This is a genomic window from Shewanella violacea DSS12 (genome assembly GCF_000091325.1).
GTDB lineage: Bacteria > Pseudomonadota > Gammaproteobacteria > Enterobacterales > Shewanellaceae > Shewanella > Shewanella violacea.
Genome location: NC_014012.1, coordinates 3921664 through 4037006, shown reverse-complemented (window position 1 = coordinate 4037006; position 115343 = coordinate 3921664). Strand labels below are relative to the sequence as shown.

The 115343-nt window shown below is 45.2% G+C and carries 98 protein-coding genes, 1 other RNA gene, 1 pseudogene and 1 riboswitch (1 of these 101 running past the window's edge); of the genes and pseudogenes, 50 read left to right on the top strand and 50 right to left on the bottom strand.

Features of this window, described 5'->3' with window-relative positions:
* Positions 1 to 164 carry the 5' portion of a pseudouridine synthase gene (locus SVI_RS16845; protein ID WP_013052833.1) on the bottom strand. 469 nt of this gene lie to the left of the window's left edge, so only the first 164 of its 633 coding nucleotides appear in the window; it begins with the start codon at positions 162 to 164; its stop codon lies beyond the left edge, outside the window.
* 98 nt (positions 165 to 262) lie between these two features.
* On the opposite strand from SVI_RS16845, the gene SVI_RS16840 reads away from it, so the two are divergent.
* Positions 263 to 439, top strand: a complete 177-nt coding sequence (locus tag SVI_RS16840; protein ID WP_157608720.1) for a hypothetical protein — start codon at positions 263 to 265, stop codon at positions 437 to 439.
* A gap of 41 nt (positions 440 to 480) precedes the next feature.
* Complete coding sequence (gene nagB, locus SVI_RS16835; RefSeq protein ID WP_013052831.1) at positions 481 to 1272, top strand: glucosamine-6-phosphate deaminase; 792 nt, start codon at positions 481 to 483, stop codon at positions 1270 to 1272.
* A gap of 283 nt (positions 1273 to 1555) precedes the next feature.
* On the opposite strand, the gene SVI_RS16830 is transcribed toward nagB, so the two are convergent.
* The 8 genes from SVI_RS16830 to SVI_RS16795 all read right to left on the bottom strand — a co-directional run bounded on the left by SVI_RS16830 (position 1556) and on the right by SVI_RS16795 (position 8369).
* Positions 1556 to 1891 (bottom strand): DUF2956 domain-containing protein, encoded by a 336-nt coding sequence (locus SVI_RS16830; RefSeq protein ID WP_013052830.1) that lies wholly within the window; start codon positions 1889 to 1891, stop codon positions 1556 to 1558.
* A 55-nt stretch (positions 1892 to 1946) separates the two neighbouring features.
* Entirely contained in the window at positions 1947 to 3389 is a 1443-nt protein-coding gene (gene hutW, locus SVI_RS16825; protein WP_231847745.1) for a heme anaerobic degradation radical SAM methyltransferase ChuW/HutW, read from the bottom strand.
* A 159-nt stretch (positions 3390 to 3548) separates the two neighbouring features.
* Positions 3549 to 4313 (bottom strand): heme ABC transporter ATP-binding protein, encoded by a 765-nt coding sequence (locus SVI_RS16820; RefSeq protein ID WP_013052828.1) that lies wholly within the window; start codon positions 4311 to 4313, stop codon positions 3549 to 3551.
* A gap of 11 nt (positions 4314 to 4324) precedes the next feature.
* Positions 4325 to 5341 carry a FecCD family ABC transporter permease gene (locus tag SVI_RS16815; RefSeq protein ID WP_013052827.1) on the bottom strand — a complete coding sequence of 339 codons (1017 nt, stop codon included), beginning with the start codon at positions 5339 to 5341 and terminating at the stop codon, positions 4325 to 4327.
* A gap of 26 nt (positions 5342 to 5367) precedes the next feature.
* Positions 5368 to 6318, bottom strand: coding sequence for a heme/hemin ABC transporter substrate-binding protein (locus SVI_RS16810; RefSeq protein WP_013052826.1), 951 nt, complete (start codon positions 6316 to 6318; stop codon positions 5368 to 5370).
* A gap of 51 nt (positions 6319 to 6369) precedes the next feature.
* On the bottom strand, positions 6370 to 6786 hold the full coding sequence (locus SVI_RS16805) for an ExbD/TolR family protein (protein WP_013052825.1): 417 nt from the start codon (positions 6784 to 6786) through the stop codon (positions 6370 to 6372).
* Positions 6783 to 7520, bottom strand: a complete 738-nt coding sequence (locus SVI_RS16800; RefSeq protein WP_013052824.1) for a MotA/TolQ/ExbB proton channel family protein — start codon at positions 7518 to 7520, stop codon at positions 6783 to 6785. The genes SVI_RS16805 and SVI_RS16800 overlap by 4 nt, the downstream gene beginning before the upstream one ends.
* A 108-nt stretch (positions 7521 to 7628) precedes the next feature.
* Entirely contained in the window at positions 7629 to 8369 is a 741-nt protein-coding gene (locus tag SVI_RS16795) for an energy transducer TonB (protein ID WP_041420053.1), read from the bottom strand.
* A 384-nt stretch (positions 8370 to 8753) separates the two neighbouring features.
* Between SVI_RS16795 and SVI_RS16790 the strand changes: the two genes are divergently transcribed.
* The 4 genes from SVI_RS16790 to SVI_RS16775 all read left to right on the top strand — a co-directional run bounded on the left by SVI_RS16790 (position 8754) and on the right by SVI_RS16775 (position 14248).
* Positions 8754 to 10790: a TonB-dependent hemoglobin/transferrin/lactoferrin family receptor gene (locus SVI_RS16790; RefSeq protein ID WP_041420052.1), complete on the top strand. Its 2037-nt coding sequence runs from the start codon at positions 8754 to 8756 to the stop codon at positions 10788 to 10790.
* Between the two features lie 232 nt (positions 10791 to 11022).
* Positions 11023 to 11553, top strand: coding sequence for a heme utilization cystosolic carrier protein HutX (gene hutX / locus SVI_RS16785; RefSeq protein WP_013052821.1), 531 nt, complete (start codon positions 11023 to 11025; stop codon positions 11551 to 11553).
* Positions 11554 to 11634: 81 nt separating this feature from the next.
* Positions 11635 to 12207, top strand: a complete 573-nt coding sequence (gene hutZ, locus SVI_RS16780; RefSeq protein ID WP_013052820.1) for a heme utilization protein HutZ — start codon at positions 11635 to 11637, stop codon at positions 12205 to 12207.
* A gap of 151 nt (positions 12208 to 12358) precedes the next feature.
* On the top strand, positions 12359 to 14248 hold the full coding sequence (locus tag SVI_RS16775) for an ABC transporter transmembrane domain-containing protein (protein WP_013052819.1): 1890 nt from the start codon (positions 12359 to 12361) through the stop codon (positions 14246 to 14248).
* 532 nt (positions 14249 to 14780) lie between these two features.
* On the opposite strand, the gene SVI_RS16770 is transcribed toward SVI_RS16775, so the two are convergent.
* The 5 genes from SVI_RS16770 to SVI_RS16755 form a co-directional block, all read right to left on the bottom strand.
* Positions 14781 to 15668, bottom strand: a complete 888-nt coding sequence (locus SVI_RS16770) for a hypothetical protein (protein ID WP_013052818.1) — start codon at positions 15666 to 15668, stop codon at positions 14781 to 14783.
* A 495-nt stretch (positions 15669 to 16163) separates the two neighbouring features.
* On the bottom strand, positions 16164 to 16448 hold the full coding sequence (locus SVI_RS21595; RefSeq protein WP_013052817.1) for a hypothetical protein: 285 nt from the start codon (positions 16446 to 16448) through the stop codon (positions 16164 to 16166).
* Positions 16449 to 16532: 84 nt separating this feature from the next.
* The gene (locus SVI_RS20815) at positions 16533 to 16940 is read right to left on the bottom strand and encodes a glutaredoxin family protein (RefSeq protein WP_013052816.1); all 408 of its coding nucleotides are present in this window, start codon (positions 16938 to 16940) and stop codon (positions 16533 to 16535) included.
* Between the two features lie 522 nt (positions 16941 to 17462).
* Positions 17463 to 17708 carry a hypothetical protein gene (locus SVI_RS16760; RefSeq protein ID WP_231847744.1) on the bottom strand — a complete coding sequence of 82 codons (246 nt, stop codon included), beginning with the start codon at positions 17706 to 17708 and terminating at the stop codon, positions 17463 to 17465.
* A gap of 683 nt (positions 17709 to 18391) precedes the next feature.
* Positions 18392 to 18589 (bottom strand): hypothetical protein, encoded by a 198-nt coding sequence (locus SVI_RS16755; protein WP_041420051.1) that lies wholly within the window; start codon positions 18587 to 18589, stop codon positions 18392 to 18394.
* Between the two features lie 101 nt (positions 18590 to 18690).
* Between SVI_RS16755 and SVI_RS16750 the strand changes: the two genes are divergently transcribed.
* The gene (locus SVI_RS16750) at positions 18691 to 19743 is read left to right on the top strand and encodes an alpha/beta hydrolase (protein WP_041420050.1); all 1053 of its coding nucleotides are present in this window, start codon (positions 18691 to 18693) and stop codon (positions 19741 to 19743) included.
* A gap of 168 nt (positions 19744 to 19911) precedes the next feature.
* On the opposite strand, the gene SVI_RS16745 is transcribed toward SVI_RS16750, so the two are convergent.
* From SVI_RS16745 to SVI_RS16735, 3 genes are all read right to left on the bottom strand, one after another.
* Positions 19912 to 21510, bottom strand: coding sequence for an AMP-binding protein (locus tag SVI_RS16745; protein ID WP_013052813.1), 1599 nt, complete (start codon positions 21508 to 21510; stop codon positions 19912 to 19914).
* Positions 21511 to 21806: 296 nt separating this feature from the next.
* Complete coding sequence (ccoG, locus tag SVI_RS16740; RefSeq protein ID WP_041420049.1) at positions 21807 to 23303, bottom strand: cytochrome c oxidase accessory protein CcoG; 1497 nt, start codon at positions 23301 to 23303, stop codon at positions 21807 to 21809.
* 242 nt (positions 23304 to 23545) lie between these two features.
* Complete coding sequence (locus tag SVI_RS16735) at positions 23546 to 25015, bottom strand: sigma-54 interaction domain-containing protein (RefSeq protein WP_013052811.1); 1470 nt, start codon at positions 25013 to 25015, stop codon at positions 23546 to 23548.
* Between the two features lie 467 nt (positions 25016 to 25482).
* Between SVI_RS16735 and SVI_RS16730 the strand changes: the two genes are divergently transcribed.
* On the top strand, positions 25483 to 28059 hold the full coding sequence (locus tag SVI_RS16730) for a TonB-dependent receptor plug domain-containing protein (RefSeq protein WP_157608719.1): 2577 nt from the start codon (positions 25483 to 25485) through the stop codon (positions 28057 to 28059).
* A 981-nt stretch (positions 28060 to 29040) separates the two neighbouring features.
* Complete coding sequence (locus SVI_RS16725; RefSeq protein ID WP_013052809.1) at positions 29041 to 29655, top strand: LysE family translocator; 615 nt, start codon at positions 29041 to 29043, stop codon at positions 29653 to 29655.
* A 178-nt stretch (positions 29656 to 29833) separates the two neighbouring features.
* On the opposite strand, the gene SVI_RS16720 is transcribed toward SVI_RS16725, so the two are convergent.
* Both SVI_RS16720 and SVI_RS16715 read right to left on the bottom strand, forming a co-directional pair.
* On the bottom strand, positions 29834 to 30169 hold the full coding sequence (locus tag SVI_RS16720; RefSeq protein ID WP_013052808.1) for a DUF3144 domain-containing protein: 336 nt from the start codon (positions 30167 to 30169) through the stop codon (positions 29834 to 29836).
* Positions 30170 to 30350: 181 nt separating this feature from the next.
* Positions 30351 to 30929: a pilus assembly FimT family protein gene (locus SVI_RS16715; RefSeq protein WP_013052807.1), complete on the bottom strand. Its 579-nt coding sequence runs from the start codon at positions 30927 to 30929 to the stop codon at positions 30351 to 30353.
* A 137-nt stretch (positions 30930 to 31066) separates the two neighbouring features.
* Here SVI_RS16715 and ung point away from each other — a divergent pair, with 137 nt between their 5' ends.
* Positions 31067 to 31735 carry a uracil-DNA glycosylase gene (gene ung / locus SVI_RS16710; RefSeq protein WP_013052806.1) on the top strand — a complete coding sequence of 223 codons (669 nt, stop codon included), beginning with the start codon at positions 31067 to 31069 and terminating at the stop codon, positions 31733 to 31735.
* 735 nt (positions 31736 to 32470) lie between these two features.
* Complete coding sequence (locus tag SVI_RS16705; protein WP_013052805.1) at positions 32471 to 35254, top strand: M9 family metallopeptidase; 2784 nt, start codon at positions 32471 to 32473, stop codon at positions 35252 to 35254.
* 108 nt (positions 35255 to 35362) lie between these two features.
* On the opposite strand, the gene SVI_RS16700 is transcribed toward SVI_RS16705, so the two are convergent.
* From SVI_RS16700 to zapA, 5 genes are all read right to left on the bottom strand, one after another.
* Positions 35363 to 35869, bottom strand: coding sequence for a copper resistance protein NlpE (locus tag SVI_RS16700; protein WP_013052804.1), 507 nt, complete (start codon positions 35867 to 35869; stop codon positions 35363 to 35365).
* 298 nt (positions 35870 to 36167) lie between these two features.
* Positions 36168 to 36503, bottom strand: a complete 336-nt coding sequence (locus SVI_RS16695; RefSeq protein WP_013052802.1) for a hypothetical protein — start codon at positions 36501 to 36503, stop codon at positions 36168 to 36170.
* Between the two features lie 258 nt (positions 36504 to 36761).
* Complete coding sequence (locus tag SVI_RS16690) at positions 36762 to 37373, bottom strand: 5-formyltetrahydrofolate cyclo-ligase (RefSeq protein WP_013052801.1); 612 nt, start codon at positions 37371 to 37373, stop codon at positions 36762 to 36764.
* A 479-nt stretch (positions 37374 to 37852) separates the two neighbouring features.
* A non-coding RNA gene (ssrS, locus tag SVI_RS20925) (6S RNA) lies at positions 37853 to 38033 on the bottom strand.
* 177 nt (positions 38034 to 38210) lie between these two features.
* The gene (gene zapA / locus SVI_RS16685; protein WP_013052800.1) at positions 38211 to 38519 is read right to left on the bottom strand and encodes a cell division protein ZapA; all 309 of its coding nucleotides are present in this window, start codon (positions 38517 to 38519) and stop codon (positions 38211 to 38213) included.
* A gap of 613 nt (positions 38520 to 39132) precedes the next feature.
* Between zapA and SVI_RS16680 the strand changes: the two genes are divergently transcribed.
* From SVI_RS16680 to gcvP, 6 genes are all read left to right on the top strand, one after another.
* Entirely contained in the window at positions 39133 to 39708 is a 576-nt protein-coding gene (locus SVI_RS16680; protein ID WP_041420439.1) for a UPF0149 family protein, read from the top strand.
* A gap of 74 nt (positions 39709 to 39782) precedes the next feature.
* Complete coding sequence (ubiH, locus tag SVI_RS16675; protein WP_083779914.1) at positions 39783 to 41069, top strand: 2-octaprenyl-6-methoxyphenyl hydroxylase; 1287 nt, start codon at positions 39783 to 39785, stop codon at positions 41067 to 41069.
* Positions 41070 to 41268: 199 nt separating this feature from the next.
* Positions 41269 to 42474 carry an FAD-dependent oxidoreductase gene (locus SVI_RS16670; protein ID WP_013052797.1) on the top strand — a complete coding sequence of 402 codons (1206 nt, stop codon included), beginning with the start codon at positions 41269 to 41271 and terminating at the stop codon, positions 42472 to 42474.
* Positions 42475 to 42917: 443 nt separating this feature from the next.
* Positions 42918 to 44012 (top strand): glycine cleavage system aminomethyltransferase GcvT, encoded by a 1095-nt coding sequence (gene gcvT, locus SVI_RS16665; RefSeq protein WP_013052796.1) that lies wholly within the window; start codon positions 42918 to 42920, stop codon positions 44010 to 44012.
* Between the two features lie 37 nt (positions 44013 to 44049).
* Entirely contained in the window at positions 44050 to 44439 is a 390-nt protein-coding gene (gene gcvH, locus SVI_RS16660) for a glycine cleavage system protein GcvH (protein WP_013052795.1), read from the top strand.
* A 192-nt stretch (positions 44440 to 44631) separates the two neighbouring features.
* Positions 44632 to 47532: an aminomethyl-transferring glycine dehydrogenase gene (gene gcvP / locus SVI_RS16655; protein ID WP_013052794.1), complete on the top strand. Its 2901-nt coding sequence runs from the start codon at positions 44632 to 44634 to the stop codon at positions 47530 to 47532.
* A 920-nt stretch (positions 47533 to 48452) separates the two neighbouring features.
* Here the strand turns inward: gcvP and SVI_RS16645 are convergent.
* Positions 48453 to 48899, bottom strand: coding sequence for a dCMP deaminase family protein (locus SVI_RS16645; protein ID WP_013052792.1), 447 nt, complete (start codon positions 48897 to 48899; stop codon positions 48453 to 48455).
* Between the two features lie 550 nt (positions 48900 to 49449).
* Here SVI_RS16645 and SVI_RS16640 point away from each other — a divergent pair.
* The 4 genes from SVI_RS16640 (at position 49450) to SVI_RS16625 (ending at position 53768) form a co-directional block, all read left to right on the top strand.
* Positions 49450 to 49926: a hypothetical protein gene (locus SVI_RS16640; RefSeq protein WP_013052791.1), complete on the top strand. Its 477-nt coding sequence runs from the start codon at positions 49450 to 49452 to the stop codon at positions 49924 to 49926.
* A gap of 6 nt (positions 49927 to 49932) precedes the next feature.
* Positions 49933 to 52524: an LruC domain-containing protein gene (locus SVI_RS16635; RefSeq protein ID WP_049791117.1), complete on the top strand. Its 2592-nt coding sequence runs from the start codon at positions 49933 to 49935 to the stop codon at positions 52522 to 52524.
* 431 nt (positions 52525 to 52955) lie between these two features.
* Positions 52956 to 53204: a DUF3297 family protein gene (locus tag SVI_RS16630; protein WP_013052788.1), complete on the top strand. Its 249-nt coding sequence runs from the start codon at positions 52956 to 52958 to the stop codon at positions 53202 to 53204.
* Between the two features lie 165 nt (positions 53205 to 53369).
* Positions 53370 to 53768 carry a ribosome recycling factor family protein gene (locus SVI_RS16625; protein ID WP_013052787.1) on the top strand — a complete coding sequence of 133 codons (399 nt, stop codon included), beginning with the start codon at positions 53370 to 53372 and terminating at the stop codon, positions 53766 to 53768.
* Positions 53769 to 53907: 139 nt separating this feature from the next.
* On the opposite strand, the gene cobA is transcribed toward SVI_RS16625, so the two are convergent.
* The 4 genes from cobA to nirB form a co-directional block, all read right to left on the bottom strand.
* Complete coding sequence (gene cobA, locus SVI_RS16620) at positions 53908 to 54771, bottom strand: uroporphyrinogen-III C-methyltransferase (protein ID WP_013052786.1); 864 nt, start codon at positions 54769 to 54771, stop codon at positions 53908 to 53910.
* A 55-nt stretch (positions 54772 to 54826) separates the two neighbouring features.
* Positions 54827 to 55645: a nitrite transporter NirC gene (gene nirC / locus SVI_RS16615; protein WP_013052785.1), complete on the bottom strand. Its 819-nt coding sequence runs from the start codon at positions 55643 to 55645 to the stop codon at positions 54827 to 54829.
* A gap of 123 nt (positions 55646 to 55768) precedes the next feature.
* The gene (gene nirD / locus SVI_RS16610; protein ID WP_013052784.1) at positions 55769 to 56095 is read right to left on the bottom strand and encodes a nitrite reductase small subunit NirD; all 327 of its coding nucleotides are present in this window, start codon (positions 56093 to 56095) and stop codon (positions 55769 to 55771) included.
* Positions 56092 to 58641 carry a nitrite reductase large subunit NirB gene (nirB, locus tag SVI_RS16605; RefSeq protein ID WP_013052783.1) on the bottom strand — a complete coding sequence of 850 codons (2550 nt, stop codon included), beginning with the start codon at positions 58639 to 58641 and terminating at the stop codon, positions 56092 to 56094. The genes nirD and nirB overlap by 4 nt, the downstream gene beginning before the upstream one ends.
* A gap of 450 nt (positions 58642 to 59091) precedes the next feature.
* Here nirB and SVI_RS16600 point away from each other — a divergent pair, with 450 nt between their 5' ends.
* Positions 59092 to 59322 carry a hypothetical protein gene (locus SVI_RS16600; protein WP_013052782.1) on the top strand — a complete coding sequence of 77 codons (231 nt, stop codon included), beginning with the start codon at positions 59092 to 59094 and terminating at the stop codon, positions 59320 to 59322.
* Positions 59323 to 59374: 52 nt separating this feature from the next.
* On the opposite strand, the gene SVI_RS16595 is transcribed toward SVI_RS16600, so the two are convergent.
* Both SVI_RS16595 and cspE read right to left on the bottom strand, forming a co-directional pair.
* On the bottom strand, positions 59375 to 59584 hold the full coding sequence (locus SVI_RS16595) for a hypothetical protein (protein WP_013052781.1): 210 nt from the start codon (positions 59582 to 59584) through the stop codon (positions 59375 to 59377).
* A gap of 329 nt (positions 59585 to 59913) precedes the next feature.
* Entirely contained in the window at positions 59914 to 60126 is a 213-nt protein-coding gene (gene cspE, locus SVI_RS16590) for a transcription antiterminator/RNA stability regulator CspE (protein ID WP_013052780.1), read from the bottom strand.
* Positions 60127 to 60688: 562 nt separating this feature from the next.
* Here cspE and SVI_RS16585 point away from each other — a divergent pair.
* Together SVI_RS16585 and SVI_RS16580 are read left to right on the top strand one after the other, a co-directional pair.
* On the top strand, positions 60689 to 60934 hold the full coding sequence (locus tag SVI_RS16585) for a hypothetical protein (protein ID WP_041420044.1): 246 nt from the start codon (positions 60689 to 60691) through the stop codon (positions 60932 to 60934).
* Between the two features lie 875 nt (positions 60935 to 61809).
* On the top strand, positions 61810 to 62538 hold the full coding sequence (locus SVI_RS16580; RefSeq protein ID WP_041420043.1) for an arginine N-succinyltransferase: 729 nt from the start codon (positions 61810 to 61812) through the stop codon (positions 62536 to 62538).
* 124 nt (positions 62539 to 62662) lie between these two features.
* Here SVI_RS16580 and SVI_RS16575 read toward each other — a convergent pair whose 3' ends face one another.
* Complete coding sequence (locus tag SVI_RS16575) at positions 62663 to 64006, bottom strand: aspartate aminotransferase family protein (protein WP_231847743.1); 1344 nt, start codon at positions 64004 to 64006, stop codon at positions 62663 to 62665.
* 379 nt (positions 64007 to 64385) lie between these two features.
* Between SVI_RS16575 and SVI_RS16570 the strand changes: the two genes are divergently transcribed.
* Entirely contained in the window at positions 64386 to 65423 is a 1038-nt protein-coding gene (locus SVI_RS16570) for a phospholipase A (protein ID WP_041420042.1), read from the top strand.
* 721 nt (positions 65424 to 66144) lie between these two features.
* Entirely contained in the window at positions 66145 to 66648 is a 504-nt protein-coding gene (locus SVI_RS16565; protein ID WP_041420041.1) for a VF530 family protein, read from the top strand.
* Positions 66649 to 66690: 42 nt separating this feature from the next.
* Here the strand turns inward: SVI_RS16565 and SVI_RS20810 are convergent, their stop codons facing one another.
* Complete coding sequence (locus SVI_RS20810; RefSeq protein ID WP_013052772.1) at positions 66691 to 67071, bottom strand: hypothetical protein; 381 nt, start codon at positions 67069 to 67071, stop codon at positions 66691 to 66693.
* Positions 67072 to 67321: 250 nt separating this feature from the next.
* Here SVI_RS20810 and SVI_RS16555 point away from each other — a divergent pair, with 250 nt between their 5' ends.
* On the top strand, positions 67322 to 68008 hold the full coding sequence (locus SVI_RS16555) for an energy-coupling factor ABC transporter permease (RefSeq protein ID WP_041420040.1): 687 nt from the start codon (positions 67322 to 67324) through the stop codon (positions 68006 to 68008).
* A 711-nt stretch (positions 68009 to 68719) separates the two neighbouring features.
* On the opposite strand, the gene SVI_RS16550 is transcribed toward SVI_RS16555, so the two are convergent.
* Together SVI_RS16550 and SVI_RS16545 are read right to left on the bottom strand one after the other, a co-directional pair.
* Positions 68720 to 69190, bottom strand: a complete 471-nt coding sequence (locus SVI_RS16550) for an acyloxyacyl hydrolase (RefSeq protein ID WP_231847741.1) — start codon at positions 69188 to 69190, stop codon at positions 68720 to 68722.
* Between the two features lie 288 nt (positions 69191 to 69478).
* On the bottom strand, positions 69479 to 70138 hold the full coding sequence (locus tag SVI_RS16545) for a glutathione S-transferase family protein (protein ID WP_013052766.1): 660 nt from the start codon (positions 70136 to 70138) through the stop codon (positions 69479 to 69481).
* Between the two features lie 511 nt (positions 70139 to 70649).
* Here SVI_RS16545 and SVI_RS16540 point away from each other — a divergent pair.
* From SVI_RS16540 to SVI_RS16510, 7 genes are all read left to right on the top strand, one after another.
* Positions 70650 to 72266, top strand: coding sequence for an HD family phosphohydrolase (locus SVI_RS16540; RefSeq protein WP_041420039.1), 1617 nt, complete (start codon positions 70650 to 70652; stop codon positions 72264 to 72266).
* Between the two features lie 15 nt (positions 72267 to 72281).
* Positions 72282 to 74144: an adenylate/guanylate cyclase domain-containing protein gene (locus SVI_RS16535; RefSeq protein WP_013052763.1), complete on the top strand. Its 1863-nt coding sequence runs from the start codon at positions 72282 to 72284 to the stop codon at positions 74142 to 74144.
* Positions 74145 to 74149: 5 nt separating this feature from the next.
* Positions 74150 to 74773 (top strand): hypothetical protein, encoded by a 624-nt coding sequence (locus SVI_RS16530; RefSeq protein WP_197532048.1) that lies wholly within the window; start codon positions 74150 to 74152, stop codon positions 74771 to 74773.
* Entirely contained in the window at positions 74770 to 75639 is an 870-nt protein-coding gene (locus tag SVI_RS16525; RefSeq protein WP_013052761.1) for a M48 family metalloprotease, read from the top strand. Before SVI_RS16530 ends, SVI_RS16525 begins: the two co-directional genes overlap by 4 nt.
* Positions 75640 to 75981: 342 nt before the next feature.
* Entirely contained in the window at positions 75982 to 77466 is a 1485-nt protein-coding gene (locus SVI_RS16520; RefSeq protein ID WP_041420038.1) for a carbon starvation CstA family protein, read from the top strand.
* 180 nt (positions 77467 to 77646) lie between these two features.
* Complete coding sequence (locus tag SVI_RS16515) at positions 77647 to 78660, top strand: DUF2817 domain-containing protein (RefSeq protein WP_013052759.1); 1014 nt, start codon at positions 77647 to 77649, stop codon at positions 78658 to 78660.
* A 116-nt stretch (positions 78661 to 78776) separates the two neighbouring features.
* Complete coding sequence (locus tag SVI_RS16510; RefSeq protein WP_013052758.1) at positions 78777 to 79598, top strand: alpha/beta fold hydrolase; 822 nt, start codon at positions 78777 to 78779, stop codon at positions 79596 to 79598.
* A gap of 311 nt (positions 79599 to 79909) precedes the next feature.
* On the opposite strand, the pseudogene SVI_RS21750 reads toward SVI_RS16510, so the two are convergent.
* Both SVI_RS21750 and ppiC read right to left on the bottom strand, forming a co-directional pair.
* Positions 79910 to 80005 (bottom strand): annotated as a pseudogene (locus SVI_RS21750) (peptidylprolyl isomerase); the annotation flags it as partial.
* A 209-nt stretch (positions 80006 to 80214) separates the two neighbouring features.
* Positions 80215 to 80493: a peptidylprolyl isomerase PpiC gene (gene ppiC, locus SVI_RS16505; RefSeq protein WP_005495777.1), complete on the bottom strand. Its 279-nt coding sequence runs from the start codon at positions 80491 to 80493 to the stop codon at positions 80215 to 80217.
* Between the two features lie 216 nt (positions 80494 to 80709).
* On the opposite strand from ppiC, the gene SVI_RS16500 reads away from it, so the two are divergent.
* The gene (locus SVI_RS16500) at positions 80710 to 81033 is read left to right on the top strand and encodes an ArsR/SmtB family transcription factor (RefSeq protein ID WP_013052755.1); all 324 of its coding nucleotides are present in this window, start codon (positions 80710 to 80712) and stop codon (positions 81031 to 81033) included.
* 60 nt (positions 81034 to 81093) lie between these two features.
* Here the strand turns inward: SVI_RS16500 and SVI_RS16495 are convergent, their stop codons facing one another.
* Positions 81094 to 82530: a glutathione synthase gene (locus tag SVI_RS16495; RefSeq protein ID WP_013052754.1), complete on the bottom strand. Its 1437-nt coding sequence runs from the start codon at positions 82528 to 82530 to the stop codon at positions 81094 to 81096.
* 128 nt (positions 82531 to 82658) lie between these two features.
* On the opposite strand from SVI_RS16495, the gene SVI_RS16490 reads away from it, so the two are divergent.
* A complete protein-coding gene (locus tag SVI_RS16490; protein WP_041420037.1) occupies positions 82659 to 83783 on the top strand; it encodes a permease in 1125 nt (374 codons plus the stop codon).
* A gap of 143 nt (positions 83784 to 83926) precedes the next feature.
* Here the strand turns inward: SVI_RS16490 and pyrC are convergent, their stop codons facing one another.
* Positions 83927 to 84961, bottom strand: a complete 1035-nt coding sequence (gene pyrC / locus SVI_RS16485) for a dihydroorotase (RefSeq protein ID WP_013052752.1) — start codon at positions 84959 to 84961, stop codon at positions 83927 to 83929.
* Between the two features lie 434 nt (positions 84962 to 85395).
* Between pyrC and SVI_RS16480 the strand changes: the two genes are divergently transcribed.
* Positions 85396 to 86187, top strand: a complete 792-nt coding sequence (locus SVI_RS16480; protein ID WP_013052750.1) for a CLCA_X family protein — start codon at positions 85396 to 85398, stop codon at positions 86185 to 86187.
* Positions 86188 to 86672: 485 nt separating this feature from the next.
* Here the strand turns inward: SVI_RS16480 and SVI_RS16475 are convergent, their stop codons facing one another.
* On the bottom strand, positions 86673 to 87575 hold the full coding sequence (locus tag SVI_RS16475; protein WP_013052749.1) for a LysR family transcriptional regulator: 903 nt from the start codon (positions 87573 to 87575) through the stop codon (positions 86673 to 86675).
* A gap of 151 nt (positions 87576 to 87726) precedes the next feature.
* Here SVI_RS16475 and SVI_RS16470 point away from each other — a divergent pair, with 151 nt between their 5' ends.
* Together SVI_RS16470 and SVI_RS16465 are read left to right on the top strand one after the other, a co-directional pair.
* Positions 87727 to 89022 (top strand): multidrug effflux MFS transporter, encoded by a 1296-nt coding sequence (locus SVI_RS16470; RefSeq protein ID WP_013052748.1) that lies wholly within the window; start codon positions 87727 to 87729, stop codon positions 89020 to 89022.
* Positions 89023 to 89191: 169 nt separating this feature from the next.
* The gene (locus SVI_RS16465) at positions 89192 to 89728 is read left to right on the top strand and encodes an NADPH-dependent FMN reductase (RefSeq protein WP_013052747.1); all 537 of its coding nucleotides are present in this window, start codon (positions 89192 to 89194) and stop codon (positions 89726 to 89728) included.
* 55 nt (positions 89729 to 89783) lie between these two features.
* On the opposite strand, the gene SVI_RS16460 is transcribed toward SVI_RS16465, so the two are convergent.
* From SVI_RS16460 to azu, 4 genes are all read right to left on the bottom strand, one after another.
* Entirely contained in the window at positions 89784 to 90158 is a 375-nt protein-coding gene (locus SVI_RS16460; RefSeq protein WP_013052746.1) for a cupin domain-containing protein, read from the bottom strand.
* A 118-nt stretch (positions 90159 to 90276) separates the two neighbouring features.
* Positions 90277 to 91890 (bottom strand): autoinducer-2 kinase, encoded by a 1614-nt coding sequence (lsrK, locus tag SVI_RS16455; RefSeq protein ID WP_231847740.1) that lies wholly within the window; start codon positions 91888 to 91890, stop codon positions 90277 to 90279.
* 82 nt (positions 91891 to 91972) lie between these two features.
* Entirely contained in the window at positions 91973 to 93724 is a 1752-nt protein-coding gene (locus SVI_RS16450; RefSeq protein WP_013052744.1) for a bifunctional aldolase/short-chain dehydrogenase, read from the bottom strand.
* Between the two features lie 420 nt (positions 93725 to 94144).
* Positions 94145 to 94561, bottom strand: a complete 417-nt coding sequence (gene azu, locus SVI_RS16445; RefSeq protein ID WP_408005176.1) for an azurin — start codon at positions 94559 to 94561, stop codon at positions 94145 to 94147.
* A gap of 525 nt (positions 94562 to 95086) precedes the next feature.
* On the opposite strand from azu, the gene SVI_RS16440 reads away from it, so the two are divergent.
* The gene (locus SVI_RS16440) at positions 95087 to 95434 is read left to right on the top strand and encodes a DUF805 domain-containing protein (RefSeq protein WP_013052741.1); all 348 of its coding nucleotides are present in this window, start codon (positions 95087 to 95089) and stop codon (positions 95432 to 95434) included.
* 343 nt (positions 95435 to 95777) lie between these two features.
* On the opposite strand, the gene SVI_RS16435 is transcribed toward SVI_RS16440, so the two are convergent.
* Positions 95778 to 97046, bottom strand: coding sequence for a M56 family metallopeptidase (locus SVI_RS16435; protein WP_041420035.1), 1269 nt, complete (start codon positions 97044 to 97046; stop codon positions 95778 to 95780).
* Entirely contained in the window at positions 97039 to 97509 is a 471-nt protein-coding gene (locus SVI_RS16430; RefSeq protein ID WP_083779913.1) for a BlaI/MecI/CopY family transcriptional regulator, read from the bottom strand. The genes SVI_RS16435 and SVI_RS16430 overlap by 8 nt, the downstream gene beginning before the upstream one ends.
* 455 nt (positions 97510 to 97964) lie before the next feature.
* A riboswitch (cobalamin riboswitch) is annotated at positions 97965 to 98179 on the top strand.
* Positions 98180 to 98305: 126 nt separating this feature from the next.
* Here SVI_RS16430 and SVI_RS16425 point away from each other — a divergent pair.
* The 3 genes from SVI_RS16425 to SVI_RS16415 all read left to right on the top strand — a co-directional run bounded on the left by SVI_RS16425 (position 98306) and on the right by SVI_RS16415 (position 102226).
* The gene (locus SVI_RS16425) at positions 98306 to 100309 is read left to right on the top strand and encodes a TonB-dependent receptor (protein WP_013052738.1); all 2004 of its coding nucleotides are present in this window, start codon (positions 98306 to 98308) and stop codon (positions 100307 to 100309) included.
* 74 nt (positions 100310 to 100383) lie between these two features.
* Complete coding sequence (locus SVI_RS16420; RefSeq protein ID WP_331370557.1) at positions 100384 to 101211, top strand: GDSL-type esterase/lipase family protein; 828 nt, start codon at positions 100384 to 100386, stop codon at positions 101209 to 101211.
* A gap of 286 nt (positions 101212 to 101497) precedes the next feature.
* A complete protein-coding gene (locus tag SVI_RS16415; protein WP_041420034.1) occupies positions 101498 to 102226 on the top strand; it encodes an HDOD domain-containing protein in 729 nt (242 codons plus the stop codon).
* 131 nt (positions 102227 to 102357) lie between these two features.
* Here SVI_RS16415 and SVI_RS16410 read toward each other — a convergent pair whose 3' ends face one another.
* Positions 102358 to 103263 carry a LysR family transcriptional regulator gene (locus SVI_RS16410; protein ID WP_013052735.1) on the bottom strand — a complete coding sequence of 302 codons (906 nt, stop codon included), beginning with the start codon at positions 103261 to 103263 and terminating at the stop codon, positions 102358 to 102360.
* A gap of 251 nt (positions 103264 to 103514) precedes the next feature.
* Between SVI_RS16410 and metE the strand changes: the two genes are divergently transcribed.
* Positions 103515 to 105803, top strand: a complete 2289-nt coding sequence (metE, locus tag SVI_RS16405) for a 5-methyltetrahydropteroyltriglutamate--homocysteine S-methyltransferase (protein ID WP_172634469.1) — start codon at positions 103515 to 103517, stop codon at positions 105801 to 105803.
* Between the two features lie 123 nt (positions 105804 to 105926).
* On the opposite strand, the gene SVI_RS16400 is transcribed toward metE, so the two are convergent.
* Positions 105927 to 107498 carry a glutamate synthase-related protein gene (locus tag SVI_RS16400; protein ID WP_013052733.1) on the bottom strand — a complete coding sequence of 524 codons (1572 nt, stop codon included), beginning with the start codon at positions 107496 to 107498 and terminating at the stop codon, positions 105927 to 105929.
* A gap of 332 nt (positions 107499 to 107830) precedes the next feature.
* Between SVI_RS16400 and SVI_RS16395 the strand changes: the two genes are divergently transcribed.
* The 4 genes from SVI_RS16395 to SVI_RS16380 all read left to right on the top strand — a co-directional run bounded on the left by SVI_RS16395 (position 107831) and on the right by SVI_RS16380 (position 112087).
* Positions 107831 to 108256, top strand: coding sequence for a hypothetical protein (locus tag SVI_RS16395; protein WP_331370556.1), 426 nt, complete (start codon positions 107831 to 107833; stop codon positions 108254 to 108256).
* Between the two features lie 225 nt (positions 108257 to 108481).
* Positions 108482 to 110569 carry a protein-disulfide reductase DsbD family protein gene (locus SVI_RS16390; RefSeq protein WP_041420033.1) on the top strand — a complete coding sequence of 696 codons (2088 nt, stop codon included), beginning with the start codon at positions 108482 to 108484 and terminating at the stop codon, positions 110567 to 110569.
* Between the two features lie 115 nt (positions 110570 to 110684).
* Entirely contained in the window at positions 110685 to 111533 is an 849-nt protein-coding gene (locus SVI_RS16385) for a DsbA family protein (protein ID WP_157608718.1), read from the top strand.
* 101 nt (positions 111534 to 111634) lie between these two features.
* The gene (locus tag SVI_RS16380) at positions 111635 to 112087 is read left to right on the top strand and encodes a protein disulfide oxidoreductase (RefSeq protein ID WP_013052728.1); all 453 of its coding nucleotides are present in this window, start codon (positions 111635 to 111637) and stop codon (positions 112085 to 112087) included.
* A 63-nt stretch (positions 112088 to 112150) separates the two neighbouring features.
* Here SVI_RS16380 and SVI_RS16375 read toward each other — a convergent pair whose 3' ends face one another.
* Positions 112151 to 112519 carry a hypothetical protein gene (locus SVI_RS16375; protein ID WP_013052727.1) on the bottom strand — a complete coding sequence of 123 codons (369 nt, stop codon included), beginning with the start codon at positions 112517 to 112519 and terminating at the stop codon, positions 112151 to 112153.
* Between the two features lie 207 nt (positions 112520 to 112726).
* Positions 112727 to 113383 (bottom strand): acyl-homoserine-lactone synthase, encoded by a 657-nt coding sequence (locus tag SVI_RS16370; protein WP_013052726.1) that lies wholly within the window; start codon positions 113381 to 113383, stop codon positions 112727 to 112729.
* A gap of 570 nt (positions 113384 to 113953) precedes the next feature.
* On the opposite strand from SVI_RS16370, the gene SVI_RS16365 reads away from it, so the two are divergent.
* Together SVI_RS16365 and SVI_RS16360 are read left to right on the top strand one after the other, a co-directional pair.
* Positions 113954 to 114706 (top strand): helix-turn-helix transcriptional regulator, encoded by a 753-nt coding sequence (locus tag SVI_RS16365; RefSeq protein ID WP_013052725.1) that lies wholly within the window; start codon positions 113954 to 113956, stop codon positions 114704 to 114706.
* A 415-nt stretch (positions 114707 to 115121) separates the two neighbouring features.
* On the top strand, positions 115122 to 115328 hold the full coding sequence (locus SVI_RS16360; RefSeq protein ID WP_013052724.1) for a dodecin: 207 nt from the start codon (positions 115122 to 115124) through the stop codon (positions 115326 to 115328).
* Positions 115329 to 115343 lie beyond the last annotated feature (15 nt).

Here is a 115343-nt window from a genome sequence, read left to right as displayed (position 1 = left end):
GGAAACTGAGCCAGTTCACCGAGTAACTTCTTATTCTTTTTGGTTTCAGGGACAAACTGACTGAGAAATCCGTGTGGCTTGAATATCTTATAGTCTTGATGGGGCACACTTGGACCTGAGTTATTGGCTGGATAGGAGTCAAGTTGAGAAGAGTTATCATGCATCGCTGTGTGTCATAAATGGGTCAAAGAGATGCGTCATTATACCCTTAAATTAGCATCACAACAGTTAAGCTCAGATAATGACTGGGCTAATAAATAATATGGATAAGAGACATATTACAAGAGTTGATGACAGCGCTGTCATCGCGGGTTATAGTAATGTTAAAATTACCCAGGTAAGAGCATATAAGACCAGTGGTTATCTTGAGCAAGAAGTTGGCTTAGGGGCGGGTTCTATAGTTAATGTTTATTTAACTGGTTATAAACCAAATATTTAATACCCTTGAGCTTAGCTCTAAGTCAAAGTGAGTCGAACATAATGCAAATAGTCATTTTAAAAAATAGTGCTGAAGTTGCCGAATATGGCGCCAATATCTTTATCAAACAATTAGGTAAGAAGCCTGACTCAGTTTTAGGCTTAGCGACGGGCTCTACACCTGTGTCTCTATATCAGAGCTTGATTCGAGCTAATAAAGAGCAGCTGATTTCATTCAAAGAGGTGACCAGCTTTAATCTGGATGAATATCTTGGCCTAGAGGGCACTCATCCCCAGAGTTATCGCTATTTTATGAACCAGCAGCTGTTCGAACATGTGGACATTAACAAAGCCAATACCCATGTGCCGCCGGGTGATGCCGAAAATCCTATAGAAGCCTGCGTGGGTTATGAGGAGCGGATTGAGGCTGCGGGAGGCATAGATATCCAACTGTTAGGCATAGGTCGCAACGGACATATAGGTTTCAATGAGCCTTCTTCTGGCCTAATGTCACGCACTCGCGTCAAGACCTTAACTAAGGCGACTATTGATGATAATGCGCGCTTCTTCGCAGAAGATGAATATCAGCCACATCTGTCGATAACCATGGGCATAGGTACTATTTTGGATGCTAGAAAAGTCGTGCTACTGGCGACTGGCGAGAATAAGGCCGATGCAATTCTGGCGACGGTTGAGGGCGCGTTGACTGCAGCATGTCCAGCCTCGGCATTGCAACTGCATAAAAATGCCGTATTGGTAATAGACGAAGCGGCAGCCTCTAAATTATCAGACTGTGACTTTTACAAGCATATTGAAGCCGAAAACCAAAAGTTATTGGCGAGATTAGCCAAGTAAGTTTTTGATTGAATATCTGAATGCTCAGATAGAGCTAAGTAGGCTTATTCGTTTCACGTCATTCCGGCATGGTGTTGGCCGGAATCTAGCTCGGATTCTCGAATGCTTGAGGGCTAGTCGTCACATAGCTTTCCCATCGGCCTGTCCCCCATGCCATGCTAGAGCTATTTATCCCTAGCAGCCTGCGTTACAGGGCTAGCTAAAGGTCTAAACAGCCGGGCTTTAAGGGGGAACTGAAAGTGAAACTTGGGAATACCAGAGCAGAACTTAGACTTAAATCAGCCTATTTAATCAAGCTGAAACCGATAAATCCAATCCAGCTAATAACGAGTAGGCCCCAAGGTAGTAGGTGAGCATTGGTGGATTTAGCTGTTACTTCACTTGTGTCATTCTCTACAGTCTTATTGGTCCTAGCCTTGGCTTTGATATCTTGCTTACGGGCCTTGTCTCGGTCGCGGGCCTTATTCTTGTGTTGTTTCTTATATTCAGCGATACCTTTCTCTATACCTGCGGCAATCAGCTTGGTCTGCTCTTTGGCTTGTCCTGGCTTTTGCGTGGCTTTGGCCACCTTCATCGCTTCATTTTTTGTTTCGTCGGAGACATTTTTTGCCGCAGCCATCTATAGAATCTCAAGGTTTTTATTGGCTGCGACTATATCATACCCATTCCATAAATTAAGTGCTCATTGAGCTAGCACATGACTCGAAGGCGTTCTGATTCAGATAGGCAAACAGACCTGTTTGCAGGTTAACATTCCAGAAACGTCCGGCTAGGGTCTGGGTCATGATTTTATCACTAATCTTGACCAAGCCATTAGTCTGCCAGGCGTAAAATAGGGGCATTAAGTGATCGACCATTTCAGTATCAAATTCAGATAAGACTAACTCTCCATGATCTAATCCAGCCTTAAATTGGCTGTCTAGGGCCGCAGAGGGGTTAGGTGACATTACCATGCCAGGCACACGCAAGGGCAGAGTGTCAGTGACTGAGTCTGGGGTTTGAGCTTGGTGCCAGTTAGACAGGTCCCTGGCATTCATCATGCCATGGCCATGAATATTTCCGCCTGCTCCTGCGCCAAAGGGGAGGATTTCTATGCCGCTCTTGGCTAATGAGTTGTAGATGCTACGTTCGCGGTTATCTCGGCGCCAATGACAACTGGATAGGCGCTGCCAGCCCGATGATTCTAATAGGCGAGCACCGGCGGCGTACATACTTGCACGAGTCTGACTGTCGACGGCGGGGACCAGTGTTTGCTGTTTTTGTTGGCTGCCGTCCTCTTGGGTTTGTTTAGCTTTCTCCTTCTCGGCCTGTTTACTTAACCTTGTGCCCTGTAGTCCGATTAGCTGATAGAGATCCACCCCGTGGACGCTGGACTGGATGACATCTTGCAGATCTTGTAGCCATATCTCCATGGTTTGACCTGGGAGGCCAAAGATAAGATCGGCGACTATCGAGGCACTTGGGTGCTTGCTTAATTCTTGCAAGCGCTCGATCAGAACCTCTCTATTATCGAAGCGGCCGGCGGCGAGTCTCACCTGAGTATTGAAGCTCTGCACCCCGAAGGAGAAACGGTTAAATCCTGACGCTAGCGCCGCATCAAATTTAGCATCTGTGAAATCATTGAGACGCCCCTCCAAGGTTATTTCAGCGTTTTTAGCTAAGGGGAAGGCTTGAATCGCCTCACCTATGATGGCAATTTCACTGGCTTGCATGTCAGTTGGCGTACCGCCTCCCACATAGACGGTATCGAATGTACCGCTTTTAACGAATGGGGTTTTCGATGCGGTGTAGAGCTGTTGAGACAGGCTTTCTACATAGCGGCTAATACGGGCTGAGTTGGAGCCATTCTCGAAGAAATTACAGAAGCTGCAACGTTTGCGGCAGAAGGGGATATGTATATACAAGGCTCGCTGTGTTGCCGATGTCGGAGTCGCCCACCAGGACTGCCATTGCTGTGGGCTCAAGTCTAGGGGATGACTCCCACTTCGCCCTGCGTGAGGAGAGCTTTTTACGGCGAAGGCAAATTTAAGGGGATCTGGGCTGGATATCCCAGTCATCAAGGGGGTCAAAATCGGGCTGTTTACTTCATTGTTTGGATTGCTATGGGTATTTTTCACTGAATATTCGCTGAGAGCGACTCACAAGGATTACTTAATGATAATGATAATCATTATTGCAATTTGGTTTGTTGTTTTCGATCAAGATTATATCAAGTGAATTGAAAATATTGCCTGGAAGATTAGATCTTTACCAGGCTATAGGTATCTGGCAGCTGTTTAAAAAAGTAGGGGGATATCACTATCCGGTGCCTTGACCACTAGGGGGTCGTATTTCCACACTTGACGAATAGTCTCGGGTGACAGAGCCACTCCCGGGGCGCCTTGGCTAACAATCTGTCCCTGCTCTAAAACCACTAAGTCGTCGGCGTAGCGTGAGGCCTGATTGAGATCATGGAGCACTATGATGACGGCATAATTGTGCTCGTGAGCTAAGGCCTTGGCTAAGGACAAAACCCTATGTTGCTGAGCGAGATCCAATGCCGAGGTGGGTTCATCCAAGAGTAAGATAGGTGGGCGATTCGCCTGCTGTAGCTGGGTCAATACCCTAGCTAACTGCACTCTTTGTTTCTCACCACCGGACAAGGTTGGGTAGCTGCGATACTTAAGTGACAGCAGATCTAACCTTTGTAGCTGTTGAACGACAATTTCGGCTCCTTGGCTGCGGCTAACACTCAAGGGATATAATCCCATGGCTACAACCTCACTCACCTTGAAGGGGAAGGTGAGGCTGGCATGTTGGGGCAGCACGGCCAGAGTCTTAGCCAAATCTATTCTATCCCATTCATGTATCGGACGATTATCGAGCAAAATATCACCAGCATCGATTTCCGTTTCCTGACAGAGACTCTTGAGCAGTGTCGATTTTCCCGCACCATTGGGGCCTAGCAAGGCGGTGACCTTACCTGGGACTATAGTGAGGTTGATGTCGGTCAATACCGGCTTGTTGTCTATGCGGACCGACAGATGTTTAATTTCAATCATGTGCCTATCACCTATAGAAATTTCGAGCGCTGTTTTAACAGCAAGAAGATAAAGAATGGGGCACCAAGTAGCGCGGTGACTAAGCCAACGGGTAGTTCAGATGGCGCGACCAGTGAGCGGGCTCCTATGTCGGCCATGGCCAATATTATTGCACCAAGCAGGGCACTGAGAGGTAATAGTTGCTTGTGGTCTGGGCCTATGACCATGCGTACCAGATGGGGAATAACCAGACCGATAAAGCCTATGATGCCGGTAGCTGCCACAGAGATCCCCACACCCAATGCACAGAGCAAGATGAGTTTAAATTTAAGCTTATCTACGTCTATGCCCAAGTGACGAGCCTCAGATTCTCCAAGAAGCAGTGCATTTAACGCCTTGGCGCTGCGATTGAAGTGCCAGCTGAGCACCACCAGAGCGACTAAGGTGAGAATGACATATTGCCATTGAGCACCGGCAATGGAGCCCATCTGCCACAGGGTGAGATCTCTTAAGGCCATATCGTTAGCCATGTAGGTCAGCACGCCTATGCCTGCCCCAGCTAAGGAAGCGACTGCAACGCCGGAAAGCAGCAGCAAAACCACAGAGGTTCCAGTGGGACTCGTGGCTAAGCGATATACCATAAGAGTGGTGATTAAGCCTGCGAGAAAAGCACTGAAGGCGACCCAATATTCCGCCGCCGTGGGAAACATGACTATGCATATAGCGGCGCCCAGAGCGGCCCCAGATGAGACACCTATAATACCGGGATCGGCTAAGGGGTTACGAAATAGCCCCTGCATCACGGCGCCGCATTGTGCCAAAATGGCCCCCACAGCCATGGCAAGCAGAGTCCTTGGCAGGCGGACATTGTTAATCACCAGCTGCTCATAGGGAGCGACATTGGCTAGGTCGTAGTTAGTTGCCCAGGAGATCACCGCCCTAAGGCTGGTGGACGGGCTGATATTAAGCGGTCCTGTGCTTATCGACAGTAAACTGGTGATGACCAGTAAGGCGATAAGTCCAGGCCAGAGCCAACGTTGGCTATTCATAAGTTATCCAAGATGTGGTTATGTGATTAATATCGTTTAATGTCAATTAGATCGCTTGCGAGCTTATCGGCCGCTTTGATGGCGCTTATGCCTAGTCCGCCTAATAAGGCTTGGGGTTTGATTGATTGTATATGCTTGTTTTTACCAGCCGGAGTATGGACAAGCAGTGGCATGGCTTTAAGTACTTTTTCAGCGTCGCTAGCAGCCTGGTCTGCATGACTCATGGATGTTTCAGTTTGACCATGTGAGCGATTAGAGATCAGGATAAGATCCGGTTGCAGGGATAAAATACCCTCCTGAGACAGACTCTTGTAGCCGGAGAAATTGGCGATGTTGTTGCCGCCGGCTAATTTGATGATGATATCAGCCGCCGTCCCCTCACCGCCGACTCGTGCTGGTCTGTCGGCTTGCAACAACATAAACAAAACCTTAGGGGCTTTTTCAATGCCACCAAGTTGTTTTTTCTTTGCCGCAATGGCATCTAGAGAGGCTTGAAGTTTGAGCTTTAACTGTTTGGCTTGTGGCTGACGATCCAGTAGCTTGCCCATCTCATCGATATTGCTCAGTAGTTGAGGTCGATCATTGGCTGTAGGCAGCTGGATTACTTTGATATCGGCGCTTTTGAGCACCTTCAAGGTGGTTTCTGGCCCCATGGCATCTGTGCCCAAAACCAGAGTCGGAGCCAGGGCTAAAATGCCTTCTGCCGACAGCATTCTGTGATAACCCAGTTTTTCTATTTTTGTTATAGATGAAGGCAGTATGCTGGTGGAGTCCACTGCCACTAACTCGTCTCCAGCATCTAATGCCAGCACCAACTCAGTTACTCCGGCGCCTGCACTCACCAAGCGAGCTTGTACTTGCTCATGGCTATGTCCGTCTTCGTGGGCTGATACATTGAATGTCAGTAACAAGCTGGCTGATAACAGCAGGCTCTTGGAGATAACTTGTCTCGTTAAAATTTGTGATGGCTTGAACATATGCGGCTCCGAAAAAAGGGTAATGAGTTAATTATTCTTGTTTTTAATTGTTTAGGGTTCCATCAGTATCTGGGTATTGCTGATTTGCTGCCTCTGCATGAGCGCAAGCAAGGTCATTAAAGGCTGAACTTTTGCTTGTTTATCTGCAGCAATAATTACCTTAACGTCTGGTTTTTCCTTGAAGCTACTGATAAAGGCTTGTTCAAATTTCGCGAAGTCTTCAAATTCCTCACCATCTAGCGCCCAATATGGCTGTGAAGCCATCACATTGATGGTGAGATGTTTATCCTGAGATAGGGCCTGCAATTGTGATGTCGATTCCGTTGGAACTTCGATGGGCAGACTCAGTAACTGAGTGTTAGCGGTCAGCAAGAGAAACACTAAGACGATGAAGATGATGTCGATCAAAGGTGTCAGGTCTAAGCCGAGTATATTTGAGCCAGCATCATCTTGCTCCAGTCCAATCATATGCCCACCTGGGTGTTATCAGTCTGAGCTTCTTTGGTTCTTGCTTCATTGGCTAAGGAGCTAAAGGCACTGGCGCGTGGATCACAGCCTAAGGTCATGGCCTGATCTAATCCTTCGATCCACAAGTTGATCTGATTGAGGGCATGGGCAATCTTACTGCAGCGCTGATCCGCCCAGATCCCAAATAGGTGGGCCATGGTGATGGCTGGGACGGCGATGATGAGACCCGCTGCTGTGGTATTCATAGCCAAACCTAAGCCGGAGGCCAGCTGAGATGGAGTCACTGGACCATCTGAAGCGCCGAGTTGGTTAAACATCTCGATTAAACCCAGTACGGTTCCCAGTAGACCGAGTAGCGGGGTGATAATGCCAATCACTTGCAGCACCTTGAGGCCAGATCGCAATACTTGTTTTTGCTTACTCAGCCAAAGATTGACGATCTCCTCTCTCATGGCTCGGTTTTGAGCTGCATGGGTTAGCAGTAAGTGCGTCCCTTTAGATAGCATGCTTCGTCCCGTGCTTAATTCATTCAGCAAGGATTTCACTTGGTCCGGATCTGCGCTTCTGGTCTGTTTGCGCATGCCTCTTAACCAGGTATCACGTTTAGGCAACTCGAATAGCACCAGTGCGAGTCGCTCTAAGATGATCATCAGGGCGATAAAGGCACAGATGAACATGGGCCAGGTGAGTGGGCCAAGCTGCTCGCTCAGGGAGGTAAACAAATTAACAGACATCTGGAGTCCTTATGGTTGAAAACTACTTGCTGAAAACCTATGACTCGTTCGAGTAGCCTAATTGGCCCTTGGTTACACATGACTCTGGTTTTCAGGGAAAATTAAATGCTAATTAAGGGCAAATCTTACCGGCACTTTAACCGTGTAAGCGTAAGCCGTTTGCGGCGAAGGCGGAGAGAATTGCCACTGCTCAACGGCCATGATTGCCGCCCTGTCGAGTAATGAAAATCCTGAGCTATCAATGAGTGTCAGTGATAGTTGCTCGCCTATATGATTAAATATCACCTCTATGGTTGCCGTGCCCTCGAAGCCTCGCTTACGGGCAAGTTTGGGGTACCTAGGTTGGGCTGGTGGAGATGAAAATGTCGGTTTACTCAGCTTTATGGGCGTTTTGCTGACACCTTGCTTGGCTGCTAATTCGGCTTGATTTGGTACCTGAACATCGGCCTTTGCCGTGAGTACAGGTTTAGGGGCTGATTTAGCTAATTCCTTGGTCTTTGGCTTGCTGACCTGCTTGGCGATAACTTGTTTTACTGGTTTAACGCTTGATTTAGCGAGGGGCTTAGTCTGGGTTTTGGCCACCAGAGTCTCTATGGGCTGAGCTACGGGAGACTGTTGAACTTTGGCTATCTCTTGCTTAGGCTCGGGCTCTTTCTGGGGTGTTGGTTTGGTTTCGACCTTGGCAGGTCTCGCGATCGACAAATTGAGCGACTGAGTCTGGCCCATGACGCTGCCTGAATTCATCTGCAACCTGTGGACATCTTGTGGTGCGGCATCCAGAGCCGCGATCAGGCCGCCTTGAAGTAACAAGGTGATGCAACCAAATGCCAAATATCGTCTCGGTGTCATTGTCTTTTATGCTTCTCTAATATCAAGGACACAGTGAACACTTGCTCCGTTAATGTTTCACTAGTATTGGGTAACTAAAGCTTGCTAAACATGAGCGTTGTCAAAGGTGTTTACTCTTTTTAGGCGTGAGCCTAATTCTCATCAAACTTCTATTTTCAACCCTGAATATTCGCTGTAAATCCATACTACCCAGACAAGATATACCAACGCAAATGAGATCGCAAATGAAAATGATTTTCATTTGATCTAAATCATCTGTTCAGGTAAGGTGATGTAAATCCATTAAATATGTTGAAATTTCAAGTCGCTAACGATCTTATCTAGATATTGTTGGCTATTTGGGCTGCCAAGATATCAATAATAAAAGACCTGAGGGAATGATCGATGACAAAGAAGCCGTTAGTGATAGCTATGGCGATAGCACTGAGTTCTACGGCCATATCAGCTAAGACTTTTGCTCAAGAAACTGACGCTGTAACTGAGTTTGATGAAGTATTAGTTACGGCCACCCGTATCAGCGAGAAAGCATCGGAAACTAGCCGAAGTGTAGCCGTTGTTGGTGAAGAGAAGCTTCAGGAGTTACAAGCTGCATCGGTTGCTCAGGCACTTAAAAATGAAGCTAATATTAATGTTACCAGTGGTCCTAGAGCGTCTTCCCAGGGGATAGAGATCCGTGGCTTGGGTGGTCAACGCGTATTACAGACCATAGATGGCGCACGTCAAAATACTACTTCAGGCCATAGAGGAACCTACTTTATGGATCCTGAGCTGCTTAAATCTATTGAAGTGGTTCGTGGTCCAGCCAGTAGCTTGTGGGGCAGTGGTGCAATCGGCGGTGTCGTGGCACAGAATACTAAGTCGGCACAAGACATGCTCGATGAGGGAGACACCTTCGGTGGTTACATTAAGCAAGGCTTCGAGACTAATGGCGATAAGATTAAGACCAGTGGTGCAATTTACGGTGTGGCGGACAAGTTCGATTGGTTGATTAACGGTAGCTACAAGGATAATAACAACATCAAGCAAGGTAATGACCTGACTCTAGAAAACAGTGAGTCTGAGAAAAGTAGCGGTTTGATGAAGTTTGGTTGGGAGCCTAGTGATGATCAACGTCTGCAGCTCTCTGGGCGTTTCTCTAAAACTGATGAATTGGTGCCGAGTAATCCATCTACGTCAGTGAGCAACGAAGTGCCATTGGTACGCCGCAACACCAAAGATCAAAATATGACCTTATCTTATAGCTTAAACCCTAGTGATAATGCCTATTTGGACCTCAACACCACCTTCTACTGGAACAAGACAGACTACGATGAAGACAGGGTCACTAAGGGCCAGACTGACAGCACTAAATATGAGACCTTAGGTTTCAGTGTTAATAACAGCTCAACCTTAGGTTCAGCCAAGCTAATTTATGGCATCGACGGTTACCAGGATAAGATTAAAACTGTGCGTGATGACTCGGGACAAGCGGGTGAGCGTCCAGATGATATCGACGGTAAAACTAAGGTCTGGGGCGCATTCGCTAAGGCAAGAGTAGACATTACAGATACCTTAGCGCTAGAGCCTGCACTACGTTATGACACCTTCAAGAATGAGAGCATCAACTTAGATAAGTCTTCCGACGACGATGCGGTATCTTCCTCCTTGGGTCTGGTGTGGAATACCTCAGATTGGCTGACCTTGAGTGTCAGATATGACGAAGCCTTCAGAGCACCTAGCATAGAAGAGATGTACTCTACCGGTACCCATTTCTGTATTCCTCACTTTTTGTGTAACACCTTCGAGATCAACCCAGATCTGAAAGCGGAAAAAGCCAAGAATAAAGAGATTAAGGCGGATATGCGCTTTAGCAACTTGGCAGGTGATGACGAGCTGGCTATCACAGTGAACGTGTTCCGCAACGATGTGGATGACTTCATCGAAATGACGGTTTCGGACATCTCGTTTGAGCATGGTGCTCCGACTATGACCACATCTTGGGATAACATCGATGAGGCCAAGTTAACCGGTTTCGAGATCAGTACCCGCTACCGCTACGAGCAGACCCGCTTGTTGCTAAATTATGGTCAGACCGAAGGTAAAGATAAAAACACCGATCAATACCTGACAGATATTCCGGCTAAGAAATTTGTTGCGGATCTATCTCAAGGCGTAATGCAGGGAGATGTTAAGTTTGGTACCCGTCTTACCTATGTGGCAAAACAAGATCAACGACCTGATTCTTATCAAGATCGAGAGCAGTTTGAGCAATACACCTTATGGGATGTGTATATGGCATGGGAACCAGCCATGGGGACATTCGAAGGCTTAAGAGTTGATTTTGCTATCGAAAATATTGGTGACGAAGAGTACCTTCAGGCATGGCAGAATCTGAATGAACAGGGGCGTAATTTCAAACTGTCTGCTAGATACAATTTCTAATCTTGATAGCTAGCAGTTATAGCTAGCATTAAAAAGTAACACACTATTTTTAAATGGATTTAAACCCTTGTTACTCACAGAGGAAGCTGTCGATATTTACTAAGTTGCCGCTAACGTGACCTAAGTAAGGCACTTCCTCTTTGAGCTGGTTAACAGAGCACTTCGAATGAGTGTCAGTATCCTACCTAAAGCATTCGAAGCTAAGAGAACACATTTATTGATGGGAAATCCAATGGAAAAAGTAATCGCTGAGCAAGTTACCGATGAGATAAAACTGGCTATTCGCTCCATGCTAAATGATAGACCTGAGTTGATGGCGGGTCAGATTGCAGCCGAGTTGGCAGTCACAGAGTTAGAAGTCGTATCTCAACTTCCCGAGGGGCAGTTTTCCCTATTGGATTTGAGCGAGAAAGACAGTTTATTGGAGGAGTTGCCTACTTGGGGAGCTATGACCACAATAATCTCGGTCTCGGGCAGTATCTTCGAATTTAAAGGCGCATTCCCCAAGGGCAAATATGCCCACGGCTATTACAACTTGATCACTAAGGGCGAGGGCCTGCATGGCCATCTCAAGCTAGATGATGTCAGTGCAATCGCTTTACTTAGCCGACCGTTCAGAGGCCAAGAGAGTCATGCGTTCAACTTCTTCGGCGCCAAGGGCGAAGTAGTATTTAAGATTTATTTGGGTAGAGACAAGAAGCGAGTACTGATCCCTGAACAGGTCAGTCGATTTAAAGCCTTGAAGCAGCTATCAGCTGTTTGATATAGCCCTAAATATACAGAGTGTAGAGAGTAATTCATGTCAGAATCAAGAGCGTCAGAAGCAAAAGTATCAGCAGAAAAAATGTCAGCAGATAAAAAAAACTCACAAGTTAAAGAGCAGAGATTGCGCGAAAAATTACTGCCAGAAATCGAAGAGTTTAAGGCCAGTCGCAGTTCATTACAGCTGGCAACTAAAAATGCAGCGGGTGTGCCAAATGCCAGTTATGCCCCTTTTGCCCTCGCCGATGATGGTTTCTATATCTTAGTCAGTGAGCTTGCAAGACACGGCACTAACCTGAAAGAGTCATCTGAAGTATCTGTCATGCTGGTTGAAGATGAGTCGGAAGCGAAAACTATCTTCGCCCGCAAACGCCTGACCTTCGATGCCCATGCGAGTATCGTAGACAGAGATACCCAAGTATTTACCAAAGGTGTAGCGGCACTGTCGGCACGGTTTGGTGAGATGATAGATAATCTATCGGTATTGAAAGATTTTAACCTGTTCAAGCTGACACCTCACCATGGCCTCTATGTGAAAGGCTTCGGTCAGGCATTTAGCCTGACGGGTTCTGAATTGCTAGATGTGGACTGGAAGCGCGACGGCCATCACGGCGGCGCGCCAAAAGTAGAAGCTGAGATTGCCGAGTCAGCGTAATTTGCTGAGAAGACCGAGCATGCATGTTCGCTATAAAACCTCCTGATACAAACAAAGCCCGCCTTTTAACGCGGGCTTTGTTATTCTCCCTTTTATAAAGTTAATAAAAGCAGTTAATCTTTCGTTATTGCTTCTCCATTAAGGATGCCCCTTGAGTCAAGATGCTTCTTCAGCCTCGTCCATAAACACAGAGGCGACTAAATCGCTTACATCAGCTTCGGCGCCAAAGAGTTCTAAGCCCCATGTTCGCCAACAGTCAGTGTTGACATGGATCGCGAGCTTTCTTAAACCTTATAAGACCAGAGTCATAGCGGCCATCGTATTTTTGTTTATCGGCTCAATGGCCTGGTTGTCTTTAGGCCAAGGTGTTCGCCTTATGGTGGATGAAGGCTTCTTACAGGAAAATGGCAATCGTCTCAACGAAATCATCATGCTGGTGATAGGTATCACAGCCTTGAGCAGCTCAGCCGTCTTCTGCCGCTTCTATCTGATGACCTGGCTCGGAGAGCGAGTCAGCGCCGATATTCGTCTTAAAGTATATGACCATCTGCTTAAGCTTTCACCGGGCTTCTATGCCAAGCTGCGAACGGGAGAGGTGATATCTCGCTTTACCGCAGACACGACTCTGCTTCAGTCTGTGGTGGGCTCTAGTCTCTCCATGGCTCTGCGCGCCAGCGTGACTGTGATGGGCGGTATCGTGATGATGGGGATCACCAGCATCAAGATGACAGGTCTGGTCTTGTTGGCCGTTCCTTTGGTATTGGGTCCTATCTTCTTCTTCGGCCGCAAAGTCAGAGAGTTATCCCGTAAGAGCCAGGACAGAGTCGGTGATCTGGGAGCCTATGTCGATGAGACGCTACACGAGATCCATACGGTGCAGGCCTATTCCCATGAAGATCAAGACAGGGCCCTGTTTAGCAACAGGGTCGAAGCCGTAATGGATGCGGCGAAAGGCCGTATTTGGTATCGCTCGATTCTCATCGCCCTAGTGATGTTCCTCAGTATTTTTGCTATCGCCTTAGTGACTTGGGTCGGTGCTCATGATGTGATGTCCGGTGGCATGACCGGCGGTGAACTGTCGGCATTTATGTTCTATGCTGTGATGGTCGCGGGTTCGGTAGCCACCATCAGTGAAGTGATCGGTGATATACAGAGGGCCGCCGGTGCCTCCGAGCGCTTGATAGAGCTTATCGAGACCCCCATAGATATTCCCACTATAAATAATCCGGTCGAACTGCCACCTAAGGTCAAAGGCGATCTTAAGCTCAATGGAGTGCACTTTAGCTATCAAAATATCCAAGACTCTCAGCTTGAGCAGACAGAGACTAGTGACAAGTCTGTAGCTGCTAATGATGCAGAGGTGATTAGAGGCCTAGATATTCATATCCACCCAGGCGAGAGGGTAGCCCTGGTCGGTGCCAGTGGTGCGGGCAAGAGTACCTTGTTTGAGTTGCTACAACGTTTCTACTGTTTAAACGCCGGCACCATAGAGCTAGATGGTATCGATATTGCCCACCTTGAGCCGCAGATACTACGCCAACAATACGCTCTGGTGCCGCAGGAGTCGGTTATTTTCGCCACCAGTGTGTTAGAAAACGTGCGGTATGGCAGGTTAGATGCCAGCGAGGAGGAGGTGATTAAAGCCTGTGAGGCCGCTCGCGCCCATGAATTTATCGCAGAATTTAGGGATGGTTACCAAACTTATTTGGGCGAGCGAGGAGTGAGATTATCCGGGGGGCAGAAGCAGAGAATCGCCATCGCCAGAGCTATTTTAGCCGACAGGCCGATACTCTTACTCGATGAAGCCACCAGTGCACTCGATGCCATCAGTGAGCACAAGGTTAAGCAGGCATTAGACAGCTTAATGGTGGGTAAGACCAGCTTGATCATCGCCCATCGCTTAGCGACAGTGCTCAATGCCGACCGGATTCTGGTGATGGAAAGAGGCCAGTTAGTGGCGAGTGGCACTCACCAAGAATTGATGCAGAGCAGTGAACTTTATCGAGAGTTTGCTAGTTTGCAGTTGATAACAGAAACTTAAAACTTGTCGGATAACAAGTAGCAAGTATCTTTTTAGAGTGGGTTCATTGGGCTGGTTTTGGTTTTGGTGTTTGGTTGGCTGGATGCCATGACCTCAGTTATATTTATAGCCTGCGGCTCGCTAAATGTGCAAACACTTCTGTGACTCGCCGCAAGCACAATCCCTGTGGGCTCTGCCGTGACGTCCATGTCACGGAAGGTCACAGCCGCGTTCACACTTGGGGATTTACAAGAAAGTTTGACCTTATTCGCTCCGACCCCTTTGTTACTGAACAAGGGGGGGAAGTTCTAAAGCACAAAAGATATGCCTGTCCCGTCTTTTATTAAAATCGAGTGTCAGGGACTTGATCAGGCAAGTGCACGGCTTGAGCGAGCAGCTCCAACAGTTGGAAAGGCATTACAGCAAGAAATGACTCAAGGGCGTGAACTTGGTGAGAGAGGGATGAGTTTATAAACATTTTAGCTTGGATATAGTGAAAAAATAGATTTCTCTCCGCATTTTATTATGCGGAGAGGTTGATCAATGTGTGTAATTATTCAGGGTTTTTACAAGGGTCTGAGGCGCCACCAGAACAAACAACAATTGTTACGGTTCCTCTTGGGACTATTCTGCTTGACGATCCTGAAACGGTTAAGCTATATGCGTTCAAAGCAGTGTAAAATACTTGCCATGAAGCAAGTGTTATTCCTGTAAAATTGTAGGTTTTTTCAGAGAATGGATTTGATTTGGTAAAATCAATAATATTTCCATTTTTATCAATTAATTTGATAAATTTAAAATGCGTTTGGTCATCCATGTCTACAAAATCAACGATGGCGTAGGCTTTTACACCATCAGCAAAAGAAAATACTAATGCAGGGGCTTCAAATTTGATTGAGGTGGAAATTATTTTTGAAGCTGAACCGGCAACAACTATCGCTTTTTCGAGGATACTGTTTTTTAGAGGCATTTGATTAAAATAGGTAGTGACTTTGGTTTTTATATAACCTGCACCAATAAGTTCATATCCACTTCCTACTACTGTCGAAGGTATTTCTATTGAACGTTGAGAATAATATTTCCTGGCATCATTTATTGAGTCAGCTAAATCAGTAAAGAGATTTAGTTCTGAATTTGTAACCGATATAACATACGTATAAGTCCTATACGTCTTATGACATATTTGGCCTTCGCGCTCTTCCTTACACTCCGTATAGTAATCTTTTGTCGTTTTGAACTTTTTTAACTCATAATTTTCGAAGTTCATTACGTTAACGAAGATTGTTTTGTTATTTACAGCCTCAGTCCTTGCAGCCGTAATGAACTCTGCGTCTGTTACACAGGTATCGCATTCAACATGTACTGAATCAATCGCCAGTGCGGGCACTGAAATGGTTGATGAAAATAAAAGGCCCAGAATTGCTGCTTTTTTTAGTGTCATTATAAATATCCTTATACATAAAGACTTCTTCCGTTAAATGGAAGTGTTTGTAATAAAGATGTTATGCTTTTGGGGGTCGTATGTCGTGTTACACTTTGTATCTTAACGGTTTCGGTCAGGTAAACACAGAGCCGATTACTTGGCCCGTAACTCGTTTATGGACAGAAATGAGTTAGTGAAACTAAAGATAAAGGACAGCCATAACTTTTTCTTGGCTCATGCCTTTTATCTTTGAAATCTATGCGTTCAGACGCGGCGCTCTGGCTATGAGTTCGAGAAAGTTATCTCTGCGATTTTAGATTTTCTTAGATATTACGAACAAAATTCTCGACTGAGAAGGGTTAGAGTGCAGGCTAAAATTTATGGGGTTTTGATTTGGAAAAGCATCTTAGTTTACTCGAAGTTCCTAATTCGCTCCGGCCCCTTTATCTGCTTGATCTCATCAAAAAGTAACTATGGGTGTAAATCATTTGAGTTACACCCATAATTTTTTATCTAATTACAACCCGACGGCGCACCTGGGCCATTGGTATCACCGGCTAGACATCGTTGTAAATCGACACTGTAGACTGCATCACATTCAGCTCGAGTATTGTATCTATCGTAACGAACTCCATCAATCACCACTGGGTTTGTTGTGTTCATGCATGAAGACATAGCTCTATCGTATGTATAATGGCATCGAGAATCGGTTCCACATTGCGGTGCTGAAATAGCGTAAAATGAGCTTAAACCTAGTCCTATACTTGCCGCTAATACTGCTAATTTTTTATTTATCATAATGCTTCCTTGTAATTAAATAATGAATGTAATTTCCGCTACCTTGTTACTGCTTTACTATTAATATCTTTAAAGTTGGTTTACCTAAAGTAAATCCTGTGAGCTCAGTACATTAGATAGCAGTGATTCGTTAAAACCATTTATAATTTTATTACCGATAACTATTTTTGGAACTCCTGGATAGCCTATCGATTTATATAATCTATTTATTTCTTCACTACCTGATTCAATATCCCTTTCGATATAATCAATGCTGTTATCTGTTAGGTACTGCTTGGCTTTTTTACAATAAGGACACCACTGCGTGGTATAGATAATGACTTTACTATCAACACCTTTGTAGTGGGGGTTTGTGTTTTGTGAAATTAAGTTTGGCTGTTGATTATATAGGTCTAAACCATACTTAGCTCCAATGCCAATACCTAATCCAGCTGAAATAATAAGGATGTAACTAAGTAAGGTCTTTGCTTTATGTAGTAGTGTATTTTTCAATTTGTGTGCTCGATAACTTTATATTATTCAATATTACTGACTATCAGTTTATTAGTTATGGAAGCTAACAGCTGAAATAATTCATGGCAATATGGATTTTGTATATTATATGTATATCAATCTAAAGTATGCTTATGACTAGTTATTTATAACTAGAATAATTTAATTTTAATAAATTAATTTTCTGTAGGAAGTTAATTAAGTTAATCGGTAAGAGTAAAATTTAGCTGCGTTTATAATATGGTGTCATTTCCGTGTTAGCTCACTAACAAATATCACTTAAATCGAAGAAATACCTTTATTATAAATCAGCCTGTTTAGATGCGGCTGCGAGCTTCCATGGTCGGACTTGTAGCGACTCGCAGAACCTACTCTAAATAAAAAATGCACATACCTCGCCAGACAGGCGTTAGGTTACAGTGAAGGGTCGACCTTCAAACCCATCACCAAATATCAACTCAGCCAGAAGCTAAATCAGAAAATGTAATCAGCCTTCATTCGAAGGCTAGCTCACTTTGGTTGTTAATCTTCTAACCAGTCCATATTAGGTAATTCATCCAAATGTTGGTCATAACGCTTTGCGTTAAAAGAGGCTCCATGTTTCATGATATCGGATACTTCGATAGCCAGCGCGCAGGCCATCCATTGAATCGCTTCTTCACGCGGTGTTCCTGTCATGACTAGACGCATCAAGGTTTCTTTTACCTTTTTGGGTTCACCGTCGACGATTTGATTCTCGACAGTTTCAATTAATGTTTCTTCAGTCATGTAGCTTTCTTGCTGGTTGTCCATTATCACTACTCTGTTATCTAGTTATCTAGTTATCTGTTCTCTACTGAATGCCATTATGCCACAGGCATAAGAAAAGATTGGACTGTCATACCTTCGAGGATAACAAAGGCTATTCACCACGGAGAACACAGAGGGCCACGGGCAGAAGCTAAATCAAAAATGTCATCAAGCTTCATTCGCAAATTAAAGAAGACAGAATAAATAGGACTGCAGGCATAATTTTTTCTGAAATAGAGCATAAATCGAAGAAACACCTTTCTTGTAAATCAGCCAGTGTAGATGCAGCTGCGAGCTTCCAAAACAGGGTGAGGTATCGCGAAGTGATACTCTCCGAACGAGAGGCTGGGTGAATATGGCATAGCCATGAGCCTATGAACGAGAAGCATGGAAGCTGAACTGGCTGTTGTATATAGACATATTTTGCCGAACTGGCCGTTAAACATGGACGTTGTTTGATTTGGCAGAGCTTCCATGGATGACTCTTATGAAATCAAGAGCCGGCGTCTCGCAGAACTATCTCAAAGTAAAGAGTGCACATAAGCGAGCCGCAGGCTATAAATTACAGTGAAGGTACGGCCTTCAAACACGCAAACAAATACCAACACTGCCAAATGAACCACCATAAATGTAATCAAGCTTCATTCGAAGAGGGGAAATAACTAGTGTAGATGCAGCTGTGAGCTTCCAAAACAGGGATGTTTTGGCAGAGCCCACAAGGATGTGCTTGCGGCGGCTCGCAGAAGCATGTGCACATCCCCGCCGGGTAGGCGATAGATAACCATGAAGGTACGACTTTCATTAATCAACCAAATACCAACAAAGCCAGAAGCAAAACCGAAAATGTAATCAAGCTTCATTCGAAGCGAACCAAACTTGTTATTGAACTTGTCAGACTATGGCGACATTATGTCTCTGTATACAGTCACTCTGACTTCCTGTTAATTCAAGATAGAAAATTATGTCACCAATATTAAAACGGATTTTTATTTCGGTAAGTATCTCTATTCTTATCTACTTGGGTATAGCCTTCGGGCTTGTCTATTTCGGTGGGCCTGATGCTGTCGAAGCTAAGGCCGTGATGAATAAAGCAGGCTCGATAAAACAAGGGGCTCTTGTGGACCAAGGTATCGATTTCTCCGAGATGAGGCTCGACTATAGTGGCATGCCTGCGCTGCAGAGTTATACCGCCCGTGATGGGGCACAATTGGATTACCGCTACTATGCCAGTGATTCCGACAAGGTATTAATTCTGCTCCATGGCTCTGGCTGGCACAGTCAGCAATTTTTCCCTCTGGCCAAATATATTAGCGAGCAGGGGCTAGCTCAGGTGGTGACGCCGGATCTGCGGGGTCATGGGGTGAGTCCAAGCAGGCGAGGGGATATCGATTATATAGGCCAGTTCGAAGATGATCTGGCGGATTTAATTGTTCAGCTGCAACAAGATGCTGAGCTGAAAGGTTTGCAGAGCAGCACTATCATCATGGGGGGACATTCTTCAGGTGGTGGTTTAGCCATACGTTTCGCCGGAGGCGCGTATGGCGATTTGGCCGATGCTTACCTACTGCTAGCACCTTTCATCTATCACAATGCCCCCACGACCAGGCCCAATGCCGGAGGCTGGGCTAAACCCTATACCGCCAGAATTATAGGCTTGAGTATGCTAAATAGTATTGGCATCCATGGTCTGGATCATCTCAACTGTATCGAGTTCAATATGCCCGAGGCGGTTCGCAACGGCACTGAGACGCTGGCTTATTCCTTTAGACTCAATAGCTCATTTGCACCACGGAATTATCGAAAAGATATCAGTGCCATCAGTCAGCCACTGCTCTTGTTGGCAGGCAGCGCTGACGAGACCATGTTCGCCGATAAGTACCAAGCGCTTATTTCAAGCTTGCTGCCGAATAACAATAAGGCAGAAGTGAAACTATTACCGGGACTGAGTCATATGGCCATAGTCGTTAGCCCGGATGTCAGGCCAGATATCAAGCAGTGGCTAAGAGCACTTTGAGTCGGGAGTCTTAAGCGGTAAGTTGTAAGTAAAAGGTGCTGGTTTGATTAATGTTCGGGGTCAGCGAGTAAAAAGGGGCTAGATAGCCCCTGATTTTTTTGTGTCTCGAACTTACAGCTTATAGCTTTCTTTGCTTTGTCTTTAGCTCGGAACTTGTACCTAGGGTATTTACTTCCTTAACTCTCTTCTTAAAATCTTACCTACCGTAGACTTTGGCAGGGCTGACATAAACTCAATTTGTTTAGGTATCTTATAGGCGGTTAATTGCTCGCGGCAGTAAGAGATGATGGCCTCTTTGGCAGCCTCTGGGTCACAATTTGGATCGGTTAGTACGATAACGGCTTTTACCGCTTCGCCGCAGCGTTCATCGGTTACGCCAATAACGGCACACTCGAGCACAGTTTCATGGCTTGCCAGTACATTTTCAACTTCGTTAGGGTAGACGTTGAAACCTGAGACGATAATCATATCTTTCTTACGGTCGACTATCTGGTGCAGACCATCTTGGGTCGCCAGGGCGATATCGCCGGTTTTAAAGTAACCATCATCTGTCATCACCTCGGCGGTTTCTTCCGGCTTATTCCAATAGGCACTCATCACCTGAGGACCCTTCAAAGCCAGTTCGCCGGTCTCGCCCTGGGGCACTTCATTACCATCATTATCGAGAATCTTAACCTGAGTGCCTATGACCGGCTTACCTATCGTCCCCAGTTGCTCGAGACCCGGAGCATTGAGTGAAACAACCGGAGAGGTTTCAGATAAACCGTAACCTTCGGATATGGTGCAGTCGGTTGTCTCTTTCCACATGCCTGCTGCGGCTTGGGTTAGGGCTGTGCCACCGGATATGGTGACCTTGAGATGACTAAAATCCAATGCCTTAAATTCGACTTGATGGCATAAACCGACAAATAGGGTGTTGAGTCCGGCGAAACCGGTAAATTTATAGTCTGAGAGTGTCTTAATAAGCGACCCGATATCTCTCGGATTCGGCACCAAGACCGAGCAGCAACCGCGCTCGAAATAGAGCACCAGGTTTATCATAAATGCGTAGATATGATAGACGGGCAGTGGGGCGACAAATATCTCTTCACCCTGGACGAGCTTATCGCCTAAGCGAGACTTAATTTGCATGGCATTAGCGATGAGGTTGCTATGGCTAAGCATGGCCCCCTTAGATAATCCGGTAGTGCCGCCTGTGTATTGTAGGGCTGCTAAGGTGTCTAATTTTGTACTGAATCGCTTGAATGGCAAGCTTTCACCCTGGGCTAATACATCTAAGAATTTATGGGTCTTAAATGAAACTTGCGCTTGGGTCTGAGGGGCGAGTAAGTCGGCCGCATGGGTGGAGATCACTGTGTCTATGCCTGTGTTGGCAACCACATTTTCCAGCTTTGGCAGTAGATCCGATAGCACCACTAATACTTTAGCGCCTGAATCATTATATTGATGGGTAAGTTCGCGCTCGGTATACAAGGGATTAGTATTGACTAAGACCATGCCGGCACGAATGGCACCGTAGGCGGCGATAACATATTGAATAATGTTGGGCAGCTGTATGGCTATACGATCGCCAGGATTAAGACCCGAAATACTCTGCAGATAGGCGGCAAAATAGCGAGAGTCACGTTCAATTTCACTGAAGCTGGCGTGATGGCCTAAACAGGCGTAGGCGGTTTTATCTGCATATTTCTCACTCGCCGTTTCTATCAGATCGATAAGTGATGAGTATTGAGTGAGGTCGAGTGTCGAATCTGAATCATATGCCATAGGTTGAGCCCTTATGAATTAAGCGAATGCCTGTGGGTAAGACTGGCTAACCCCGGCAGCTTCAAAAATCAAACAGATGTTTAGATTAGAGCTAAAAATGGTATTAGGTCAACAAGAATGTGACTTGGATCACACTTTTAATCTCGTTCTAACAGCATGTTAACTTTAGAGTTGTAGCTCTAGTTTGGCTAGATGGAGCAAAATTCGCCGGAAAAGGGCTGTCCGCTAGCCAACTTGGCTAGCGGGGTGGGCGGGGGAGGTTTAGTTTACTCTTTGCTTAAACGTTTATTTTCTGGTTATGGAGTGAAAAAATTAGAGTCCTGAGAAATCTGGTTGTTGGGATCTTGGGTGTCTATGAGCTTAAACACGATTTTTGCCATTCCCGCTCTCATTGGATATGCACCTGGAGTGGCCTTGTCTATGGCCTCGTTAACCTGGCTATACACAGTGAGAGGGTAGGTTATCTGTTCACCCGCCTTGACCTTGAGCTCTATGCTTTCCTGCAGGCTGTAGTGTCTGTTGCCAGAGACAGACAGACGGTAGTATTTCTCACTCTGGGTCTTATTACGGACCTTGAGGGTGTAACTGTTTTCAATTTTATCATCCAGAGTCTCACGGTAGAGGCTCTGCCTGTCTCTGAGTACATTGAGCTGAATATCTTTTTTCAGGTAAATGTCGATGCAGATCACCGAGAACATCACCATGGCTGCTATGCCATAGCCTAAGAACTTAAGTGAAGTCAGGGGTTTGTTTCTCTGGCCCTTTAGATGATTCTCGCTGCGATAGCCGATGAGATTGCGCGCATAGCCAAATTTATCCATGGTCTGATCACAGGCATCGACACAGGCGCCGCAGTTAATACACTCATATTGCAGGCCGTTACGTATGTCTATTCCAGTGGGACAGACATCGACACACAAGTTACAGTCGATACAATCACCCAAGTCGGTGGCTTGTTTGCGCTTTCTTGGTCCTCGGGATTCACCACGACTGGGGTCATAGGCTACTGTAATCGTGTTGGCGTCAAACATGGCCGATTGAAATCTGGCATAGGGGCATAAGTGTAGGCATACCATCTCTCGCATCCAGGCGGCATTGATATAGGTACAGATGGCAAAAAACCATACCCAGGCCGTGAGCATAGGGCTGGCACTCAAGCTAAATATCTGTGGGTACAGGCTAGTGGCAGGGACAAAGTAGGCGATAAAACCACAGCCAGTGAGCAGGGCTATCAGTCCCCAGAGCAGATGCTTACCACTGCGTTTGATTATCTTGTCCCGGTTCCAGGGGCTCTTATCCAGAATTCGGCGTTTATTATGGCTGCCCTCGATACGCGCCTCTATCCAGACAAAGATAAATGTCCAAGCGGTCTGTGGGCACAGGTATCCACACCAGACTCGCCCGAGAAAGGCGGTGATAAAAAACAGTAGAAAGGCTGCCGTGATAAATATCCAGGCAAGAAGGGTAAAGTCCTGTGGCCAGAGTGTGGTACCAAAAAAATAAAACTCTTGTTTATTGAGATCGAATAAGACCGCTTGTCGGCCTTGGTATTGAATCAAGGGCAGTAGAAAAAATATCGCGATAATAATGCTATTTAGACTTGTCCTCAGTCGTTGGAAATAGCCTTTCTGTTCCCTGATATGGATCTTATTATTGATGGGTTTTGAGCTGGCAGGGATCTGTTTTATGGCAATAGTCTGGCTGGTCTTAGCTAGGGCTGGCGATAATTGTACTAGGGCCCCGGCCTTTATCGATATTGGGTTTATAGATGATGAATTAATATTGTTTTTCATGTTTGGCTTCCGACAACTTACTCTCACACAGAGTGCTACAGCTAAAGCAAGAGTAAGGCCAGAATTAGACGTGTTTAACTAGTTGAAAATTAGCCATTTAAATTTGTAGGTTAATCCATGAGTCACGATATATCACGTTATTGTGATATATCGAACAAATGTGCAGATTAAACCCCGCGTATTACGTCTAGTTTTTTATAGGAGAGCTCAGTACTTTTGAATGAAGGCCTAATTTTCTGTTTTTAAACCCCGCGAATTACGTTGAGTTTTTTCATGCGAGATCTCAGGGTACTCGGAGGTAGACCTAATACGGCCGCAGCGCCTTTGGGGCCAGAGATGCGCCAGCTAAGCCGTTGCAGTGTCTGTTTGATATGTTCGGCTTCGACTTGGGCTAAGGTTTTCTCACCCTTAACTGGGTTTTCAGTCGTTTGGGGGGTTATCTTAGGGATATGCAGTATGGGGCCATGGCTCAGAATGCTGAATCGCTCGAGCAGGTTCTGTAACTCCCTGACATTACCCGGCCAGGAGTAGGCCATCAGATTTTTAAGACCTTGCTTACTGACACCTTTGATTTTTTTTCCTAGTTTTCTATTTAATTCTGTGACTATATGGCGGATTAGCTGGGGGATGTCATCGGGGCGTTCTCTAAGGGCGGGGACCTTGATGGGAAAGACATTGAGACGATAATAGAGATCCATCCTGAATAACCCCAGTTCTACCCGCTTGAGTAGATCATGGTGGCTAGCTGCGACTAGCCTGATGTTTACCTTGATAGTTTCGCTGCTGCCGACTCGCTCAAATTCCTGTTCTTGTATGACTCTGAGTAATTTAGACTGAGCTTCCATGCTCAATTCGGCGACTTCATCGAGAAATAGGGTGCCATTATTAGCGAGTTCGAAACGACCCTTGCGACGGCTGAATGCACCTGTGAATGCCCCTTTCTCATGGCCGAATAATTCACTCTCAAGTAGCGAGGTTGAGAAGGCGGCGCAGTTAACACTCACCATGGGTTTATTGCTGCGATCGCTGAGTCTATGAAGGTTGCGTGCTACCAGCTCCTTACCCGTACCGTTTTCACCGTAAATGAGTACTGTGCTATTAGTATTAGCGACCAGCTTTATTTGGCGGATCATCTGTTGGATCACCTGACTCTCCCCGGATATGCCTACATCTCCGGTTCTATCGGCCAGCTCGGCCAGCAGGTAGTGGTTCTCGTTGGTGAGTTTCTCAGACAAGGCCTGAACTTGTTCTAATGCCTGCCTTAAAGAGTCTTCGGTTTGCTTCTGAATACTAATGTCACGAAATATCGCGACTACGCCGATAAGCTCGCCATCTTTATAGACTGGGGTTGAGGTGTAATGCACCGGAAAACTGCTACCGTCTTTTCGCCAGAACACATCCTGACTTGTTTCTCGGGCGATACCATCATGTAAGGTATTGTAAATAGGGCAATCTTGCTGAGGGTAGTGGCTGCCATCGGCATGACTATGGTGATGGCTGTTATGAATATTACGTCCCAATAGCTCTTCATTCTTCCAGCCAGTCATTCTCTCGGCAGCGGGGTTAATGAACACTGCATTACCCTTTAGATCGAAGCCGTAGATGCCTTCTCCCACCGCATTGAGTAGGAGTTTATTTTCCGGCAGAAAGTCGGCATGGGAATCGATACTTAGCTGAGTCGAAACGGGTATTTCATCACCATATTTAGTCATAGTTAAACCAGAGTCTTATTAAATTAGAAATGTGCGATATATCGTCTTTATGATTATAGAACGATTGGCATGATGATGGCTATGTAGGCGATTGATTCTTTAACTGGAAAGATTTTCGATTCTGGTTCCAGAGCGAATAGAGCGTAAATCGAGAACGATATGTTAATTAATTGTTTTGTTTTCTTACAGCTTAAAACCTAGGGGTGAAATTAAAATTAGACTTTTTATTCAGTTAGTCGCGGATAATAACGCCAAATAGACGGTTTCCCTGCATAAGTATCAAGTCTGACTTTAAGGTTTAATCAATTAACATTGGAAATTGTTTCCCGTTTGTTATAAAAAAGTAGTGGGAATGTTTGCGTTTCTGGCTGTGTAGGTCTTTCCACTTCATATTTGAGTGATATTTATACGAAACTATGAGGTGAAGACTGCAGTGAAAATATAATAATTAAATGAGAATAATGACCATGAGTAATAATAATAAATTCGGGATTAGTTCACTGAGCTTAGCCATCTCGATAGCGCTAGCCGGGTCCTTTGCCAGCACACAAGCTTTAGCTGCAGAAGATCAAAATATATCAGAAAGCGTAGAAAGAATTGCAGTCATAGGCTCACGCTCAGCGCCACGCTCAGTAGGTGAGTCTCCGGTGCCAATCGACATTATCGATAGTGAAGATTTAAGAAAAAATGGCTCAACTGACATGATTGATATGTTGGTGGCTTCGGTGCCATCTTTTAACTCCAGAGCTCAGCCTATTAGTGATGCGGCTACTCTGGTTCGCCCAGTTAACCTCAGGGGATTACCTTCAGATAGCACCTTAGTATTGGTTAACGGTAAGCGTCGTCACCGTGCTTCAGTCATTGCTTTCCAAGGTGGTGGCATTAACGATGGTGCTCAGGGCCCCGATATTTCGGTCATTCCAGGTGTCGCTTTAAAGCAAGTTGAAGTATTAAGGGATGGTGCATCAGCCCAATACGGCTCTGATGCGATTGCCGGTGTGATGAACTTTGTATTAAAAGATGATGCAGAAGGTGGCTCAATCACTGTCAGTCAGGGGGAGTATTACAAAGGTGATGGCGCGACGACCACCATTGATGGAAATATCGGTTTACCTCTTACCGACAGTGGTTTTGTTAATATCAGTGCGCAATATAAAACTGCCGATGCTACCAGTAGAAGTGTTCAGCGCCAGGATGCGGCAAACTTGATTGCACAGGGAAATATGGATGTTAATGATCCAGCCCAAATCTGGGGTAATCCTGAAATAAAAGATGATTACACCGTATTTGTAAATACAGGCTTCGATATTAATGATAGTGCTCAGCTCTATGCGTTTGGTAACTTGTCATCAAGGGATGTTGTGGGGGGATTCTATTATCGTAATCCTCATAACCGTGGCAACGTATATTCAGTTGATGACGGCGAAACCTTGCTTGTTGGGGCCTTAAACGGTGATCAATCTAGCTGTAACGCGGTTCCTATTCCTAAAGTTACCGACGCAAACGGTAATATCCTAGATGGCAATGTGCTGACGAGTCAGCCCTATCTGGATATGCTCGCAGATCCGAACTGTTTTTCTATGAACCAAATTAGACCAGGCGGTTATACCCCGCAATTTGCTGGTACCGTGAAAGACAGTTCATTCTTCGCCGGTATCAAAGGTGATATCGGAGAGTGGAGCTATGATGCCAGTGCAGGAATGGGTAATAATAAGTCGACATTTAGTTTACGTAACTCATTGAATCCATCTCTTGGTTTAGATACTCCTACAGATTTTGAAACCGGTGCTTATGAGCAGTCAGAAACAACAGTCAATATCGACTTTTCACGCTCGATTACCATAGGTGCCCTTGAAGATCTGAGCTTTGCGACAGGTTTTGAGTGGCGAGAAGAGTCTTTTGAGATCACACAAGGCGAAGAATCCTCTTGGATTGCCGGACCTTATGCTGATCAAGGCTTTAATATCGGTTCTCATGGCTTTAAAGGTTTTGGACCAGAATCTGCAAGTAAAAACTCACGCAATAACATAGGTATTTATGCTGATGTAGAAGGCTACCTGACCGATGATTGGTTGTTGGGTGTTGCGTTGCGCTATGAAGACTTCTCTACCTTCGGTGACACCCTTAATTATAAAATATCGACTCAATATTCTGCCACTGACTACTTATCGTTTCGTGCATCTCACAGTACGGGCTTTAGAGCTCCGACAGTAGGGCAAGAAAATGTTGTTAACACGCAGACGTCGATTGTGAACGGTGACTTGATCCAAACCTTTATCGCTCCGCCAACTAACCCGCTTGCAGCATTCTATGGTGGTAAAGTGTTAAATCCAGAAGAGTCTGTCAGTTATGCATTTGGTACTGTATTTGAATATGAAAACTTCTTTCTGACGCTTGATTACTACAATATTGAAGTAACGGGCCGTCTCGCGCAGTCGAGCCAAATAGCGGTAGAAGAGGAAGATTATGATGAGCTAAGGGCTGCGGGTATTGAGCATCCTGAACTTATTTCGGCGGTAACTTTTTATACCAATGACTTTGACACGACGACACAAGGTATCGATATTGTTGGTTCTTATGAGACGGAGTTTTTGAGTGGCGATGCAAACCTGAGTTTGGCTTATGGTTGGAATGATACCAGTGTCGATAAGTATGATCCTGACACTACAGATGAAGGAAAGGTTCGTCGTTTAGAAGATGGTATTCCGGCTCATAGAGGGACATTAACTTGGGGCCAATCTTGGGCAAAATTAAGCACGACACTTAGAGCTAATTATTTCGGCGAATATTATGCGACACACGCTGATGATACTACTGAGTGGGGCTCTGAAGTTGCCGATGCTGCAGTGACCTTTGACCTAGAAATTAGCTATGCCGTTCTCGAAAGTTTAACGTTTTCGGTTGGTGCGAACAATATCTTTGATCAAGAAGCGCAAAAGCTAAAAGATGGCACTTTAGGTGCTCTCGGTGGCGTTTACTACGAAAGTGGACCATTTGATTATAACGGTGGCTTCTACTACGGACGAGTTAACTATATCTTCTAATGGTGAGTTGGGTTCATTAGTAAATCATGACATTACAACGCTGGCTTCTACTACAGACGAGTTAACAATATCTTCTAATGGTGAGTTGGATTCATTAGTAAATCATGAAATTACAAGGGTGGCTTCTACTACGGACGAGTTAACTATATTTCCCAATGGTGAGTTGGATTGATTAGTAAATCATGAAATTACAAGGGTGGCTTCTACTACGGACGAGTTAACTATATTTCCCAATGGTGAGTTGGATTGATTAGTAAATCATGACATTACAACGCTGGCTTCTACTACAGACGAGTTAACTATATCTTCTAATGGTGAGTTGGGTTCATTAGTAAATCATGACATTACAACGCTGGCTTCTACTACGGACTAGTTAACTATATCTTCTAATGGTGAGTTGGGTTCATTAGTAAATCATGACATTACAACGCTGGCTTCTACTACGGACGAGTTAACAATATCTTCTAATGGTGAGTTGGGTTCATTAGTAAATCATGACATTACAACGCTGGCTTCTACTACGGACGAGTTAACAATATCTTCTAATGGTGAGTTGGATTTATTAGTAAATCATGACATTACAACGCTGGCTTCTACTACGGACGAGTTAACAATATCTTCTAATGGTTAGTTAGATTCATTAGTAAATCATGACATTACAAGGGACGAGTTAACTATATTTCCCAATGGTTAGTTAGATTCATTGGGAAATCATGATATAAAAATGGCTGCTTATGCAGCCATTTTTTATGTCTGTTTTTCCCGTTAACTCATAGTCGGAAATCTTGAGGGGGAACTCATATTGACCAGTAATGGGACTAAATAGAATATAACGATTTGTTGCAATTGAGTTTTGCTCGTATCAGATAAACTTTGTAAGCTGTTCGACTGATTCATTCAGAGATACTAACGTTAGGACTGAGTGACATTGGCCTGAGTGAGTAGAGATTAATCCACTAATAAGCATAAAAAGGAAATAGTATGAGTTTTACTGCTTGGCTGAGTTTAGTGGCCATCTGTTGTTTAGGCGCAATGTCGCCGGGCCCTAGTCTGGCTATGGTGGTGAGGCACACCTTAGGAGGCGGCAGAGGCAAGGGCATTATCTGCGCCTGGGCTCACTCTATCGGCATAGGTATTTATGCCCTAGTGACCCTGTTAGGTCTGGCCGTGGTCCTTAAGAAAGCGCCCATGGTGTTTAATGGTATTGCCATCACAGGTGCCCTATATCTTGCATGGATGGGGGTACAAGCCCTGCGTTCTAAGGGCGGTATGTCTGAGAAACTCGTGGCGGGGAAATCGACGGATTCATTTACGGCCGCCAGAGATGGCTTGGCAATCTCGCTATTTAACCCTAAGATTCTACTCTTCTTTCTGGCGTTATTCAGTCAATTCGTCATGGCTGCTGATAGCTTATGGGGCAAGTCATTGATCGTATTTACGCCGCTGATTATTGACGGTCTCTGGTTCACGATTATCGCTATGTTGCTGTCCCATAAGTCAGTCTTGCCCAAACTCAGAGAGAAGGCTGCATTGATCGATAAACTATCGGGAGTGGTACTGATCCTATTAGCCGTGCGGGTACTTGTGACGATTTAGGGATCGGTGCCTAGTTTCTAGCACTTAGAAATTAAAATGCCATCGCAGTGATTCACTGAACGATGGCATTATTCTTTCTACGAGCTACGAGCTACGAGATTTAAGCTGGATACTGAATCAAGTTCAGTATGACTGTGTTCTTCGCTTTAGCTCGGAACTTTTACTTACTTAAAGCTTCTTATTTAGTAAACACCTGCACGGCATCATCTTTAGCTGGCTCTTGCTCTTTAGCCTCTAGTTCCTTAGAAAGTGGAGGATTGTTAATATGATCATCCAGATTATCTTTGAGCATCTCTTTATATTCTTTAGTGAACCATTCGAGAGCATTGGCTTTTTCTGCTGCTAAATCGGCTGATTTTAATGCCGCCTCGAAGGCGTTGAAGCGAGAAGCTGCGAATCTTAGGGCGGTGCCGACTTTACTTACATCTTGTTCTTTAGCATTGATCTCGTTGGCAAGGGCAATAAATTGATCGGCTAGTTGAAAGATTGTGGTCTCTTTTTCTGCTTCTGACATGGTGCTCTCACTGGTTAGGAATAAGTTAACAAAGATGGAGTTTAAAGCTGTGGCCGAATACTAACGTAAATTAGCCGTTAATGAAGCAGTCATATTATTTATATGAGATTTTAACCAGATTAACGGATGCTAGTTTTCACATGTTTTTCCGGCATGCTTTGGCCGGAATCCAGCTTGAATGCTAGTTTTGTGGATCTGAATCGATAACTAGGCTGCCGTCCAGTGAGTCATAGGTAATACTGAGATTGGTATTGGCTGAATATGTATAGGTGCATGAGTTATCAAAATTATAGGTCGCCACATAATCAGTTTCATTGCTGATGCTATTGGATACACTGGGCTCATTGCCCGCAAAAATCGTTTCCCAGACCGAGATGCAGTCATCTGTGTTATCGAGTTTGGGAGAGTCATCATTGGAGTCAGGTGTCCCCCAATGCTGTGCTGGCCAGCCATTATCATTGAAGTCCATCTCTCCAGATTCTGTATCACCGAAGGTGGGGAGGTCATCGGCGGGGCCTGAACCAACACGCACAGCCCATACACTTCTTGCCAGATTAATTCCTGACTTAAATGCGCCGCCTGTCCCCTTAACCGTAGATACATGGGCATCTAAGGAAAGATTGATAAATTTTGGCAGGGCGACCACAGACAGTATTCCAAGTATAATGATCACCACTACAAGTTCGATCAAGGTGAAACCTGCGGCTCTGTTATTGAGCGATATAGCCCGAATGTGGCTCTTGCGGGAAGGATGATGCATTTTCTAATGTAAACCGTATCTTGTTCGAGATTCTTATTGTAACACTTTTGTTTATTTAAAATTACAACTTAAGACTGACTCTTTAGCTTGAGGGGGGAGTTTTCGTTGTACTATTTTTAGCCTGTAATGAGGACGCTATGACTGTACACTCCAATTGGAACACCTTTATTGAAGCCGAGAAAAGCTTAGTGTATTACCAAAAACTTCAAGGGTTTGTTCAGAGTGAACGCGATAGTGGCAAAGCCATATATCCTCCTCAAGAAGAGGTATTCACCGCATTCGAGAAGACGCCACTAGATAAGGTGAGAGTGGTGATTATTGGTCAAGATCCTTACCACGGGCCAAATCAAGCCCACGGTCTGTGTTTTTCGGTTAAACATGGTGTTAAAACACCGCCTTCTTTGGTGAATATATATAAGGAGTTGGTGACTGATATTACTGGTTTTAAAACCCCAGATCATGGCCATCTCTCCAGTTGGGCCGAGCAAGGGGTATTAATGCTCAACACGGTATTGACCGTCGAACAGGGCCTGGCGCATTCCCATGGTAAATCTGGTTGGGAAACTTTTACCACTAACGCGCTCAAGCTGCTAAACGAGCAGGAAACACCCCTAGTGTTTATCTTCTGGGGAGCCCATGCGATCAAGAAGGGCAAGGTGATCACATCAGAGCATCACCATATACTATCTGGCCCACACCCTTCACCTCTATCGGCATACCGCGGCTTCTTCGGCTGTAAACATTTCTCCAAGACTAATGCATTACTGGCATCTCTTGGAACCAAACAGATCGATTGGCAGGTATAGCTGTAACAAAGCTATAAGGTTTTAAAGCTAAGCAGGCTGCAGGGCTTATGGTCACATGTCATTCCGGTATGCCCTTGGCCGGAATCCAGCTCAGATTCTCGAACTCTCGAACTCTCGAACTCTCGAACTCTCGTAATCTCGGATTCTCGGATTCTAGAATGTTGGAGGGCTCAAGATAGAGCGTCACTAAATATCCGTCATTCCGGTATGCCTTTGGCCGGAATCCAGCTTAAATTCTTGAAAATCTGTTCGCTTTAAGCAAGAACCGCCTTCCAGCGCTATTATTTACCTTTCTGCTTTCTTATATTTCTTAGTCTTTTCCTAAGCCTCACTGCTCGAAGCCTTATTTACCTTTCTGCTTTCTTATATTTCTTAGCCTTTTCCTAAGCCTCATTGCTCGCAGCCTTCTAGCCATCTAGCTTTCCAGCTTCCCTCCGATTTGTGTGCCCTGTAAAAATAGGCATTTATGTTGATTCTCCTGTTTTGGGAAAAGTGAATTTAAGTAAAATTCACTTGATCTTGCATATTGTATAAAATATAACTGTATCGTAACAAGTTTATAACAAGGGCCCGTTCAGCAGCGGTGCTTCTAGTGCATTCACCTAGCAGTAAAGCAGAATGAAAGTGCTTAAATCGAATAAACAAATCAATTAACTTGTTAATAAATAATAAATAATAATTTATGTCATCTGTTTAGCCTTATTTGCCTAGGGCTAAAACAAATTGGAGAGACACATGTTCAAGAAGAATCTCATTATGTTGGCTTGCTCGTTAGCGATTGCGCCAGCCTATGCCAGTACTCAAGATCTACCAGTCGAAGCATTAACTTCGACTGTTACAGCTAATACCTTAAGTGCTAATAGCTTCAATACCGCCGATTTTAGCGCTATCGGCTTTAATGCAAGTGCCAAAACGGCCAGTAAGCCAAGTGCAAGTCAGCCTGGAAAGGCGCCAAGCTCATTCCTTTCTATGAGTCTGAGTCAGATTAAACAAGGCAAGATTAACAAGAGTGTAATTCAAGGTGCGACCGGCATGGTCGGCCCCGAAGGTAATCAAGGTCCCGCTGCAGCGGCATGTGTTGAATATGCTGAGTTTGCCTCACTAACAGGCCAAGATCTGTTTGATTTTGTTCGCACTACTGATTTTAACTGTATCTCAGATCTCTATCGTGAAAATGATGCGACTGCAGTGGCGGCTTATCAGGCATCCAATGTTGCCGATGTGGCTAATCTTGCTAAGGCGATGGCAGCTAGCTACGACAGTACTACAGGTTCAGAGATGCTGAACCTGTTTTACTTTCTTCGCGGCGCCTTCTATATCGAATACTACAATGACGATTTGACCTATAGCGACGATACAGCCAGTCATGCGGTTCGTGATTTATTAGTTGAGTACACCAAGAACCCTAACTTTGCCGATACCTCATCGTCTCAGGGCAACACTCTCGCCGAGTTCTTTATCGCCTGGGATAGCTCAGACAGTTATTACGAAGGTGTCGAGGCTATTTCTAACTATCTCGAAGTCTTTAGCCCAGAGCATCTTGCCAATTCAGATCATAGATACGCACTAACAAAGGCACTGACGACACTTTATTACGGCAGCTGGGATGCGACTTATACAGGTGCTGCAGAATCGCATACAAGCTTAATTAACGGCTTACTTAAGATAGCGACCTCTGAGTATATCTATAACTCAGATTATAGTTATGAGTCTTCCGATGCCTTTCATGAGTTCGGCCGCTTCTACGAGTATCAGGAATATTGGGGACTTTCTGCAGCCCTAAAGACACGCCTCAACGAAGGTGTTGTTGAATACATGAATAACTTCGAGCGTATGTCCAGTGAGTGGGCTGATGCCGCAGGTTACCTCGATTGGTATAACCCAGGTGAGTGTGAGCAATTTGGAATTTGTGGCTGGGCTGAAGAGCTTGAAGCGACGATTCTTTCAATTAACTACTCATGTAGCGACACTATCAATATCCGTGCCCAGCAGTTGACCACAGATGAGCTACAAGCATCATGTGATCTGATGGGCGGTGAAGAGATCTTGTTCCATGAAGTACTCGACACTGAGTATCAGCCTGTTGCCGACGATAACAACACTAACTTAGAAGTGAATATCTTCGACAGCTACAGTGACTACAACCAGTATGCAGGCATCATCTTCGGTATAGGCACCGACAACGGCGGCATGTATTTGGAAGGCACGCCATCGGATGTAGACAACCAGGCGAGATTTATCGCCCATGAAGCGACCTGGACTGATGAAATTCTGGTATGGAACCTACGCCATGAGTATGTGCATTATCTCGATGGCCGATACAACCAGTATGGTGCTTTCAACTATTTCGATATCGACACGGGTAAGTCTGTGTGGTGGTCGGAAGGTTTAGCCGAGTATATCTCCCATCAAAACCGTTACGATGAGGCCGTAGAGACTGGCCGTAGTCAGAGCTTCACACTCAGTGAGATCCTGTCTAATACTTACAACAGTGGTAGTGAGCGTGTCTATCGTTGGGGTTACTTAGGTGTGCGTTTCCTATTCGAGAATCACAGAGACGATGTGGATCAACTACTTGAGTTAGCTCGTGGTGGTGACGCTAGTGGCTGGCTTGGCTATATCGATAATGAAATCGGTACTCAGTATGATGCAGAGTGGAATACCTGGTTGTCGACAGTTACCAGTAACGATGAGCCGTTAGCTGGCTGTGAAGGTGATGAGTGTTTGCCGCCACCATGTGAGGAGACAAATACCTGTCCACCTGTGCCATGTGAAGAGACTGATACTTGTCCGGTAGAGCCTTGTGAAGACACTAACTCTTGTCCTCCAGAGGAGTGTACTGATGAAGCTTGTGATCCAGCGAACTCTAACCTAGTCGATGGTGTGGCTAAGATAGGCGTTTCCGGTGGTACGGCTTATTACTACATCTGGGTACCAGAGGGAACCGAGAACATACAGTTCAGCTCTACTGGTGGAACTGGTGATGCGAACCTGTATGCTAAGGCCGGCGCTTGGGCGACTAGCACAGATTATGATCAGGCATCAGAAAATGCAGGCAACGATGAGTCAGTGCTAGTCACTGAGATTGTCGGCGGTGATTACTATTATGTGACACTCGATAGTAGCGATGCGTTCGATGGTCTGAACTTGTTAGCCGAGTTTAATGTGGATGCTGAGCCCGTAGACCCGGTAGAACCTATTGAGGTCACTGAGTTACAGTCAGGCGTTCGCGTTAAGAAGCTGGCTAGTGATGATGCTCTTTACTTTAAGATTTTTGTACCCGGTGATATGAAGAAGGTTAAATTCATCATGTCTCGCGGTAAAGGTGAAGCGGATATGTATGTACGTTTCGGTGCGATTCCAACTATGGATGAGTATGACTTTACCGATACCAAAGATCTTGGCCGCGAGCGCATTATCGTTAAGCGCCCAGAAGGTGAAGATTTCTATTACATCATGCTAAAAGCCAGAGATGGTGACTTCAGCAAGGTGAACCTGAAGGCAAAATTTAAGCAATAATCTAAGCTAGAATGTAAAATAACGTAAAAAAAAATGGAGCCTAAGGGCTCCATTTTTTATGATGATATACTCACGGTTATCATGCTCTTAGCCTCTAGGCTTAAGGGGTTATCCCTTTTTTTCTAGACGGTAGTTGTCGGCTAGTGAACCTGTGATTGTGTTACCTTGCCTATCTAACATCATCAGCTGACTCTCACCGACTCGATACTGCTTAGGCTTAGCTAACTCACTGGTATCACCCATTAAGCTGATGGTGTTACCTGCGTCATTCCACTGGAATGGACCCGCTTCGGTGAAGACATTAGGCTTTTCTCCTGGAGCTGATGTACCTAAGTAAATGCTCTCTAATACATAGGTGTTATCTTGCTTCAGTGTCAGCACAGTCTTAATGCCTTCACAGCTTGCGCAAGGGATCACGCCTGAATAGGTAGCCTGCCAATCCAATGATGTGCGGCTGGTATCTCCCTGAGGCTGAGACTCTTTTACTTGCTCAAGTTGAGCCTGTGGCTGGGATTGAATTTGTGGCTTACTTTCGCTGGTTTTAATTTCTTGTTCAGAGCAAGCGGTAATACAAAGTGCCAGCAGTGAAACAGTAATAATTGGTAGTTTCATCATAGTCCTTATGAAATAATTTTTTGGAATGAGAGCTTGAGTTTATTTGCCGCCTGCTAGGTTTTATGAAATGGATAATTTAGCAGGGGTCATCAATCGCTTTTATCTGCAGCCAAAGGGCGAGGCTATAAAAAACGCTGCCTTCGGTTCTTGTGGGACCATCTCATATTTAAGAGATCTAAACAGTTAAAAATAATTTAGTTACTATAACGTAAAATAAAAATGGAGCCCAAGGCTCCATTTTTATGGTCAAGCTTCAAGTTTCGCTTAGGTGAAGAGCTTAAGTCTTCCCCTTGGCTGTTTACTTGATTGCTTGTTCTTTTAGTTGCGCAGCTTTGTCGTTAAGCTCAACTTTAGCTTGTTCAACCTTGTCATTAAGCTCAACTTTAGCTTGCTCAACCTGGTCATTAAGCTCAACTTTAGCCTGTTCAACTTTGTCGCTAACTTCAACAGCAACTTGTTCAACTTTATCATTCACTTGTTCGGCGACTTGTTCAACCTTGTCACTTACCTGAGCTTCAACTTGCTCTACCTGAACCTGAACTTCTTGTTCACTGTTAGGTGTTTGAGTCTCTTGCTGAGAACAAGCTGTAGCGCCGAGAGCCAATAGTGCAACTGCAATAAGTTGTAATTTCATTTTAGTCCTTATGAAATGATTTAATTGGAAAATGTGCCGAGATATTAACACATTTTAATCTGATATCAGATTCAGACGTCACGTTTAGTCTGATAATGTGATAAAGGGGGAGGAATCCCCCCTCCACGAGACTAAGGTCACGTTTCCAGGCTGTTAAATGTGTAAGTAGACATACTGAAGTCTATGAATATTAAACAATTAAGAAAAGAAAGTGGCAATTAGTTCACAGTAAGCCTGTGATGAGTCTTAAGCTTAAGTCTAGATATTAAATTTAAGTACCTGAGTCGGTGTGATTAGCAGTGGCAGTGGCACATCCCAATGTTCGCAAGGCAGGGAATCGAGCTGCTGACAGTCATGGGCGTAACCCACAGGATAAGGTTTATCTTGGCTTCTATGACTCGCTAAGGTTCTATCATAATAACCGCCGCCCATGCCCATACGATTACCTTGAGTATCGAATGCCACTAGGGGAGTGATGATCACATCTAATTTTTCACTGGGAATAAGGCCGCGAATATCCAGTTTAGGCTCGGCTATACCATAGGAATTTTTCAACATCTCGGTCTCTGGGGTATAGGCCATAAAAATGAGATTTCCTTGGCTAAATGGGTGCAGGCGTGGCAAGTAAAGCTTAATGCCTAATGCCCATAAGGCTTGGATCAAGGGGGCTGTGTCGAGCTCTCCATCGTTACTCAGATACAAGGCCAGATGTTTAGCTTCAAGTATCTTAGGCTGAGTCAGCATAAGCTTGGCTGCTTGGGTAGCATAAGTAGATTGTTGCTCGGCAGTCAGGGCTCTGCGAGCTTGACGGATCTGAGTGCGGATTGATTGTCGCTCAGTTTGGGCTATTTCGCTTGGGGTGAACGGCATCTTCAATCTTGCTCCTCTGTTTAAACACTCCAGACAGTGTAGCCCTGTGGCCGACTTGGTTTCAAGGACTTAAATGCTTGAGGGGAATGATGCTTTAATGCTTAAGATAGAGCTAAGAGGCTATAAGGCCGGAGTGCTATTCGTCATATGTCATTCCGGTATGCTTTTGGCCGGAATCTAGCTTGAGGGCTTGTAACCTTCCAGCTTTCTTAGTCTTGTCTTTAGCTTTTCGGCGATTAACTGTTAAATCTCAGACATAAAAAAACCATCACTTTTCAGCAATGGTTCTCTTATTTTAACTTTACGTCGAATTTAAATTGCTCCCCAAAATACCCTTGCCGCCACGCTGTTTATAAAGAGCCCTTGAACTATAGATGTTTCAAGGTGGACTGCTTGTAAATCGTCACAATTTTCAGACATAAAAAAACCATCACTTTTCAGCAATGGTTCTCTTATTTCAACTTTACGTCGAATTTAAATTGCTCCCCAAAATACCGTTGCCGGCGTAGCCCTTGAACCGTAGGTTCAAGGCGGGTAAATGATTAACTCCTAAGGCTTCTCGATACGAGCCGAGCTTGCTCAATGTCATCAAAACATTCACCCTGGGTTTGTAAATATCGGCACAGGGACATTGCCGACTGACGCGTATACCAGGGAGCAAAACTGGTGATCAGTAAGGCTTATTTTCATCTGCTATCGCGATGATGAGCCTTGCGGATCTAAATTTTGGTACTGATTAAATCATACTTATTGTGAGTATCGAATTAACCAGTACTGGCTTACCGAGTGATAGTCAAAAATACTCGGTAAGTATGTACAGTACAATATCCGTACAGTTTAATCTTCTTTTATCGAACGCTCAACGAGTGCGTTTTCGATAGTTGACTGCAACAGACCGATTTTTTCATCCATCTGCTTATTATAATCTTGATTTTTTTGCTGTTCTTCCAGCAATTCATAACCAGTATTTAACGCAGCCATTATGGCTACTTCTTCACGACTCAGATTGTGAGTTCGTGTTTTAAGCGAATTCAACTGCACTTCGAGCTTCTGCGCCACATGCTGCAATGCTCTCTCTTGTCCTTTCGGGCAATTGATGGAGTATGTACGGCCTAGTAAGCTAATATCAATAGCATGGCTACTCATGTCGCGAAGGCTCCTAGTTATGGGGTATTGAGCGGACTATATCGGTCTAAATCGCAAAGTGCAAGATGAGTAAGCGTTAAGGTGAGCCATATTTGATTAAATGTTGTTTAGATAGACAGACTTGGATGTTTTATAAACATTTGGTCAGGTTTTTCAAGCTAGGTACTAGAACCATCTGATTTGGCTATATCTAAACAAACTTGTTCTCGCTTCCTCGTTTCCTCGCTTCCTCGTTTCCTCGTTTCCTCGTTTCCTCGTTTCCTCGTTTCCTCGTTTCCTCGTTTCCTCGTTTCCTCGTTTCCTCGTTTCCTCGTTTTTCCTCGCTTCCTGTGAGTTACGAGGTCGCTTCGCTTCGAGAACGTTCGCAAGCTCACTTTGAGAAGGCCAACAAGTTGGCTGCGAGAGAAGAGCTGAGCTTGTTCTCGTTTTCTCGGCTTAGTCTCGAACCTTCTCGATTCCTCGATTCCTCATTTACTTACAACTAAATTCGTTGCTATTTTCCCCCATAACTCTAGTTGGATCTGAGTTGGAGCAGACTGGTGTCGGGTTTTCTTGGCTGTATGTCTCACTTCTGCTAGCATGGACTGAGTATTTTCAGCCTGTGGAAACAGTTATGGCAACCCCTCCTTCTCTACGTATAGATAATTTATTAGCAGCCTTAGATACAGCCGAAATCGGCCAGACACCGGTTGAAGTTCATGGTGCCCTGGTGGGGATTATTTGTGGTGGTGTAGAGCTGTCGAAAGATGCTTGGATTAAACCTCTGCTTGAGTTAATGAATGATGGTCAGCCTTTGCCAGAACAGCTCCACCTTCTGATCGAAGAGCTTTATCAAGATACCTTGACCAGAGTCTCGGATATCGAGTTTGGTTTCTCGCCCATGTTGCCGGAAGAGGAAGAGCCTCTCACTAAGCGTGTCGAGGCCCTGTCATTATGGGTACAGAGTTTCTTAACGGGCCTTGCCATGGTGCAGCCTAAAATAGACAAGGCTTCTGCCGACGTACAGGAAGTCATCAAAGATCTGGCAGATATTGCCCAGGTCGAGTTCGATGTGGCCGAAGACGAAGAGTCTGAGTCGGCCTATATGGAATTGATGGAGTTTGCCAAGATGGCTGCGCTGCTCTGCTATTCTGAATTTGGTCCGGATTTGACGGATCCAAATCAAAAAGAAGCCAACGTATTCCATTAAACTAACCCTATCTCATTATTGTATCTAGACTTGCCGCGGCCCATATAAACGTTGCGGCAAATTAGAGAAGACCAATGACAGCTGATATAGAAGAAAACATCAATACAACAAGCCCCCATACTCTGCAGCCCCAGGAAATAAGCCGGGTCGATGTTGCCATTGTTGGCGGCGCGATGGCCGGTGCTACCTTAGCTCTGGGGCTTAAAAAATTGAGCCAAGAGTTAAACCGGCCTCTCAAAATAGCCCTTATTGAAGCCCATAAACCCGGCAGTGAACATCCGGGATTTGATGCGCGCTCAATCGCCATCGCCCACGGTTCTATCTTCGAGCTAAAACGCCTGGGTCTCTGGTCTAAGCTTGCCCATCTTGGGACGCCCATAGAGAACATACATATTTCAGATCGTGGCCATTTCGGCATGACTGAGCTCAACGCCGAAGACTTTCATCTGCAGAACTTAGGTCAGGTTGTGGAGTTAGAGCGGGTCGGTCAGGTGCTGTTTAACTTGCTCCAAGAGAGTGATATCCAGTTGCATTGCCCAGGTTCATTAGCTCATGTTGAGGCCCAAACCGATTGTCAGCTGCTGACACTCAATGATGGCACTCAGATCAAAACTTCCCTGCTGGTGGCCGCCGATGGCGTGAATTCCAGAGTTAGGCAAGCCTTCGGGCTCCCTTTGGAGCAGGTGGATTTTGAGCAAGTAGCCTTAGTGGCTAATATCGAGACAGATAAGCCCCACGAAAACTGGGCGTTCGAGCGTTTCACCAATACCGGTCCCTTAGCCGTCTTGCCTATGGCGCCGCTTAAGGGAAATCCGCGAGTGTCCCTGGTTTGGGCGCTTACCCCTAGTGATGCCAAGCGCTTACAGTCTATTGCTAAAGATGAGTTTTTAGCCGAGTTGCAGGCAGCCTTTGGTTTCCGCGCCGGGCGATTTACCCAAGTGGGTGAGCGTTTATCCTACCCCTTGCTGCTGTCACATATGCCCAGACCCATCTATCACAGAACTGTGTTTATCGGTAATGCGGCGCAGACTCTGCATCCCATAGCCGGTCAAGGGTTTAACTTGGGCCTGCGGGACTTAGTTAGTTTATTAGATGTAATAAAGCAGGCCTTGCTCGATGAAGGCTCCAGCGAAGATATGCTTGACCTTGGCTCGGCCAGCTTGACCCACGCTTATCTGCACAGCCGAGAAAAAGACAGAAACAGTACCATGACTAATATTGAGTTCCTGGTGCGCAGCTTTTCTAACGACCATTGGCCTCTGGTTATCGGCCGTAGTTTGGGCTTAAGGTTACTCTCTTGGATGCCGCCATTGAAAGTGCCAGTAGCAAGAACCGCCATGGGCTGGAAGTCGGTAAGCTAGGCTCTCTAATAAGGGATGTTTAAAAGTCTCAGGTAAAAGATTGCTCTTGTTCTATATAACAGATATTTAAATAACAGATATTTAAAAGTTTGCTCTTGCTCTCTATAAGGCAAGGGCTAATTAAAAGATTCATACGAACTTACATATAACCTTGTAGATCTTAAGTGAAGGAAGTGAGATGCACACAAACTCAAGTGCAATGCAAACCTATGATGTAGCGATTATTGGCGGCGGTATGGTGGGATTAGCTACCGCTATCGGGCTGGCGATGGATGAACTGCGAGTAGTGGTTATCGATGCGGGTGAGGCACAAGCTGTCTCCGGCGAAGCCAGACTCAGGGTCAGCGCTATCAATAAGGCGAGTCAACGCTTACTGCAAAACTTAGGTGCCTGGAGTTATCTGGATGATGAGCGCGTTAGCCCTTATCAGAAGATGGAAGTCTGGGACAAGGACAGTCTGGGCAAGATAGGTTTCGACGCTCACTCTCTTAGTGAAGAGTATCTCGGCAGCATAATCGAAAACGATAACATACGTTTTGCCCTGTCTAAGCGGGCGGCCGAGTTCGATGAGATAACCTATCTGCAAAATCACAAGTTAGACCGGATAGCCTTCGGTGAACGTGAGGCCTGGCTGACCTTAGACAATGGCGATAATATCAGTGCCGCTTTAGTTATCGGTGCCGATGGCGCTAATTCTTGGGTGCGTGAGCAGTGTAAGATCCCCATGACCTTCTGGGATTATGGTCACCATGCTGTGGTTGCTAGTATCCGCACTGAGCTGCCTCATCAAGCTACCGCTCGTCAGGTGTTTCTCAAAGATGGCCCACTGGCTTTCCTGCCGCTATATGAAAATAATCTATGTTCCATCGTCTGGTCGGTGCCACCGGCAAAGGCGCAGCAATTATTGGCCGCGAGTAAACAGGAGTTTGAGCGCACCCTCACCGCTGAGTTCGACGGTCGCATGGGCATGTGTCAGCTCGAATGTGAGCCCCAGGCCTTTCCTTTGCGTATGCGTTACGCTCGTCACTTTGCCCGTCACCGTATGTTACTGGCTGGCGATGCGGCTCACACCATACACCCATTGGCGGGGCAGGGGGTTAACTTAGGTTTCTTAGATGCGGCGGCGATTATCGAGACCATCACCGAGCTCAAACTAGACGGAAAAGATATCGGCGATTACGCTAACCTACGTGCTCTGGAGCGTTGGCGTAAGGCCGATGCCCTGGAGATGATAGCCGCAATGGAAGGTTTCAAGCGTTTATTCGAAGGTAGCAATCCGCTTAAGAAAGCAATCCGTGATTTTGGCTTAAATTTAGTCGATAACCTTTCTCCTGTGAAAACACTGTTTATACAGCAGGCCATGGGTAACAAAAACAGCCTGCCCAAGCTATGTAAGCAAGACTAGACACTGATTCGATTGTGATGATTAACCCCCGATTTTCAATAAGTTATTCTATGTGAATGTGTACACAATACATATGTGTAAAAAAACTACATTTTCGACATGAGAAAAAGTAATGACAAAATGGTTCGGATTAGAAAAATTTTTTGTATACAAAACGGTGTTGCGAGGTATAATTTCGGCGCATTTTAGTACCGATGAGATTTTGTCTTAAATCAAACTCTTCGATGCAATTTTATCTAACGCAATTGATGCATGTATTACGGCCGGCTATTTAAATAGCCAATCTTGATGGCGGTAATATGTTTGCAGACACACTTTGGCCGTATGTACCCTACGCTAGGTGTTTCTGTTCTGGATTTCTTCTGATACAGAAGCTAAGCCGAGCAGATAGCTGTGTAGTTACGCCAGATTAGACCCGAAAAGGGCATAATAACGAGATAATAATGGCTAATAAAACTGTACTCTTTAACAAGCACTTAGAATCAGACGCTAAGATGGTAGATTTCCACGGTTGGGATATGCCGCTTAACTATGGCTCTCAAATCGAAGAACATCATGCGGTTCGTCAAGACGCTGGCATGTTCGATGTGTCTCACATGACAGTTGTCGATGTGACTGGCACAGACGCCTGTGTTTTCCTGCGTAAATTATTAGCGAACGATGTCGCTAAGCTTAAGATACCTGGCAAGGCGCTTTACGGCGGAATGTTAGATCATAGCGCTGGCGTGATCGACGATCTCATCACCTATTACCTTACCGACACTCATTACCGCATCGTGGTTAACTCTGCGACTCGCGAAAAAGATCTGGCTTGGATAGCACAAGAAGTTAAAGGCTTCGACGTGGTGATCTCCGAGCGTCCTGAGCTGGCGATGATTGCCGTCCAGGGTCCTAATGCCAAAGCCAAAGCTGCTAGCGTATTTAATGCGGATCAGAATGCTGCGGTTGAAGGCATGAAGCCTTTCTTCGGCGTACAGTCAGGCTCACTATTTATTGCCACTACCGGTTACACAGGCGAAACAGGTTACGAGATCATAGTGCCTGAAGCCGAAGCCGAAGTGCTATGGCAGGCACTGCTCGAAGCTGGCGTTAAGCCATGTGGCCTTGGTGCACGTGACACATTACGCCTCGAAGCTGGCATGAACCTCTATGGTCTGGATATGGACGAGAGTGTTAACCCACTCGCGGCTAACATGGGCTGGACCATAGCATGGGAGCCAGAAGATCGTAATTTCAACGGTCGTGAAGCACTCGCAGCAATCAAGGCTGCCGGTACCGAGAAGATGGTTGGCCTGATAATGGAAGCCAAAGGCGTTATCCGTCCAGGTATGTCTATCTTCTTCACCGATGGTGAAGGTAATGAGCAGCAAGGTATTATTACCAGTGGTACATTCTCACCAACATTAGGCTACTCTATCGCCATGGCTCGTGTCCCAAGAAGTATTGGTGATACAGCTGAAGTCGAAATGCGTAAGAAGCGCGTTACGGTTAAAGTGATCAAGCCTTCGTTTGTACGCAATGGTAAACAAGCCTTTTAATACAGAATTAGAACAATAGAAATAAGGATCAAGAACAATGAGCAATATTCCGACTGAATTGAGGTACGCATCTTCACACGAGTGGATCCGTAAAGAAGAAGACGGTAGCTATACCGTAGGTATCAGTGAGCACGCCCAGGAGCTTTTGGGTGACATGGTATTCATTGAGCTTCCAGACGTTGGCGATACTGTAACTGCTGGTGAAGATTGTGCCGTTGCTGAATCAGTTAAGGCTGCTTCTGACATCTACGCTCCAATCTCAGGTGAAGTACTGGCAATTAACGAAGCCCTTGAAGATTCTCCTGAGCTGGTAAACAGCGATGCATTTGGTGACGGTTGGTTCTTCCGCGTGATGCCTTCTGATACGGCAGAAATTGAAAATCTGCTTAATGCCGAAGGCTATCAAGCAGTAATCGACGAAGAGTAATCGCCGATTAAAAACAAAGCCTCATTTCTTCAAAAATGAGGCTTTGTTGCTTATATAGCTAAGTGACTTTTAAAATGCTGGAAGTTATTTAGCTATACATAAGATAAGAAAACTTTTTATTCAATAATACAATTAGACCGGTACCTTAGCCCCCCTACAGGCGGATACTGGCAAATATGGAATTAGGTTATCATGACCACTGAAACGCTTACTAAGCTTGAGCAGCACGATCTTTTCCTCAGCCGTCATATCGGCCCGGATAGCGCGCAGCAGCAAGAGATGCTGAATTTTGTCGGTGCTGAGTCTTTAGAAGATCTTACCGAGCAGATAGTGCCAGAGTCGATTCGTATGAATCGCGACCTTGCCGTTGGCGATCATGTCAGCGAAGCCGAAGGCATGGCCTATATCCGCGCCATTGCAGATAAGAACAAGGTTAATAAGAGCTACATAGGCATGGGTTACTACGGTACTCTAGTCCCTACTGTTATCCAGCGTAACGTGCTCGAAAATCCAGGTTGGTACACGGCCTACACGCCATACCAGCCAGAGATTGCTCAGGGTCGTTTAGAAGCTATCCTTAACTTCCAGCAGCTGTCTATGGACCTTACTGGTCTGGACTTAGCGTCTTCATCATTACTGGATGAAGCCACTGCTGCAGCCGAAGCTATGGCATTGGCCAAGCGTGTTTCTAAAGCCAAGAAAGCCAACATCTTCTTCGTTGCCGATGACGTGTTCCCCCAGACACTGGATGTGATCAAGACTCGCGCCGAGTGTTTCGGTTTCGATATTATCGTGGGTCCAGCAGCTGATGCCGCTAACCATGACATCTTTGGTGCCCTGTTCCAGTACACCAACCGTTTTGGTCAAATCACAGATTTCACCGAGCTATTCACCGCGCTACATGAGAAGAAGGCCGTAGTTGCAGTTGCCGCCGACATCATGTCTCTAGTTATGCTTAAGTCGCCGGGCTCAATGGGCGCCGACGTAGTCTTGGGTAACTCACAGCGTTTTGGTGTTCCTATGGGATTCGGTGGTCCACACGCCGCCTTCTTCGTCACCCGTGACGCATATAAACGTTCACTGCCTGGCCGTATTATCGGTGTGTCACAAGATACTCGCGGAAACCGCGCCCTACGTATGGCGATGCAGACTCGTGAGCAACATATCCGCCGCGAAAAAGCGAACTCAAACATCTGTACCGCTCAGGTATTGCTAGCGAATATGGCGTCTTTTTACGCCGTATTCCACGGCCCACAGGGTCTTAAGACTATCGCCGAGCGTATTCATCGTCTGACCGATATTCTTGCCACTGGCCTAACAGCCAAGGGTGTCACTCTGGTTAACAATACCTGGTTCGATACCATATCGATTAAAGGCTTAGACACCGCGGCTATCAAGACTCGCTCTGAAGCCCAAGGTGTTAACCTGCGCATAGATGCTGATGCCGGCTCTGATAAAGTGCTAGGTGTCAGCTTGGCCGAGACCACTACTCGTGAAGATGTAGCTCAGCTGTTCGACATCATACTTGGCGAAGGTCATGGTCTGGATGTTGCCACGCTCGATAGCAACATAGTGGCTAATGGCAGCACATCGGTGCCAGCAGCGCTTATCCGAACAGACGCGATTCTGACTCACCCAACGTTTAATCGCTACCACAGCGAAACCGAGATGATGCGTTATATCAAGCGTCTCGAGAACAAGGATTTAGCCCTTAACCATTCAATGATCTCATTGGGCTCATGTACCATGAAGCTGAACGCTGCCACCGAGATGATGCCTATCACTTGGCCTGAGTTCGCTAACATGCACCCATTCTGCCCACAAGATCAGGCACAAGGTTACGCGCAACTTGTCAGCGAGCTTTCTGACTGGTTAGTGGATATCACAGGTTATGACACTGTATCACTACAGCCTAACTCAGGTGCACAGGGCGAGTACGCCGGTCTGCTTGCGATTAAGCAGTACCATGAGTCTCGCGGCGACGCACACAGAAATATCTGTCTAATTCCTCAGTCGGCACACGGCACTAACCCAGCTTCCGCTCAGCTTGCTGGCATGAAGATCGTGGTTACCGCCTGTGATAAAGACGGCAACATAGACATGGAAGACCTCAAGACAAAAGCGGCAGAAGTTGCCGATAACCTGTCTTGTATCATGGTCACCTACCCATCGACTCACGGCGTGTACGAAGAGACGATTGGTGAGATTTGTGAAGTGATTCATCAACACGGCGGTCAGGTTTACCTAGATGGTGCCAACATGAACGCTCAGGTAGGTTTAACATCGCCAGGTTCTATCGGTGCCGATGTGTCTCACCTTAACCTGCACAAGACCTTCGCTATCCCACATGGCGGCGGCGGACCAGGTATGGGCCCAATCGGTGTTAAGAAACACCTGGCGCCATTCTTGTCTGGCCACACTGTGGTTAAGCATGGTTTAGAGTCTGACAATAACGGTGCAGTATCTGCGGCGCCATACGGTAGCGCAGGAATCTTGCCTATCACTTGGATGTACATCAAGTTACTCGGCAAGCAAGGCCTGAGACAATCGACTCAGATGGCACTGCTTAACGCTAACTACGTGATGAAGAAGCTGTCTGAGCACTACCCAGTGCTTTACACAGGTCGTAACGATCGCGTAGCTCACGAGTGCATCATAGATTTGCGTCCGCTTAAAGAAGCTTCTGGCGTCACTGAGATGGATATCGCTAAGCGTCTTAACGATTACGGTTTCCACGCGCCAACCATGAGCTTCCCAGTTGCGGGTACGCTTATGATTGAGCCCACTGAATCTGAGTCTAAGGTTGAGCTGGACAGATTCATCGAAGCTATGATCTCTATTCGCGGCGAAGCGGCCCGTGTCGAGTCTGGTGAGTGGCCAGTAGACAACAACCCGCTGAGCAACGCACCGCATACTTTGGCTGACATCATGGATCCTGAGTTTGACTCACGTCCATACAGCCGTGAGACAGCTGTGTTCCCGACAGCAGCAGTTAAGCTAAACAAGTTTTGGCCTACGGTTAACCGTATCGATGATGTGTTTGGTGATCGCAATTTGTTTTGTGCATGCATCCCAATTGCTGACTACGAATAATAATTGCTGCTTGGGCTTGATAATACTTCTGTTACTAAGAGTTATCATCGTCAGCGACGCAATTACATAATTGCTGCTTGGACTTGATAATACTTCTGTTACTAAGAGTTATCATCGCCAGCGACGCAATTATGATGAAACGCACCCTTAGTGGTGCGTTTTTTGTACATGGAGGTATTTATCCCCGATCGCAGGGACAGCGATGGAGTGGGATTTATTGGGCTTGATAATACTTCTGTTACTAAGAGTTATCATCGCCAGCGACGCAATTATTGAGTAGTTGGCTTCATTGAGCTAAAGCATAAAAAAGCGAACCTGTGTGGTTCGCTTTTTTGTACATGGAAGTACTTATCCCCGATCGCCATGGATGGTGAATGAGGGGAGTTGTACATGGAAGTACTTATCCCCGATCGCCATGGATGGTGAATGAGGGGAGTTGTACATGGAGGTACTTATCCCCGATCGCAGGGACAGCGATGGAGTGGGATTTGTGCTCTTTAAGCCGTCATCCCGGTGATGCTTGTAGCCGGGAACCATTCTTTTGCTTATGGCCAGCGGCCACCAAATTCGTGAAATTCTCTTCTCTTCTCTTTTCTTCTCTTTTCTTCTCTTTTCTTTTCTTTTCTAATAATAGAGTAGGGCAAGGAGGGCTGCTGTCTGATATGAATGGATTCACAAATGCTGTGATGGCAAGGGTGCTAAGGGGACGGCTAACTGTCATAGATGGCTAGATAGTGCCTAGTGACGCTGCTCTTTTAATGAAAATGGCGAAGAGCTCCGTGGTTTAAACGGAGCTTTTTAAGGCGCTGAAGGCGTTTTATCAAATAAACGCTGAGGGCTCTTGATCAAGCAGACGCTGAAGGCTCTTTATGAAACAGCCTCTGAAGGCGTTTTATGCAATAGCCGCTGAAGGCTCTTAATCAAGCAGACGCTGAAGGCTCTGGTTGCATCCAATCGACTTTAACACCGGCTTGGTCGAGCATATCTTGGCTTATTTTAATCTTATCTCCCCAGCGTGACAGGAAGTCTTTGCTTGGTTCTGGGCTGTGCACTGTGCTCAAACCTGTTTGGATGATCTTTGCAGCGCAGTTGGGGCAGGGGAAGTGAGTAACCCAGATCTCGCAGCCGCTGAGATCACGCTTAGCATAGAGAATGGCATTCTCTTCTGCGTGGAGGGTTTTTAGCAGCTTCATCTCACGGTTATCGGTTTCGGCACTATCGGAGATCCCGTGTGGGTAGCCGTTGAAGCCTAAAGAGACAATACGGTTATCTTCGGTGATCACTGCACCAACTTGAGTGGAGGGATCTTTACTCCAAGATGCAACGAGCTCTGCCATCTGTAGAAAACGTGTTGCCCATTTTGTCATTTAATAAGAACTCCAATTCTATACTACTGAATAAACTAGTCTAACTTGCTGCTATTCTCTATTGAGAACCTTGATAAATCAACCTTTCAACAAGTCGATTTAGATAAACGGCGCAGACTAAAGCGTATAAGAATAATTATGTGTGTCTAATTATCTTCTTATCCTTAAATCTCGGCTTGGTTAAATCGAACTTGGTAGCCCAGTCACTCGTCCCTAGTCTGCTGCTTGAGTGACAGTATTTTCATTATGAAATATGTACTTTTTTATATGCATCGCAAATTGCGAATTATGCAGGGAAAATTAAACACTTTATTGTCTGTCGACAAGACTTCTTAAGTTAACTCATCTCATTGAATATTTAATCTGTCCACTTTCCCGCCTTAGTTAACAGTGATTTAGCCATCTTATTGGTCTTATCTTAAAATCGTATTCATTAATATTTTTCAGTTGGCGTAAACATTGCCTTTTAGACTTGAAGATAGGTTTTCGTGAGGCTATAAACTCCCTGCTTACCGAGTACCGACTCAAATTTTCCAAAAGGATACCAGCTATGGATAATCTAAGTCGATTGATGATGCGTTGTTGTACCGTGTTGTTTGTAATGATTTTTATGGGCTGTTCGCACTCAGGTGGAGAGGAAGATACTGAACCCGTAGTAGAGGAGCCTATTGTAGCCGTAGTAGAAGAGCCTAGTGAACCAGATCCTGTGTCAGTGAAATCTTTTGACGAGATTTTAATTGAAGATGGCTTCAGGTTTGATATGCAGAGAACGGTGAAAATTGATATTTCTTTCAGTCAGATGCAAGGGGTTACTAGGATATCAGTTTATTCAGAAACTGATCCTACTACCAATACGCCGATCAATCTGCTAGAAAAATCTGAAATAAACAATGCAATGAAATATACCAGTTCGATGTCTGTACCCAGTTATATAGAATCCATGGTAGTCGTTATTGATGGCGATAGTTACGCAGAGCTAGATCTACCTATAGATAAAACAAATCATATTTACTATTTAGTTGAGTAAACGATTATGGCTAATATAAAAAAATATTCAGACGTGTCTTTATTTACCATATTGCTAATGACTAGCTTATGGCATCTGTCGCTTAATGCTGAACCTATCCTCCAGAGTCAGCTTGCAAATGATGCGACTAAATCATTTGCAAATTTTGGTACTTCAGTGGCTGTTACTGAGTCTTTTATTATTGTTGGAACGCCGGGAAAACAAAGTGATCAGGGTGAAACGTGTGTTTTTTTACGCAATCAAAACATTTGGTCAATGACGACTTGTCTAAATCCTACCTCAGAGACCCAGAATGCAATTAAGCAATTTGGCAGTGCAGTGGCGATTTCAGATCAGAGTGTCATTATCAGTGCCCAGCTTCAAGGTGGGCAAACTGGTGCTGTTTATATCTTTAATTACCAAAATGGTATCTGGAGTCAGCAGAGTGAAATGACTAAACCAGGCACTACGAGTAATGATTATTTTGGAGAATCAGTCAGCATATCGGGCGATCTTGCGGTCATAGCTTCGCCAGGAGGCTCGAATGATGATGGCGCTGTTTATGTTTACAAACGTACTGGCTCTATTTGGGTATTAAATACCACTATCACTCCTGATTCTGAGTTCAAGAGTAAACAATTTGGAGCCGCTGTCAGTATCTCTGAAGGCTATTTGATCATTGGCGATGGAGAGTCAGGTAAGACTAAAGAAGGTTCTGCCTATATTTATAAATATGATGATTATGATGATACTTGGACTAAACAAGCCACATTAAAAGGCGGCTTAGTTACTCGTGCTGCCAATTACGCATTATCAGTCGCTATTTCTAAAGATTATGCGGTCGTTGGTGCCAGGATGGAAAATGATCCACATGGAAATAATGAGACTAATAAGGGGGCGGTTTACATCTATAAACGAAAAGATGATGCATGGACAAATCAAGCTAAGTTAACCGCCAATGCTGGACTTTCTGGCGACCAATTTGGTAATTCGGTAGCGATTGTTGGCGAGCATATAGTGATAGGCGCTGAAAATGTGAATTCATCATCAGGAGCTGTTGTGCTGTTCCATCTTGTTGGTGATATTTGGCTAGAACAATTTTCATTTATAGCCGCTGACGGTGCGTCACAGGACAATTTTGGCCATTCCGTGGCTGTTTCTGCAAGCTATGTTAGCGTTGGCGCCCATAATAAAAAGATTAAAAAAAGTCTGTCTGGTGATGTTTATGTTTACGCATTGAATGTACAAACCCAGCAAACCCAAGGTGAAATAGATTTAGAAAATACCTTAGCAACATTAGATAATCCCATAGAGGAAGCGATTATAAATCCAGATGATCTCGATGGTGATGGATTATCTAATATCGATGAAACTGATGTTTTAAATACCTCACCGACAGATCCAGATACAGATAATGATGGGTTAACCGATTATGAAGAGGTGATTATTTACGGTACAGATCCGCTGTTAACGGATACAGACCAAGATACGCTGACCGATTTAGAGGAAGTTATATTTTATAATTCAGACCCGACGTTATTAGATACGGATGAGGATGGGTTTTCAGATGATTATGAAGTCAATATTCTTAATACAGACCCGGGATTAGTTGATACCGATGGTGATGGATTACTTGATGCCGTTGAAGTGAACGAGTTAGCCACAGACCCGACACTGGCGGATACCGATGGTGATGGTTTGACCGACAATGAAGAACTTAATCTTCATCTTACAGACCCGCTGGATGCTGATAGTGATAAGGATAATTTCAGTGATGGTCTTGAGGTTAATCTTTATGATACATCTCCGTTAGAAGTTGCCGATGTACCAGTTCCCTTAGTCACGACTACTGCTTACTCACCCGCAGAGGAGCAGATGGGGACAATGGCCTTTGAAGATTATTGGCCCAGCAAAGGTGATTATGATTTTAATGATGTGGTGATTAATTATAATGCGACAGAAACAAAAGTTGATGGGCAGATAAGTAAAGTTATCCTTAAACTTCAACCGGTCGCGAGGGGAGCGTCATATAAGAACGGACTTCAGATAAGTATTAATACTCCCATTACCAATATTGCATCCGCAACCATGGGGCCCGTTTCTAACGCTGTACCATTAACGCCGATAGCAGATGGTAATCAGACTATGTTTGTTATTATCGAAGATATTAAAGATGCCTTACCTGCCCCCAACGGTTTTGAATTTGCGAATACGGAACCCAATAGCCCTAAAGTCACAGGTGCTATGTTCATTGTTACCATCAACTTACACAATCCAGTGGATGAGAATATATTTGGTTCAGCACCTTATAATTCGTTTATTTCACGCAAACTGGGTAATGGTGAAGTTATTGAGGTTCATTTCCCTGGTTATCGACCAACCAAGTATGCATCGAAAAGACAATTTGGCACAGTTCATGACGATACAGATAAAAGCACGGATAAGTTTTACCAAACAGAAGATAATTTACCTTGGGCGATGATCATTCCGCAAATATGGGAACATCCAAAGGAGAGAGTCGATTTATCTGAGGATTATCCTGAAATTTTAGACTGGGCTTCAAGTCGTGGTAAGAGTAAAAAAGACTGGTACAAACATAAAAAGAATAAAAATAAATAACTTGGCTGTCGGAGTGAGTATCCTGATGCCTTATTATCAGTCAGAAACATATCCGGCCAACTAAGGTACTTGCTAGCTTAGTTGGCCTTTGACTTTTAACTAATCAAACTGCTCTTTGATAAGACACATAGCCGCTAAAAGCGGCTCTATTGGCATACATTTTAAAAATAACATGGCTTGTTCCGCCAAATTACAAAGCATAAGACAAGCTGTCGGCTAGGTGCTTATAGCGGGCTTTAAAATCAGTGTTTGTGTTTTTTTGTCGCTATAAATTGCATCGCTATAAAATATCTAGCGCTTGCCTAGCTCTTGTTTAGAGCTGAGGGGGTAAAGAGGGGGCAAGGTCGACCTAGATTTATTACTGCACCTCTTGAGCATAAGGCCTGTATTGCCTACAATAGCGCACGCTTTACTCACTACAGACTTAGACAATGAACGACACTAAATCGCAACCAGCTTTACCAGATCGCCTGTCCGGCAATCCCCGCAGTCCACATCATGTAGAAGCAATTTTTGAAAACGAGATAGGTATTATACTCAACGGCAAAGAGCGCTTTGATGTCGAAGAATATTGCATCAGTGAATCTTGGGTAAAAGTCCCATCACACAAGGCATTAGATCGTCGCGGGCAACCGCTGTTGATGACGATAAAAGGCAAGGTTGAAGTTTTTTATAAATAAACAGACTTAACAACCACAGTTAAGGCTTTTGAAGATACGCCCTTTTTATCATAGCGCTGACTTGTATAAGCCGCATGGTGATGAGGGCGTTTCTGTTTGTGGGGGTAACACTAGATCATCTGGGACCCAAGTAAACTTTAAACTGTCTATGAATGAAATGCTGCCATGAATGAAGACATCACCATCTCACTCCCTTCTCTAATTCATCGAATAGGAAGAGAAGAGGTCAATCAAGCCAAAGCCATTGCAGTGCAATATCAATGTGAGCTCAAGCGTGTTCGACGTTCTAGAAATTGGGGGCTCTCAGGTGAAGCCATCAAGATTCAATCCTATTCAGCAGGATTGAAAGCTGAGCTATTGAAAAGGGAAGCCGGTTTTCGTTATCTTATCCAAAAGATTGAAACAGCTTTGCTTGATCATGCAGACAAGCTTGAACCTTTAGAGGCAAAGCTGGCACGTCTGCTCACTGACAATCCCAATATCACCTTGGCCGAATTGATACATATAACAGATTGCACCTTGGCTGAAGCCAGAACGGCACGCTTCCATGCCGATTCCTGGTGATTTTCAGCTGAAAGTGTATAGCTTTAACAAGGCCGCCCATATTTAACCTAACTGATAGGGTCACTTGGAGATGTCTTAGGTCATAGACAGCTAATAAAGGGGGCGTAATGAGCTTGTCTCATCCTTGAGTGACTGTGGGCTAAAGCACTAAGGAGACACCTGTTCTGTCTTGTTTATATGTATGCATTTCTCGGTAGCTAGCATGATCCAATTTTTCTGATGGCGTGTTTGGCTTGAACCAGTTGAGCTGATGGGTGAGCTGAGTAACACTGCCGATAATAATTAAGGCCGGACTTTCAGCTAGGCTCGAAAGTTGTGCTAACCCGGCCAAATCCCCGGTTAATACCCTTTGTTGAGTGCTAGTGCCTCGCTCTATGATAGCAACGGGGGTAGTGAGCGAAAGACCATAAGCACTGAGCTTATTTTTAATTAATTCGCTTTGGTTTAACCCCATATAAAACACTAAAGTATGCTTTGCATGGGCGAGAGATTGCCAATTAATTTGCTCTTCACCAGCCTTGAGATGACCGGTAATGAATTGCACGCTTTGGGCATGGTCTCTATGGGTTAAGGGAATTCCGGCATAAGCCGCGCAGCCTGCAGCAGCTGTGATGCCAGGAACAACCTCAAAAGGTATCTGGTAAGGAAGTAGGGCTTCTAGCTCCTCACCACCACGGCCGAAAATAAAAGGATCACCGCCTTTTAAACGGATCACTAGCTTTCCAGCAAGCGCCTGTTCAACCAAGATTTGATTGATCTCCTGCTGGGGCACGCAATGATTCCCTGCTCGTTTACCAACAAAAAACAACTCACACCCCTGGGGAATAAGCGCAATTATGTCGTTTGAAACTAAGCGGTCATAGACAATGACATCGGCCTGTTGGATTAAACGCATAGCCTTTACTGTCAGTAGGTCTGGATCTCCAGGTCCCGCACCGACAAGGATCACTTTCCCTTGGATTTGAGTACTAGGTGAAGTATGTATTGGATCTTGTGTACTCATTTATGTTTGCTCCAGGGCTGAGTCATTGTCTATTACTGGCTTGATAAAGGAAATATTATGTCGCTTGCTTGCTAGCTTGAAGCTTATCTTGTTTGCTTGCCAATATAGGTCGTTGCGCTTTAGGTGTGCTGAACCAGTAGCCCAGCCCCATAAATACAACACCAGAAATCGTGTTGCCTAAGGTTACCCATAACAAGTTATGACCTATACCTGCCAATGTGAGTGTGTCTTGGTGTTCACCAAACCAAGATAATGCGAAAATGGTCATATTCGCAATTGAGTGCTCGTAGCCACTGGCGATGAAGGCAAGTAAGCACCAACCAATCGCGAGGAATTTAGCCGAGCCATCAAGTCGTTGGCACATCCAAATAGCCAAACAAACTAGCCAGTTACACAAAATACCTTTGAATATTAGAACGGAAGCAGGTGCGACAGTTTTTGCAATGGCCACGTTGTGTAGCAAGCTGTTGCTGTCCGGTAAGATTTTACCGCCGCCGGCATAGAAGAAAAGTAGTGCGACGCCAACCGAACCGAGTAAATTTCCCAGCCAGGTTTGCGGTAATACACGTGCCATATCCCCTAGCGTGATCTGTCCTGTTTTCACTCCAAAGGTTAAATACATGGTATGGCCTGTGTAAAGCTCTGAACCTGCAATAATCACCAGAGTGAGGGCGATACCAAAAGTGCTCCCCATGACTAAGGGACGAATTGAAGGGTCAACAAGGTTACCTAAGGTAAAAATTAAAATGATACCTAAGCCAACATAAGCACCGGCCATGGCTGAACTTAGCCAAAACCCCACTTTTTCTTTATCAGCCAGCTCAACAATACGTGCAGCTTGTGCTGAACATTTCTTTATCGTGTCTGCATACATTCAATATACTCTTGTAAAAATCTAAAATTTTAACCGTGGGCATCAAGTGTAAATACTCGATTTTAGTTAATATTTAAACGTGGGAAATAAAGAGGATTAATCATTATTTCCCACAGGGCTTAGTTATAAACTCACTAATACTTGGCTGTCTTTAACCTGTACTGAGTAACACTCAAGCTTGATTTCAGGATTTTCAAAGCAATGACCGTCTTTAAGTGAAAAACGTTGCTTCTTCAATGGGCTGGCGATCCATAATTGATTGTCGTGCTGACAGATAATGCCTCGTGACAACACATTCGATTGAGCGAAGGGGTCCATATTATTAAGCGCAAATAATTGCTCGGAATGATCGGGTCTGAAGATGGCAATTTGCTTATTGTTTACCAATGCACAAACACCTGTTCCAGGAATAAGATCGTCTAGCTCACATACAGTGATCCACTGGCTCATAGGGTTTCCTCCAATGAAATAGAATAAGTGTTGGCTTTTTCTTGGTTGAATGCCGGACGGTGCTGTTCGCGCTCAGCTACAAAGACGACATTGTCATCATGCTTATCGCTATTAATGAAATGACTAAAACGTTTAATTTGTTGTTGGTTATCTAGTGTTGTAGTCCACTCACATTGGTATGAGCCGATGGCTTTTGCTATATCGGCTTCGAGTTGAGCATTGATACCCAGTTTATCTTTGACGATAACGTCACGTAGGTAATCAACACCCCCGTTAAGACTTTCTAACCAAACCGAGGTCCGTTGTAATTTATCAGCGGTACGAACGTAAAACATCAAATAGCGATCTATGTATGTGATAAGGGTGTCTTTATCAAGATCGCCAGCGAGTAAATCCCCATGGCGAGGCTTCATACCGCCATTCCCACCGACATACATGTTCCATCCGGTATCGGTTGCGATAATACCCAGATCTTTGCCTTGGGCTTCGGCACACTCTCGGGTACAACCTGATACACCAAATTTCATTTTGTGTGGAGTGCGAATGCCCTTGTATCGGTTTTCAAGCTCTACACCTAAACCCACACTATCTTGCACCCCAAAACGACACCAGTTACTACCAACGCAGGTTTTAGCCATGCGTAGCGCTTTCGCGTAGGCTTGTCCGGTTTCAAACCCTGCATCGATTAATCGTTTCCAGATTGCTGGTAGGTCATCTTTATGAGCACCAAATAAACCAATACGTTGTGCGCCCGTGATCTTGGTATAGAGGTTATAGTCGTTAGCAACTTGGGCGATGGCTAATAGTCCGGCTGGTGTCACTTCACCGCCTGCCATTCGCGGTATTACCGAGTAGCTGCCATCTTTTTGCATGTTGCCCAAGAAAATATCATTGGTATCTTGCAACTGGGTATTTTGAGGTGTGAGCACATAATCATTCCAGCATGAAGCGAGAATGGAACCCACGGTTGGTTTGCACACTTCGCAGCCGTAACCTGTACCGTATTTAGCTAGCAGTGCTTCGAAAGAGTTAATTTCTTCAATACGAATGAGGTGAAAAAGCTCTTGGCGAGAGTATTCAAAGTGCTCACATAAGTGATTTTTAACTTCAATCCCCGCTTTTGCCAGTTCGCTATTAATCACTTGAGCAATCAGCGGAACACAACCACCACATCCAGTTCCCGCTTTGGTGAAGGCTTTTATTTCATTTAAACTTGTGTGACCTTCGGCGACAGCAGCGGCAATTTTGCCCTTGGTGACATCAAAACATGAACACATCACGGCCGAGTCGGGGAGAGAATCTACCCCCATGGCAGGTTTAGCTGCGCCAGCATGAGCCGGTAAGATAAGACTGTCTGGATTTTCTGGTAGTTCTACATTATTCAATTTAAGCTGAAGAAGATTACCGTAATCTGCAGTATCACCAATAAGTACCGCACCAAGCAGTTGCTTACCATCTTCCGAAACAATAATACGTTTGTAGATGTCTTCATGTTCATTGAGGTAAACGTAACTTTTACAATTTTCAGTACGGCCGTTGGCATCACCAATACTGCCGACCTTAACGCCAAGCAGTTTTAGTTTTGCACTCATGTCGGCGCCTTCAAAGCGCAGGTTTTCCTCTAATAAATGGCTGACAGCGACTTGAGCCATTTTATAACCTGGGGCTACCAGGCCAAAGAACTTATCATTCCAAGATGCACATTCACCTATGGCGTAAACGTCTTTATCAGAAGTTTGACAGGTATCATTAATGGCGATACCACCACGTTTTCCTGTGGTTAAACCACATTGGCTGGCAAGTTTATCTTGAGGGCGGATACCCGTTGAAAAGACAATGAAATCCACTTCTAGTGAAGTACCGTCTGCAAACGTGAGGGTATTTCGCGCCTCTGTACCTTCAGGAATGATCTCTGTGGTATTTTTACTGGTATGAACCTTAACGCCAAGTTGTTCAATTTTTTTACGTAATTGCTGACCACCTTGAGGGTCTAGCTGCTCGGCCATCAAGACAGGCGCAAATTCAATGACGTGGGTTTCAACACCTAAAGCTTTTAATGCGCCAGCCGCTTCTAAACCTAATAGTCCTCCGCCGACAACTACACCACTTTTACTACGTTTAGCCGTGGACTCGATTGCTTTGAGATCTTCAATGGTTCGATAGACGAAACAGTCCTTGCCTTGGTTACCTTTGATTGACGGCACCCAAGGATACGAGCCCGTTGCCATAACAAGTTTATCGTAATTAATCTCACGTCCCGTATTGGAATAAATGATTTTTTTTTCACGATCAATGGTGATGGCTCGTTCACCAAGCAATACGTTTATAGCATTCTTTTCGTACAAACCTTGCTTAACAAGAGAAAGCTCTTCGGCAGTATGATGAGAAAAATAGGAGGACAGGTGAACTCTGTCGTAGGCTACACGTGGCTCTTCACAGAGAACAGTGACTTCAAAGTTATGTATGTCTGCTTTATCGATTAATTCTTCAATATAGCGATGGCCAACCATACCGTTTCCGATAATAGCTAATTTGACTTTGCTCATTATATCCTCTTAATAAATAGTGTCACTTTTAGCTTATTTTATTAAGAAATACCGATATTGAATATGATATCAATCAAGGCAGCTTTTGATAAATTGAAACAGTTAGTGTTTAAAATCAACTGGTAACGATAGCGTCACGCTTATGTAGCATTACTGCTTTATTTATAAACGTTTGTTGGTGGAGATAATTTAGTCGCAGGGAAGGCTTAGCTATTTTTAGAGTAGAGCCAAGCATTTTTCGATGAGGCGGGATGGTTTATGGCAACACATTTTTTGACTTGAGCGCTATTTGGCAACCAATGGCGAGTACGGCATAAGCGCCAGAGTTATCTGGCATTAAGCGACGAATGCCATCTAGTGTCGACTTTTCTTTTGATCTTAATCAAGGTGTAATAGGGCCGATAGGTTCATTATATTAGTCGAACATGATACTGATAATGGAGGGCTATAGTGACAGACGATAAGCTAATATTGATTTTAAAGATCTGTATCACCCTAGGTGTTTCTTTGATTTTACTTGGAATATACTTGCATAATTTCAACGAGACAATCGAAACTATGGGCGTAATAGGCATCATGATTAGTGCTATGTGTGTGGCTTTTGGCATGGCATTGTCTTTACCAACCAAAATGTACCTGACCTTTATTCTGGTGAAACTAGAAACTGAAAAGCATGAGTAGGCTTGATAGTGTGGCAGGTACAGTTAGCTGTTAGACAAATAGATTAATGCTGCTAGCAGGAGATAGAAAAATTACCGATAAGCTGATTTTCACTATTAATGATCTTACCTTGGCAGGTTTCATCACAATAGGACAGTTCTATATCCCTGTTATCTATGTTGCCTTTCATTAAAATATGACGTAATAGTACATCACCATTTAACTGATGAATTAATGCGTTCCAAGAGATTTCATTTTTAAAAATATTGAAGTTTACTTTCATTGATTACCTTTATATTGGTTTTGATTGGCTGTGGCTTGCTTGATTTTTATACCGATCGAAATTAATTTCAGCTGATGAGCTAAATATTGGTATTTTATTATCGGCATGGCAGTACAGGATAAGTACGAACTTAAAATTAGTCTAAATCTATGATGTTTAATATTTATTTATAACGAAGTTAATGAGGAATGTAACGATATATGCAAATAAGCGGATGATAGAAATGTAGGTTTTTCGCAGTTCGGGTGTCAGTTTTATTCAAAATGGATTAAGCATTGAATAAAATATGACGTAAATGGTCGTGAGACCATCTACGTCAACTTACAAAGTTAAAGCGCAACTACGTTAGCTGCTTGAAGGCCTTTTTGACCTTGCTCTACTTCGAAAGATACTTTTTGGCCTTCAGCAAGAGTCTTGAAGCCGTCTGAAGTGATTGAACGGAAGTGAACGAAAACGTCATCGCCGCCATTGTCTTGAGTAATGAAACCAAAACCTTTCTCTTCGTTAAACCATTTTACTAGACCAGTTGTTGAATTAGACATGTTATGCCCCTTATAGTTAAATTCATAAAAATATCGCATATGCGACGTGCTGCTAAGTGAATTATTGAATGTACGATGAATATAAGGGAAACTAGGATAACAACAATAACGAAGAAATTCTAAGGTTTACTTTTTACTTATGTTTCATTAATAACTCTGTACAGCTTTGCGAGACAAATAGTACCTTATAATCAAAGTATGTACAGGGTTATTTGGGTTTATTTTAATGGGCCGTCTAAATAATCCCGTTAAACCTAAGTAATTTCAGTGGTTTGCGGGTTTGTTCCTGCTTATGTAAAACTGTACGTCTCTAGTGTTGGCAGCTTCTAAGCTGTAGTAAGAGTCAGCATCTATAGCTTATGGGCCGTTTGATTAGAGTGTTAAACATAGCTAAGCACATATCTGCGCCGTTTTCTTTGTCATTCAACTAGGCTTACTCGTCTCTGCGCGGTTCCAATCCTCAACTATGATGTGTAAAGTACGCCAAATATTGCCGTAGAGACTTTGCCGCTATGCCAGTGGCATGATAAAAGTGGGCGAAGCAGAAATAAAGAGAATACCAATGAATAACGAACTCGATGTCATAGATAACCTAGAAGATCTAGAAGGCTTTCTACTGTCTGTAGAGAGTGGTGGTTTGGGGCTAGACGGTGTTGCGGGTGTCGGCATGGCTACTAATAACTCTGATGGACGTCACTTTGTTGCTGTATTCGATGCTAACAACAAACTGCTTCATGCACGCTGGATAACTCAAGAAATCTTCGATACAGGGAAAGATCTGGTACGCAATGGTCCGACTAAGCACTAAAGAATCAACAGAGGCTTGAGATAGAGCCTCTTTTAATGACTTAGGAGTACTAGATTTCTGTCATCTTAATTGGCTTTTTAAACCTAATTCAATGTCTTGGTCCCTGACTTAATTTCTCAGTTCAAGTCTCAAGTATCCAATCTCTATTCTCTATTCTCTATTCTCTATTCTCTATTCTCTACTCTTATAGCCTGGTTTCAATCCCGCCATCATTGTCTATGTCACTTTGTTATGAGGGTAAAGCCATCATCATGTTAGAAGGCCGGCCTGATTATCTAGAGGCTTGTCACTCCTATGTCAGTGCAGCAGCGGTTGAATCTGTGTTTTAGAGATGGAACCTAAATATATATGAGAGAATGAATTTGTATGGGTTAGTAGATAACCTATACAAATTAAAAGTAGCAGGATAAGTGCTCTGCGTATGCTTGTGTTCATAGTCTTGGCTTCATCTTATGGGGATATGGTACCAGTCCCATATCCCAATCGGTTTTACTCTCTTTACTCTAGATCGTTTTCTCGCTGACAACACTTAGGGATCATAGAGCGGCTAGTCTGCTTATTTGTCTATCTATGGCACATCTAAGACACACCTAAGTAATTAAAGTTCTGTCTCATTTATCATCTGATTAAATCTGGGAGCATTAACACAGATAAGATACACACTTAAGTCTTCTTGGTTTGCAGACACCATTTATCTCCATGGCTATGACTTGTGTATTGATAGGGGATTGGTCAGTGCGGGGCTGGGTGGGATATTCGCGTATCCCAGGCTAAGCCGTTTAGCTAAATGGGTCATGTGGGGGCAGCGTACCTGTTCTTTGCTTGGCGGTGAGGTTAATATGGCGCCCATAATTAGGAGTCATAGAGGTAAATCCATGGGACGTTCAATATCTATTTCGAGTGCGGCGCAGTGTAAGCAGGGTGGTTTCTCGGGAGTTCAAATGCTCTTGATTGTACTCTTAACGATTATCCTCACCTTGGGGATAAGCTTTTTCGTGGTTCGCACCTACATTTTTCCATCTGAGTTATCTCCCGTGACTCTGAGTGCTAAGGAAGCGGTTCAACTCGACCAGAAACTAAATAAATTAGGTTGGCAGCCTGATACTAGCGTGAGAAATGATTCCATAACGGCTTCTCAAATTAGCAATACACAGACAGCTGAATCTAGACAAGATGACCTAAGTCCTAAGCCTTATCGAGAGCTGAATACGGACCGCCAGGTGACATTTAGTGAGAAAGAGGTCAATGCTATGATTGGCAGAAACCCAGATTTTTCTCGCCGTGTCGCTATCGATTTTTCCGATGATCTTGCTAGTGCAAAAATATTAGTGCCGATCCCTGATGACTTTCCTCTGATGCCTGGGCGGATCCTACGAGTAAACGCAGGGGTGAATATTCACCTGGATGCCTCCCGTCGTCCGGTCGTGGCGCTAGTTGGTGTGAGCTTGATGGGGGTTCCTATTCCCAATGCTTGGCTGGGCAATATGAAGAATGTGAATCTGGTGGGCGAGTTTGGTGATTCTGGTTTCTGGAATGCTTTCGCCGATGGTGTCGAAGAACTAGAAATCCGTGAAGGTGAGCTTTACATCAAGCTAAGAAAATAGATGTGAAGCTTGTCATTAGCTGTTGCTTGATGGCTATTACATGTCAGCAATAACGAATAAAGGGGCGAGCCATATTACATCATGGCTCGCCCCTTTTATTTTTCCTAGCCTTGTAAGCTAAGCCTTACTTGCGTTCGGCTATGGCCTTTGCCATGGCGGCATCGGCAATCTGTTCCAGTTTGGCAAGATCTATGTCTTTATGGGATTCACAGATAAACCAAGGCTCGCGGGAATCTGGTTCCAGCATGATGCCACTCTTAATCAAGTTAAGGGCAAACTCGGTATACAGCTGGCTATCGGTCTTCTTCCAGTCACGATAGTTATGGGGTACCTGGCTACCAAAGTGAATGCCGAACATGGCATCTGGGCCTGCGAACTTATGTTCAATACCGTGCTTGGTAAATACCCGAGATAGTAGCTGCTGAATATCCGCGCCAGCTTTATTAATTGTCTCGTAGGCATTGGTTTCATTCAAAATCGTCAGTGTCGCTTTAGCGGCGCTGAGGGCGATCATGTTGGCGGTATAAGTGCCGCCATGAGTGACGCCATTTTTTCCGAAGCTGATCACGTCCATGACATCCTTACGACCACCGAAGGCGGCTACCGGATAACCATTGCCCATGGCCTTGGCGTATGTGGTTAGATCGGCGTAAATGCCATAGAGTTCCTGTGCGCCACCTTTAGCTACGCGGAAACCCGTTTTAACTTCATCCATGATCAATAAGGTGCCATTGGCATCACAGATATCACGTAATTTCTGCATGTATTCTTGGGAAGATGCGATGCTGCCACAGTTGCCTAAAATTGGCTCTATCACTATTGCCGCGATATCATCGCCGACACGAGCAAAGACTTCATCAATAGCGGCAAAATCATTGAGCGGCACTGTTTCCAGATGCTCACGACTCGCTTCAGGGATACCACAGCCAAAAGCGGTAATCTTGGGCGCTGCTTGGGTGTCACTGTCCCAATTATCGACATCTGATTTCCACATCATCTCGTCGTATAGACCATGAAAACCGCCTTCAACCACCACAATTTTATTGCGACCGGTAAAACCACGGGCGGTACGTACCGCGCCAATTACAGCTTCCGTACCCGAGTTGGCAAAACGTATCTTCTCTATGTTCGGACACATCTGCTTCATCAGTTCGACTACCTGAGAATCAAGATCGGTTGAGAAACCTGAAATGGTGCCACGCTCTGTGATGGCAGCAATGACTTCTTGATCGACTCTGGTATCGCGATAGCCCAAGATAATAGGCCCGTAAGCGAGGCGGAAATCGATAAATTTCTGGTCGTCAGCATCGGTAATCGTACAGCCCAGGCTGCTTTTAACGAATACAGTGTTTTCTTCACCCCAGTAACGGTAGCTATCGGCCACGCCCATAGGCATGTTGTTGTGGGCCTGTTTTAGCAGCGCATTGGTGGCTGGCTTGTTGGCATTGCTCATCTTGTTTATCTTCATCTTAAAAGTCTGCCGCGTATGATACAGGGCAAGATTAGGCTTGGCCATATAGATAAAGGGATCGGATTTAATTTAGCCAATAAAAGTGCAGGAAAATGGCTCTGACTCAGCTATTAAATCCTGGATGCTTGAATTTACTTATAGACGAGTATGCTAATGGTTTGAAGTAAGACCATTGAGTGCGGCTTGTTAGCCTAGCTGATGGAAGGTTAAATTTTTGCGGGCTTGTTGGAAAGTATTGTAACTTAACTTAGTATGCACACTACATATATAGCGTTTTCACTCTCTTTTAACGCCTTATATCTAAGGTAGGGAAGGCGGTTTTTAAGCTGTTTTTCGGTGGGAAGTGCATTAATTCTGTGCAGTCATCAACAATGATATGGAACTTATTTTGGCAGGTTTAAATTACAAGTTTTTAGGGATAGCATCTTTATTACTCGGTAGCATAAGTCAGGTTCAAGCCGCTTCAATGAACGACTGTATTGCTCATCAGGTTGAAATTGGCACCGATGAGTTGACGCTCGGTGAGATAAGGGGGATTTGTAAGGCCGAAGCCTCTATAGCGCGTGATGATACTATTACTTTATTTGGCAAAGAAATCAAAGCCGGACCACTCACTAGGCGGATTGTTCAAGAGAGGCAGAGTGAGCAGTCTGATTTTGTGCTCACGCCCCATAAAATGAATTATATCTTACCGGTTTACAGCACTAATGAGATTAATCCAGATGCATATCTTAGCGAGCAAGCCTTCAATGATGGCCTAAAGAATGTTGAGGCAAAATTTCAATTGAGCCTTAAATTTCCTCTCACCTACAATTCTTTATTCGTAGAAGGCGATAGGATCTACGGCGCATTTACCATTGAGGCTTGGTGGCAGGTTTATGCCGACGATATTTCCAGTCCATTTAGAGAAACTAATTACAAACCTGAGCTGTTTTATGTGATGCCGTTAGATTGGCACCCCTATGAGAGCAATACTGGCTTTATGTTTGGTGTAGAGCACCAATCGAATGGTCGCTCTGGGCCAGTATCTCGTTCATGGAATCGTGTTTTCGCTGAATTGATTTTTGAGAAAGAGGAGTGGGTATGGTACGTCAGACCTTGGTATCGTTTACCTGAGGATACTAAAACTGACCCGCTAGATCCCGGTGGCGATGACAACCCGGATATTGCTGATTACATGGGGCATGCCGAATATGGCATGGGTTACGATTTCGGTGATTATGAGTTGAGTGTAAAAGTACGTCAGAACTTTTCAACCAGTAATGGTGCGGTGCAGGTTAACCTCACAACTCCATTGTATGGCAAGCTGAAAGGCTATGTGACCTTCTTCAACGGTTATGGTGATAGCCTGATCGATTATAATCACAGCCAAACTCGTTTTGGTTTAGGTATTGCGCTCAATAATATGTTTTAAATCGCACCCAGAATCCAGAGTATTAACAAGATAAATAACCAACTTGATGTTATCGATAACTTAGCAGAGCTATCGAGATCATGCCTTTGTCATCATAGCGCTAGCGAGTTTACCGTCCCCAGAGTATGGATTGGTCTGCTTAACAAGGAGTTGATTCTTTTAGTGCCTTGGCTTTTTATCAATTGAGACTACTGGGCCTTGATTTTTAAAGGAGGGATTGCGCTTTCAGAGCGCTTGTTATTCGATTTTTTATGTCATTCATATCTGAACTAGCGCTCTATTATCTAAGAGTTTTAGCTTGTTTGGGGGAAACGTATGTAAGGAGGCTGAGTAAAAGTTAGCCCGCTAAATAGCTGGCTGCTAAGTTATGCAGATAACATCAAGGTAGCAAATATTTGCCTGCATTGACCTAGTAACCTGTGTTGGCTGTACTTAAGGTATGTATGCTACAGGTAATAAACGAACTATGATCTGTTTTAGTACTCTATTATTGGCAGGCTTTTATCTGGTGATCAATTAGTCGCTCAAGCCTGCAGTGTAAACAATGTCCTTAATGGCAAGAAAGTCATGACAAGAAAGTCATTTAGTTATACCTGTCTGGCTGAGTTTCTTGTTATTATTAAGCCATTGAATGGCTCTTGATATGAATATCTATCTCTTAGAGTGAGATGTAGAGTGAGTGGTTAGAGCTTAGAGACCCAAATTGCAAGTTGGATACCCCATGATTGAACAGCAACAGAACAACCCATTACATGGCTTAAGCTTAGACACTATGCTCACCGAGTTAGTGGCGTTTTACGATTGGAAGATTTTATACGCTGCCCTGCGTTTAGAGTGTTTCAATATTAATCCGACTATGGCGTCATGCCTTAAGTTTTTTAAGAAGACTGAGTGGGCAAGAGAGCGGGTAGAGGGCTTCTATCTTTATCGTTTCAAACGTATGCCTAAGGGAAGTTCGGCGCAATTTGAACTCAAACCCAGAGAGCGTGGTTTTGGCGATGGTATCGTGCCGCGTAAGCCAGAAGAATTGACCCTTGAGCTTGTTGCCGAGATGCGAGCCAAGGCGACGGCAGATTATGAGGCGATGAAACGTAACGAGGGCCAAGGGCGTCCTCGCTATGGCAAGGATAAGCCTAGGGCGCAAGATGGTTACGCGCAAAATAAGCGTACTAATACCAATAAGCCCGCACCTTCTCAAGATCCTACTAATCCTTGGGGTAAGTAACCTAAGATTAGTCGTGATTGAAATGATGACTCATAAGAGTCATCATTTGTTCCGATTGGGTTTAGCTTCTATCACAATAACCTGCTGAACCTGCTGAACCTGCTGAACCTGCTGAACCTGCTGAACCTGCTGAACCTGCTGAACCTGCTGAACCTGCTGAACCTGCTGAACCTGCTGAACCTGCTGAACCTGCTGAACCTGCTGAACCTGCTGAACCTGCTGAACCTGCTGAACCTGCTGAACCTGCTGAACCTGCTGAACCTGCTGAACCTGCTGAACCTGCTGAACCTGCTGAACCTGCTGAACCTGCTGAACCTGCTGAACCTGCTGAACCTGCTGAACCTGCTGAACTTGCTCCTCTTGCTCATTGAGCTTGGGATCGCCGAAATAGATCATCAAAAAAACCACTACAAATGTTTCCATTGGTTACTCACATCTGCTCAATAAAAATATCCAGTTTAATGATACCAAAGCTAGCTGAATAGCAGCGGAATAGGGTATCTAGCTTGCAATCATTGACTCAATATTTATGGGAATAAAAACCCACATAGCATATATTTATATTGGCTAGCAGTGAGTTAACTCTATTCCAGCAGATGCATTGAGTCATGCTATGTCGCAAGATAATTAGGGAATTAGGGACTTAGGGACTTAGGGACTTAGGGGCGTGTCTATGACGGATTTTTTGATTCAAGTCATTAGCGAGATTGACTGGAGCTATAGCCTAGGGCAATTACTGTCCATAGTAGGCTTACTGTTTTGGCTTTGGTTCATTTGGCCAAGAGATGAATTTACCGCCCTGATAAGTGATAAACAGCAGCAAAACCAAATCTTGTTAGTCGCTATAGCCCTTAATAGTTTATGGCTTATCAATGCCAGCCTAGTCCAAGGTATACATGTGCACTTTCTTGGGCTTGTGGTGCTGATGTTGATGTACGGCTGGCGCATGGCGACTGTGATTTCAATATTGCCTGTGTTATTTTTTTCAACCTTCATATTCAAGCTGCCGTTCGAATTTGGCATATATGGTTTGCTGGCAACGGCTTTGCCTCTGTTCTTATGTTTTGTGGTGCATAGCCAGGTATTTAAATATCTGCCCCATCACTTATTGGTTTATATCTTTTGCGGCGCATTTATCAATGGCTTCTTGTCTATGGTGTTTCATATCTTATCTTGGGCGACTTGGCTCTGGTTGAGCGCAGATTATGACTGGGCCTTTCTTAGTGATAACTACCTCTTATTGATCCCCTTGCTTGGTTTTCCTGAGGCACTGCTCAATGGCATGGCCATTACCTTGCTGGTGGTCTATCGACCCCAATGGCTCTATGACTACTCGGACAAGACCTATTTTCAAGATTAATATCGCAATGACTAAAGTATTATAAGTCATTGTTTAAGTTTCTAATATTCACTGATTATGATTATGATTGTGCCTTTCTTAGTGATAACTACCTATTATAGCTGCTCCCCTTGCTTGGTTTTCCTGAGGCACTGCTCAATGGCATGGCCATTACCTTGCTGGTGGTCTATCGACCTCAATGGCTCTATGACTACTCGGACAAGACCTATTTAAAAGATTAATATTGCAATGATTAAAATCTTATAAATCATTGTTTAAACTTATAATATTGACTAGTGATGATTGGGCCTTTCTTAGTGATAACTACCTATTATAGCTGCTCCCCTTGCTTGGTTTTCCTGAGGCACTGCTCAATGGCATGGCCATTACCTTGCTGGTGGTCTATCGACCTCAATGGCTCTATGACTACTCGGACAAGACCTATTTAAAAGATTAATATTGCAATGACTAAAATCTTATAAATCATTGTTTAAACTTATAATATTCACTAGTGATGATTGGGCCTTTCTTAGTGATAACTACCTATTATAGCTGCTCCCCTTGCTTGGTTTTCCTGAGGCACTGCTTAATGGCATGGCCATTACCTTGCTGGTGGTCTATCGACCTCAATGGCTCTATGACTACTCGGACAAGACCTATTTTAAAGACTAATGTCTCAGGCTAATATTTCAATGGTTAACATTTATAAGCCATTGCTTCGATAACTGATACTCACCAGAAGTAGCCGTAGCTAAAGCCGATGGCGTTTAGACCATCATTGGTGTTGTAGAAGTTAGCATTGGAATAATGGATAAGAGAAAAGCCAATTTGATGATGTTTGAACAAGATCCCCCCGATACCTAACTTATCTTCAAATTGCCAGTTAGAGCCCATGTCGCGGTCGGCATAGAATTGACTGTTGATGTAAGTGACACCTATGCCAGCCTCTACATAGAGGGTGAGGTGCTTGAAATTGAGCAGGTATTTGAGGGTGGGAGTAACAGAGCCGCCGTTCTTATCTGCATATAGAAAGTCTTGCCAGTGGTGGTAGGCAAATTCCAGATTAAAGTCGATATTGTACCGGGTTAAAAAATTTTCATTCATTTCAATATTGTGGATGTATGCGAGACGATAAGCCGTGCCCGAGTGTGATTCTTGCCAACCATCCCATCTGGGTGCTATTTCGCCCTGAGTATAGGTCACACCTGAGCCTGAGAAGCTGCTAGGTGATAAAAATGCTAAGAGTATAAAAACACATGATATGTGCAAAGGCTTATTCATAAATCAGTGACCTATGATGAAACGGCTCATTAAGGTTAGCTCAGATTGGGGGAATTCGAAGGGGAAGAGTTTTAAGCTTGCTAATCAGTGGCTGTGGTAGCGGATTGTTTGGGCTATTTATGCTTAACAATGAGGCCAGTTTATGGCCTCATTCATCATTTAGTTTAACTGATTGAATATCTCTCAAGTATCGCTGAACCATGGTTTAAATTAGGGCTCAACCCCAGCTTCGTCGGCGTCGACGATATCAGTTTCCTTTAAGGCGTCCGTTATCCAGCGCTGCATAGTCGGGCACTCTGCAACATGCGCCATATATCGGCGGGAGGCATCTGAGACTATGATGCCGTAGGTGCGAAAGCGCATGACTACCGGGGCGAACATCATATCGGCGATTGACCAGGTGCCGAACAACCAAGCACCAGTTTCGGCAGTGTCATATTCAAGCATCTGCTGTGACCAAATTTCATCGATACGTTTAATGTCTTTTTTCGCTGCGTCACTGAGCTGAAGACAGCGTGTGGCTCGGATATTCATCGGCAGCTCATTACGCACAGCGTTAAAGCCAGAATGCATCTCATTGGCTATGGAACGGGCCTTGGCTTTCTGCTTAGGCTCATTGGGCCAGGCCGCACCCGATAGATAGGTATCATTGAGATATTCACAGATGGCTAATGAGTCCCAGACTGTGACATCACCATCGACTAAGGTTGGTACCCTTAAAGTCGGTGAGATCCCCTCTAGTTGTTGATAGAAGCTGGGAGTATCGAGTTTTAGCATGACTTCTTCGAAATCTATACCCGATTTAGCCGCCATTAACCAAGCTCGTAGTGACCAACTAGAGTAATTCTTATTGCCGATATAGAGTTGCATGCCATTTCCTTTTGGTATGTTATCGAAGTTTTTATACTATATGAGCTTATGCTTATCTTGGCTAGTTCAGTTATCACGGCGCAGGTTTGAGGGACTCGTTACTTAGCCAGAAAGTCTAATGTAACCCTAAAGGCGCAATTGGCTATTGCTGATGAGCTGACTTTATAACTCCAAAGATGCTCATCTCAGCTGTTAGTTTTTTTGTGTGAAATTAAATATTCTATTTTGAGTGTTAGCTAAGCCTGTTTCGTCTGGATTTTTGAGCTTAGCTATTCACTTTAACTCTCCATTTTTTATTCAGTTATTTGTTCAGTTATTTGTTCAGTTCTGCTGAATGCCCTTCCTTAAAATATTGCCTAACAATAGAGTGCTTATTTCACTGGTGTCTAAGGGGGCTGGGGTTTGACTGTATCTTGCTTTAGGACTATATGAGTAAGGTGGGGAATAAAAAAGTGCCTTGATATAGGGTCTGGTTTAACGTTCGAATCGCTTATTGTATGTGGTTTTCAATATGTCTGAACTCAGTAATAAACAAATTAAAGAAAGGTTACAGCATCTTACGACTTTAAGTATCGCGCTCAACGATATCAAAAATATTAAGTTCCTGTTGGAGAGGATTTTACATACGGCGCGAACTATCACCAATGCCGACGGTGGTACGCTTTATCGTGTCAGTTCTGATAAAAAATATCTTGAGTTCGATATTCTTATCAATGCCTCTTTGGATCTGCATTTTGGTGGCAGTCGGGAGAAGTCGGATAAGATGAGGTCGATTCCCCTGGCTCTGGACAATGGTGAGCCTAATTTGGAGGCGGTTGTTGCCTACGCCGCCAACCGTAAAGAGTCAGTTAATATTGAGCATGTTTATGATACGCCAATCTTTAACTTCTCAGGGATGCGCAGGTTCGATGAAGTTTATGATTATCATTGCCAGTCTCTGTTAGCCGTGCCCATGTTGGATCATAATTCTGAATTAGTCGGCGTGCTGCAGTTGGTCAACTCTATGGATAATTCCTCCGGTGAAATTCAAGCCTTTTCAACGACAGATCAACTTTTTATTGAGGCATTATCGTCCCAGGCCGCCATAGCTATTACCAATCAGGAACTCATTTTACAGTTAGAAGACCTTCTCGAATCTCTGGTGAATTTAATCAATATAGGCATAGATGAAAAGTCCGCCAATACAGGCAGGCATTGCCAGCAAGTGCCTAAGTTAACCATGATGTTAGCCGATGCAGTTCAAAGCATGGAGGAGGGACCCTTGAAAGATTTCTCCATGTCAGCAAACGAAAGGCATGAGCTCTGGTTAGCGGGCATGCTGCACGATTGTGGCAAGATCACCACCCCAGTGCATGTCATAGAGAAAGCGACCAAGTTACAGACTATTTTCGATCGTATTGACTTGATCGATGCGCGTTTCGAAATTCTGGGCCGCGACGCCGAAATTCGTTATTTAAAGCAGCTTGCCCAAGACAGCATATCACCTCAATTGACTCAGGAGTTACACCTAGAGCTCGAGTCCCTAAGAAGCGACAGGGATTTCTTAGCCCATGCCAACATAGGTTGTGAGCGCATGAAAGATGAAGACCTAGATCGAGTCATGTCGATAGCCAGTGGAACTTGGGTCGATTATAAGGGGGTGACCCAGGCATTTCTGACAGACAATGAGGTGGAAAACTTGCAGATCCGTGGCGGCACCTTGACGGGGGATGAGCGTAAAATTATCAACAACCATATTTCGGTCACCATACGCATGTTGGAAACCTTGCCCTGGCCTGCACATCTACAAGATATTCCCGAATATGCTGGCGGGCATCATGAGCGCATGGACGGTAAAGGTTATCCCAGAGGTCTGCGCGGCGAAGATATGTCGGTACAGGCAAGAATTATGGCGATTGCCGATATATTTGAAGCCTTAACGGCCAGGGATAGGCCCTATAAGACAGGTAAAACCTTATCCGAATCCCTGTTCATTCTCGGTAAATTTAGCCTCAATGGCCATATAGATCCAGACTTGTTTCGCATCTTTGTAGGTAAAAAGGTGTATCTGCAATATGCCCATAAATATATGCATGGGGTGCAAATCGATGAGGTCGATGAATCTAAGATCCCAGGTTATTTAACCTAGTGATAAGCCAAAGAGATGACTAACAGAGGTCACTTCCTCAATGTGTTTACTGTATTTACCTTATTCTTGGTTTGTATCGAGACACTCTGGTTGCAGACCCTGCATCCATTGGAGTTCGGGCTCTCGGATTTTTTAGTAAAGATACATGCCCGCAATACAGAGCCAGATCCTGATGTTGTGATCGTCAATATCGATGATGCCAGTCTGGCTCGTATGGAAGATAAGGTTGGCAGTTGGTTCTGGCCGCGTTCAGTCCATGGTGAAATGATAGAGGGGATCAGTAAGCAAGGTCCTGAGGCCATAGTATTCGATCTCTCCTTCGTCGAGCGGGATCTTTACCGAATCGAAAGCGATACCATGTTTAATCAGGCGTTAGAGGGTAAGAAAAACATCTTCTTTGCCCTAATCAGACTCTCCTCTGAGCAAGATAAAAATGGCCCCCTATTATCCCAGGTTGCCGAGAGACTAGGTCTGATTAAAACTGAGTTAGCGCTACCTAACGCGAGAGCCGCACTCATGCCTCCTTTGGCGATAGCGACTAAGTATTGGCGTCTTGGTACGGTTAATTTTCTCAACGACAGCGATGGTGTGGGCCGCAAGTATGATGTGTATCAGAACCTTTATGGCTGGTTGATGCCTTCTCTCCCTGCAAAGGTGGTGAGTGAACTTGGTTATCATGTGCCCAAGATTGATCATATCGTCTTGTCATGGAGCGGTGCTAAGAATCCCTATCGACGATTTTCCTATGCAGATCTCTATGATGATTTTAATCGAGAAACCCCCCAGCGGGAGCCAAACGAGTTAGCCGGGAAGATAGTTATCATAGGTGCCGATGCCTCGGCGCTCCATGATATCCGGGTTACGCCTATCGATAGCCTATATTCAGGCTTGGACATTCTCGCCACCGCCATAGATAACCTCAAGAATCAGCGCTATATGACTCTCCTCCCGAGGTGGAGTTATCTGCTGCTCTCACTGGGCTCGATTGTATCTGTGTACGTCTGCTTCTTGCTTAGGCTCAATGCCATCTCTGTTGGGGTATCACTCCTGAGTGCCAGTGTGTTGTCTTTACTCATCAGCTATCTATTTTTGAGTCAGTTACTCTTACTACATTTACTCACGCCTCTGGTGTTGGTGTGGCTGTATTACTTCTCTTTGGCGCTGAGGGAATACTTGATTGAGCGTCAATCGAGGCAGAAGGCGATCAGGCTTTTTAGTCGCTTCGTTAACCCCTTGGTAGTCAAAGAGCTGGTGTCCAGTGAAGGCCTGAGCCGTGAGGGAGAGAGTCGGGAGATATCTGTGCTTTTCTCCGACATTCGCGGCTTTACCAGTCTGTCTGAGAATCGCTCCCCCCAGGAAGTGGTTAGCCTGTTGAACCGTTATTTTACCTTGCAGGTGGCAGTGGTGTTTAAACATGGAGGCTCATTGGACAAGTTCATCGGTGACTGCATCATGGCATTTTGGGGCGCCCCCTTAGATGATAAGCAGCATGCGGTTAATGCGGTTAATGCCGCTCTGGAAATGGCTGAGGTGCTGCAACTGTTTAAACAGGAGTTGGGCGAGCAAGATGCCGATTTTGATGTAGGCATTGGCATACATTCAGGCCCGGCTGTTGTCGGCCTTATTGGCTCAGATCAACGTAAGGAATATACCGCCATTGGCGATACGGTAAATTTGGCCAGTAGGATCGAAGGATTGACTAAGGGGGTTTCGAGAATCTTGGTGTCGAGCGACACCAAGAGACTTTGTGGTGAGCACTTTGACTTCGAGCCATTCGGCTTCTATAAGGTTAAGGGGCGGGCAAAAGACGTTGAGCTGTTTGCACCGACCAAGGCGGTTAAATTTTCTGATCCGGAGCGCCCTGTAAATAGGGAATGAGTCTTATGAAACGATCTTTAATGAAGCATAAACGCATATCATTCTGGCTGGTATTGCCCTTAATGGCGATGACCAGCATCACCTTGAGTCAAAAGTTGGCTAGCCAGGAGGTAGCGAGTCGGGATAAGGCCAGCCTAGTGCGGGATACTGAGCTTAAGGCTAAGCCCTATAGCGACGCGGCCACGCTTAAAATATTGGCCGAGGCGCTCTCTGTTGATGTGCTGTCTAGGCAGTCAAGTTGGTTGGAAATTCAGGCCGAAACACTCACAGGCTGGGTGAAGATGTTCAGTGTGCGTTATGAGCTGCAGTCACTGCAGACATCGGATTCCTTTGTTGGCACCAAGCAGGTATTTAACCTAGTGACCACGGGAAGCAGTAGTAGCACAGTGACCACGGCTTCACGTGGCCTCGACGAAAATAAGTTTTCCGACCCTAGCCCTAACCCCCAGGCATTTAAGGCGATGCAATCCTTCGCAGTATCGGCAAAGGATGCGCAATCTTTTGCCAGAGAGGAGAAGCTCAATGAGCAAGAGCGAGACTATGTCACTGTATCAGTGAAATCCTCTGGGCAAACTTCAGCATCTAGCTCAGAGAAGATTTCCGATAAAATCTTGGGAGGCAAGTCATGAGTACATCAAGAGGAACTGGCATATTACTTATGCTTGCGATCATTTCGAGTGCCTGCTCGACTCAGGGCTTAGTGATAAATAATATCGATATTGGTAAAAGCCTTTCCGCCATCGGCCATACCTCAGATGCATTGACTGAAGTGGATGAGGAGGCCGAAATCCTTCTAGGACAAGAGATTGCCACTAACTTGCTCGGCGTTGCTCCCCTATTGGCAGACCAAGAGGTACAGAGCTATGTCAATAAGGTCGGTCGCTGGGTGAGCATGCATTCGGAGCGACCGAATTTACCCTGGAGCTTTGCCGTAATGGACGACATGAGCATCAATGCCTTCGCCGCTCCCGGTGGCTATATAGTGATCACTAAAGGTTTGTTGCTCAGGCTCAATAATGAGGCCGAACTGGCGGGCGTGCTTGGCCATGAGATATCTCATGTCTTGCGTAGGCACCATTTGAATGTGTTGAAAAACACCAGTGGCATGAGAGCCTTGACAGATATTACCAGCGTGATATTAACGGCCAAGGAGGAAGATACCCAATCTCTTAAACTCGTTACCGCAGGCACCGAGATATATATTCGTGGCTTAGATAAGGATGATGAGTTTGAGTCCGATGCTATGGGTGTGGTGTTAGCCGCGAGAGCCGGTTATGACCCCTATGGTTTACCCGCTGCCTTGCACTCCTTGCAGATGATTAATCCAGATGATGCAGGTATAGCCATGATGTTTAAGACGCACCCATCATTGGATGAGCGACTCTCTCGACTAGACAACGTCATGATTAAAGGATTTGAGCGGTTCGACCATTCTCCGGCGGTAGAAACCAGGTTTACCCGAGCCCTTGCCGGTATTTCCGCGCCTATGGAGTAAATAAATATAAATGCAGTAAGCAGGTATAAAATCTGTAGGAAAGGCTGAGGCTCATATCAATATATGGGCCTAGCGAGTCTTTGCTAGAGTCCAATAAACAGATTGTGCGGTTTATTAAATCTTAATTCCCATAGGCTTATGGGTTTTTATTTGTAACCTTAGTCTCGCATTATTTTCACTTCCCCCTTAATCTCCTCTATTTTTGTGAATCCTTAAAACCCAATTACACCAGCCTTTAGACCTGCTCAGGTTAGACTTATGTATAGTGTTATGTTGCTTGACCTGATGTCGGAACTGGCGGACACTCGTTGGAATTTACACTACAAAGTATGGATGATAAAAATGCTTATATTCATTATCTGCATTGCCTTGTTGCTACTCGCTTATAAGTTCTACAGTCCTTTTGTAGAACGCCAGGCGGGGATCGATAAGAATGCCAAGACCCCTCAAGCTCGCTTTGCCGATGGAGTCGATTATGTCGAAGTCCATCCGGTGAAAGCCTTCTTAATTCAGTTTCTCAATATTGCCGGTGTCGGGCCAATTTTTGGCCCCATCTTAGGTGCCATCTATGGTCCAATTGCTCTGGTGTGGATCGTTTTAGGCAATATAATTGGTGGCGCAGTTCACGATTATTTCTCCGGTGTGCTTAGCATTAAAGAGGACGGCAAGAGTCTTCCCGAGATAGCCGGACGCTATTTCAATGTGTACGCTAAAGGCGTGATGCTTATTTTTACTGCCATGTTGCTGTTCTTCGTCGGCGTGGTGTTCATCATGAGCCCAGCGGGATTATTGAGTAACTTAGAATACTTTAAAGGGACTATTCTCGCGAATAACACCTTCTGGGTATTGGTCATTCTGGCCTATTATTTCTTGGCGACCATGCTGCCTATCGATAAGATCATCACTAAGCTATACCCGATATTTGGTCTATTGATGATAGTCATGACAGTGTCTATTGCGGTGGCTTTATTGATTAGTGCCCCTCAATTACCTGAAGTGGGAGACATCTTCGCCTACTTTGATCATAGCCATTATAACAATGACCTGTTGGAACCTAATCCAGATGGATTGCCGGTTTGGCCTCTGCTATTTGTGACCATTACCTGTGGTGCTATCAGTGGCTTCCATTCGACCCAAGCGCCGATAATGGCCCGTTGTCTTACCAATGAAAAATATGTCCGTCCTGTCTACTATGGCGCCATGATGTGCGAAGGCATAGTGGCTTGTGTATGGGCGCTGGCGGGTATCGCTGCATTCCCGGGTGGTTACATGGAGCTTAAATCAATACTGGATCTAGGTGGTCCAGGAATGGTGGTTAACCAAGTTGCGACCACCTACCTTGGCGTTGCTGGTGGCATAATGGCGATTATCGCTGTAGCTGTTTTCCCGATCACTTCCGGGGATACGGCGTTTAGATCGCTGCGATTGACCATAATCGATGCCTTCAAAATCCCGCAGAACGTTCGTAATCGTCTCTTGGTTGCCGTGCCTATTTTGGTCATCGCCTACTTTATGACTAAGATCGATTTCACGCTTATCTGGCGATACTTTGCCTTCTCGAATATGTTGCTATCGACCAGCGTACTCTGGCTCGCCACTAAGTATCTATTCGACCGAGGCGCATTCCATTGGATCGTCAGCCTGCCAGCCATTGGTGGAACCAGTGTGACCGTGTCTTACATTATGACTGCAGGCATTGGGCTGGGCTTGCCTCAGCCGCTCAGTCAACCTGTGGGTATCGCAGTAGGCGTCATCTCTTTGATCGCACTTATCTTAGCGCACCAGAAGCGCAAACCTGTAAAATCAGAGGCTGAGACTGAGTCTTAATTTAACGGTTCAATCTGATTAAACTAGGGCGGCACTGTGTGCTGCCCTTTTTGTATCTGGAGGTATTTATCCGTGATCGCAGGGATAGGGAAAGAGAAAGAGAAAGAGAGGGGGTTGTCATCCTCTTGTCTCATTCAATGGCTAGTCTGGTTTCATCATCTGTCACCACTTAACTGACTAATGGCAAAGTTTTCATTCGAACATGCTTTCGAGCTAGATACCCTCAAGCGCCTTGTGGCGCAACATCAAGATAGGTTCCGCCATCAATCTTTAGTCGATCTTAGCTATCGAGGCGAGCCCCTTGCCGTTACAGCCATTGAGCTAGGTCAACAAGACAAGCCTTGTCCTACTGTGCTGTTTGTCGGCGGGGTGCACGGCGTCGAGCGGATTGGTGCTCAGGTGGTGTTGGCCTTTCTCTCCAGTCTGCTCAATCGTTTACCTTGGGATACTCACCTGCAAGCCTTACTCAAAGAGATACGCTTAGCCTTCGTGCCTGTGGTTAATCCGCTAGGATTTCTTCGCGGCAGTCGCGGCAATGGCAATAACGTCGACTTGATGCGCAATGCCCCCATAGAGGCGAGTGGCAAGGTGACCTTTATGCTTGGGGGGCAAAGGCTGTCGCCTAAGCTGCCCTGGTATCGAGGCTCGGGGGAGATGGAGGCCGAGACCTCGGCTTTGATTCAGTATGTGAAGGGATTACAGCTCGAAAGCACCAGCTTGCTCTGCCTGGATGCTCACTCGGGTTTTGGATTAAATGACCATATCTGGTTCCCTTACGCCCATAGCGATAAGCCCTTCGAAGGCATGGGATATATCTATCATCTTAAGCGACTGTTTGAGGCGGCTTACCCTCATCATGGGCACTATAGGCTAGGGCCACAGAGTCATTTTTATCGTACCCATGGCGATATTTGGGACTATTTAGTGGTGAATAACACAGGAACGGCTCCCTTTATTCCCCTAACATTAGAGATGGGTTCCTGGGCCTGGCTGCGAAAGAATCCCCGGCAGGTATTGAGTTTCTCGGGTTACTTCAACCCGCAGAAACCCCACAGGCATCACAGGATATTGCGGCGTCATTTTATCTTGATGCAATTTCTTATGGACTCGGCTTACGGGCGAGTGTTGGAGCAGGTTTCGCCAGCACAACTTGGGCTGCTGACCCATGACGCTCATCGCTACTGGGTTAAATAATACCGCTTGCGAGCACAACTTGCGCTGCTGAACTATGACCTATAATCCATGACCCTAGAGGCTTCAGGGCTAAATGACATAGCTTGCTGTAACTGCTTACTTATCGAGGTGAATAGATGATATTCGTGTTACTCAGGGGCTTGATGCGAGACCGTCGTCACTGGTATGGATTCACGCAACGGCTCGCGGCGACGGGAGTTCAGGTTATCACGCCAGACTTGCCCGGCAATGGCACCTTGGCCGAGATTAACAGTCCCTTGAATATCTCAGCCTATGCCAACTATGTTTGGGCGCAGATTGATGAGGTGTTAAACGCGGGGGCGACAAGAGAAGTGCTCGAGCCTGTCTGTCTGGTGGGACTTTCTATGGGGGGCATGTTGGCACTTGAGATGGCAAAGCATAAACCAGAGCGAGTGCAGCGGGTGGTGCTGATCAACAGTAGCGCCGCCAATCTATCGCCTTGGTACCGCCGTTTTCAGTTAAGCGCTTTAATTAAGTCAGCTTGGGGTACTGGCAGACGCTGGCTTAATGGGGAGCTTTCTGGTGTCAGCTTAGTAGAAGCAACAGTTATCCAGTTTACCAGCGAATGCAGGGGTGATGATATTAAGCTGATACGAGACTGGAGTCATTATCGACAGCTAGGTCATACTTGGGTATTAAATGGCTTTAGGCAGCTAGTTGCGTGCGCCTTGTTTGATGCCCCGGTTATTGACCATGGCTTTGTAAAGGGCCAGGTAAAGGGCCAAGAGAGTGTCCCTGTAAATGTCCCAGTGACTGTAATAGTAGCTAAACGAGACCGGCTGGCTCACCCCAGTTGTGGACAAGCTTTAGCCCATTTTTATCATACCCAAGCTATTTACTTGGATGATTGCGGTCATGATGCCAGCTTAGATAAGCCTGAGCCCTTATTACGCATACTATTGGATATGGCGAGATAAAGGCAGAAGGCTTCGCTTTGAGTTCGCTACGCTACGAGAACGGGAACAAGTTCCCTTCGAGAACGTTCGCAAGCTCACTACGAGAACGCCAACAAGTTGGCTGCGAGCAAAATCGCTTTCTCGCTTTGACGAGAACGGGAACCAGTTCCCTTCGAGAACGTTCGCAAGCTCACTACGAGAATGCCAACAAGTTGGCTGCGAGAGAAGAGTAAAGCTTGTTCTCGGAGGCCGCAGGCCGTACTCCTAGTGACGAAGTCACGGACTCGCAGACCTAAGGTCGTTCTCGGAGTCGCGCAGCGACCTTCTCTCTTTTAAGTCCGGTAAAGAACCTTAATCACATGCCAGCCGAACTTAGTCTTGACTAAATGTGGTGTGATTAGCTCACCGGTAAAGCAGACCTTATCGAATGGGAGGTATAAACCCATCTGACCTTTATCTACCAATTCAGAAGTTTTAATTAAGTCCGGTAAATAACCTTAATCACATGCCAGCCCCATCTCTTCATTAAGAGGGTTTTGACTAACTTGAGGCGTTTTAAGCTCACCGGTAAAGCAGACCTTATCGAATGGCAGGTATAAACCCATCTGACCTTTATCTACCAATTCAGAAGTTTTAATTAAGTCCGGTAAAGAACCTTTATTACATGCCAGCCGAACTTAGTCTTGACTAAATGCGGTGTGATTAGCTCACCGGTAAAGCAGACCTTATCAAACTGAGGCACCATCTGACCTTTCTTGAACTCGCCTAGGCTGCCGCCTTTCTTACCCGATGGGCAAGATGAGTGCTTTTTGGCTAACACATCGAATTTAACGCCTTTTTTCAATTGCTTGATGATGTCTTCGGCTTGCTCTTTATGTTTGACTAATATGTGCAGTGCAGCAGCGGTTCTTGCCATTTTCTTAACTCTCAAAGGTATGTATTTATTAAGCTGGATTCTAAATAAGCTTCTGTTGGGATTATATCGTGTATAAGGGGCAGAACCTATGTTTTAGCCGATATAAAGCTTAGGTAACCGGATGACTGATGATTTCTCAATTGTTTGTGCTTAGGTTTATGTTTCTGCTAAAATCGAAATATCAAAGTTAGCTGAGTTTGAGAGAGCAGAAATATGATGGATATTGAAGTCGTCGCTAAGGCGCTAAAAGAGTTAGGTCATACTACAAGATTAACTATTTTTAAGCGTGTGGTTCGTGCCGGGTTTCAAGGGGTAGCCGTAGGCAGCTTGCAGGAGCAACTGCAGATCCCAGGCTCTACACTCTCCCATCATATCTCAAGTCTGGTCTCTGCTGGCTTGCTTTCCCAGAGGCGGGAAGGCCGCACGCTTTTCTGCGTCGCTGATTTCTCCAAGCTAGAAGGTGTTATTGGTTTTCTTCAGGATGAATGTTGCATAGACGAACAATCTTGCTCCTATGATGAGGTCATCTCTGGAAGCTGAAACAAGTGCTAGTTGATAAAGGGCCTGTAAACAGACAGGCCCTTATCAAAAGTTTCTGCTTTAAGTTGTGTAAACCAGGGAGTCTAGTACTCCCATGCCTGTATGTACTCCTCCCTCAGTTGTACCGGCAGATTTACTTCGGATGAGATAGCCGCAATAACCTGCTTCTTCGCTGACTGGTAGGCCCTGAATATGTAGGGTGAAAATACCTATCTCACTGATCAGATCATTCACTACAGTGACTTCTCCTTTTCTAACCAGCAAAGCTGGCGTAGTTCTTGGTCTGGGGTGTAGACGGCGCATCAAGGACCAGGCCTGATATTCATGGGGCTGCAAGTTTCTAAGTTTTGGCACTATGTCTTTATCGAAAATGCAGTGACCGCCGCCTTCTCCCTGATTCTTTAGCACCCAATCTTCACTGGAGCGTGCTGCTAGCCAAACTGCACTGTCCTTATCCACGGCTAACATCTCGCCCATGAGCTGTTTTACTGTTTTTGCTTCATTGAGCTTGAGACCAAATTGAGTCAGTGCTTCTGGGTCCATGGCTGTGAGCAACATCTGCACACGTTTACTGGTGGCTAGTTGTTGACTGACAGTGGCATTAACCGCAACCCTGTGTTGCTCGATAAAGACCCGGGTTTGCATCAAGGCTTCACAACAAACCAGGCCCAGAATATCCTTGGCGGCGTAATCACAATATTCATATCCGGCACGTAAATAGACGGTATCTATGGAGCCTACACCGTCTAAAATCAGACGTTCGCCCGGAGCCGAAGTGAGCTGGCCATGGAGTTCTCGGAAGGTGCGTCTTATGGTCCTTATACCCAGAGACTGCAGTGCTTGCTCCAGCATATGTTGATCAAATACATTGTCTTCGTTTGATTGAATTATCATCAGAAATGTAGCCGGCCCTTCATCATTAAACTCACGCTTTATCTGCATTGTTGCCTGGGCAATACCTTTTGAAAGCCGCTCTATTGCGGGGTTGTCGATAGACTCTCCATTTTCGGCGGCTGACCAAGTGGAGTAGGCCTTGGGCCACTGATTATTCAGGTAGCTGTGTAGCTGGCTAATTTTCTGACCAAAGGGTCCCATTCCGGCGGCTATACCATTAAATTCGATGAGTTTTGGACCAGATTCGGCATCATCCATAAAGTCACTGCGCATGATAAGCAGCGGTAAACGTTTTGGTTTTGTCCCCTTGCTATAGAGCTGAGTCTGCATCTTCAGCAGAGCATCAAAAAAAGCATCGCCACTGGCGACGGGAGATATGGCCTCTTGGAGAAAAAGAGGCTCTTCAGATACGGCATGGATTAAACGTCCCAGAAGAGGTGTACTCGATTTAAGCTGTTCAAATCGTCCTTTATCTATGGAAGCTGGTGTGAAGCTAAATGCCGTGTGGGCTGCAGTATCTTGAGTAACTTTAAAGCTTAGTCCTTGTAATAGCGCCCATTCAATGGCATCAGCCACTGGCGTTCTCATCTTGTTATCTATCATAACGTCATTCCTTGGTGTTATTCATTTCGACTATTCTGGAATAATAGTTTGACAGAAGTTTTATTTCAATTAATATTTCCACATTATTCGAAATGAAATTTAAAACTTTAAGCTGGGTGGAAATTATTATGACTCCTGAAATCTTAGCCATGGCCCGTGAGGCCGCAAACATGTTTGCCTTTCTGGCAAGCGAACTTATCATCCTATTTCTGGTTATCAGTTACTTGGTTGGTGTACTACAGGAGTTTATTACCCCTGAAAAAATTCAATCCATATTGAGCTCCCGTAACGGCAGAGGTTATGTAATTGCCGCACTCTTGGGAGCGATAACACCATTTTGTTCATGCTCGACCATCCCTTTCCTCAAAGGGTTACTCAGGGCGAGAGCGGGGTTTGGCCCCATGATGGTGTTCCTCTTCTCTAGCCCCTTGCTCAATCCGGTGATCATAGGTCTGTTCGTGGTGACCTTCGGCGTCAAAGTGGCACTGTTCTACTTTACCGTCGCCCTAGTGGTAGCCGTTACATCAGGTTTCGTGCTGGAGAAGTTGGGATTCGAGCGTTATGTACGACCCGAAGCCTATGAAGCGGTCGAAACATCAAGCTGTGGTACATGGTGCAATGATGCTAAAAACAGTTTTTCTGAGCAAAAGTCTGATCTTGAGCCTGTGAGAGCGTGCGTAGTTGCGGCTCAATCGGCTCCAGTATTAGCCATGGAAGCCAGTGGCTGTGGAGCCGCTATAACAAGTGAGGCTACAAGTGTGGGCTCTTCACTGGGTACTCGTCCATCATGTGGAACTGAAAGTGCTAATGCAGAAAGAGTAGGTAAAATAGAAAAATCAGAGAGTCGTTGGATGCGGATCTGGCGCTCAACCTGGAAGGACTTTAAACAGGTACTGCCTTACTTGCTACTGGGTATCACACTGGGTTCTTTCATCTATGGTTTTATTCCGACTGAGCTGATTGCTAAGTATGCGGGCGAGGGTATCTGGTATGCGATTCCTGTCGCTGCGATTATCGGTATTCCGCTCTATATTCGCGCCGAAGCTGTGATCCCCTTAAGTGCGGCCTTAGTACAGAAAGGCATGGCTTTGGGTTCTGTGATGGCATTGATTATAGGTAGTGCCGGTGCGAGTTTGACCGAAGTGATTTTGCTCAAGTCGATATTTAAGAACCAGATGATTGCCGCTTTTCTGGCTGTGATATTGGGCATGGCGATTGGCGCAGGTTACCTCTACAGCTTTATCTTTGCTTAAATTGCTTGTTGTAGAAGGTTTAGTTACAAGCCTTAGTTACAACCATGAATGATGGTTAGGCTGGTAGGAAAGTTGAGGAGTGTTAGGTTAGGAATGTCGAGCTAAGAATTGCGAGTCTTACTCGCAATTCTTTTCTGGGGGCTTTAAGTTTTCACCTTCCAGCTAACTTCTTCGCCAGCGAAGAAGGGGACGATTGGATTGCCGTTTGGCAAGATGATCTCACTCGGAACCGTCCAGGTCTCTTTAACTAAGGTTACTGTGCTGGTGTTTCTCGGCAAACCGTAGAAGTCTGCACCGTGAGTACTGGCAAAACCTTCAAGCTTGTCAATAACGCCCAAGTCATCAAATACCTGAGCATAAAGCTCGAGTGCACTCCAGGCGCTGTAACAACCGGCGCAGCCACAAGCCGACTCTTTGCGATGCTTCTCGTGTGGCGCAGAATCTGTGCCTAAGAAAAATTTATTAGAACCAGTAGCTACTGCCGCACGCAATGCATCTTGATGAATGTTGCGCTTAAGCACAGGCAGACAGAAGTTGTGTGGACGTATACCGCCGACCAACAAGTCGTTACGGTTTAGCAGTAAATGCTGTGGCGTGATGGTGGCAGCTACATTGTCAGAGGCGCTCATGACAAACTCGGCGGCTTCTTTAGTGGTGATATGCTCGAACACTATTTTAAGGCTTGGGAAAGCGTCGACGATGCGAGTCAGGTTGCGCTCGATAAATATCGCTTCACGGTCGAAGATATCGATATGGGACTCGGTTACTTCACCGTGAACCAGCAGCAGCATACCAATCTCAGCCATTTTCTCAAAGATAGGGAAGAGGCTATCGAGAGCCTTTACCGCAGCATCTGAGTTAGTGGTAGCGCCTGCCGGATACAGTTTAGCCGCCACAACGCCAGCCGCTTTTGCATCTATTATATCTTGCTTGCTGGTGTCGTTAGTCAGGAAAAGCGTCATTAGAGGTTCGAAGCTTGAACCTTGTGGACGCGCCGCTAAAATGCGCTCACGGTAGGCATTGACCATCTTGGCATCTGTTACCGGTGGTAACAGGTTTGGCATGACGATAGCACGTTGGAAAAGTCTGGCGGTAGCCGGGACAGTTTCTTGCAACATATCACCGTCACGGAAGTGAAGGTGCCAATCATCGGGAGTAAGTAGGGTGATCTGCGTCATTATGGGGTTCCTAAGCGTTACGACAAGCATTTACTAGCTTTTTTCTGCGCAATATTATGCCATATTTTGACCGTTATTTACAGTTGAGATGTTTGTCATTTTTAAAGGCTTACCTAGGCTAATCTAAGTACTAGTTTTGGCCTTGTCGACGAGTCTGTAGCTTAAGCTGACAAGGTATTTATCGGCTAGTCCGATTGTCATGCTCGTATACATGGCCGCAATCATAGACATAATAGACCTGGGAATGATTCGGGTAGTGCTAATATTTTGGTGATCATAATGAGTCTTGTCACCGACAAGATGACTAACCTAATGGTCTGTCTCTGCCTTAATTATCTGAACTTGGCCCCTAACTTATAGGATCAATCCAATAAGTTTTTGCTTAAGAGCTTGTAGGTCTATAATGCAAAAATATGACCCAAGTTGGATAGCGTGTGCTAATAAATAAAACCTATAATCGAGTTGGCCCAGATTATCGTTTCGATGAGCAGGTGAGCTTTCACGATATCAAAGAGACCTTCGGCCTGAATCATATCCGCTTAGGAAGTTGGGTCGAGGAAGACGAGAAGCACAAGGCGGCTAACCTTATCTTTGACTCTTTAGCCGATCTGGCTTTTATGCTGAAACTGCCTCCAATTGCTATCGGGCTCAGACAAACCCTCAACCTTGCCTTCGGTAGCGGTGGTCAGCCAGGGGTTCAGGCTCATTATATGCCCGCCGGGCGTGAATTGGCCCTGGCTAAAAATGCTGGAGCTGGCGCATTAGCCCATGAATTTTGGCATGCTTACGATCATTACATAGCAGGCAAAGCGTTTCGAATTAATCCCCATAGAGGCGCGGGTGGTGCCTCTTTCGCCAGCAGTTGTTGGCTGGGAGATGCCACTTCGATAAAGCATCCGTTAAATCAGCGACTCGAGCGGGTATTTGCGACGACATTTTTGACCCATGATGGTCAAGACAGTCATGAGTATGTTGACCGCGCGGTGGCGTTAGATAATCAATATGGCCGGCAATATTTCTCTAAACCCACAGAGTTGATGGCTCGGGCATTTGAAGCTTGTATCGAGTCCTATCCAGAGATAAGTAACCCTTACCTAGTCGATGAGACCTTGGGCTCTAAGCTCGCCGATGCGGGAGGTTACCCAGATGCGCAGCATCGCCAGCAGATATTCAGCGCCTTGATTGCTTATTTTGAGCCCTTAGGTGACGCCTTAGGGCGGGAGTAGCTGCTATATTCGGCCTATATAGACATAAAAAAGGGACAGCATGGCGCTGCCTTTCCCCGTTAACTTGCTAATCAATAGATCTGCATTAGCACTACCCAGTGCAGTAGTTATCAGATGCTAGGCCAAAGAGGTTTTAACTCTAAGCTTGCTTGGCCGTTTTCAAACTCATTCTCATCGACGTAGAGAGCGTTATTATGCTCAACAAGTTCTATTTCAATCCAAGGTTACAAGACCTGAACTTGGCGTTATCCATCATAAAACGGTCCGAATAATTCGACTCAAATATCCATCTTTAAAGCTTAGCCATCATAGGCGCCGATATAAGCATAGGAATAAGTGGCACCATTAGTGACCTTAAAAAGTGTGCTGATTGACTATGTGATTTTAGATTCAAACTAGATGAATGCTAACTAAGTAATAGGTTGTATTTAAACGTTATTTTATCTTGTCGGTAAAGTGGTTTCTTCTGGCAGGCTAATTAGGCTTCATCTGGTAGCAAGGTAATCGACGGTTAAATCGATAAAAGCCCTTACTTTGGGTGACTGATGTTTGCGACTCGGATACACCACAAATACATCTATTTCTGGTGCGGGAAGCTCTTCAAACAGGATCACCAGCTTGCCTGATTTGATCTTATCCTCCATGTAGAACATAGGTAATCGGCAGATCCCCAGATCATCTAACACCAGGGCTAACTCCATTTCGGCGCTGTTACAGACCAATTTTTGCCTAACCTCTACGGTATAAGGCTTACCCTCTTTATCATTAAATTGCCATTTATTGGGTGATTTATGATTGCTGTAACAGAAGCAGTTATGGCGGCTTAATTCTTGTGGGTGGTGAGGGTGACCATGTTTAGACAGGTATCCCGGACTGGCGACAATATAACCTTTACAGCTAAATACCTTACGACAGATGAGGCTAGATTCCTCCAGCTGCAGCGAGGCACGTATGGCAAGATCGTAACCTTCAGCGACCACGTCAACTTTACGATCGTTCAAATCAAGATCTAGGGAAACATTGGGATAGAGGCGCATATATTCAGCCAAGATCGGCTGCAGGTAATTATTGCCAAATCCCACCGGAGTGCTAAGTCTTAGGGTGCCTTTAGGCGCAACCTCGTGTTGGGTCAGCATATTCACCGCTTGCTCGGCATCGGCGACTAACTGCTGACATTCCTGATAATAAGCCTTGCCTTCAGGTGTCAGACCTATGGAGCGAGTGGTGCGATTGAGTAAACGTACGCCAAGCCGCTCTTCGAGCTTACTCACCTCCTTACTGATATAAGAGGTTGAATGACCCATCAGCTCAGCCGCCGCCGAGAAACCACCGGTTTTCACCACTTGGGTGAATACCATGACACCATCAAAAAGCTTATTCATAGTCATATGGAAATAGTCTTTGTCAATTAAGGTTATTAATCTCGAATAACGAACAATATACACTTATCCCCATTCTATGTAACAAATATGATTCGTGTCTGAGGCTAGGTTTGGAACTTTTAAGTTCTACTAAGCAAAATAGGCATAAGGAGATGCTATGCAGCAAAACGTAAAGCTCTATATTTTAGTCACAGCTCTGCTATTTGGCTTATCGCCTCTAGCAATCGATATGTATCTGCCAGCCTTACCTTCAATGGCGAGTTCATTGAAGGTCTCTATCAACGATATGGAGATGTCGGTGGCAGTATTCTTGTTAGCCTTTGCATTGGCTCAGCCTGTGTTTGGTTTACTAGCAGACAGGTTTAATAAATTAAATTTGCTGTTGTCGGGGTTAGTTATTTTTACCCTTTCAAGTTTGGCCCTGCCTATGGTTGAAACGGCAGAGGGGCTATACCTGACCCGTATGTTTCAGGCAATTGGCGGAGCAAGTTCAGTGGTATGTTTTGCCATGATCCAGCAAAAATTCGATATTCAAAAGGGTTCGCAGATAATCACTTATGTGATGGCTACTGTGGTTATCGCACCTTTGGTCGCACCTATGATAGGTGGTCAAATACTTAAGCATGGCAGCTGGGAAGAGATCTTCTATGTCCTTGCCGGAGTGGGTGTCTTTGCCTTTGTGTTGAGCTTATTTACCCACAGTGAAAAGCTTGAAACTGTTAATAGTAAAGCACCGAATAGCAAAGCCTCGAATGGAAAGTTTCTGAACAAGAGAGTCGGCAATGACCAAACTGAACAAATAGCCAGTTCATCACTTACGGACTTTATCGCCATATTTAAACAGCCATTACCCATAGCCTTTATCTTTCTTGGTGGCTTTGGTTTTGCGGCGCTATTCTCATTTGTTGCCGGGTCTGCCTTTGTTTATATCGATTTCTTTAAGGTCAGTGCTGAAAATTATAGCTATTTATTAGGTTTAAATGCCTTGGCTATGATATCAGGCAGCCTATTAAGTGCTAAGGTATTCGCTAAGGTCCCCCCCAATAAGAAAGCCATTATTGCTGGTTTGTTTCTAGGACCATTGAGTTTTCTATTTTTTGTATTAGCACAGATGCAAGCCCCGTTAACGGCAATCGTTATTAGCGTATTCATGTTTAATATCTTGCTCGGGATGATTTCGGCTAATGCGATTTCAGCGGCTATGTCATTTTATCCGACTCAAGGTGGGGCAATATCGGGCGTATTTGGACTCTGTCAGTTTGCCTTAGGTGCGGTCTTTAGCGCGGGGATCAGTTTATCCCATGCGCACTCCCCGGCGGTATTGCTGTCTTTTATGGGGCTAGCCTGTGCCAGTGCAGCCATGTGCAGCACATATTTATATACCCGCTCTTGTAGCCAAGATTCAGAACTATCGACCCACAGCAATGCTAGCCAGCCTTGCGGGTCACTATAGCCTTGAGGGGCTGGTGAATAAAGTCAGCCCTAAGCATTTTAACTAAATCAAGAACAGCCCTGAGCGGCTCTAGAAAATTAGCCCTGAGCGGCCCTAGAAAATCAGCACTGAGCGGCTCTAGAAAAGCAGCCCTGGGCGTTATTACTCAATTAAAAACAGAGGAATTATGATGAAAATATTAGCATTCGCAGCCAGCAACAGCTCTAAGTCTATCAACAAGCAACTCGCTACCTACGCCGCTTCACTGGTGGAAGGTGCCGAGGTTGAGATACTCGATATCAATGATTATGAGATGCCTATCTTCAGCCAAGACAGGGAAGAGGAGCTAGGCCAGCCTGAGCTGGCGCAGAAGTTCTTTGCCAAACTGGGCGAAGCTGATGGCATCATCATCTCATTTGCCGAGCATAATGGTTCATACACAGCAGCTTATAAGAACCTGTTCGATTGGACGTCACGCATAGATATGAAGGTGTTCCAGAATAAGCCCATGGTATTGCTCGCGACTTCTCCTGGTCCTGGAGGCGCTAAATCGGTATTAACTGCGGCCGCAGGTTCTGCCCCCTATTTTGCCGCTGATGTGAAAGCCAGCCTGTCTATCCCAAGCTTCTTCGATAACTTCGATATTGAAAAAGGCGAGCTTAAAAATGATGAACTCAAGCAGGCGCTTAAACAAGCGGTATTTAAGTTACATCAAGCGGGTTCTTAGATTCTAGCGCCGAGATTCTAGGCCCTAGAACGTAGGGCCTTGTTTTATCCTTGCTTCACTCTTCTTTTAAGAAGGGCTGGCCTGGTTGCCAGTCGATGTAGATACTGTCTTTCTCGGCGCGATAGGGCGCTTTGACGAAGACAGATTTAAAGTCTTTATCGCTTTCGTTTCTGAACAGGTGAGATTCACCAGGTTCGCAGCGCAGATAATCACCTTGCTTGATTAGCACACGTTCACCATCCACATAAACGGCACATTCGCCCTCGAGTACCAAGAATGATTCTTCCTGAGTCTTATGCTTATGGCAAGGATGAGCTTCGCCTGGGGTTATCACCACAATGCCGAAGTGAACTCTCGGGCCATTGGTCAGGTATTTAGGCCCATACTCGCCGAAGCGATAGTCATGCTCAGATTCATTGGTTAAGTACATAGGGGTTCCTAATGTTGTTTTGGATAAAGCTATAAGTCGTAAGTGATAAGCGGTAAGTGAAATAAAAAGCTGATTTAAGTATCATTGCTTAAAACTTAAAACTTAAAACTTAAAACTCTTATAATCCAGGTGCTTGCCACATTGACTTGGTTAATCCGTTATCGACCAGTTTTAATTGTTGCTCATAGACCTGAATCCACTTCTCTTTTAACGCTTGATACTTCACATGGTTGTCCATGTTGGGCTGGTATTCTTTTTCCCAGCTTACAATCGAGTCGGCCGCCTGTTTGATGCTGGCATAAATGCCCACACCGACTCCGGCGGCCATGGCGCAGCCCAGAGATGTGGCTTCCTTAACGTTAGGGACTTTGACTTTCTTGCCAGTGACATCTGCGAGGATCTGCGGCCAGAGAAATCCCTTGCTGGCACCGCCTGCAAACACTATCACTTGTTCAACTTCGCTTGGGTTACTGCCATTGACTGAGCCTGCTGTCTCAGTATTGGGTTTACTAAACGCCTGAATATTTTCGAGGTTAATGGCCGAGACAATACAGGCATTCTCTTGCAGGCTACGAAACAGACAAGCGGGCTTGCTCTTGTCTGCATCCAGTGACAGATTGATAAAGGAAGGGGCGGCGTGATACCAGTGGCTGTAATGCATGGCATCGGAGAATATCGGCAAGATGTCATAGCTGCCCACAGGCACTTTCTGGGCTAGCTCTTCCATATAGGCATAGACGTCTATACCGCGTTCTTCGGCTAGCAGTTTCTCTAAATGACAGAAGGCATCCACAAACCAGTGCATCACTAAGCCGCTAAAAAATGTGATGCCCTCGGCCTGAGAGAGTCCGGTGATCACGTGAGGATTGACCCTAATGGACATATCTTCCGGTGGTGGCATCTTGGCGTCGATATTAACCACCTGTTGCCAGAAACTGCCGCCCAGCACTGCAATATCTCCTAGATTGACGACTCCTAGTCCAGCAGCACCTAGCTGTACATCGCCGCCGCCCATGACTACGGCCGTGCCTATTCTCAGGCCTGATTCTCTGGCGGCTTGTGCGGTGACTTCGCCTATCTTGGTGCCTGTTTCGACCACGGGGGGGAATATCTTAGGGTTAAGGCCAACCTCTTCTGCCATCTCTGGCACCCAGTTTCTCGTGGCCAGGGAGAAGATCCCAGTTGTGCCCGCATTGGATGGGTCAGTTGCGATAACACCACTCAGTTTCGCTAGGACCCAGTCGCTGAGCATGGCAACCGAATGGGCTTGGTTATACAGCTCGGGATGATGCTCTTTGAGCCATAGCAAGCGGGGCAGGGCGCCCAGAGCGAAGGTTTGCCCCGACTGTTGATAATCACGATATTCGATATCCGGTGAGGATTCTTTCAATGCCATGACTTGCTGAGAGGCTCTGGCATCGACATTGGCGACGGCCCAGATTTCTGTGCCAGTTTTATCAAACACCACTATGGCTTCACGCATACTTGTTGCGGAAATGGCGATGATCTGCTTGGGAGAAATATTGGCGTTATCTATGGCTTGCTTGATACAGCGACACAGTAACGGCCAGTCATTATCGAAATCGAAGCCCATGGAGTTATCCACCCCAGGTTCAGCTAAGTGCAGCCACTCCTCTTGTCCCACGGAAATTTGCCGTCCTTGCAAATCAAACAGCACGGCACGGCCGCTGCCGGTTCCCGCATCAATGGCTAACAGATAGTTTTCCATCATCACTCCTTGATTAAGAATTTCTAGCTACGGCTGATCCTCGATACTTTCTTGGCTCTGTCTCGAACTCGCCACTTCTCAGCTTTTAAACCGATACCCCCTCTTCGTGGGGCACATATTCGTTCGACAACATCATGGTTATCGCGCTGAGCAGGTTGAATACGCCAGTTTCCAGATGCTCGCCATTGGTCTTTTGTACTAAACTTGTTGAGCCATTCAGTGAGACTAATGTCGGGCTTGCTGAACAGTTGAGGTGTAGCACCTCGATAATGTTATCGCTCATGACAGGTAAAGAGCCGTGGTTGACGCATAAGACTCTAGGGTTAATGCCGTGCTCTAAAAAGGCTTCACAGGCTTTGAGTAACATAAGGTTAGATGGGTCGTCCCCAAGGCAGATAACTATGTCTAATCCGCCATAATCTATGATGGCAGTTTCGGCCGCTTCCTGGCACTTATCTAAAGTATCAAATTCTAAATGCTCACCGAGCTCGACCACGTTAGCGCCCAGAATTTCCATATGGGCCACAACGGCTTGCCCCACCTGAGTAGCGGCAGTAGTTACCATGGCGACCTTACCGAGCAAGGGTTTGTCATGTGAGAACGGGCCTTTTTTCAGCTTGGCCTGTTCAAGCTCCCAGTATTCTACAGCGAAGATATCTGCCGGGCTCAGAGCCTGATAACCACCAAGGGCTTCGGCGGTTAATATGGCATCGAAGGTATGGCTGGTGATATCTTCGATGATTAAGGCCTGGTTGACGGTTTTACCAAAAGAGATGGCAGCTTTTCCCTGCCAGATAGCAAAACTAGGCGCATAGTTAAGTATGGTTTGACCGCTCTGGTAGCGGTCAAAGTATTCGATGTAGTCTTGGGCATAACCGCAGAGTTCGGCCTCGATATTATCACTTAAAATAGCGGGAACACGTTTAGTGCGAATGACGTGGTCCGGTGTCAGAGGGCCACGGTTGGCGATACTTTTAAGTTCAGGATGTGAGGCAATATGACATGATCCCTTGCTACTATTGAGCAGGGCTACTTGCGCATAACCTTTTTGCGCCGACACCAATTTACGTATTTTGGCGAGCTCAAGCAGATCAATATTAATGTTCTCATCTAGGTACTCAAGGCTCTTTTCATCCGCCTCTTCGCGCTCTTCGGCATTGATGCACAAATTTGCTTCGATAAATTTTTCGGCTTCAGTCACCAGTTTGATGGTGTTCTCGTAAGCTGTCTTGGCATCGTCGCTAAAGGTAAATAGGCCGTGGTTCATTAGCACGAGCCCCTCTATTGATTGCCAGTCGATGTCTTGGGTCATCTTATAAACCCGCTTAGCCAGCGCAAAGCCCGGCATCACATAGGGGATAACTAAGACCCGCTTACCATAGACTTGCTCTATAAAGGATTCTGCATTTGAGGTATTCGTCAGGGTCACAACTGCGTCTGTGTGGGTATGATCCACAAAGGCGAAAGGAATAATGGCGTGGAGTATGGCTTCAACCGAGGGATTAGGCGCATTGGGATCTATCATGGCGGCGCGTTGATACTTGACCATATCGCTATCGCTCAGTTCAGTAAGCTGCGCCATTTTCAATAACACATGCATTTTTACCGGAGCGAAGCCCGCGGCTTCTATGGTCTCTAAATCCCAACCGCTACCCTTAACAAATAGTATATCTTCAGGCTCACCGAACAGGTTGTTAACTTGAGTCTTTACCGAAGTATTGCCGCCGCCATGTAGCACCAGAGCAGGTTCCTGGCCTAAAAGACGCGAGGTATAAACTCTCAATTCGAGAGGTGTAGTGAATTGACTGGCTGTTTGGGCATGCCACAAGCTTTGCATAGAAATTCCTTTTCACTATTTGAAGGAAGTTCCTAGAAACTAAGAGCTAATATTTAATAATAAGATTTCGGATCCTAGGAACTCTAAGCCTAGCAGCTCTGATTAAATTAACTTACTCTTTAGCGAGTCTTTCTGGGGGGTTAATACCAATCGGTATAACAAGTTAGGACTGGCTAGCACTATGCAAATATTTTCATGCTCAAGGCGAGATAAACCATCATTATTACGGCCTTGGATCTCAGGATACTATGGGGATTGATACAAGAATTGCTTGAAAAATATTGCAGCGCTATAGGTGTGGATGTTGTGGTTAAAGATGGCGCTAAGGCTGGAAAATAAAGAGCGGCTGTAAGGCTTGAGGACTTGCAGCCTTCGAGCCTTACAGCATATTCGCTCTATCTTAAGCCGTTAGGCATAAGTTTAAGCTTTAATAATAAAGCTGCCCTGCATGATTGCCCAGTGACCAGGGAATGAGCAGAAAAACTTGTAAGCTTCAGATGCACTCATGCCTTCAGTGCTGAAGGTGATGCTGCTTGAGCTACCGCCGCCTACTACATCTGTGTGAGCGATAACACGAGTGTCGCCGTCTTTGACATAGTTTTTATCTACGCCTGCGCCCATGCCGTCGTTGGCTACTGCTTGCATATCTGCAGCCTTGGTTAGTACCCAGTTATGGCCCATGGCAGCTTTTGGTAGCTGACCTGAATGAGTCAGTGTCAGTGTGACCTCTTTACAGCTTGCTGGGACACTGAGTTCTTTGGTGTCGTACTGCATAGCGTCGTTAGCGCTAATCTTAAGTTCACATTCATTGGCATGAGCCATAGCACTAGACGACATACCGAATAGTGCACTGAAACCGAGTAAACCCACTGCGCTAATCGTCTTAAGACGATTGATTGAGATTTTCATTTGAAATCCTTATTTTTGATTATAAGTGTATAAAACACAGATCTATATTAATGAAAAGTAACGCTAATGAGAATCGTTATCGTGAAATGTGTTTTTAAATCTTAGTGTTTACCTAGTATAACTCTAGCTTGTTAATAGTGTTTAATCTGTAAATATTAATGGCTTATGAATAATTGAATCATCTTGGAACACTGATAAATTTACAATCCCATGGAGACGATATACGGGCTATATCTCTTCAGTTTCATGCTATTAGCCCAGGCTAGGTGATACCCAAGCAATATTTAAGCCTGGAGTATTATTTATAAAGAGCTGCAAGAGCACAGAGGACAGGCTGTAGTCGAATAGAGGGTAAATTTGCGTTTATTCGCATATTTTAAATGAGAAATGCTTTATGGTAACCGGTGTTTTAAACACTCAATGTAAATAATGGATTCAAATACAAGGAAAGATATGGAATATTTTATTGGTGCGTTAAAGAAATATGCAGACTTTACAGGTCGGGCTCGTCGTAAAGAGTTCTGGATGTATATCCTGTTCTATTTCATTTTCTACGTCATTGCTGTGGTTATAGATGCCATGTTGGGCACTATGATATTTTCAACCGTGCTGGCATTAGGTCTCTTGATACCGACGATTGCGATTTCAGCTCGTCGCCTACACGATACCGGACGTTCAGGCTGGTGGCAGTTAATTGGTTTAATACCGCTTATTGGCTCCATAGTTCTATTAGTTTTCTACGTGCTGGACAGCATAGGTGAGAATGAATATGGTGCAAATCCTAAGGCTATAACGGCTTAAAATAATTTGTAAAAGCCTGGGATTGTGTAAGAGGGGGTGTGTATAGGAAGTACTTATCCCCGAACACTAGGGACGGTGTAAGAGGGGGCTTAGGCCTCTTTTTTATCTATGGCTGTCAGATTAACTTATCGTTTCTCGCTCAAGGCTGTTTACCACTTATAGCTCAAGGCTGCACCACTTATAGCTTACGACTTAGCACTACTCTATTGAGCGCTTACCACTTACTACTATTCGTTTTCCTGCAGATACACAAAAAGAGCTGCTCGGCCCTTTTTAAAACCTTACCCATCAGCCTAAGTAAATCGGCCCGAGTAAGAAGGTTTATTCTTCTTAATCACTGTTATTAATGTGCGGTGACCTTGATGCGTTCAAGATTGGCTGTCGGTTCATCGATAACATAATCCAGCTGAACTTGAGAACCTTTAGCACCTTGCTTAGACTCGTTATAAACCCATTGCGTGAGGGCTTCTACTGCCGATTTATCGAAAATACCTGTGGGTGATGACTTAATCACAGTGATGTTAGATACCCTACCTGACTTGCTGATATCGAACTTGAGTTGAACATAGCCATTTTGATTGGCTTTGACTGCTGCGATTGGGTACTTAGGCTCGACACGAGTTAGCGGATGAATGCCTTTTGCATGCATCTTAGCTGACTCATTTAAAGAGGCTTGATGATCCCCTGCCTGAACTTGTTGGTTGAGTACCAAGCTTGCTAACCCTAAGCTTAGTGTCATTCCGATTAGGGCTAAGGTGCTCTTTCCATGTTGCTTTTTCATTTGCATAATCCTTTCCTTTAAGATGTTTTTATTTCCGTAGTGTGTATGTAGCATGCCCATTTGAGCGTGCTGAGAGTAAGCCAGTAGCGCATGGCTGTAGGCAATTTTGTCATGGGTATTCATCGCTGAAGTAATTTGAGCATCACAGGCGAGTTCCTGATCGTCGCGAAAACGGCGGTAGGCTAACCAAGATAGTGGATTGAACCAGAAGATGGCGAGTAAGGTATAGGCAAGCAGATTAGTGATGATATCCCCGCGTTCGTGGTGATATAACTCATGGGCTACAACAGATTCTTGTTGTGACGAACTGAGCTTATGAAAGTCTGCTGGCACTATGATCTTGGGGGTTAACACGCCTGTGAGCATAGGCGAGCTAATGTTAGGGCTCTGCATTATGGGTAAGGTTTTAGTAAAAAGGCTCGGAAGTAGCTGCTTGCCCAACACCCCATGGTTTTCTTCCTGCTTGAACGGCTTGCTGCTGCGTAATATTCGCTTCAGATAACTGTGTTGAATTAGTAGTAATATGGCCATTACGGCTATTCCTACAGCCCATAGAGACACGAGTAAGGGGGTCGAGACTAAGCTGTCGTTATCCTTAACAGCTAAAGATGCCAAGACTCTATAATATTCAAAAGAGGCTACCTTAGATTCTGCCAGCAAATTTGGCAGGAATTGCAGTACTAGTGAGCCGAATATCATAAATGGAATCGCTAACCAGAGGCTATACATGTGATGGGCGCCTAGCTGTTTCAGCAGAGGTTTATGACAAAGCAAGATAAGGGCGCAGACCAGACTTAAGAGTATGCTTTGCTGCATCAGCCAATTAATCATGAGCATCTCTCTTAAGTGAATAATCCTTCGGCAAAGACCCCTTGGATATAGAGGCTTTAGATACAGAGTCCTCTGCTTGTGGGTCCTTGTTTGAACTCTCTTCTTGCCAGTTGTCGATGAGGCTTTTTAATTCTGCAATATCTTCGGCGCTAAGTTTATTTTGTTTGGCAAAACCTGCAACCAGTGGCGCGACTCGTCCGGCAAACAATCTTTCAACGAAAGACTGACTCTGTTTAATTTGATATTCACTCTGATCGATCAATGGAGAATAGAGATAGGCCCTGCCTTGTTTTTGAAACCCGATCGCCTGTTTTTTTACTAGGCGATTAAGCAAGGTTTTGACTGTTTTTTCGTGCCATTCGTTGGATCTTGTCAGTTTTTCAACCACTTCACTGGAGCTCATTGGGGATGACTCCCACAGCGCATTGAGTACGGCTAGCTCAGAATTACTGATCTCTTTCATTGGTTTTTCCATTGTTTAAATGATGAATTTTGTATCTGTAGTCGTCTTAATAATTTGGATTACGTTTGTAATCAATGAATCTAAGATTACATTTGTAATCTAATTTTGCAAGAGGTTTGTGGATTAAAGTGTTAAAAAGGTTGCTTGTTTGTTTGCTTTAAGGGTTTGTGTAACGGCATTACTTTGTTATCAAGCGCTTACATTTTTTTCGTCGGCTTACTCCCACTCAAAAGTTAACTAGGAAAACGCCAAAATGAATAAATACAGGTCCTTAACTAAGCAGAATGTCATGCGAAAGTTAGACATTTATACGTATAGACGTCTATAATGCGGCGGTTCATCGCTCGGTGCCCTCTAGGGCACTAAACTTGGTGGGAAACTGAGTGCGTTCTTGGAACAGAATTTACAATATTTTAGTCAATCTTTTGTGGTGCCTAAACCTGATGTTGTTATCAAATACTGGCTGTTTGCTCGGTAATTTGTGCGTCACAGGAAAGGATAATCGGGAAGTCAGCGAGAATCTGACACTGCCCCCGCAACGGTAAAAGGTAAGAGTCCAGTGTGCTTCTCTAACAGGAATATGTTAGAAAATCCTGCACTCGATCAGTGTAGCTCTAGTGAGCCACGGCTGAGCCTAAGTCCGGAGACCGGCCCAATAGATGATTTTGAGATTTCGGCGGGCAGATCTCGGAATGCGATGCAGTAGGCGGTATTCTTTAGCTATTATTTTGCTAGTCAGTACCCATCTTATTCGTGACATTTATGCCCCGTTTTCCTTTTAGGAGTTAAAGGTAAAATGGGTACTTTCTCATATAACAAGTCATACAAACTTTCAAAACTTACCATTCTAATCAGCAGTGTACTGACTCTGTCTGTTGTCTCATCCAGCGCTATGGCTATTAATACTGATGAAAGTCAGGAAAACAGCGTCGATGAAGTGATCACTGTGATTGGCCGCAGCGTAAACACCCCGCTAAATATCGCGGCAAACGTGAACATTATCGATTCGGCTCAGATAGAGATGAGTGGTGCAACAAGCCTAACTGAAGTGTTACGTGGTCAGAGTGGCATTCAGGTTTCAGACTCAAACTCGGGCGCGGTATTTGCTATGCGGGGCTTCTCAGGCAGTCAAGCAGCGAGTAATACCTTGATCTTGCTCGATGGCCGTCGCCTGAATAATATCGATGTTGCCGCTCCTAGCATCAATGCTATCCCATTGAATCAAATTGAGCGTGTCGAAATTTTATCCGGCAGTGCTGGTGTGCTTTATGGCGATCAAGCAGTTGGTGGTGTGATCAACATCATCACTAAGGCACCTACGGGCACAGGTGGTAGTATTCAGTTGTCTGGTGGCAGTTTCAACACCTATGAAGGCAAGGCCGATGTGTCCGGTGCGATTAACGATACCTGGCGTTATTATGCGGCTGTGAGTCATAACCGAGGTGATAACTACCGTGATCACAATGCCAACAAGACTTCTTCAGTACTGGGCCGCTTGCAATATGAAGACGGGCCACAAGACTTTTTCGTTGAGACCAGTTACTACGATAACGATCGTGAGTTAGCTGGAGCATTGACTGAAGAGCAAATAGAAGAAAATCCTCGTCAGTCCAATGCGACATTGCCGGATGCTGCTGATGCTTATATGCATGAAATGACAACGGCTGCACGAAGTGGATATAAGTACCAACTTAGTGATGAATGGTCTCTAGGTGCGGATATAAACTACTCAGATACCCTTATTACCGGACTTAGTGAGTGGGGAACATCTAGAAAAGACACTCGCTCATTATTAGAGTTCACCCCTAAAGCTGTGGCAAATATCGCTACGGATAATGGTGACTTGAAGATAGTGACAGGTATCGATCTTAGCCGCGGTGAGTCAGAATTTGGTAGCGGTCGCGGTAATGTTCAGAAGCAGGCCAGTGCCTATGTGCAAGCGACAGTGCCCCTTAGCAAGACGCTAAGCTATGTGGTTGGTGGTCGTTATGCTGAAGTGACCGATGACCTGGTGGATCCTGATGTATACATAAATGGTATTGAGCTAGATCAAGATGCCCATGCCTTCGAATTAGGCCTTAATTATCGTCCAACCTCGTCTCATAGATTCTATCTGCGCGCCGATGATAACTTTCGTTTCGCTAAGGTCGATGAGCAAGCTTATACTTCTCCAGGCGTGATAGGCCTTAACCCGCAGACGGGTCGTTCATACGAAGCCGGCTGGGACTGGACACCTAAGTCCCACACATTGCGTTTGAGTGTTTATCGCTTAGATCTTGAAGATGAGATTGTATTTGACTCCAGTGCTGAGACCCCTATTGGTGGTGGTTATCCTGGCGCTAACATTAATGCCGATGCGTCACGCCGTTACGGCGTGAGTGCCGATTGGGATTGGCAGCTGACAGACAAGGTACAAGTAGGCGGCGAGTATAACTATATCGATGCCGAATTTACCGAAGGTCTCAATGAAGGTAAGCAACTCTCTTGGGTTGCAGAGCATACGGGCCGTGGTTACCTCAGTATCGACGCTAACCAAAACTGGCAAGTGTTTACCGAAGTGGCCTATACCGGTGAGCGTTTCATCGAAGGCGACAATAGTAATGCCGCTCCTAAGCTAGACGCTTATTGGCTGACTAACCTAGCAATTAACTATACTAATGATGCTTGGCTTGCCAGCTTCCGCGTCGATAACCTGTTAGATGAGCAGTATGTTAGCTCAGGTTATTACAGCAGCTGGGGCAGCGGCTACTATGCTGGTACAGGCCGTGCACTGCGCTTAACCGCCAGTTATAGGTTTTAAAGAAGCAGCTAGTTCCTAGGAATGAGTATCTAGGTTTGAGTGATTGGATTTGAGTCACTAGAAATTGACAGGCTGTGAGTGGTAACACTCGCAGCTTTTTTTTACTCTTTTTTGGGGAGAAAGCATCTGCGTTCGATGATTATTTCGAAACTCAAACTCAAACTCAAACTCAAACTCAAACTCAAACTCGAAACTTTCTTAGCCCTTACCTTAGTCTCCAGCTTCCTTTTACCTTAGTAGCTGATTTTTTTATGCTCCATGGTAAGCTGACTTCATTCATTCTGTTTCTAATGGTTAAGCTTATGATTATCCGTTTATTGATGTTGGGCCTATGTGTGTTGCTTGCTTCATGCTCTGGGGACAAGCTTGCACCGCTTACGGCGAGTGCCGAAATTCTGGCATTTGGCGATAGCCTTACCTATGGCAAGGGGGCGACTGAGGGAGGAGATTATCCAGCCGTGCTGGCTGAGTTGACAGGTCTTAAGGTGATCAATGCCGGTGTATCGGGAGAGACCACCTCGCAAGGCTTGATCAGGCTAAGTGACTTGCTTGATAGAGAGACTCCTGAGTTAATTATCTTGCTCGAAGGAGGCAATGATTTTCTGCGTAATCATGATATTGCTAAGACCAAAACTAATTTGGCGCAGATGATAGAGTTAGCTCAAGCTAAGTCGATTCCCCTAGTGTTAATTGCGGTGCCCAAGAAGAGTATTTTTTTATCATCGGCTGGGCTCTACTCTGAGCTGGCAGAAACTTATGGTGTTATGCTTATAGAAGAAGCGCTGACGGACTTGTTAAAAAGCCCGTCGATGAAATCAGATTCGATTCATCTTAATAATTCAGGGTATCGAGCCTTAGCGGAAGCTATTTATCAACGGCTTGGGGATGCTGGGGCTGTATAATGGGGCTCTTATCTAGAATAAACAGCTTTCCTGAGCTTAATAGTTAAAACTAATAGCCGATATTCATACTTTAGTGTGAGTCTAGCTTATTTATACATGATCGATAACGCCCTGATTTAGCCCTAAATTGGAGATATTCTCCCGGTTATCTCACCTTAGACAGGTAATTAGAACTAAAGTATTCATTTAGGCGAAATCAACTTGACCATGGTAGGCTTTTTATGGGTAAACTCACCAATAACAATTGGTGTCGTGCCAAAATAATAAATGTAGGTTAAAATTTCCCATGACAGATCTTGAGCATCAAGTATTCACTCAAGTACGCGCAATTATTAGTAATGAAGAGCAGGTGATTGGTCGCCGCGGAATATTGATCCCTTTAAAGAAAGCGATTATTGCCGACGGTGATATTCGTAATGTCATCGATATTGTTTCTTCAGATCCCGCCTTAGCGGCTCACATGCTATGGCGCAGCAATTCTGCGATTAGCGGCAGTGGTGTCTCGACTAAGAACCGCTCATTGAAAGATGCCTTGGTTCGTTTAGGCCAGGTGAACATCTATCGTTATGCCTTTACCTTTTATTTGAAGGAACGTCTCGATGAGCTGCCCCAGCCATATAAGAAGTTAGTACAAGGTTATTGGGTGCTGACAGAGAGCATAGCTATCGATGCCGTCGACAGTTTGCATAATATGCAAGGGGTAGATATCAACCCGGACGAAGTACAGACTTTAGCGCTGTTTAGTGTGTTCGGTGAGATTATTGCCTTGACGGCATTTGCCTTCTTAAATGCCGAGTCAGAGGAGTCGTTTCCTTTAAGTATCATCAAGTCGCTTATTGATAATCAGAAGCAGACCCTGACCATAGAAGCATTTGAATCTTTGGGCCTAGATGAAGAGCTTAAAGATGAGTTTATGATCGCTCATAATCTAAGGCAGACTCGTAATTTCAACTCGCCTGGATTAGTGCTTAGACGTGTGCTTTCAATGAGAAATCAGCTGCTTAAGCCATTGTGATGAAGTTTTAACTTGTAAGCTTAGAGCTGTAAGTAAAAGAAAAGCCAGAGTCTAATTTTAGAGTCTGGCTTTTTTAGTTTCTTAATTTAGATTTTACTTACCACTTACCACTTACCACTTACCACTTGTTTTTAATTCAACTTATGCTGTTTCGCTAAGCCTTCTTTGGCAACTAGCTTTAACCATTGCTGTGCCAGATGTGCGCTCGAGCTGTCTTTGCGATAGGCGCCAAATAAGGGGCGTTTCAAGCCTTCAGGCCCTAGTTTAAGTGCGGTTAAGTTTAGCCCATAAGACTCGCTGATAGACCAGGTAGGCAGTGCTGCCACGCCATCTTTACAGGCTATACGTTGTAATAGCATCATGGTGAGATCGCAGCTGATCTGCTTACCCGCTTCGACTCCCGCAGGCTCCAAGAAATGACGGTATAGATCCAGTCGTTGTAGGGGCACTGGGTAGCTGATGATCGCGAGTTTTTTAAGTTGTTTAGGGGTAACGTATTCCAGCTTGGCCAGAGGGTGATCCTTGGCTACTACTAGCTTAACTTCAAAATCGAACAGGTGCTGATAGGCAATGGATTGTCCGGGTACGGGATCGGATGTGAGCACCACATCGAGATCGCCGATCTCCAGTGCGTTGAGTGAATCAAATAGATGTCTGCTGGAAAGATCTAAATTAACATTTGGATATACAGTTCTAAATTGTTCCATCACAGGCATCAGCCATCTAAAGCAACTATGGCATTCGATCCCTACACCCAGCCGGTTAAGCTCGTCATTGAGCCCCTGCTTAAGGTCATATTCGGTCTCAACCACCTTAGGCAATATCTCTTCGGCTAGGTTAAGTAATCTGGCGCCTTCTTGAGTGAAAGAGAGAGGCTTACTCTTTCTGATAAAGATAGAGGAGTTGATCCGGGTCTCCAATTCCTTAATCTGATGAGACAGAGCCGACTGAGTGACAAAGCGTTTCTTGGCCGCCCCAGCAAGGCTTCCCGCCTCTTTTAAGGCTACTAGTGTACGTAAGTGTCTAAGCTCAATCATATTATACCTACTTTATCTCAACATGAATTCTGCTCATGTTGCGCTTGAAATCAATTCGTTTGTCAGGAGTGAGACTATCACAATAAACTTCTAGACGTCCAGACGCCTGCGGTAAAGATTATTTAGTGAGTACTTAACTAGTAGATAACTCATAAGCCTCTTTACTCATCTCAGTTTGCTTGAAAGGCGTTTACTCTGAATTCTGCTCATATTAAAGCAAAAAGGTATACAATATGCAAACGTCGAAAGCGATACAGATAGCTAACTTAGGTTTTCCAAGAATTGGTCGTCAACGTGAGCTTAAATTTGCTCAAGAGAAATATTGGCGTGGTGAGATAAGTCAGGCCGATCTCAAGCAAGTGGCGAAGGAGTTACGTCGTACACATTGGCAGTGGCAGGCTCAGGCTGGGGTCTCCTTATTACCCGTTGGTGATTTCGCCTTCTATGATCAGGTTCTGACTCTGAGTGCGACATTGAATGCCATCCCTGAGCGTCACAGAAATCAAGATGATGCTAATGTCGATCTCGATACCTTGTTTAGAGTCGCTCGTGGTCGTGCGCCATCGGGTCAAGATGCACCTGCCGGCGAGATGACTAAGTACTTCAATACAAACTATCACTACATAGTGCCTGAGCTGACAGTAGATCAAGAATTTAGCCTGGCCTATGAGCAGTTCTTTGAAGAAGTTGAAGAGGCTAAAGCGCTGGGCTATGAAGCCAAGCCTGTACTGCTAGGTCCGGTTTCTTACCTGTTTTTAGCTAAATCTGTGGGCAGTGAATTTGATAAGCTCACCTTGTTGCCTAAGTTAATTAAGACTTACAGCGAAATCTTGACTCGTTTCAATGGCCAAGGTGTTGAATGGGTACAGCTAGAAGAACCCATTCTCGCCCTTGAACTTGATGCCGATTGGCAGAGGGCTATTTCTTCTGCCTATGAGGCACTGCAGTCATCTGAGGTTAAGGTATTACTGGCAAGTTATTACGGCACCATTGCTCATCATCAAGCATTGGTTTCAGCCTTGCCTGTTGCCGGTCTACACCTGGATTTGGTCACGGCTCCGGAGCAGCTTGCAAAATTTGCGACAAATCTCCAGCCTGAGCAAGTGCTCTCTTTAGGTGTGATAAACGGACGTAATGTCTGGGCGGCAGATATTGATTTGATTGCCGAGCGTATCGCTCCTGTGGTGAACGACCTTAAGGGACGAGTCTGGATATCTCCTTCTTGTTCACTGCTGCATACTCCGGTGGATCTCGATGTTGAGACCGAGTTGGCTCCAGCACTTAAGCAACAAGTGTCATTTGCAAAACAGAAGCTCTCTGAGCTGACTCAACTTAAATCGCTACTCAGTACTCCCGAAAACAGTGCCGATAAAGTTGAAATAGACACCATAGTGGCAACATGTGTGGCGCGCAGAGAGGCACGTGAAGCCGCTGCCGATCGGCAAGTTATCGACAGAGTCGCAGGGCTTAAAGCTGATGATTACGAGCGTGATACCGTGTTTTCAAACCGCCAATCTATACAGCAGCAGAAGTTTAATTTACCTCTGTTACCTACGACAACCATAGGTTCATTCCCCCAGACACCAGCAATTCGTGGCCTGCGTAGCCGCTGGCGTAAAGGTGAGATCACCCCTGAGTTTTATAACGACCAGCTACGTCAGGTGACTAGAGATACGATTGAGCGTCAGCTTAAACTAGGTATCGATGTATTGGTTCATGGTGAAGCCGAGCGAAACGACATGGTGGAGTATTTCGGCGAGCAGCTAGAAGGTTTCGCCTTCACTAAGTTTGGTTGGGTTCAGAGTTATGGCTCTCGCTGTGTTAAACCGCCGCTTATCTATGGTGATGTCTCGCGTCCTAATGCTATGACTGTAGAGTGGGCACAGTACGCTCAGTCTCTGACTGACAAGCCGGTAAAGGGCATGCTAACTGGACCGGTAACTATCCTGCATTGGTCATTTGCCCGTGAAGACATCAGCCGTGAGGAGATAGCGACTCAAATTGGTTTGGCGATTCGTGATGAAGTTGTCGACTTGCAAAATGCTGGCATCGGCATCATTCAGATAGATGAGCCAGCCTTCCGTGAAGGTTTGCCTTTGAAGAAGAGTGATTGGCAAGCATACCTTAAGTGGGCGGTTGACTCATTTAAGCTGAGCGCCGCAGGTGTTACAGATGAGACTCAGATCCATACTCATATGTGTTACAGCGAATTCAACGAAACCATAGCGGCTATCGCAGCCATGGACGCAGATGTTATCACCATAGAGACGTCACGTTCTCGCATGGAGTTACTCTCGGCCTTCGAAGATTTCGAATATCCTAATGAGATAGGTCCCGGCGTCTATGATATTCACACGCCGAACACGCCAACGGTCGATGAGATGGTTGAGCTTATCGAAAAAGCGGCAGGTAAGATTGACCTCAATCAGCTCTGGGTAAATCCTGATTGTGGTTTGAAAACCCGTACATGGGATGAAGTAGAGCCAGCGCTTAAGAATCTGGTTGAAGCGACTAAGGTGCTGAGAAGAAGGTTGGGGTAAAAGAAGCCATAAGCTAAAGACAGAGCTAAGACAGGTGTAAGCTTTAAGTACAAGTTTAAGCTGAGAAGTGAGAAGTTCCTAGGATCTAGACCCTAGGAACTTTTAGCTTTGAGTAGCTTTCTACTAATCTAATGGCGTAAATCCCGCATAATGTATTCCCGACAGGTGTGCCATCTCTCTGTGCCAGGTAGCTAGGTCATCCTTATTTAAATCACTTAAACTATGGTGGCCGCAGGCGCGGGCCATGACTTGCATTAGCTCTACCGATGCATTGAAAAAGTTGGCGAGCTGCATGGATGCCTTATCGATATTGAGTTTCTTTCTTAGCTCTGGATTTTGAGTCGCTATGCCGGAAGGGCAGTTATTAGTGTGACACATGCGGGCGGCGACACAGCCGATGGACTGCATGGCACTGTTAGAGATGGCGACGCCGTCTGCACCTAAGGCCATAGCCTTAACAAAATCCATGGGAACTCGAAGACCGCCGGTGATGATTAAGGTGACTTTGCCGCTGACACCTTTTTCATCTAAATATCGACGTGCACGAGCTAAGGCTGGGATAGTGGGTACGCTGATATGGTCGCGGAACATCTCCGGGGCCGCGCCAGTCCCGCCGCCACGGCCATCTAATATGATGTAATCGGCGCTGGCATCTAGGGCAAATTGAATGTCACGTTCGATATGGTTGGCACTGAGTTTAAAACCTATAGGTACACCGCCACTGATCTCGCGTACACGTTCGGCGAAGCGCTTAAAGTCACATGGGGTATTTAGCTCTTTAAAGGTGGGCGGTGATATGGCCGGCTGACCTTCTGGGATCCCCCTTACCAGTGAAATCTTCCCCCGGTTTTTTATTCCCGGCAGGTGGCCTCCTGTACCCGTTTTAGCCCCTTGTCCGCCTTTGAAGTGAAAGGCTTGAATAGAATCTAGTAGCTCTTCACGATAGCCAAACTGGGCGCTGGCAAGTTCATAGAAGTAGCGGGAGTTTTGGGCTTGTTCCTCGGGCAACATGCCACCTTCGCCGGAGCATATTCCTGTGCCTGCTAGCTCAGCCCCTATAGCCAGAGCTGTTTTCGCTTCTTCTGAAAGTGCACCGAAACTCATGTCCGATACAAATAAAGGAATTTTAAGTTTAAGTGGTTTACGGGCTTGGGGTCCTATGATCAGTTCTGTCGATACAGCTTGGTCTTCCTGTAATGGTTTAGTGGCCATTTGGGCCGTCATTATCTGGATTTCATCCCAATGAGGCAGTAGATGACGGGGCACCCCCATGGAGGTCATGGGGCCATGTCCCCCAAGTTTTGACAGGCCATCTCGGGCAAGTTGGTGGATAAATTCCACCGTGGGCTCCTCTAGTGTGGACTTGGCCGAGGGCATGGCGTCGGATTTGTTATCTTTAGCGGGGCCGGGTCCTTCTTTGCCTACCTGTTTGGCGGTGAACTGCTTATGGGTACCGTCGCAAAAAGGCGCATTAGCTGTGTGCTTACAGGCGCAAAGATAGGCATCACCATCTTGTTCAGCGGTGAAGGCCTTAGGCTTAAATGAAGTACCGGCATGAGAGCCATCACAGAAGGGTTGCTTGTTAGATTGGCCGCAGGCACAGAAGTAATATTCTTGGCCCTTGGTGAGTTCGACTTTTTTAGGTTTATTGTCTGCAATAATCGGCTTTGCATCGGTAGAAAGAGGCTTGATCATACCTTCTCCTTGGCCATTTTAAATTTTGTCAGGCTTAAGTGATTATCTGGGCTAATGTCTTGATTTAACTTGTTTCTATAAAAAATCACCAGCTGTAATTATGGGACTAAAAAGTGTGCTGGGTTCAATTAACAACCTTATAAACATAACCTAAGATAAGTACAGACGTCATAAAATGTGATTGTTTTTTATTCGCTTAAGGAGAATGAAAACGATTCCTAAAATAAAATTATATTTTATGAACTATTTTTGAGTTTATCCGGTCTTATACATCGGCGTCTCTTATGGGAGACACAGGTGTCTTATTATCAAGCTCTGACGGAATTTTTATCTTGAAGTTATTTACTAATCAGACTGGAAACCTATGGACAGTATTGGTGTTTACCATATTGACCTTGTTCTGTTTGACTCAAAATAGTGGAATACTTAAGCTGTTACTCGCCGCTAAGAGTGTGCCAGAGACTTCTGCCGTCACTATGATTGCATCGAGTATTGATATATCTGACTCGGTTGCCGAACAGGCATTAGACAGTCCAAAGCATACAGGCCTCGGCTTTAAGAAGTGTGAGTTGTCGGAAAAGTCTATGCGTGTCTGTATGGATTTGACGGACTCATTTCCTTTGTTAGTCTTGTTAGTCTTGTTATTCTCATTACCATTATTTCCTCTCATCTCTCTTCTTGTTAAAAGCATACCCTCGCCCAGTCATCTCGCTAAACCCAGACGAATACACCTCTCCTTGTGTCGATTTCAAGAATAGCCCTTGTATTAGTTCCACATCTATAGAAATATTGCCTTAACTAAACCCCTAGTTTCGTTAAGCAATGACTCGAATCTATACATTCGCGATTTGATAAGAATTTTGCTGTTTGTGCTGGTCTTTACCTTGAGGACAGACCTTAGCCTAAGCTAGCTTAGAATAAGCGATTTCGGAGAAAGTGGCTCAGCATGGGCCTTGGAGAACGACTTGAAGTATTTTAAAACAATGGTGGCTTTTGGCCTGATTTTACTCAGCTCTTCGGTGTTTGCCGCATCGACTGGCTGGATAACTAACCCCAATCATCCGCCGGTGAAGGTGCGCTTGATGTTGACCGGGGAACTAGACTCTGTCACTAAAGTTATGCCCGCGGCACTGGAAGTTAAACTCGATGGTGACTGGAAGACCTATTGGCGTAGCCCTGGAGAGGGGGGAATAGCCCCCAGTATCAAGTGGGACAAGTCCACGAACCTAAAAGAGGTTGAATGGTCATGGCCGGCACCGCAGCAGTTTTCCTTGCTAGGCATGCAGACCTTTGGCTATCAAGGGGAAGTTACTTTTCCCTTGCTGCTGACCTTAGATGATATAGAAGCCAATACTCAACTCCACGGCAAGTTCACCTTGTCTTCGTGTACCAGCATTTGTGTGCTCACGGATTATGAGATCAACTTAGCTATTAATCCAAGTGAGCTAAAAGCGGATACTTATGCCATGTTCGCCTATAACAGGGCGGTGTCGAGTGTGCCAGTGAAGGTGACTGCACAAGATGCTAATTCAGCAATCAAGCTAGGTTGGGACAGTGGGAAGTCACAGCTGGAAGTGGTGCTCGACAGTACGAACTGGCGTCAGCCTAAGCTGATCATAGATGGCGAGCCGGATACAGTTTTCAAGCTAGTGAGTGTCAACAAGAGAGAGGCCAGCGATGCCGGACAAGCCGAGAGCATAGTCGCTATTTTCGATGCTAGCAGCTGGCTGGGAGAGCCTGAGTTATTGGGTAAAAGTTTGCATGTCACTGTGATCGATTCTCGGGGTGCATTGGAATACTCATCTGAGGTGAAACCGACTCAAATCATCGCCCAAGATTCATCTCTACTAAAGATGATGCTTATCGCCTTGATAGGTGGCTTGATACTCAATGTGATGCCCTGTGTGTTACCGGTACTTGGCATGAAGTTAAGCTCTGTGGTCGCCGCGCCGGATCTTGAGCGTAATCAAATTCGTCAGCAATTTATCGCCTCGGCATTGGGGATCTTGGTCTCTTTCTGGTTATTGGCAGGATTTATCCTGATGCTCAAGTTTACCGGGCAAGCGATAGGTTGGGGCGTGCAGTTCCAAAACCCTTGGTTTATCGGCTTTATGGCCCTAGTGACCTCAATATTTGCCATCAATATGCTTGGGGCATTTGAGATAAATCTGCCTTCGAGTCTGCAAACTAAGCTGGCGACAACCGGAGGCAATAATAACCGGGGGCATTTCCTTCAGGGGATGTTTGCGACCTTGTTGGCGACGCCTTGTAGCGCCCCATTTCTGGGAACTGCGGTAGCCTTTGCCCTTGGCGCTGATACCATGAGCTTGTTGGTGATCTTCACCGCCTTGGCTTTGGGCATGGCACTACCTTGGTTACTGGTGGCGGCGTTCCCTCAGATCGCCAATTACTTCCCTAAGCCAGGTCGCTGGATGATTGTGGTTAAGGTTATCTTCTCGGTATTACTGCTGATCACTAGCTTGTGGCTTATCAGCTTATTGAGCAATTTCCTACCGACTAGCTATCTGTTTGTCGCAGCGGTTGTCTTGCTGGTGACCTTCTTCATCTTTATGGCCAAAAAACTCGGTGGCGCCGCAGTAGTGGCGACCTTTAGTATCACGCTTATTTTTTCCGCCATAGGTGCCTTTATGACATCAGCGCAATGGGCGAAACCCTTGCCCACAGATCTGGTGTGGACTCAGTTAAATGAAGAGCTGATAGCCGAGCAAGTAGCTGAGGGGAAGACTATTTTTGTCGACGTGACTGCCGACTGGTGTATTAGCTGTAAGGCCAACAAGGTGGGGGTGATATTGCAAGACCCTGTCTACAGTCAGCTCAAGCAAGACAACCTTCTGCTCATGAAAGGAGATTGGACTAAGCCATCCCAGTACATCACTAACTATTTGCAGAGTCATAATCGTTTCGGTGTGCCGTTTAATCTGGTCTACGGCCCTGGGGCTCCGAGTGGCATCGAGTTACCTGTGATCTTGTCTACTCAAGGGGTGTTAGCCGCGATTGAACGTGCATCGACAGCGCCAACGGCTGCGTCCGAGCAGAAAATTAAACAATAATCTTGTGAGTGTTCGTGTGCTTTACCTAAATTAGGCACAGATTAATCAAACGCATTTATGGCTCAAGGTGATGCAGTTAGTCATCTTGAGCCAGCCCAAGTATTAGGAATATAAGATGAAATCAGTATCTAAGTTAGACTGCCAGTCCAATGAGTCTAAGCTGCACAAATTTAGCCCGCTAAAACTGCTGCAATCAAGAAAACTGCAATTTATGGCCATGTCGGGCATTACCGCCTCAATACTCTTGATAGCTTCACAGCTGTCATTTATCTCACCGGTTCACGCCGAGGTAACAAGTTTAACGGCTCTGCAAGAGCAAGATGTCAGAGCTATTATCAAGGATGCCTTGATTAATGACCCCGAACTTTTGAAGCAAGCCATCATAGCGCTGCAGACTCGTGAGCAGTTAGGGGCTAACTCTGCCAAGCAGACGGCTCTGGATGAAAACTATAGCGCCATGTATGAAACCAAGAGTGACCCCTGGAAAGGAGCTGAAAATCCTGAGGTCACTATGGTGTATTTCACCGACTTTAACTGCCCTTACTGCAAGAAAATTGAACCTTCGCTCAATAAGCTTATCGAAGAGTTTCCTCAGCTGAAGATCATCATCAAGATGGTGCCGCTGCAGGGGGAAGGGTCTAAACTGGCGGTGGAGCTGGCGCAGACGGTCTGGCTTAACGAGCCTGAGAAGTACATAAAGTTGAAAGATATCTTGATGTCTAGCCCGCGTAGACTCGACATAGCATCTATCGCTAAAGTCGCTAAGCTCACCGATACCGAGAAATGGTTAGGAAACACAGACTCTCGAGTCGACGAGATGGTACATGACAACATTAAGCTGATGAGAAACTTAGGCATAGGCGGCACCCCAAGCATGATTTTTGGCGACAAGGTGATTCCTGGACTCGTGTCTTATGATGTGCTCAAAGAGCAGTTAGAAGAAGTGTTGGAGTCCAAAGACTAATGAGTGACCTAGATAAGGACAATGATAAGAATAAGCTTGATATAGTGGCGCTCACTCCTCTGAGAAGGGCCTTCGGCTGGCTTAAGCAAATAGCCCTGTTTATGCTGTTCGCCATAGTGATAACAGGAGTGATGGACATCTGGCGTGGTAAGGATATTCCAAGAGATAAGTTGCCGGATATCAAAGGCATGACCTTAGCCGGATCTGATATCGATATCGATGCCTTGAGCCAAGATCAGGCGGTATTGGTGTATTTTTGGGGAACCTGGTGTCCTGTGTGTAACTTTGTCAGTCCGGCTGTGGATACCATGGCCAGCATGTACCCAGTAGTTACGGTAGCGATGAATTCGGGACCCGATGACAAGATGGTTAAATATCTACAGCATAAGGGCTATGAGTTTGAAACCATCAACGACAGCAATAATGACATTGCCCGTGATTGGTCGGTGCAGCTGACGCCGACCTTGATGGTATTTAAAGATGGCGAGCTGAAACACTACACCACAGGTTTCACTAGCCTTCCAGGGATGTGGTGGCGGATGATCTTGTCATAGCTTGATCATTTATCTTGAATTAAACAGGTCGATATCGATTAGATATCGACTTTTTATTTCAAGTTATTTATTGCTACTAAAACTGACTCGATATTGCTCATCTATGATGAAGCTGAGCTTAGTCCCGAATTGAGACAAATTGTTATCGTCAAATTGATATTCTATATGACCTTGGGCCACCTGATCCCCATTAATAGCAATAAGCTGGTAGGTCACTATGCCTGTTTTTTCCTGTGGGGAAAAATAGATGGTTTGACGACTATTAACCTGAATGGTGTCTAAGGTGATCTGCTTGTCTGGGAGAGAGAAACTAACCTGATAAAAACTTCTGTCGGACAGGTTTTTAACTAAAATTTGCGGCGAGAGGAAGTGATAAGCGATACCACTCATGATGATTAATAAACAAAAAATCAGTCCTAACCTAGGTTTCATCGCGTGACTACTCAGTGAAAGATATGTCCAGACTAGCTTAAATTACCTGGCACAGCAAAAATGGCTATTATTTAGATATTGGTAAGTATTCAATACCTTGAGTTTGGCTATCCCAAAAAATCATCGGAAGACGCTCTCGTTTTTTATCAGCATAATAATTGGTCGTTTGTGAGACTAGTTTAAGGCTTACGCTCACATAATATCCCCTTAGGAGCAAAGCGTGTCCTTCGAAGGGATCAGGGCTTCGACTTGTCCAAAATCCAATACAGCCGCCATGGCATAACAACCATCTTCCATCTTAACAGGCTTGGATAATGGGGTAGATTTAAAGCCTATTCGGGCGAAGACCACTCGGGTGGCGGGAGTCACGACCATGTAAACATACCTGATGTCTCTGCTGCGGCAATAGTCTTGTAAGTGTGACAGCAGCAGGTTCAGGGGAGGGTGATTACTCACCTTAGTCTTGCCTCTGTGAGTGGATTTGATCAGCAGACGGGAAACTTCACAAGAGTTAGCCAGTTGAGTCGTAGGCTTAGAATCTAACAGAGGGCCGCTGAAGATGGTATTGATCATCCAGGGAGTGTTGTGATGATGCACTCTCAGGTATCCGGTTGCTTGACCATGGATAAAGAGCCCTAGGTGGGTCGATGTATTATCGAACTTGTCATATTCACTCTCATCTTCTGGGCTCCCGACCCAGGCGAGTTCACGACAAAATACCTCGGCACGTAATCGATATAGCTTGTCCATCTGTGCTGTATTTGGGTTATGGGTGATTAGGTAGTGGGGGGGATTTTCTGCAAAGGGATGAACACTATCACAGGTGTGATGGTTTGTTGATGGAGTCTGATTTGATTCCAGCATAGTCTTCCACTAATAGTAGGGGCAAATTTCAAGGTGGATTACACCGTGATAACAGGTCATTAGGTACTGCCCTAAGGGACAGTTGTAAATTGGTTTGCCTTTCGTTTTTTGCCTGAAAGAAGCACACAGAAGCCTTTCGAGGCCTCACTTGAGTGGGTGACTAGAATATCTTCAAGGTAACACCGATATTTAGATACTGCTTAGCTGGTATTTTGAGCACGAGACCAAGAATCAGGACAATAAACTATCAGATTGGCCTTAGGTGTTAATTACACTGGCCGAGCAAGCTGAAACCAATGAAAGTGGCTATTAATTTAGTTTATTCGTTGGTCTAGGTTATGTTTTTGGATGTGATTTATTTGTGTTAACGGTGAATATAATTATTGTAATCAAAATGTTGGGTGGTTTATCTCGGTTTGTTTTGCATCTTGCTGTGATTGATATTAGATTTATGGCTTAGGCGAGTATCGGTAGGGGCTCCTACCGCTAGGGTGGTACTTTAATTGTATTTTATGTTTTGTTATTGCAATGACCTAGCTAACGAAACCTTCAATTGAAGGATGATGAATAATGAGATTGCCGGAAGGGGATAATATCTCGCTTAATATAAAGCAAGTGTCAGATGTGTATCACATGTTTAGTGCCTCATCATCTAATGATGGGATAATGCAATGTGCTAAGACTTTGCAGAATTTACTGGAAGTGGATGGGGTGGCTCTTATTACTCTGATGATCCGTCCGGATCACAGTATTAATATTGAGAGAGTGGTCAGTTCTGGGTTTGGTTTCGAGGCCAAGAGTGCGGAGTGGGGCAACATATATCAGAAGAACAAGTTTCAATATATCGATCCCATAGTGAGCTGTTCTAAATCCATAAGGAGCTCTTTCAATTGGACCTCAGTCCCTTCTATGATGTCGCTGTCTGAGAGTCAGTTAAATTTTCTTGAGCAGGCTGAGGAGATGGGCTTAAAGGAGGGCGCAAGCATAGGTTCTTTCTCTTCTAGACATATTTATAAAGAGCTGAACATCACCTCTGTATCAGGTCGCTCACTCAACTCGGAGCAACTCGCAACCTTAGAACTTATCAACACGGTTTCGGCCCAAGCCATGACCCGGCTTACAAACCCGGTGGAGGAGTTAACGAAGAGAGAGCGGGAGATACTGGCCTGGTCTTCCGAAGGGAAATCCTCTTGGGAGATAGGCATGATCTGCTCTATCACGGAGAGAACGGTGAAATTTCATTTGAAAAATATTTATAAGAAACTCAATGTACAAAATAGGGCCCAGGCAATTGTGTGTGCAATAAGGCAAGGCTTGATATAACTGCATAGGATCTTCTATGTGTTATTTACTCGGCCATTCTATTATTTACAACCAATATTAGCCCGTTCCCCTTGAGCGGGCTTTTTTCTGAGCAATATGGAGGGCTTTAAAGCTTGTAACTTTACAGCTTTTCTAGCCTAGGAACTTACTGATACAAACTGGATTCCGGCCATAAGCATGCCGGAATGACTATAGTTTTGTCTGATATGGGCCTTCAGGCTTTCTTAGCTTGCTCTTTGGGCTCTTTAGCCTTATTGCTCCTCACTAACTTCCTAGGCTTTCGTCATTCTACAGGGTTAAGAGCTAGGTGCTGATAGCTCTCCTATACTGAGTTGGACAGAGTGTTGTTTTTTCTTTGCTCTATTAGCCGTAATTACCCGTACTTGTGTAATCAATGGATTACCCGGAGCTAGCCATGAGCCATACCTATAAAGTTATTGAACTAGTGGGATCTTCGCCTATCAGTTCCGATGAAGCGATCAAAAATGCCGTCATTTCCGCGGGGCAGAGCTTGAAGCATCTTAGGTGGTTTGAGGTGATTGAGACTCGGGGACATCTGGAGGCGGGCTTGATTGCGCATTGGCAGGTGACTATCAAGGTAGGGTTTACGATAGAGGTTTAGCTTAAGAAGTTTTAA

Bases quoted from the DNA above. Each gene is read 5' to 3' on its own strand.
- SVI_RS16840 (WP_157608720.1), top strand. From the start codon at position 263: ATGGATAAGAGACATATTACAAGAGTTGATGACAGCGCTGTCATCGCG.
- nagB (WP_013052831.1), top strand. From the start codon at position 481: ATGCAAATAGTCATTTTAAAAAATAGTGCTGAAGTTGCCGAATATGGC.
- SVI_RS16830 (WP_013052830.1), bottom strand. From the start codon at position 1,891: ATGGCTGCGGCAAAAAATGTCTCCGACGAAACAAAAAATGAAGCGATG.
- SVI_RS16820 (WP_013052828.1), bottom strand. From the start codon at position 4,313: ATGATTGAAATTAAACATCTGTCGGTCCGCATAGACAACAAGCCGGTA.
- SVI_RS16815 (WP_013052827.1), bottom strand. From the start codon at position 5,341: ATGAATAGCCAACGTTGGCTCTGGCCTGGACTTATCGCCTTACTGGTC.
- SVI_RS16810 (WP_013052826.1), bottom strand. From the start codon at position 6,318: ATGTTCAAGCCATCACAAATTTTAACGAGACAAGTTATCTCCAAGAGC.
- SVI_RS16805 (WP_013052825.1), bottom strand. From the start codon at position 6,786: ATGATTGGACTGGAGCAAGATGATGCTGGCTCAAATATACTCGGCTTA.
- SVI_RS16800 (WP_013052824.1), bottom strand. From the start codon at position 7,520: ATGTCTGTTAATTTGTTTACCTCCCTGAGCGAGCAGCTTGGCCCACTC.
- SVI_RS16795 (WP_041420053.1), bottom strand. From the start codon at position 8,369: ATGACACCGAGACGATATTTGGCATTTGGTTGCATCACCTTGTTACTT.
- SVI_RS16790 (WP_041420052.1), top strand. From the start codon at position 8,754: ATGACAAAGAAGCCGTTAGTGATAGCTATGGCGATAGCACTGAGTTCT.
- hutX (WP_013052821.1), top strand. From the start codon at position 11,023: ATGGAAAAAGTAATCGCTGAGCAAGTTACCGATGAGATAAAACTGGCT.
- hutZ (WP_013052820.1), top strand. From the start codon at position 11,635: ATGTCAGCAGATAAAAAAAACTCACAAGTTAAAGAGCAGAGATTGCGC.
- SVI_RS16770 (WP_013052818.1), bottom strand. From the start codon at position 15,668: ATGACACTAAAAAAAGCAGCAATTCTGGGCCTTTTATTTTCATCAACC.
- SVI_RS21595 (WP_013052817.1), bottom strand. From the start codon at position 16,448: ATGATAAATAAAAAATTAGCAGTATTAGCGGCAAGTATAGGACTAGGT.
- SVI_RS16760 (WP_231847744.1), bottom strand. From the start codon at position 17,708: ATGACTGAAGAAACATTAATTGAAACTGTCGAGAATCAAATCGTCGAC.
- SVI_RS16755 (WP_041420051.1), bottom strand. From the start codon at position 18,589: ATGAAGCTTGATTACATTTTCGGTTTTGCTTCTGGCTTTGTTGGTATT.
- SVI_RS16750 (WP_041420050.1), top strand. From the start codon at position 18,691: ATGTCACCAATATTAAAACGGATTTTTATTTCGGTAAGTATCTCTATT.
- SVI_RS16745 (WP_013052813.1), bottom strand. From the start codon at position 21,510: ATGGCATATGATTCAGATTCGACACTCGACCTCACTCAATACTCATCA.
- ccoG (WP_041420049.1), bottom strand. From the start codon at position 23,303: ATGAAAAACAATATTAATTCATCATCTATAAACCCAATATCGATAAAG.
- SVI_RS16735 (WP_013052811.1), bottom strand. From the start codon at position 25,015: ATGACTAAATATGGTGATGAAATACCCGTTTCGACTCAGCTAAGTATC.
- SVI_RS16730 (WP_157608719.1), top strand. From the start codon at position 25,483: ATGAGTAATAATAATAAATTCGGGATTAGTTCACTGAGCTTAGCCATC.
- SVI_RS16725 (WP_013052809.1), top strand. From the start codon at position 29,041: ATGAGTTTTACTGCTTGGCTGAGTTTAGTGGCCATCTGTTGTTTAGGC.
- SVI_RS16720 (WP_013052808.1), bottom strand. From the start codon at position 30,169: ATGTCAGAAGCAGAAAAAGAGACCACAATCTTTCAACTAGCCGATCAA.
- SVI_RS16715 (WP_013052807.1), bottom strand. From the start codon at position 30,929: ATGCATCATCCTTCCCGCAAGAGCCACATTCGGGCTATATCGCTCAAT.
- ung (WP_013052806.1), top strand. From the start codon at position 31,067: ATGACTGTACACTCCAATTGGAACACCTTTATTGAAGCCGAGAAAAGC.
- SVI_RS16705 (WP_013052805.1), top strand. From the start codon at position 32,471: ATGTTCAAGAAGAATCTCATTATGTTGGCTTGCTCGTTAGCGATTGCG.
- SVI_RS16700 (WP_013052804.1), bottom strand. From the start codon at position 35,869: ATGATGAAACTACCAATTATTACTGTTTCACTGCTGGCACTTTGTATT.
- SVI_RS16695 (WP_013052802.1), bottom strand. From the start codon at position 36,503: ATGAAATTACAACTTATTGCAGTTGCACTATTGGCTCTCGGCGCTACA.
- SVI_RS16690 (WP_013052801.1), bottom strand. From the start codon at position 37,373: ATGCCGTTCACCCCAAGCGAAATAGCCCAAACTGAGCGACAATCAATC.
- zapA (WP_013052800.1), bottom strand. From the start codon at position 38,519: ATGAGTAGCCATGCTATTGATATTAGCTTACTAGGCCGTACATACTCC.
- SVI_RS16680 (WP_041420439.1), top strand. From the start codon at position 39,133: ATGGCAACCCCTCCTTCTCTACGTATAGATAATTTATTAGCAGCCTTA.
- ubiH (WP_083779914.1), top strand. From the start codon at position 39,783: ATGACAGCTGATATAGAAGAAAACATCAATACAACAAGCCCCCATACT.
- SVI_RS16670 (WP_013052797.1), top strand. From the start codon at position 41,269: ATGCAAACCTATGATGTAGCGATTATTGGCGGCGGTATGGTGGGATTA.
- gcvT (WP_013052796.1), top strand. From the start codon at position 42,918: ATGGCTAATAAAACTGTACTCTTTAACAAGCACTTAGAATCAGACGCT.
- gcvH (WP_013052795.1), top strand. From the start codon at position 44,050: ATGAGCAATATTCCGACTGAATTGAGGTACGCATCTTCACACGAGTGG.
- gcvP (WP_013052794.1), top strand. From the start codon at position 44,632: ATGACCACTGAAACGCTTACTAAGCTTGAGCAGCACGATCTTTTCCTC.
- SVI_RS16645 (WP_013052792.1), bottom strand. From the start codon at position 48,899: ATGACAAAATGGGCAACACGTTTTCTACAGATGGCAGAGCTCGTTGCA.
- SVI_RS16640 (WP_013052791.1), top strand. From the start codon at position 49,450: ATGGATAATCTAAGTCGATTGATGATGCGTTGTTGTACCGTGTTGTTT.
- SVI_RS16635 (WP_049791117.1), top strand. From the start codon at position 49,933: ATGGCTAATATAAAAAAATATTCAGACGTGTCTTTATTTACCATATTG.
- SVI_RS16630 (WP_013052788.1), top strand. From the start codon at position 52,956: ATGAACGACACTAAATCGCAACCAGCTTTACCAGATCGCCTGTCCGGC.
- SVI_RS16625 (WP_013052787.1), top strand. From the start codon at position 53,370: ATGAATGAAGACATCACCATCTCACTCCCTTCTCTAATTCATCGAATA.
- cobA (WP_013052786.1), bottom strand. From the start codon at position 54,771: ATGAGTACACAAGATCCAATACATACTTCACCTAGTACTCAAATCCAA.
- nirC (WP_013052785.1), bottom strand. From the start codon at position 55,645: ATGTATGCAGACACGATAAAGAAATGTTCAGCACAAGCTGCACGTATT.
- nirD (WP_013052784.1), bottom strand. From the start codon at position 56,095: ATGAGCCAGTGGATCACTGTATGTGAGCTAGACGATCTTATTCCTGGA.
- nirB (WP_013052783.1), bottom strand. From the start codon at position 58,641: ATGAGCAAAGTCAAATTAGCTATTATCGGAAACGGTATGGTTGGCCAT.
- SVI_RS16595 (WP_013052781.1), bottom strand. From the start codon at position 59,584: ATGAAAGTAAACTTCAATATTTTTAAAAATGAAATCTCTTGGAACGCA.
- cspE (WP_013052780.1), bottom strand. From the start codon at position 60,126: ATGTCTAATTCAACAACTGGTCTAGTAAAATGGTTTAACGAAGAGAAA.
- SVI_RS16585 (WP_041420044.1), top strand. From the start codon at position 60,689: ATGAATAACGAACTCGATGTCATAGATAACCTAGAAGATCTAGAAGGC.
- SVI_RS16580 (WP_041420043.1), top strand. From the start codon at position 61,810: ATGGGACGTTCAATATCTATTTCGAGTGCGGCGCAGTGTAAGCAGGGT.
- SVI_RS16575 (WP_231847743.1), bottom strand. From the start codon at position 64,006: ATGAAGATAAACAAGATGAGCAATGCCAACAAGCCAGCCACCAATGCG.
- SVI_RS16570 (WP_041420042.1), top strand. From the start codon at position 64,386: ATGGAACTTATTTTGGCAGGTTTAAATTACAAGTTTTTAGGGATAGCA.
- SVI_RS16565 (WP_041420041.1), top strand. From the start codon at position 66,145: ATGATTGAACAGCAACAGAACAACCCATTACATGGCTTAAGCTTAGAC.
- SVI_RS20810 (WP_013052772.1), bottom strand. From the start codon at position 67,071: ATGGAAACATTTGTAGTGGTTTTTTTGATGATCTATTTCGGCGATCCC.
- SVI_RS16555 (WP_041420040.1), top strand. From the start codon at position 67,322: ATGACGGATTTTTTGATTCAAGTCATTAGCGAGATTGACTGGAGCTAT.
- SVI_RS16545 (WP_013052766.1), bottom strand. From the start codon at position 70,138: ATGCAACTCTATATCGGCAATAAGAATTACTCTAGTTGGTCACTACGA.
- SVI_RS16540 (WP_041420039.1), top strand. From the start codon at position 70,650: ATGTCTGAACTCAGTAATAAACAAATTAAAGAAAGGTTACAGCATCTT.
- SVI_RS16535 (WP_013052763.1), top strand. From the start codon at position 72,282: ATGACTAACAGAGGTCACTTCCTCAATGTGTTTACTGTATTTACCTTA.
- SVI_RS16530 (WP_197532048.1), top strand. From the start codon at position 74,150: ATGAAACGATCTTTAATGAAGCATAAACGCATATCATTCTGGCTGGTA.
- SVI_RS16525 (WP_013052761.1), top strand. From the start codon at position 74,770: ATGAGTACATCAAGAGGAACTGGCATATTACTTATGCTTGCGATCATT.
- SVI_RS16520 (WP_041420038.1), top strand. From the start codon at position 75,982: ATGCTTATATTCATTATCTGCATTGCCTTGTTGCTACTCGCTTATAAG.
- SVI_RS16515 (WP_013052759.1), top strand. From the start codon at position 77,647: ATGGCAAAGTTTTCATTCGAACATGCTTTCGAGCTAGATACCCTCAAG.
- SVI_RS16510 (WP_013052758.1), top strand. From the start codon at position 78,777: ATGATATTCGTGTTACTCAGGGGCTTGATGCGAGACCGTCGTCACTGG.
- ppiC (WP_005495777.1), bottom strand. From the start codon at position 80,493: ATGGCAAGAACCGCTGCTGCACTGCACATATTAGTCAAACATAAAGAG.
- SVI_RS16500 (WP_013052755.1), top strand. From the start codon at position 80,710: ATGGATATTGAAGTCGTCGCTAAGGCGCTAAAAGAGTTAGGTCATACT.
- SVI_RS16495 (WP_013052754.1), bottom strand. From the start codon at position 82,530: ATGATAGATAACAAGATGAGAACGCCAGTGGCTGATGCCATTGAATGG.
- SVI_RS16490 (WP_041420037.1), top strand. From the start codon at position 82,659: ATGACTCCTGAAATCTTAGCCATGGCCCGTGAGGCCGCAAACATGTTT.
- pyrC (WP_013052752.1), bottom strand. From the start codon at position 84,961: ATGACGCAGATCACCCTACTTACTCCCGATGATTGGCACCTTCACTTC.
- SVI_RS16475 (WP_013052749.1), bottom strand. From the start codon at position 87,575: ATGACTATGAATAAGCTTTTTGATGGTGTCATGGTATTCACCCAAGTG.
- SVI_RS16470 (WP_013052748.1), top strand. From the start codon at position 87,727: ATGCAGCAAAACGTAAAGCTCTATATTTTAGTCACAGCTCTGCTATTT.
- SVI_RS16465 (WP_013052747.1), top strand. From the start codon at position 89,192: ATGAAAATATTAGCATTCGCAGCCAGCAACAGCTCTAAGTCTATCAAC.
- SVI_RS16460 (WP_013052746.1), bottom strand. From the start codon at position 90,158: ATGTACTTAACCAATGAATCTGAGCATGACTATCGCTTCGGCGAGTAT.
- lsrK (WP_231847740.1), bottom strand. From the start codon at position 91,890: ATGATGGAAAACTATCTGTTAGCCATTGATGCGGGAACCGGCAGCGGC.
- SVI_RS16450 (WP_013052744.1), bottom strand. From the start codon at position 93,724: ATGCAAAGCTTGTGGCATGCCCAAACAGCCAGTCAATTCACTACACCT.
- azu (WP_408005176.1), bottom strand. From the start codon at position 94,561: ATGTCGTCTAGTGCTATGGCTCATGCCAATGAATGTGAACTTAAGATT.
- SVI_RS16440 (WP_013052741.1), top strand. From the start codon at position 95,087: ATGGAATATTTTATTGGTGCGTTAAAGAAATATGCAGACTTTACAGGT.
- SVI_RS16435 (WP_041420035.1), bottom strand. From the start codon at position 97,046: ATGATTAATTGGCTGATGCAGCAAAGCATACTCTTAAGTCTGGTCTGC.
- SVI_RS16430 (WP_083779913.1), bottom strand. From the start codon at position 97,509: ATGAAAGAGATCAGTAATTCTGAGCTAGCCGTACTCAATGCGCTGTGG.
- SVI_RS16425 (WP_013052738.1), top strand. From the start codon at position 98,306: ATGGGTACTTTCTCATATAACAAGTCATACAAACTTTCAAAACTTACC.
- SVI_RS16415 (WP_041420034.1), top strand. From the start codon at position 101,498: ATGACAGATCTTGAGCATCAAGTATTCACTCAAGTACGCGCAATTATT.
- SVI_RS16410 (WP_013052735.1), bottom strand. From the start codon at position 103,263: ATGATTGAGCTTAGACACTTACGTACACTAGTAGCCTTAAAAGAGGCG.
- SVI_RS16400 (WP_013052733.1), bottom strand. From the start codon at position 107,498: ATGATCAAGCCTCTTTCTACCGATGCAAAGCCGATTATTGCAGACAAT.
- SVI_RS16390 (WP_041420033.1), top strand. From the start codon at position 108,482: ATGGTGGCTTTTGGCCTGATTTTACTCAGCTCTTCGGTGTTTGCCGCA.
- SVI_RS16385 (WP_157608718.1), top strand. From the start codon at position 110,685: ATGAAATCAGTATCTAAGTTAGACTGCCAGTCCAATGAGTCTAAGCTG.
- SVI_RS16380 (WP_013052728.1), top strand. From the start codon at position 111,635: ATGCTGTTCGCCATAGTGATAACAGGAGTGATGGACATCTGGCGTGGT.
- SVI_RS16375 (WP_013052727.1), bottom strand. From the start codon at position 112,519: ATGAAACCTAGGTTAGGACTGATTTTTTGTTTATTAATCATCATGAGT.
- SVI_RS16370 (WP_013052726.1), bottom strand. From the start codon at position 113,383: ATGCTGGAATCAAATCAGACTCCATCAACAAACCATCACACCTGTGAT.
- SVI_RS16365 (WP_013052725.1), top strand. From the start codon at position 113,954: ATGAGATTGCCGGAAGGGGATAATATCTCGCTTAATATAAAGCAAGTG.
- SVI_RS16360 (WP_013052724.1), top strand. From the start codon at position 115,122: ATGAGCCATACCTATAAAGTTATTGAACTAGTGGGATCTTCGCCTATC.